Consider the following 92544-nt stretch of genomic DNA (forward strand, 5'->3'; position numbering starts at 1 on the left):
TCCTGAAGTTCGTCGAGGCTCTTCACCTTGCTCGAATAGACACCCATCGGCGTGGTGATGGTGGTGCCGACACTGACGATATCGAAGCCGCGATCGGCGATCTGGTTGTCGAGATAGGGCTGGTGCTGGAACGAGTTGGCATTGAGGTCGCCGTCGGCGAGCGCCTGGTTCGGAACGACGTAATCCGAGAATTCGAGGATCTCGATGTCGAGGCCCTTGGGAGCCGCGACTTCCTTCACCTTCTCCATGATCTGGGCGTGTTCGCCCGGCGTTACGCCGACCTTGATGGTCTCGGCCAGTGCCGTACCGGCAGCAAGGGCTGCGATTGCCGCAGCAATGATGAGCTTCTTCATGGGTATCTCCTTGTTGGTGACCTGAGTGTCCTGGGAAATCAGTTCTTGCGGCTGCGCCTGTCAAAGTGGCGCGCCAGTCCGTCGCCGGCGCTCTGGACGAGCTGCACCAGCACGATGAGCACGATGACGACGACCAGCATCACGTCGGGCATGAAGCGCTGGTAGCCGTAGCGGATGCCGAGATCGCCGAGCCCGCCACCACCGACGGCGCCGACCATGGCGGAATAACCGATGAGGCTGACGATGGTCATGGTCAGCGCCAATGTCAGCGCCGGGCGCGCTTCCGCCAGCAGCACCTTGAAGACGATCTGCATCGGCGTCGCGCCCATGGCGCGGGCGGCCTCGATCAGTCCCTTGTCGATCTCGCGGATCGCCGCCTCCACCAGACGCGCGACGAAGGGAATGGTTGCGATCGTCAGCGGCACGATCGCCGCCTTGGTGCCGATCGACGTCCCGGTGATCAGCCGGGTGAAAGGAATGATGGCGACGACCAGGATGATGAACGGCGTCGAGCGTGCGGCATTGACGATCAGCCCGACGATGCGGTTGGTCGTCGGCGCCGGGAACAGTTCGCCCTTGCCGCTGGTCGCCAGGAAAATACCGATCGGCAGGCCGATCAGCGAGCCGATCAGGCCGGCGATCGCCACCATGTAAAGCGTATCGAGCGTGGCGCTGCCGATGCGCAAGAGAAGATCAGGCGACATAACCGAGCACCTCCGTGACCAGTCCATTTTCGGTGAAGAAGCGCTCGGCACGGCCGGCAGTCTCCGCATCCGCGCCATAGGCGACGACCAGCGAGCCATAGGGCCGGCCGCCGATCTCGTCGATCGTGCCGGCAATGATATTGACCTCGGCGCCGACCGACTTGATCAGCTGCGAAATCAACGGCCGTTCTGCCGCCGCCCCGAAGAAGGTCAGGCGCACGACGGCGCGGTCGCCGTCAGCCGCCTGCGGCTTCAGCCCGCGCGACACGGCGTCGGGCAGCTTCGAGCCCGGCAGGCCGGAGAGCATCGCCCGCGTCGTCTCGTGCCTGGGATGGGTGAAGACGTCGAAGGTATGGCCGCGCTCGACGATGCGGCCGTGATCGATCACGGCAACGTCGGAGGTGACAGCCTTCACCACTTCCATCTCATGGGTGATGAGCAGCACGGTCAGGCCAAGGTCGGCATTGATACGCTTCAGCAGTTCCAGGATCGATTGCGTCGTCTCGGGATCGAGCGCCGAGGTCGCCTCGTCCGAGAGCAGCAGCTTCGGCTCGGTCGCCAGCGCCCGGGCGATACCGATCCGTTGTTTCTGCCCGCCGGAAAGCTCGGCCGGGTAACGACCATGCTTGTCGGCAAGCCCGACGAGATCGAGCAGCGGCCGCACGCGCTTTTCGATGGCCTGCTTGTCCATGCCGGCGATTTCGAGCGGCAACGCCACATTGCCAAACACGGTGCGCGACGACAGGAGATTGAAATGCTGGAAGATCATGCCGACCGAGCGCCTGAGCTCGCGAAGGCCCGCCTCGTCGAGCGCGCCGACATCGACGCCATCGACGAGCACCGTGCCGCCCGTCGGCTTTTCCAGCCCGTTGACCAGGCGGATCAGCGTCGACTTGCCGGCGCCGGAGCGGCCGATGATGCCGGTGATCGAGCCGCGCCCGACCGAAAGCGAGACCGTGTCGAGCGCGGTGAAGGCGCCGCTCTTGCCGGAGGCGGCGAAATGCTTGGAAACGCCATCGAAGATGACGGCGGCATCACCGGGCGCCGGCGCTGTATAGGCGGAAACGCTCATCGTTCGGATACCCCCGAAAGAGGCGTTATCGTTATGGACGGGTACATAGGTGCTCTCGGATGCTCGAAACTCAGAATCCCGGGCTCGGGCGCGGGATGGAAGGCGCGTCTTGTCAGGCCGACATTCGACAACGCATTCGGAACAGGGAGCACATCTCTAGCATTAGCCAACCGGTGAGTTCAACGTCGTTGCCGCGGGAAGAACATGCGACATAATCTACGGCCCTTATCGACAATAGATCCCGGCTTTTACAGGTATGTTTTTCCGGGTTGCTCCACGTTTGCGGAAAAAACCGCTCTTTCGCTGGCGGCGCGGCAAGAAGCCGGCCGCGCACCGACCCGACAAGCGGGCCGATGCCGACGATCTGCCTGCGACGGTCAGATGCCGATGGCGTGGGCAACCGGCGCCAGGTGCGGCCAGACCTCGATCGAGCCGCGATAGATCATGTTGAGCGCCACGTAGAGGATGATGGCGAGACCGACATAGGCGATCCAGTGATAGCGGTTGAGCAGCCGCGCGATGAAGCTGGCAGCAATGCCCATCAGCGCGATCGAAAGGATAAGGCCGAAGACGAGGATGGTCGGATGCTCGCGTGCAGCGCCGGCGACCGCCAGAACGTTGTCAAGCGACATCGAGACGTCGGCAATGACGATCTGGATCGCCGCCTGAAGAAAGGTCTTTCGCGGCGCCGAATTGGCACCCTCACCCTCGAAATCTTCCGCGCCGCCGGCACGGATCTCGCGCCACATCTTCCAGCAGACCCAAAGAAGCAGAAGGCCACCGGCCAAAAGCAGCCCGATGATATCGAGAAGCTGCACGGTGACACTGGCAAGCGCGATGCGAAACAGGGTTGCGGCAACGATGCCAACCAGGATCGCCTTGCGGCGCTGCTCGGTCGGCAGACCGGCGGCTGCAAGACCGATAACGACCGCATTGTCGCCGGCCAGAACCAGGTCGATGACGATGACCTGCAGAAGCGCCAGCAGCCCGGCAGAGGTGAAGATTTCCATATTCGATAGTCCCCCGGCGCCCCACACGCCTATTCGCTATCGCCAACGCATAGAACAAGGGGAGTTGGCGGATCAAGGGCCCGGAGCGGACAGCTTCGCAATACGCACCGGAATGATGATCGTCACAGGGTGAGTTGAGCCTTCGACCGCGGTCGCGGGAATACGGCCTACTTCGCGGTTTACTGACCACAGTTCTCTGATACGAAACACGCGAAGACTGAGTCGAAAGGCAGGAGAGCGGATGCGCATCGTTTTGACCGGAAGTTCAGGGCGCATCGGCCGGGCGATCTACAATGCGCTGGCGCCCCATCATGACGTGGTCGGCATCGATCGCGCGCCTTTCGCGACGACGGAGGTCTCAGGCGATTTTGTCGATGGCGTGCTGCTCGAGCGCGCCATGCAAGGCGCCGATGCAGTCATCCATACGGCCGCGCTGCATGCGCCTCACGTCGATACGATCCCGGACGCGGAGTTCGAGCGCGTCAATGTGATGGGGACCCATCTCGTCATTGCCGCCGCGCAGGCCGCCGGCGTCAGCCGCATCGTCTTCACCAGCACGACGGCACTGTACGGCCACGCGGTGAAAGAGGGTGCCTGCGCCTGGATTACCGAGGAAACGCCGCCGCAGCCGCATACCATCTACCACCACACCAAGCTTGCCGCCGAGGCGCTCTTGGAAAATGCCGCCGACCGGGCGCTGCACGTCCGTGTCCTGCGCATGTCGCGGTGCTTTCCGGAGCAGGCCGACCGCATGGCGGCCTATCGGCTGCACCGCGGCATCGACGTCCGCGACGTGGCGGACGCGCATGTGGCGGCGCTCGACAATGACGGGCCCGCCTTTCAGAGGTTCATCGTCTCAGGTGAGCCCGCCTTCCTGCCGACGGATTGCCGGCATCTGGCAAGCGATGCCGCCTCGATCCTGCGGGAGCGGGCGACCAGGTTTTCCCAGGCCTTTGCCGAACGCGGCTGGTCGCTGCCCGCCTCGATCGACCGTATCTACGATCCGAGTGCCGCCATCGGCGCACTCGGATGGAAGCCGCGCTTCGGCTTCAAGGAAGTCCTCGCCCAGCTCGATCGCGGCAGCCTCGAGGTGCTGCCGGTGCGCAAAGCGGCCGCGGGACGCTTCGATTGACTACTGCATGATTCCTTAAATCGGATTCGATTTAAGGAGAAATTATGCAGCAGGTTTAAAGCGTTACAGCGTCCTTTGCGCGTCATATTTGACGCGCAAGGCTTCAGCCGTCAGATGTGATTGCCTCCGGGAAATTCCTCGGCCAATGCCTTGTACCAGTGGCCGCTCTTCTTGATCGTGCGCACTTGCGTTTCGTAATCCACATGCACGATGCCAAAGCGCATCTTGTAGCCTTCGGCCCACTCGAAATTGTCCATCAGGCTCCAGGCGAAATAGCCGCGCATCGGATAACCCTTGGCGATCAGATCTGATGTCACCGACAAGTGCTCGGCGAGGTAGTCGAGCCTGGGCTGGTCGTCGACCGCACCGTTTTCGACGCCCATATTGTAGCAGGCGCCGTTCTCGGTGATGTAGCAATCGGGCAGGTCGTAGCGGGCGTTCAGCGTTTCCACCAGTTGACCGAGCGCCGGCGCATAGACCTCCCAGCCGATATCCGTCTTCAGATCGCTGACCGGCTTGGCATTGATCGTCGCCGGATATTCGGCACCGGCCGTTGGATCGTCGCCGACGCGCATCGGCGTGTAGTAGTTGAGGCCCCACCAATCGAGCGGGCGCGCGATCGTTTCCATGTCGCCGTCTTCGATATCAGGCATGCGATGGCCAAGTGCGCTCATGAAGCTGTCGGGATACTCACCCCTGAAGATCGGACCGAAGAAAACGCCGTTGTGGAAATCGAAGGCGCGCTCGGCGGCAGCCTTGTCGGCATCAGCGTCGCTGCCGGGATAGACCGAATGCGCATTGATGACGATGCCGGCCGGCAGGTTCGGCCGCTCCGAGCGGATGGCATCGACGCCCAGACCATGGGCCAGATTGGTGAAGTGCAGCGCATGCAGGGCGGCATCCATGTTGCGCTCGCCCGGCGCATGAATGCCGTAGAGATGGCTGAGCCAGACCGAGCACCAGGGCTCGTTGAAGGTCGCGACCGCGTCGAGCCGGTCGCCGAGGCGGGCAATCACGGTCTTGGCATAACGCTGGAAGGCGTAAGCCGTGGTGCGCGCTGTCCAGCCGCCATCGCCCATCAGGGCCAGCGGCAGGTCCCAATGATAGAGGGTGGCGAAAGCCTTGATGTTGCGCGCCTTCAGGCCGTCGACGAGGCGGTCGTAGAAGTCGAGCCCCTTCTCGTTGATCGGGCCGGTGCCTTCGGGAATGATGCGCGGCCAGGCGATCGAAAACCGGTAGGCCTCGACGCCGAGGCTCTTGATCAGGTCCAGATCCTCATCGAGCCGGTTGTAGTGGTCGCAGGCGACATCGCCATTGTGTCGCCCGAAGACGCGGCCCGGCATGTTGGAGAAGGCGTCCCAGATCGACGGCTTGCGGCCGTCGGCCTTGGTGGCGCCCTCGATCTGGAAGGAGGCGGTCGCCACCCCGAATACGAAGTCGCCCGGGAAGCGCTGGGCCAGGATCTTGGGATCGCTCATCTCTCTGTCTCGTCTCGTTCCGACCCCGCCGAAAGCGGGGCCTCGTTGTTTTCAGTGGATCGCGGCCGGCCTAAAGCCATGCCGGCAAATGTCAACTCGCCAAAAAGGGCGGGCATGCCCCGCCCTTCCGCCCGGCTCAGGCGGTTCGCTACACCTTTACCCAGGCTCCATTTCGTTTGGATGACTGGACGCAGGCGTCGACGAAGACCATGCCCTTCATGCCGTCGTCGATGGTCGGGTAGGTGACGGCAGGATCGATCTTCTCGCCTTTGCGCTTGGCGAAGATGGCGCGGGCCGCTTCGGTGTAGATATTGGCAAAGCCTTCGAGATAACCCTCCGGATGACCCGACGGGACGCGGCTGACGCGGTTGGCAGCAGGCCCTGCCCCGGCACCGGCGCGGGTGAGCAACCGCTTCGGCTCGCCGAATGGCGTGTGCCAGAGATAGTTCGGGTCCTTCTGCGTCCATTCGAGTCCGCCCGTGGTGCCATAGACCCGCACCATCAGGCCGTTCTCGTGGCCGGGCGCCACTTGGCTGCACCAGAGCAAGCCCTTGGCGCGTTCGCCGTCCTTCGTCTTGAAGCGCATCATCACATGGGCATTGTCGTCGAGTTGGCGGCCGGGCACGAAGCTGTCCAGATCGGCCGCAAGCTCCTCCAGTTCGAGACCCGAAACGAAGGCGCCGAGATTATAGGCATGGGTGCCGATGTCGCCGGTCGAGCCGCCGGCGCCGGAGCGGGCCGGATCGGTGCGCCAGGCTGCCTGCTTCTGGCCTGATTGTTCGATGTTCTCCGTCAGCCAGTCCTGCGGATATTCCATCTGCACCAGCCTGACAGCACCGATGTCGCCATTGGCGATCATCTCGCGCGCCTGGCGCACCATCGGATAGCCGGTGTAGTTGTGGGTAAGCACGAACAGCGCATCGCTGTCGTCGGCCGCCTTCTTCAGCTTCTTCGCATCCGCCAGCGTCGAGGTCAGCGGCTTGTCGCAGATCACATGGATGCCGCGCTTCAAAAACTCCTTGGCCGCGGCATAGTGCACATGGTTGGGGGTGACGATCGCCACCGCCTCGATGCCGTCCTTCAGCTTGGCCTCGCGGATCGCCATCTGCTTGAAGTCGGAATAGACCCGCGATGGATCGAGCCCAAGTTCGCGGCCGGAGCTTTCGGCTCTGTCGGGCGTCGACGACAGGGCGCCGGCCACCAGCTCATAGTGATCGTCGAGCCTCGCGGCGATGCGGTGCACCGCGCCGATGAAGGCGCCCGAGCCGCCGCCGACCATGCCCAGCCGGATGCGCCGCTCGCGCTTCTCGCTCGTTCCCTCGATTGCCATGTCGTCTCTCCTCGTATCGTTTCATCGTCGTGTCGTGAGGTTGCCCCTCATCCGCCTGCCGGCACCTTCTCCCCGCTTGGCGGGGAGAAGGACGATTGCTGCGCCCTCTGCTTGCACGGCGCAACCGTCTGCCACGTCCCCTCTCCCCGCAGGCGGGGAGAGGGTTAGGGTGAGGGGCTGCGGCTCGAGCAGGCGCTGCGGCCGGAGCTGTGGTTCGCCTCAAATCCCCAGCAGGCGCCGGTTGGCGGCCTCGTCGGTACCGCCGTCGGCAAAGTCGTCGAAGGCCTTCTCGGTAACGCGGATGATGTGGTTTTTGACGAACTCCGCCCCTTCGCGCGCGCCGTCTTCGGGATGCTTCAGGCAGCACTCCCATTCCACCACCGCCCAGCCGGCAAAATCATTGGCCGCCATCTTGGAAAACACCGCGCCGAAATCGACCTGGCCGTCGCCCAGCGAGCGGAAGCGCCCTGCGCGGTTGACCCAGCCCTGGTAGCCGCCATAGACGCCCTGGCGTCCGGTCGGGTTGAACTCGGCATCCTTGACGTGGAACATCCGGATGCGATCCCTGTAGATGTCGATGTTGTCGAGATAGTCGAGGCACTGCAGCACATAGTGCGACGGGTCATAGAGCATGTTGGCGCGGGCATGGTTGCCGGTGCGCTCCAAAAACATCTCGAAGGTGATGCCGTCATGCAGGTCCTCACCCGGATGGATCTCGTAGCAGACGTCGACGCCGCAGTCCTCGGCATGGTCGAGGATCGGCCGCCAGCGCCGCGCCAGTTCGTCGAAGGCGGTCTCGACCAGGCCGGCCGGGCGCTGTGGCCAGGGATAGACGAACGGCCAGGCAAGCGCGCCGGAGAAGCTCGCCATCGCATCGAGCCCGAGGTTCTTCGACGCCGTCAGCGCCAGCTTCACCTGCTCGACCGCCCATTGCTGCCGCGCTTGTCGGTTGCCGCGCACTTCCGGCACGGCAAAGCCGTCAAAAACCTCGTCATAAGCCGGATGAGTGGCGACCAGCTGGCCCTGCAGATGGGTCGACAGCTCAGTGATCTCGACGCCGTTGTCGCGGGCGATACCGGCAAGCTCGTCGCAATAGGCCTTCGATGTCGCCGCCCTCTTCAGATCGATCAGCCGCGCATCCCAGGTCGGCACCTGCACGCCCTTGTAGCCGCAATCGGCCGCCCATCTGGTGATCGCCGCAAACGAGTTGAACGGTGCCGCATCCCCGGCAAACTGCGCAAGAAACAGACCGGGGCCCTTGATCGTTTTCATCCCAAACATCCTCCTGATGATATGGCTGCCGGCAGAGCCGGCCTGTTAGGCCAACGACAGGAGAAGCGGAAGAAGGCTTCATTTTCGCTGAAGTTGAAGCACCTGAAACGTTGCAGGCGCCGAAACTAGCAGATTTTTTGCATGGAGCAACCGGTCGTGGACGAGATTTTCGAGAGGGATCCGCGCCGCGCGCACCAGCGTCGGAATGACGAACAGGAGGCTGTCGGAGGCAGCGCTTTACCGGTCCGATCGACAGCACCAACGAAAGAACCGGCCGCGACGGCGGCCGGCTCCTCGATCTGGGTGACCGTCTTTCGCGCGCTTAGACGTAGCGGTTGACGACATTCTCCAGCAGTTCCTGCTTGCCGGACTTCGGCTGCGGGTTCAGGTCGGACTTCAGCACCCAGGCTTCGATCTCTTCCAGCGAGAAGCCGCCCTCGAGCATCTTCTTGGCTTCCGGCACCTGCCAACCGGCATAACGCTGGTCGAGCGGTGCGGATAGTGCCTTGTCTTCGATCATCTTGGCCGCAGCTTTCAGACCGCGGGCGCAGCAATCCATGCCGCCGATATGACCGATCAGCAGGTCCTCGGGATCGAGCGACTGGCGCCGCAGCTTCGCGTCGAAGTTGGTGCCGCCGGTCTTGAAGCCGCCTCCGGCCAGAACCTGGTAGTAGGCAAGCGCCATTTCCGGCACGTTGTTGGGGAACTGGTCGGTATCCCAGCCCGACTGGTAGTCGTTGCGGTTCATGTCGATCGAACCGAAGATGCCGAGTGCATTGGCAAGCGCCAGTTCGTGCTCGAAGGAGTGCCCGGCGAGGATCGCGTGGCCCTGTTCGATATTGACCTGCACTTCCTTTTCCAGACCGTACTTCTTGAGGAAGCCGTAGACGGTGGCGACGTCGTAGTCGTACTGGTGCTTGGTCGGCTCCTGTGGCTTCGGCTCGATCAGGATCGCGCCCTTGAAACCGATCTTGTGCTTGTATTCGACCACCAGATTGACGAAGCGACCGAGCTGATCGAGTTCACGCGAAAGGTCGGTGTTGAGCAACGTCTCGTAACCTTCGCGCCCGCCCCACAGCACATAGTTCTCACCGCCGAGGCGTTTTGTGGCATCGAGGCAGGTCTTTACCGTTGCAGCCGCAAAGGCAAAGACATCCGGATCCGGATTGGTGGCGGCACCCGACATGTAGCGCCGGTTGGAGAAGAGATTGGCGGTGCCCCAGAGCAGTTTGACGCCGGTGTCCGCCTGCTTCTTCGCGAAGTAATCGACGATCTCGTTGAGGTTTTTGGTGTTCTCGACGAAGTTCCGGCCCTCGGGGCGCACGTCCGCATCGTGGAAGCAGTAGTAGGGAACGCCGAGCAGCTGGAAGAATTCAAACGCAACGTCCGCCTTCAGCTTGGCCGCATCCATCGTGCCCTTGAACCACGGACGCTCGAATGTCTGGCCGCCAAAGGGGTCTCCGCCCGGCCAGACGAAGGTGTGCCAATAGGCGACCGCAAAGCGCAGGTGATCTTCCATGCGCTTGCCGAAGACGACCTCGTCCTTGTTGTAGTGGCGGAAGGCGAGCGGATTGCTGCTCTCCGGTCCCTCGTATCTAATTTTGGCGATATCGCCGAAAAATCCCGTGCTCACGGTCTGGCTCCTCTCAAGGGTGGTGTGCCGGCGCCGCCATTGCAAAACGTCCGGTCATTACGTGGAAGGTAATTGGTTTCATTCCCTCGGGCGGCGATAGCTGGGGCATCGAAACGCCAAACCAAAGGAACAGTCAGATGAACGACCTCAACCGGATCGCCGAAGCCTATATCGCCGCCTGGAACGCCGAGGCTCACAGCCGCAACGCGCTGATCGAAAAAGCCTTCACTGCCGATGTCGCCTACCGCGATCCGATCATGCAGGGCGACGGGCATGAGGGCATCGGCGGCCTGATCGCCGGAGTCCAGGGCCAGTTCCCCGGCTTCCGCTTCGCACTCAAGGGCACGCCGGACGGCTTTGCCGACACGATCCGCTTCTCCTGGGCACTCGGTCCCGAAGGCGTCGAATCCGTCATCGAAGGCACCGATGTCGGCCTGATCGAAAACGGTCGGCTGAAGCAGGTCACCGGTTTTCTCGACAAGGTGCCGGCGCAATAGGCGCAGTCGATCGGAACTGGCCATGGAAGGGCGAGATGCGGTCACGTCGCCACCCCCTTGATGGCCGGATAAAGACGGCGGTAGCGCTGGTAGGCGTCCTCATAGGCAGACACCAGCGCCGTCTCAGGCGCGATCGTTTCCGCCGTCTGCGGCGCGTAGCAGGTCGCAACGGGATCGGCGCCGGTCGCCGCAATCAGTCCAAGACGCGCTGCACCGAAGGCGGCGCCGAAATCGCCGTCATCAGGCAGATCGACCGGCAGATCGAGCGCGGTCGCAATCGACTTCAACCAGTAGCGCGAACGCGAGCCGCCGCCGATCGCCGTCACACGCGACAGCGTCGTGCCGGCCGCGCGCAATGCCTCGAGGCTGTCGCGGATGGCGAAGGAAACCCCTTCCATCACCGACTGCGTCAGCACCACGCGGCTGCTCTCGTGGCCGAGGCCGGCAAAGGCGCCGCGGATCCCAGCATCGTTGTGGGGGGTGCGCTCGCCGGAGAGATAGGGAAGGAAGGTCACGCCGGCTGGCGCTTTCAGCGTATCGCCGAGCTCGGCGCTGAGGTCGGCGACGCTGCGGCCGGCAATGCCGGAATACCAGTTGAGCGCATCGGTCGCCGACAGGATGACGCCCATCTGATGCCAGGTGCTCGGCAAGGCGTGGCAGAACGCGTGAACGGCGCTCTCCGGATTGGGCAGATAGCTGGCATTGGCGGCAAACAGCACGCCCGATGTGCCGAGCGAGACGAAGGCATGGCCTTCGCCGACGGTACCCATGCCGCAGGCGGAAGCCGCATTGTCACCGGCGCCACCGGCAACCACGACGCCATTGCCCAGGCCCCAGCGCGACGCCAGCTCCGAGCGGAGCGTCCCGGCCCGGTCGGTTCCCTCGACCAGATCAGGCATCTGCCGTTCCTGCATGTCGGTGGCGGCAAGCAGGCTTTCCGACCAACGCCGCTTGCCGGTATCGAGCCAGGCGGTGCCGGCTGAATCCGACATCTCCGAGATATGCTCGCCGGTCAGCCACAGGCGCAGATAGTCCTTGGGCAGCAGCACCCAGCGCACCTTGGCAAAAAGATCCGGCTCGTTTTCACGCACCCAGGCAAGTTTCGGCGCGGTGAAGCCGGGGAAGACAATGTTGCCGGTGATCGCGCGGAATTGCGGATCGGCGTCGAGTGCCGCCGCCTCGCGAAAACTGCGGGTGTCGTTCCAGAGGATGCACGGCCGCAGCACCTTGTCGTCGGCATCGAGCAGCGTCGCGCCATGCATCTGGCCGGAGAGGCCGATGCCGCGCACGGCCGCAAGCGCTGCCGGGTGCGTCGCCTTCAGCCCGGCGATCGCCTGCTCGGTGGCGCGCACCCAATCGGCCGGATCCTGCTCCGACCAGCCGGGGTGCGGACGGGAAACGTCGAGCGCACCGGAGGCCGAACCGACGATGCGCTGATTGTCGTCCATCAGCATCGCCTTGACGCCCGACGTGCCGAGATCCAAACCGAGATACATGCATGCCTCCATTGAGCAACTCCAGGAAAAGTGCGGAACGATTTTCCGTCAGGAATTGCGTAAATTCAAAGTATTACGCCGGTTCGACCGGCAGGTTGTCTTTCAGAAAAATATCGATGCGGATGCGCTCCTGTGCCTCGATCATCGAGAGCCCGTCGGCCCGGGCCTTCAGCACGCGAATGGCGCTGCGCACCTCGTGCCCCGCATCCTGATTGAGCAGCGCATCGATGGTGCCAGAGACGAGTGCGGCACGGCTGTACGGCGTCAGCTCGTGGGCGATCGCGCAGATCTCGGACTGACGCCCGGCCCTTTCGAGCGCCGCGATCATGCCACGGTTGCCGGCGCCGAGGCTGTAGATGCCGGCGAGGTCCGCATGCGACGCCAGCAGGTCCTGCACCAGTTTCTCGACCTCAGACGGGTCGTCGTGACCTTCAACCACGGACAGCAGATGTCGCTTCGCGACACCCTCGTTCACGGCGGCGCTGAAGCCTTCAAGCCGATCCCTGTGGTCTCGCACCAGCATCGAACCGGCGACGATTGCGACCGGCCCGTCGCGGCCGCCAAGGAAACGCCGCATTAGGCTGCCGGCGGTGCGTCCGGCCGCGATATTGTCGACACCGGCAAAATGGTCGCGCTCGGAGCCGGTCAGGTCCGAGACGAGCGTGACGACGGCAATGCCGTCCGCGCGCAGCCGCCCGACGGCCGCCACCACCTGCGGCGCCTCGACGGCAACGACGGCAACGCCGGCCGGCCCTCGCCGGCGCGCGTCGTCGAGCGCATCGGCCAGCGCAGACGCATCGAAGGCGGGAACGGAGAGAATGGTGATATCAGTCCGCTCGACGGCGGAGCGGGCCCTGGCGGACTGAACCTCGGCCTCAAGCCCGCGCATGAAGGCGTTTTCGCCTTCGGGCAGGATGAAGATCAGCGGATAGCTGCGGCTCTTGGCAAGGTTGGCCGCCGCCACGTCCCTGATGTAACCGAGCGTCGCAATCGCGCGCTCGACCTTGTCGCGCGTGACCTTCCGCACACCCGGGCGATTGTTCAAAACCCGATCGACGGTTGCAAGACTGACCTCGGCTTCTGCAGCGATATCGTGAACTGTAGGGCGCATCATTTCCTCCCGCAAACTGCCTTAGAGGAATTTTTGATGTACGTAAATCAAAAATGCGCGAGGGAAGAGCGACCACCGTTTTCACGGGCTAGAAACGCTTGCTGAAGGCTTGCGTGAAAACGATCTCGCCGTGGCTTTTTAACGGCTTCGGCAAGCACCCGGTCGGGCGCCGGATCGACGATCAGGGTTCGGCCGGAAGTTGCTTTCCGGCCGGATTGTGCCGCAACATGAAGAGGGCGTAAACCGCGCAGATGGGCCTAGTGACCGCTGCCGCTTGGTCCGACGCCTTGCGGCTTGTTGATCATCATCACACCCAGGATCAGCGACAGGAACAGCACCGTCAGGATGACGAAGACGTCGCCGAACGACAGGATCGTCGCCTGCCTCTGCGCCATCGCCGCAAGCTGCTTGATGGCGATCGTCGCGCCATCGAGACCATGGGCGTTGAAGTTGGCCGCCATGTTGTTGAACCGCTCCATCGCCTCCGGATTGCCCCACTGGATATGCTCGGAGAGCCGGGCATAGTGCAGGTCCTGGCGCTGGGTCAGGATGGTGTTGATCACCGCAAGGCCGACCGCGCCGCCAAGGTTGCGCGTCAGGTTGAAGAGGCCGGATGCGCCGCGCATGCGCGCCGGCGGCATGGTACCGAGCGCGATGTTGTTGATCGGCACCATGCACAGCATCAGCCCGACGCCGCGCAGGATCTGCGGAATGAACAGCTCGTAGAAATCCCAGTCGGCCGTCAGGTGCCCCATGATCCAGGTGCCGCTGGCAAAGCTGGCAAAGCCGATGGTCATCAGCACACGCGGATCGAGCTTGCCCGACAGGATGCCGGCGACTGGTGCGGTGAGGAACATCGCCAGGCCAGAGACGAACATCGTCTCGCCGATCATCAGCGAATCGTAGCCGCGGATACGCCCGAGATAGAGCGGGTAAAGATAGGTCAGCCCGTAAAGCCCGATGCCCATGACGAAGGAGAACATCGAGCCGAAGGCGAAGTTGCGGTTGGCAAACGCCCTGAGGTCGACCACCGGGAATTCCACCTTGAAGGCCCGGTAGAAGAAGATCACGGCGGCGATCACCGTGGCGACGGCGCCCATGACGATGTGCTCGTCGTTGAACCAGTCGTTGGCGTTGCCTTCTTCCAGAACGTATTCGAGCGAGCCGAGGAAGATCGCCATCGAGGCGAGCCCCCACCAGTCGAACTTCTTGAAGAGGCCAAGTTCCGGCTTGTCGAAATCGATGAAGGTCCAGGTCAGCGTCGCGACGATGATGCCGGGGATGACGTTGACGAGGAACAGCCAGTGCCAGGAGAAGGCGTGGCTAAGGTAGCCGCCGACGGTCGGGCCGATGGTCGGCGCGAGCGTGGCGATCAGGCCGATGATCGGCGAAACGATGTTGCGCTTCGACGGCGGGAAGATGGTGAAGGCGGCCGCAAAGACCGACGGGATCATGCCGCCGCCGATAAAACCCTGGATCGCCCGGTAGACGATCATCTGGTCGATATTGGTGGCGGTCGCGGCGAGCGCGCTTGCAGCGGTGAAACCCGCCGCCGAAACCGAAAACAGCACGCGCGTCGAGACGATGCGCGCCAGCGTGCCCGACAGCGGGATCATGATGACTTCGGCAATGAGGTAGGAGGTCTGCACCCAGCCGATTTCGTCGGAGCCGGCTGACAAGCCCGCCTGGATTTCGGCAAGCGACGCCGAAACGATCTGGATGTCGAGGATCGCCATGAACATGCCGACGACCATGGCGAAGAAGGCGATCAGCCTTTTCGGATCCATGTGTTCCTCGACCTTCGGTGCGGCTGCCGCCACCGAGCCTGCTGTTGCCGTTGCGGCCATCTGAGCCACTCCCTGCGTGTAAAGGCGCATCGGCGCGTTCGATCGAACACGCCGGCGCGTCAGGCCCGATTACTTCGTGGCGGCGACCTTGGTCTCTTCGGGCGCCGTGCGCGTGTCGACATCGACGACAACGCTCAAGCCCGCCCGCAGATGGCCTTCCGCCAGCACATCGGCCGGCAGCGTGATGCGCACCGGCACGCGCTGGATCACCTTGGTGAAGTTGCCGGTGGCGTTTTCGGCCGGCAGCAGCGAGAACACCGAACCGGACGCCGGCGAGATCGAGGCGACCGTGCCTTCGATCGCGTTCTCGTCATAGGCGTCGATGTGGACCTTGACCTTCGAGCCCGGAACCAGATGCGCGATCTGCGTCTCCTTGAAGTTGGCGTCGATATAGAGCTGGTCGACCGGGACGAGGGCGGCCAGTCGCTGGCCGGCGGAGACGAGGTCTCCGACCTGGACGGCGACGTTGCCGATAACGCCGTCATAGGGCGCCTTCAGCACGGTGAAACCGAGGTCGCGGTTCGCCTTGTCGCGGGCAAGTTCCAGCGAACGGATCGTGCTTTCCGCCTCGGTGCGCTGTGCCGCCAGAACAGTGATGTTGGCGTTCGCCGCCGCGATGTTGGCATCGGCGCCGGCGAGGTTCGCGCGGGCCTGATCCAGCGCCACGTCGGCATTGTCGCGCGACGCAACGGTGCCGACGTCCTTGGACTGGAGGTCGCTCGCGCGCTTCTGCGCGAGTTCGGCGCCGCGCACCGTTGCTTCGAGAGCTTTCTTCTGGGCCTCGGCCTGAGCGAGGCTCGCCTTCGCACCGGCGATCTGCGCGTCGAAGCGGCTGAGCGCCAGCTGCTGCGTGGCGATCTGCGCCTCGGCCTGCTCGGCGGCAATGCGGTAGTCGCCATCGTCGAGCGTGACCAAGGGATCGCCGGCCTTCACCTGCTGGTTGGCGACGACGTCGACCTTGGCGACATAGCCCGAAACCTTCGGGGAGATAGTGGCGATGTCGCCTTCGATATAGGCGTCATCGGTCGAAACCATGAAGCGGCCATTGGTCCACCAGTCATAGCCGTACCAGCCAGCGGCAGCGAGAGCAGCGAGGCCGAGAACGGGCAGCAAGGGACTGCGCTTCTTCTTTTTCGAAGCGGCTTCGACAGCGGGCGCTTGCGTCGCTGCAGGCGCCTCGGCTGTCGCCCCCTTGGCCTCGGGCGCGGCCTCATGGGTCTGCGGAACTTCAAAATCCTCGCCGACAGGGCGAACGCGAGCGACGCTGGACGTTTTGGATGCGGACATGGGTACCGGCCTGGTTAATGAGTGGCGACTGAACTGAACCGTTCGGTTCGATCGGAAGCTTGACTTAGTCGCTTTGACGTCGCATATCAAGAGGAAATCGAACCACGTGGTTCGATGGACGAAAATTAATGCGAACGGGACGGCACAGACGGCGATCATGGAACCAGCAAAGACCGGACAGAACGAGACCATCCAGCCTGATAGCGGCGCGGACGAGCAGCTTTGTCCCGGCAGCGGACGCCATGCGGCGGGTGAAGACCCTGCCAAGCGCGAACAGATTCTCGAGGGCGCGCGGCGGATCTTCATGAGCCAGGGCTTCGACGCCGCGAGCATGAACGACATCACCCGCGAGGCCGGCGTCTCGAAGGGCACGCTCTACGTCTATTTCGAAAACAAGGAAGATCTGTTCAAGGCACTGATCGTCAGGGGCAAGACCCGGGTGGTTGAGACCGCCAAGCACGCGCTTAACGATCACGAGGACGTCGAGGAGTCGCTTTACGATTTCGGCGTCACTTTGACGAGCAGCATCACCTCCGAGGATACGATCCGCTCCATGCGCATGGTGATCGGCGTGATCGACCGCATGCCGCATCTGGCCGAACGCTTCTTCAGCGAGGCGCCCGAAAACGGCTATACCGTCCTCAAGACCTACCTCGACCGGCAGGTCCCGGCCGGCACGCTCGACATCGACAACACCGAAATGGCCGCACGACAGTTCATCGAGATGGCCCAGGCCGGGCTGTTCAAGCACCGCCTGTTCGGCGGCATGTGTTCGGCGCCGCCGCGAGAGCAGATCGAGGGCACGGTTGCCGCTGCCGTCCGGGTCTTCATGGCCGCCTACGGACCCAAGAAGAAGACCGGCTGAGCCAGGCCGAGCCGCCCGTTCGTCCGGCAATCCTTCAATCCAGCAATTGCGATCAAGCACGCCTTGCGGCAAGACCCTATGAGCATGGGCTGTCTGCCAAGGGAGTGAACATGAGTGCTATCGGAAGGGCGATCTGGTTCATCGAGAGCCATTTCGCGAACGATATATCGCTGGAGGAGATCGCCGAGGCCGCCGGCCTCTCGCGCTTTCACCTGTCGCGCGTCTTCGGACTGGTGACGGGCCGCTCCATCAGCGCCTATATCCGCGGGCGGCGCCTGAGCGGCGCCGCGCAAAACCTTGCCAGTGGCTCCTCCAGCATTCTCGCGGTGGCCCTCGACGCGGGCTACGGCTCGCATGAGGCCTTCACCCGTGCCTTTCGCGAGCAGTTCGGCGTGACGCCGGAAACCGTGCGCAAGCAAGGGCACCTCAGCAATATCGAACTGACGGAGCCTATCAGAATGGACGACACCCGCCTCCTCAAACTGGACCCGCCCCGCTTCGAAGACAGCCCGCCGCTTCTGCTGGCTGGGCTCGCGGAAACCTACGCCTATGGCCACACCGAAGGTATTCCCTCGCTGTGGCAGCGTTTCAACACCCACTTCGGCAACGTCCCCGGACAGAAGAGCAATGTCGCCTACGGCGTCTGCAGCCAAAGCGACGGCGAAGCGGGCACCTTTCGCTATATGGCGGCCGTGGAAGTCGACGACGCCGGCGCGCTGCCAGCCGGCTTTTCGACCATCAAGCTGCCGAAGCAGCGCTATGCCGTGTTCCTGCACCGCGGCCATATCTCGGCGATCGCGACGACCGCGCACCATATCTTCGGCACATGGCTGCCGGAGGCCGGCCTTCAGCATGGTGAAACGCCCGACCTGATCGAGCGCTACGACGAGCGTTTCGATCCGCGTTCGGGCATGGGTGCGGTCGAAATCTGGGTCCCGATCAAATCGTAAACGGTAAAGCGCCGCCGCAAATGGCTGGCGGCGCTTGTCACTTTCGCGAGGTTGCTTAAATACTGCCGCGATTCTTGCGCGACGACGCGCCACCGAAAAAGGAAAGATCGCCGATGCAGGAGATAATGTCGCTTGCCCAGAACCCAGCGGCCTGGGTCGCCCTCATAACACTGGTTGTCATGGAGGTGGTTCTCGGCATCGACAACCTGATCTTCATTTCGATCCTGACCAACAAGCTGCCCGTCGAACACCGCGAAAAGGCCCGCCGGGTCGGCATTACCCTGGCGCTCGTCATGCGTCTTGCCTTGCTCGGCACCGTCGCCTGGATCGTCAAGCTGACCACGCCGGTCTTCGAGGTCTTCGGACACGGCTTCTCCTGGAAGGACATGATCCTGATCGCCGGCGGTCTCTTCCTCGTCTGGAAGGCGACCAAGGAAATCCACCACAGCGTCGACCCCAGCGACCACGACGAAGACTTCATCGCCTCTTCGGCCATCAACAGCTTCGGCGCCGCGATCGGCCAGATCCTGCTGCTCGACCTGGTCTTCTCGGTCGACAGCATCATCACCGCCGTCGGCATGACGCCGCATCTGCCGATCATGGTCATCGCCGTTCTCGCCGCCGTCACCGTGATGCTCGTTGCCGCAACGCCGCTTGCCAACTTCATCGAGAAGAACCCGACGATCGTCATGCTGGCGCTCGCCTTCCTCTTGATGATCGGCACGACGCTGATCGCCGAAGGCATGGGCCTGCACGTGCCGAAGGGCTACATCTATGCCGCCATGGCCTTCTCGGCGCTGGTCGAGGTTCTCAACATGGTGGCCCGCAATGCGCGCCTGCGAAAAAAGGAAGCCGGCAAGCTGCACTGAGGCGCTGCCACGAACGAAAATGGAAAAGGCGGGGCGCAATGTCCCGCCTTTCTCGTTGCGCCAAAAAAAGGCCTGCATCACAGGGGATGCAGGCCACCTTGCTGCGGGAGTTTGTGAGGACGCAAGCCGGACGGGTCAGGGAGCTCGACTGCCGTTTCGTTGGCCATGGGAAGAAATCGGAAAAATTCCCGTGTTCTCCACCTCCGTCATGTCCGATTGGCACAGCCAGCACCTCTCGATCCGATAACGCCTCATCCGGTAAATCGTTCCGGCTGGCGCCATATGTCAGGCATCTGGACGGTGCCCGATCTCGACCAGGATGTTGCCGGGTATGACCATGTAGAAGACGTAGGCGCCGTGCCGTTCTTCCGGTTCGCTCGTGCGGATGCCGCTCGGCAGGATGCGCCGATAGGCGTTTTCGACCTGCGACCTCTCGGGCAGCAGGAAGCCGATATGGTAGGTCTGGGCGCCGAGGCTGACCTGGTCGCCGCCGCCGAGCCTGGCAATCGGCGGGCTGATCACGAGCACCATGCCGGCATCGTCGGCGAGGCGATAAAAGGCATCCTTGCCGCGCGCTTCGACAAGCGTGAAGCCAAGATGTTCGATGAAGAACGTCGCCGTTTCGGCAACGATGGGGCTATGAAGATCGAGATGGTTCAGTCGCATGTGCAGTCTCCGTGTTTGAGAAACGCGGCGGACTGCGTCTGATCCGGATACACCCCGCCGCGGACCGATGCGGATGCATCGGAACCACGCCGCGGGTTCGAACGATGAGGTTCGAGCAGAGCTTCGCAAAGACTTGGACAGCCTCACGAAGGGACCGGGCTTACCATATCCGGTCCTGCCTTTTTCGACACGGGATGTGTAGCGCAGCCGAACTGCGCCAGCAAGATCACGGAGATCAGTTCTTCCCTGCGTCCGGATCTGCCTGTTGCAGTTCCTGCAGATAGGCGTCGAGACGATCGAACTTCTCTTCCCAGAAGCGGCGGTAGCTGTCGAGCCAGCTGTTGACGTCCCGCAAGGGTGCTGCCTCGAGCCGGCAGGGCCGCCATTGCGCCTCGCGGCCGCGGCTGATCAGCCCGGCGCGCTCGAGGACTTTCAAATGCTTGGAAACTGCCGGCAGACTCATCTCGAACGGCTCCGCCAGTTCGCCGACCGAAGCCTCGCCGAGAGAGAGCCGGGCGAGGATGGCCCTGCGGGTAGGGTCGGCAAGGGCTGAGAGCGTGGTCGACAGGCGATCTTCCGGCATTTTCTAAAAAACCTTTCAGTTAAATAACCTTACGGTTCAATATAACCACCCATCGGCGGTGTCAACAAAAACCGGCGTGATCCACTTTCCGTTGACATGCTCGACGTTCTATGGTCTCACGCCAGCCGACTGGAATAGCCCGCCGATACCGCTGGTGCGGCACCCCTACGGGCCTTTCCTTCCCATAAAATGCGCGCCCGGCGGCCGGACTTGTCTTCCGGCAAGGGGCGAGAAGCACGTCAAACGGGCAAAGACCATGGCAGATTCAGCAGTCCGGGTACGCATCGCACCCTCCCCCACCGGCGAGCCGCATGTCGGCACCGCCTATATCGCTCTGTTCAACTACCTCTTCGCAAAGAAGCACGGCGGCACCTTCATCCTGCGGATCGAGGATACCGATGCCACGCGCTCGACGCCGGAATTCGAGCAGAAGGTGCTGGACGCGCTGAAATGGTGCGGGCTCGAATGGTCGGAAGGCCCCGACGTCGGCGGCCCCTATGGCCCCTACCGCCAGAGCGATCGCAAGGACATCTATCTCGACTACGTTCGCCAGATCGAGAACAACGGCCACGGCTTCCGTTGTTTCTGCACGCCCGAACGGCTGGAGCAGATGCGCGAGGCTCAGCGCGCCGCCGGCAAGCAGCCGAAATATGACGGCCACTGCCTGAGCCTGACCGCCGAAGAAGTGACGCGCCGCGTCGACGCCGGCGAGCCGCACGTCGTGCGCATGAAGATCCCGACTGAGGGTTCCTGCAAGTTCACCGACGGCGTCTATGGCGACGTCGAGATCCCGTGGGATTCGGTCGACATGCAGGTTCTGCTCAAGGCCGACGGCATGCCGACCTATCACATGGCGAACGTCGTCGACGACCATCTGATGAAGATCACCCACGTCGCGCGCGGCGAGGAGTGGCTGGCGTCCGTGCCGAAGCACATCCTGATCTATCAATATCTCGGCCTGACGCCGCCGGTGTTCATGCACCTGTCGCTGATGCGCAATGCCGACAAATCGAAGCTGTCGAAGCGCAAGAACCCGACGTCGATCTCCTACTACTCCGCGCTCGGCTACCTGCCGGAAGCGTTGATGAACTTCCTCGGCCTGTTCTTCATCCAGATCGCCGAAGGCGAGGAACTGATGACGATGGCCGAGCTTGCCGAAAAGTTCGATCCCGACAACCTGTCGAAATCGGGCGCGATCTTCGACATCCAGAAGCTCGACTGGCTGAACGGCCGCTGGATCCGTGAAAAGCTGAGCGACGACGAATTCCTCGGCCGGGTGCTTGCCTGGGCGTCCGAGAACGATCGCCTGAAGCAGGGCCTGAAGCTGTCGCAGTCGCGCATCTCCAAGCTCGGCGAACTGCCGGCACTTGCCGACTTCCTGTTGAAGTCCGACCTCGGGCTCGAGCCCGCGGCCTTCGCCAAGATCAAGTCGAGCCCGGAAGAACTGGTCGAGATCTTCAACACGGTCCAGCCGGATCTGGAAAAGATCCTCGAATGGAACAAGGAAACGATCGAGGCGGAATTGCGCGCGATCGCCGACCGCATGGGCAAGAAGCTCAAGGTCGTGCTGGCACCGCTGTTCGTGGCGGTTTCCGGCTCGTCGCGCTCGCTGCCGCTGTTCGACAGCATGGAACTGCTCGGCCGCTCGGTCGTGCGCCAGCGGTTGAAGGTCGCAGGCCAGGTCGCCGCCTCGATGGCCGGCAGCGGAAAGTAAGGACAGGACGATGAACGACAAGACCGAAGCAACAGGCCTCTCCTCCGACGTGACGGAAGTGCGCGCGCAGAAGCTGAAGCTGCTGCGCGAGCAGATCGGCGACGTCTATCCGGCCCATTTCCACCGGACGATGACCAATGCCGAACTGGCGGCAAAGTACGAGAACCTGGAGCTGGACACCGAGACGCAGGATGTCGTCACCGTTGCCGGCCGCGTCTACTCGTCGCGCAACTCCGGCATGTTCATGGATATCCATGACGCATCCGGCAAGATCCAGATCTTCAGCCACAAGGACACCACCCCGGAAGATGCACGCGCGCTCTTACCGATGATCGACATCGGCGACATCATCGGCGTGACCGGCGTTGTCCGTCGCACCAAGCGCGGCGAACTGACGATCAACGCGCAAGCGATCACCATGCTGACGAAGTCGCTGCTGCCGATGCCGGAGAAGTGGCATGGCCTGTCGGATATCGAGCTGCGCTACCGCAAGCGCCACCTCGACATCATGACCAACGAAGAATCCAAGCTGCGTTTCCAGCAGCGCAGCAAGATCGTCTCGGGCATCCGCCGCTTCATGGAAGACGACGGCTTCATGGAAGTCGAAACGCCGATGCTGCATTCGGTCTATGGCGGCGCGACGGCAGAGCCGTTCAAGACCCACCACAACACGCTGAAACTCGACATGTACCTGCGCATCGCGCCGGAGCTGTACCTGAAGCGCACGCTGGTATCGGGCCTGACCGACAAGGTGTTCGAGATCAACCGCAACTTCCGCAACGAAGGTGTGTCGACAAGGCACAATCCCGAGTTCACCATGATGGAGTGCTACTGGGCCTATGCCGACTACGAGGACATCATGGACCTCGTCGAGCGGCTGTTTACCAAGCTCGCTCTGTCGATCCACGGCTCGACCGAGTTCATGTTCGGCGACAAGGAAATCTCCTTCAAGGGTCCTTTCCGCCGCGTGCCGATGCCGGATGCCGTCAAGGAAGCGACCGGCATCGATTTCCTGGCGATGAAGACCGACGAAGAAGCCCGCGCTGCGGCCAAGGCTGCCGGTTTCGAGGTCGAGAAGGACTGGACCTGGGGCGAGTGCCTCGCCTTCGTCTTCGAAGAGAAGGTCGAGCCGACGCTGATCCAGCCGGCCCACGTCACGCATTTCCCGAAGGACATCTCGCCCTTCGCCAAGGAAGTGCCGGGCGAGCCGCGCCTCGTCGAGCGTTTCGAGACCTATTGCAACACCTGGGAACTCGGCAACGCCTTCTCTGAACTCAACGACCCGGAAGAGCAGCGCGCCCGCATGGTCGAGCAGCTCGAGCAGGCGCATGCGCGCGGCGAAAAGGCCAAGCAGCTCGACGACGAGTTCCTTGACGCCATCGACCAGGGCATGCCGCCGGCAGGCGGCCTCGGCATCGGCGTCGACCGCCTGATCATGCTTCTGACCAACGCGCCGTCGATCCGCGACATCATCCTGTTCCCGGCGCGCCGCAACAAGGCCGACTGATCAAAGCCATAACGGCACAAGACAAAGCCCGGCGCGTTTGCAGCGGGCTTTTTTCGTTTTTCAAGGATGGATTACCTGGCGCCTTTTGGCGCGAACCGCGTCAGTGGCCGGCCGGCGCCTCGGCGCTCTCAACCTTGTGCTCTTGCGCTGCGGCCTCAGGCACCGCCTCGCCCTCGACGGTGACGGCGTTCGGATCGATGCAGGGCGAACGATCGTCCATGCCAGCCATCATGCCGCGGATCTCGCCCACGGACAGATCGACCGTGCTGCCATGAAAGAAACCGGCCGAGTTTGCCTTGCCGTCGTTGTAGGACGCGCGGAAAGGCTCGTGCATGCCAGGCACGCTTTGCGGACCCGGTGCGAAGAGAACTTGCGCCCCGATCGCAGCACCTCGAACCTGGGCCCGCTCTTCCGGCCCCGCCGCATCGAGAACGACGACCTGGTAGAGATCGGCCTTCTCTGCCTTGGACAGGGCGCCGACCACGCGCAGAGCAGTGCGCATGCGCGCCTCGCCGTCGGCGCGATCCGTCTTGATGTGCATGCGGACCCAGCGCTGACCGTGATGGCCGAGCTTCAGGGTGCGGACCAAAGTGCATTCGAGGCCGGAGGTTGCTGGCTTGGAGATCCGCTCCATCAACGCGTCGCGGCCGACATAGACGGCGGCAGCACCTGAGGCCGCCGACACGCCGAACGCCGCGGCAAGGATGACGAGGAGCCTCTTTGACGGGCGCAACTTGCCGAGAATAGCCTTCACGAGAATGGCTCCGCTGTCATATCAGGAACTGAAACAAAAGCCCGAAGGCGCCTTGCAAGGATAGGCGCTTCACCTTTCAGAAAGTTTAAGCAGGCCCCGGGGAGTGGTGATCGAAAAGAACACAGGTTATGCCCAACAGTTCACCAGCTTTGCCGTCGGGCATATCCGATGGGGATCGATGACCGATTGACTTTCGCGGGCATCTTGCCTCCATTGCGACCCGTCAAACGCAAGAAAAAGAAAAGAAGAACACATGCACAAGGTTATCTTTGATACGGATCCGGGCATCGACGATGCGATGGCCCTCCTTTTCCTTCACCGCCACCCGGATATCGACCTGATCGGCATCACCACGGTCTTCGGCAACGCCTCGGTCGAAACGACGACGCGCAACGCGCTGTTCCTGAAGCGTGAATGGGGCATAAAGGCACCGATCGCAAAGGGTCTCGACAAGACATTCAATCCGGATCGGCCGCATGTCGGCTGGCCGACCTTCATCCATGGCGATGATGGCCTCGGCAACATCGACGTGCCCGAGACGATCGACCTGCCCGTCGATCCCCGCCCGGCGCACCGTTTCATCATCGACACCGTTCGCGCCCATCCCGGCGAAGTGACGCTCATTGCCGTCGGTCGCATGACCAACCTGGCGCTGGCGCTGGGCGAAGATCCGGACTTTGCGCCGCTGGTGCGCGAAGTCGTGATCATGGGCGGTGCCTTCGACGTCAACGGCAACATCACGCCTGCCGCCGAAGCCAACATCCATGGCGATCCCGAAGCAGCCGACGTGGTGATGACCGCCCCCTGGCCGGTCACCGTCGTCGGTCTCGACGTCACCACCAAGACCGTGATGACCAACGCGATGCTCGCCGACATCGCTACGCGCGGTGGACCGCCGGCAAAGCTGCTCTCGGACATCTCGCAGTTCTACATCACCTTCTACGAGCAGCATGTGCCTGATGGCATGGTGGTGCATGACAGCTGCGCCTGCGCCTATGTCGTGGCGCCGGACCTGTTCAAGGTGCGCAGCGGCGTCATCCGCGTCGTCTGCGGCGGCATTGCCGACGGCCAGACGATCCAGAAGCCCGACAGCCGGCTGTTCCCGCCAAGCCCGTGGGACAACCTGCCGAGCCAGAAGGCCTGCATCGACATCGATGCGGCGAAGACCCTGAAGCTGATCGGCGACACGCTGGCACTGCACGACTGATGCGTCCTCGAACGGATCGGCATCGCCGACCGCTCGAAAAACTTTGCACCGATGGCTGGCGGATATGTTTTCGCCAGCTATCTCTAAAGGCATGAAACCGGACGCCCTGCTCTATCCCGCCCCGAAAGGTCTCTATTGCGAGATCGGGGATTTCTACATCGATCCGGTGCAGCCGGTCGACCGCGCACTGATCACCCATGGCCATTCCGACCACGCCCGTGCCGGGCACGGCCAGGTGCTGGCCACCCGCGAAACACTCGATATCATGCGCATCCGCTACGGCGACGGCTTCTGCGGCACGAGCCAGGCCGTTGCGCTGGGTCAGACAATCGTTGTCAACGGTGTGGAGGTGCGTTTTCACCCCGCAGGCCATGTGCTCGGCTCGGCGCAGATCTCGGTGGCAGCGAAGGGTACGCACATCGTCGTGTCGGGCGACTACAAGCGGCGGCGCGACCCGACCTGCTTACCGTTCGAACCGGTCCCTTGTGACGTCTTCATCACCGAGGCTACCTTCGGCCTGCCGGTCTTCCACCACCCCGACGACCGCGCCGAGATGCATAAACTGCTGACGTCGCTGAAGCAGTTTCCCGAGCGCACGCATGTGGTCGGCGCCTATGCGCTCGGCAAGGCACAAAGGGTAATCGCCCTTCTCCGCGAGCAGGGCTACGACCGGCCGATCTACATCCACGGCGCTCTGCAGAAGCTCTGCGATTACTATCGCGGCGAAGGCATCGACCTCGGTGAGATCCGGCCGGCGACGCTTGCAGCCGACGAGAAACAGGATTTTGCCGGCACCGTTGTCATCGGCCCGTCCGCCGCCTTCGCCGATCGCTGGGCCCGGCGCTTCGTCGATCCGCTGGCGATCTTCGCCTCGGGCTGGATGATGATCCGGCAACGGGCCAAGCAGCGCGGCGTCGAACTGCCGCTGGTGATCTCCGACCATTGCGACTGGCCCGAACTGACCCAAACGATCCGTGAGGTCGGCCCGTCCGAGGTCTGGGTCACCCATGGCCGCGAGGAGGCGCTGGTGCGCTGGTGCGAGCTTGAGGGCATCGCGGCGCGACCCTTACATCTCGTCGGCTACGACGACGAGGGGGAATGAGCGATGAAGGCCTTCGCCGAACTGCTCGACCGGCTCGTGCTCACCCCGCAGCGCAACGCCAAGATCCGACTGCTGGCGGATTATTTCCGCGCTGCACCGGATCCGGACCGCGGTTATGCGCTTGCGGCGATCGCCGGCACGCTCTCGCTTGCCACCGTCAAGCCGGCGATGATCCGCGACCTGCTGCTCGAGCGCATGGACGAAGTGCTGTTCCGCTATTCCTACGATTATGTCGGTGACCTCGCGGAAACGGTCTCGCTGGTCTGGGAGCCGCCCGCGGGCGTGGCACCGAGCGACATCCGGCTTAGCGACGCAATCGAGACGCTGCAGGCGACCGGCCGTGCCAATGTGCGCAGCGTCGTTCGCGACATGCTCGACCGGCTCGACACCTCGGCGCGCTTCGCCTTCCTGAAACTGGTGACCGGCGGGCTGCGCATCGGGGTGTCCGCCAAGCTTGCCAAGCAGGCGCTGGCCGAGATGGGCGGCAAGGACGTCAGCGAAATCGAGACACTCTGGCACGGGCTCGCCCCGCCCTATTCGCCGCTCTTCCAATGGCTGGCGGGAGAGGCGGGAAAGCCGGTCCTTTCGACGCCCGCCGTCTTCCATTCGGTGATGCTCGCCACCCCGGTCGGCGAAGGCGACCTCGACGAGCTCGATCCCAGGGATTTTGCCGCCGAGTGGAAGTGGGACGGCATTCGCGTGCAGCTTGCCAATATCGGCGGGACCAGGCGGCTCTATTCGCGCAGCGGCGACGAAATCTCCGGCGCCTTCCCCGACGTGCTGGAAGCGGCCGATTTCTCGGGCATCATCGACGGCGAACTGCTGGTCGGCGGCACCGCCCGCACCAACCGCGCCACCCGGACCTTCTCCGACCTGCAGCAACGGCTGAACCGCAAGACCGTCAGTCGCAAGATGCTTGACGAATATCCGGCCTTCATCCGCGCCTACGACGTGCTCTTTTCGGGCGAAACCGACGTTCGAGCGGAGGGCTTCCTGGCGCGACGGGCACTGCTGAGCGACCTCGTCGAACGGACTTCGCCGCAGCATTTCGACCTGTCACCGCTCGTGCCGTTTTCCTCCTGGGAGGAGCTCGACCGGCTCCGGTCCGATCCGCCCGATCCCGTCATCGAAGGCATCATGCTGAAGCGGCTCGATTCGCCCTATACCGCCGGCCGCGCCAAAGGCCCCTGGTTCAAGTGGAAGCGTGCACCCTTCAACGTCGATGCCGTGCTGATGTATGCGCAGCGCGGCCATGGCAAGCGCTCCAGCTACTATTCCGATTTCACCTTCGGCGTCTGGACTGAGATCGACAGCGCGGAAACGCTGGTGCCGGTGGGCAAGGCCTATTTCGGCTTCACCGATGCCGAGCTGGAGATTCTCGACCGCTTCGTCAGGGACAATACCACCGAGCGCTTCGGTCCGGTACGGGCGGTGCGGGCCGAACCCGATTTCGGCTTCGTCGTCGAGGTCGCCTTCGAGGGCCTCAACCGCTCGACGCGACACAAGTCGGGCGTTGCCATGCGTTTTCCGCGTATCGCGCGGCTACGGCAGGACAAGCTCCCCCGTGAGGCCGACCGGCTGGATACCTTGCAGGCGATGATCGAAAGCAGATCGTGATCGGAAAAACGGAACCGGCGTGATCGATCTGCGTTGAGCTTGGCGACCGCAAGGAAGGAGATGCGACATGCCTGCAAAATCCAAAGCCCAGCAGAAAGCAGCCGGCGCAGCACTCGCCGCCAAACGCGGGGACATGAAGAAATCCGAACTCAAGGGTGCCTCACGCGACATGGAAAAATCCATGACCGAAGGCGAACTCGAAGAGCTTGCCGAAACCAAACGCAAGAATCTGCCCGAGCGAAAGACGGCAAAATGACCCCGGGCAAGAATAAAAGCCGGAACTAAAACAACAATTGTTAATACCAATTTGGGATCATCCCGGTCGTTTCGTATCATTCGCACGCCGCCGGGGTGATCTTGTGCCTGCCAGACATGCCTTCCACCTCGGGAAGAAGAAACTTTCCAGGGTTCTGACACCCAACTACCTTCCCGCGATCATTGCCTCTTTCGTCGTCCTGGTCGCCGGCATCCTCGCGGACAATCAGAACCAGGTGGTCTCCGAAGCGCGCGTGCGGTCGCAGGTCGCCGACGAACTGAACCCGATCCGCTCCAGGCTGGAAGCGAGCATCAACGGCAATATCCAGCTCGTGCGCGGCCTGATCGGCACGATCGTGACCGAGCCGGGCATGGGCCAGGATCGCTTCGACGCCCTGTCGCGCAGCATCTTCACCGAGCGGTCGCAGCTACGCAGCATTGCTGCCGCGCCGAACCTGGTCGTGCGCATGGCGTACCCCTTGCGAGGAAACGAGAAGGCGATAGGGCTCGACTACCGCAAGAACGATGCGCAGCGCGCCGCCGTCATGAAGGTCAGGGACACGGGGAGGATGGTGCTCGCCGGCCCGGTGGACCTCGTCCAGGGCGGACGCGGACTGATCGGCCGGTTTCCGGTATCGGTCGATACCGGTGGAGGCAGCAATCGCTTCTGGGGAATCGTATCCGCCGTCATTGACGTCGATCGCCTCTACAATGACAGCGGCCTCCTCTCCTCCAAGCTCGGCATCGATATCGCCATTACCGGCCGAGATGGGACGGGCAGCGACGGAACGGCCTTCTTCGGCGACCCCAGGGTTTTCGAACAGGCGCCGGTGGGCATGACGGTCCTGCTTCCCGGCGGCTCCTGGCGCATTGTGGCCGTCCCCAAGGGCGGCTGGCCGCACACGGCACGCAATGCCTGGTTCATCCGCGCGCTGATCGTTGCCGGCGGTCTGATGATCATTTTGCCGATGCTGCTGACCGGCCGGCTGATGAGCGAGCGGCAGAACAACATTCGCGCCCTCAGACAGAGCAAGGCGCAGTTGCAGGAATTGTCGCACCGCCTGAAGATCGCGCTCGATACGTCGCAGATCGGCATCTGGGAACTCGACATCGCCAGCGGCAAGCTGCTCTGGGACGAGCGGATGAAGGAGCTCTACGGCAAGACCGGATCGGTCCGCCAGGCCTATGACGACTGGAAGACGACCTTGCATCCCGACGATCTTGCCAGGGCAGAAGAGGAATTCGCCGAAGCCCTTGCCTCGGGCGGCGCCTACAATTCCGAGTTCCGAATCCGGCTACCGGACGACACCATCCGGCATATCCGCGCTATCGGCTCGACCTATGACGGCGCCGACGGGCGCAAGAAGATCGTCGGCGTCAACTGGGACGTGACCGCCGACATCAAGACCCGCGCAACCCTGTCGGAAGCCAGGCGCCAGGCTGAAGCGCACAGCGCCGAACTGGAAGCGGCACGTCACCGCATGGAATTCAATGCCCTGCACGACCCCTTGACCGGCCTGCCGAACCGGCGCTTCCTCGACCAGGTGCTTGCGGACAGAAGCCATCACTTCGATGCCGCGGCGAGGCTCAGCATCTTTCATATGGACCTCGATCGCTTCAAGCAGATCAACGACACGCTCGGCCATGCCGCCGGCGACGAGATCCTGCGCCACGCCGCCGAACTGCTGCGTACCAACGCCAGGGAGAAGGACTTCGTTGCCCGCATCGGCGGCGACGAGTTCGTCATCGTCCGCGCGGAGGATAGCGCTGAGCCAGACGCGCGGCTCGCGTCCTGCATCATTGAAGCCATGAGCGTGCCGGTTCGCTACAAGGATCAGGAATGCCGCATCGGCGTCAGCATCGGCATCGCAGCGCAGGCCGAGCCGACCGACGATCTGTCCCAGATCCTCGTCAATGCCGACATCGCCCTTTACGAGGCCAAGCGCCGCGGCCGCAACCGGCACGAAACCTTCACTGGCGACCTGAAGACTGCCGTGTTCAAGACCAAGCAGACCGCCGACGAGATCCTTCGCGGCCTCGAGCACAAGGAATTCATCGCGCATTTCCAGCCGCAGTTCTGTCCGAACACGCTTGAGGTCATCGGCGTCGAAGCGCTGGCGCGCTGGGACCACCCGACCAAGGGATTGCTGGGTCCGCACACCTTTCTTAGGACTGCCGAAGACATCAACGTCGTCGCCTCCATCGACCAGGCGATCCTGGAGCAGGCGCTGTTCCAGATTTATCGCTGGGAAGCCATCGGCATCCATATTCCGAAGGTCTCGGTCAACCTGTCCTATGCCCGTCTGCACGACGAAGGGCTGATCGACCGTCTCGAGCAATTGCAGATCCCGCGCGGCCGCCTGTCCTTCGAGCTTCTGGAATCGATCTCCTTCGACGAGAGCGACGTCACGGTGCTGTCGAACATCCGCCGGATCAAGGAACTCGGCATCGATATCGAGATCGACGATTTCGGCACCGGCTATGCCTCCATCCTCAGCCTGTTGAAGCTGACGCCGCGGCGCCTGAAGATCGATCGCCAGTTGATTCTGCCGATCCTGAATTCGCCGGCGGAAAAGCGCCTCGTCGAATCGATCATCGATATCGGCACCTCGCTCGGCATCGAAGTGATCGCCGAAGGCGTCGAAACGCTCGAGCACGCCCATATTCTGAGAGAACTCGGCTGTCATGGCCTTCAGGGCTATGTCTTTGCCCGGCCAATGAGCGCCAACGATCTCGCCGCCTTCGTTTTCGAGCGCAGGTGGCAGGCCGCCTGACGGCGCCTCCAGCCGGCTGCGACAGTTCGGCGCGCGAGCGAGCGGGCTAAAAAAGCGCTGCGCGCGCATTTTTCAAGTGCCGAGGCTTGGCAGCCCCAGGGAAAATCGTCATAAAAACATATGCCTGTTACCGCTATGCGGACCATGACGGCATCGTCTGTGACCGTTGCGTCAGCGATGGTTCTTGAGGGGCCTCGGCACCCAATCTCCATTATGCCCAAGAGAAGGGAACGGTACGATCGAATACGCGGGGAAATTGCTTTCTGTCTTCATCCTAGCCCCGTTCGCGGGAAGCCTCATTGCAATCTTCTTTCCGTCCGATCAACGCGGCGCAACGGCCTGGTTCGCAGGCGCGATCGCGCTTCTCTGTTTCCTGGTTGCTGCGGGCCTTTACCCCTTCGTCACCTCCGGCGGCGTTCTGCGCTATGAACTTGCCTGGATGCCGGAGCTCGGCCTCAACTTCACCTTGAGAATGGACGGCTTTGCCTGGCTGTTCACGGTGCTGGTGACCGCAATCGGCGTGCTCGTCGTGCTCTACGCCCGCTATTACATGGCGGCCGAAGACCCGGTGCCGCGCTTCCTTGCCCTGTTCCTCGCCTTCATGGGATCGATGCTCGGCGTCGTTCTCTCCGGCAATCTGATCCTGCTTGCGGTCTTCTGGGAGCTGACGAGCATCGTCTCATTCCTGCTGATCGGCTATTGGCACCACAACGCCCATGCCCGCGACGGTGCCCGCATGGCACTGACGATGACCGGCATGGGCGGGCTTTGCATGCTTGTCGGGCTGTTGATCATGGGCCGGATCGTCGGCAGCTACGATCTCGACGTCGTGCTCGCCTCCGGCGACACGATCCGCAATCACCCGCTCTACGTCACGATGCTGATCCTGATTCTGCTCGGTGCCTTGACCAAGAGCGCACAGTTCCCGTTTCATTTCTGGCTGCCGCACGCCATGGCGGCGCCGACCCCGGTCTCGGCCTATCTGCATTCGGCGACCATGGTGAAGGCGGGCGTGTTCCTGCTCGTGCGGTTCTGGCCGGTCATGGCCGGCACCGAGGCCTGGTTCTGGATCGTCGGGCTCGCCGGCCTGACGACGCTGCTTCTCGGCGCCTATTTCGCGATCTTCCAGCAGGACCTGAAGGGGCTTCTGGCCTATTCGACCATCAGCCACCTGGGACTGATCACGGTTCTGCTCAGCCTCGGCAGTCCGCTTGCCGCCGTCGCCGCGGTCTTCCACATCGTCAATCACGCGACCTTCAAGGCATCGCTGTTCATGGCGGCCGGCATCATCGACCATGAGACCGGGACACGCGACATGCGCAAGCTCGGCGGGCTCATACGCTACATGCCCGGCACTGCCGTGCTCGCCATGGTCGCCAGTGCTGCGATGGCCGGCGTGCCGCTGTTGAATGGCTTCATCTCCAAGGAGATGTTCTTCGCCGAAGCCATCGAGACGCACCAAGCCAACCTGCTCGATGCGATCACGCCCTATGTCGCGACGCTCGCCGGCATGTTCGCGGTGACCTATTCGCTGCGCTTCATCCACAGCGTCTTCTTCGGCCAGACGCCGAGCGACCTGCCCAAGATCCCGCATGAGCCGCCGCGCTGGATGCGTGCGCCGATCGAGTTCCTGGTGCTGGCTTGCCTCGTCGTCGGCATCATCCCGGCGATCACCATCGGCCCGTTCCTGCATACCGCCGTCGTGTCGATCCTTGGGGCGAGCACCCCACAGTACAGCCTCTCGGTCTGGCACGGCTGGAACCTGCCGCTGATCATGAGCTGCGTGGCGCTCCTCGGCGGCGTCGGCCTTTATTTCCTGATGAAGAACTATCTGGCGACCAGCACCGAGGGGCCGCCGGTCTTCCGCCTGCTGCACGGTCAGCGCATCTTCGAGCGGGTGCTGGTGACCCTGTCATGGAAATGGGCGCGTTCGCTCGAACAGAGGCTCGGCACGCGTCGGCTGCAGCCGCAGATGCGGTTCCTGGTCTTCGTGGCGATCGTCGCCGGCGCGCTTCCGCTGCTGCTCAATCGCTTCGAACTGCCGCCGCTCCTCGTGCGCGGCATCGACCCGGCCTTCGCCCTGCTCTGGACGATCGGCATCGCCTGCGCCGTAGGCGCAGCCTACCAGGCGAAGTTCCATCGGCTGGCGGCGCTCGTGCTTCTCGGCGGTGCCGGTCTCGTCACCTGCATCACCTTCGTCTGGCTGTCGGCGCCCGACCTTGCGGTCACCCAGCTCCTTGTCGAGATCGTCACAACGGTCTTGATCCTGCTCGGCCTGCGCTGGCTGCCCAAGCGCATCGAGGACACGCAGGAATTAGAACTGCTGTCGCTGCGCGTTCGTCTGCGGCGCCTGCGCGACTTTCTGCTCGCCATCGTGGCGGGCGGCGGCGTGGCGCTGATCGCCTATACGGTGATGACCCGTCCGATGCCCGAGACCATCGCCAGCTACTTCCTCGAGCGCGCCTACAAGGAAGGCGGCGGCACCAATGTCGTCAACGTCATCCTCGTCGACTTCCGCGGCTTCGATACCCTCGGCGAAATCGCGGTGCTGGCGATCGTCGCACTGACCGTGTTCGCGCTCCTGCTCCGCTTCCGTCCACAGGCCGATAGCCTCGAGGCACCGGAACAGCAGCAGGTGCAGAATGCCTTCGACGACGACCACCCCGATCGCGCCAAGGGCGACAGCGTCGCCGAATATCTGTTCGTGCCATCGGTGATCATGCGCTGGATGTTCCCGGTCAGCGGCATGCTGGCCGCCTATCTCTTCCTGCGCGGCCACGATTTGCCGGGCGGCGGTTTTGCGGCCGGCATCGCCATGTCGATCGGCTTCATCCTGCAGTACATGTCGGGCGGCACCCGCTGGGTCGAGGAGCGGCTGCGCATCCACCCGCTGCGCTGGATGGGCATCGGCATCATCGTTGCGGCGGCAACCGGCATCGGTTCATGGCTGTTCGGCTATCCGTTCCTGACCTCGCACGCGCAATATGTCACCCTGCCGATCGTCGGGAAATTCCCACTGGCAAGCGCGATCTTCTTTGATCTTGGTGTCTTCTCGCTGGTAGTCGGGGCAACCGTCCTCATCCTGATCGCGCTGGCGCATCAGTCGATCCGCGCACCGCGTGCCCATGCCCGTGTCCTTCGCGCCGGAAAGGAGGCGAAGTAATGGAGATCATCCTGTCTGCCGCCATCGGCGTTCTCACCGCCTCGGGCGTCTATCTCCTGCTCAGGCCGCGCACCTATCAGGTGATCATCGGCCTGTCGCTGCTCTCCTATGCCGTCAATCTCTTCATCTTCAGCATGGGGCGGCTGCGCGTGAACGCGCCCCCCATCCTCGATCCCGGCGGCGTCGGCGATCTCTCGCGCTACACCGATCCGGTGCCTCAGGCGCTGGTGCTGACCGCGATCGTCATCGGCTTTGCCATGACGGCGCTCTTCCTTGTCGTGCTGCTCGCCTCGCGCGGCTTCACCGGCACCGACCATGTCGACGGAAGGGAGCAGCGCAGTGACTGATTGGCTGCACCACCTGATGATCCTGCCGATCCTGCTGCCGCTGATGGTCGGCGCGGCGATGATCCCGATCGACGAGCGCAACCGCATGGCCAAGGGCGTGATGGGCTTCGTCTCGACGCTCGCCCTCTTCGTGCTCTCCATGGTGCTGATGCGCGCTAGCGCCTCGACGGAAGGCTTCCTTGCCGGCACCAGCGTCTACCAGCTCGGCAACTGGCCGGCGCCCTTCGGCATTGTGCTGGTGCTCGACCGGCTCTCGGCGCTGATGCTCTGCCTGACGAGCGGCCTGGCGCTGGCCGCCCAGGTCTATTCGATCGCCCGCTGGCACACCGCCGGCCATCATTTCCATTCGCTGTTCCAGCTGCTGATCGCCGGTCTAAACGGCGCGTTCCTGACGGGAGATCTTTTCAATCTCTTCGTCTTCTTCGAGATCATGCTGGCGGCATCCTACGGCCTGCTGCTGCACGGCTCCGGTCCGCTGCGCGTCAAGGCCGGCCTGCATTATGTCGCAATCAATCTTGCCGCCTCGTCGCTGTTCCTGATCGGCGTCAGCCTGATCTATGGCGCCACCGGCACGCTCAACATGGCCGACCTTGCCGTCGAGCTCGCCAGCATTTCGCCGGAGAACCGCCAGATGGTCGAAGTCGGCGCCGGCGTCCTCGGCGTCGCCTTCCTGGTCAAGGCCGGCATGTGGCCTTTGAGCTTCTGGCTGCCGACCGCCTATTCGGCGGCGACGCCGCCGGTTGCGGCCGTCTTTGCTGTGCTGACCAAGGTCGGCATCTACGTCATCCTGCGCCTGTCGCTGCTTGTCTTCGGCGCCAATGCCGGGGTCTCCGCCGGCTTCGGCCAGACGCTGCTGGTCGTCGGCGGCATGTTGACGATCGCCTTCGGCGCGATCGGCGTGCTCGCCTCGCAGGCGATGGCCCGGCTTGCCGCCTATTCGGTGCTGGTATCCTCAGGCACGCTGATGGCAGCAATCGGCCTCGGGCATTCCAGCATGATTGCCGGCGCGCTGTTTTATCTCGTCAGCTCGACGCTGACGATCTCGGCGTTCTTCCTGCTGATCGAATTGGTGGAGCGCGGCCGCGACGCCGGCGCCGACGTTCTGGCGGTAACGATGGAAGCCTATGGCGATGCCGACGAGGACGAGGAAGTGGACGAAGCCGGCGCCGCTATTCCCGGCACAATGGCTGTGCTCGGCCTCTGCTTCTGCCTCTGCGCATTGTTGCTTGCCGGCCTGCCGCCACTTTCGGGCTTCGTCGCCAAGTTCGCGATCCTGAGCGGTCTGTTCGGCCTCGCCGACCCCGAGGCCGTGTCGGCAATTTCGGCTGCCGACTGGACCTATGTCACATTGCTGATCCTGTCCGGCCTCTCCGCCATGATCGCCATGAACCGCGTCGGCATCCGCACCTTCTGGGCCTCGATCGAAAATACCGAGCCGCGCGTCTTCGTCATCGAGATTGCCCCTGTCGTGGTGCTGCTCGGCGCCTGCATCTTCCTGAGCCTGCAGGCCGGCCCGACGATGCGCTACATGCAGGCGACGGCGGATTCCCTGCTCGATCCGTCGATCTATACCCAGCGCGTCCTCAGGGCGCCGCGTGTGGGAGGGCAGTAGCCGATGCGCACCTGGTTCCCCTACCCGCTCCTGTCCGTCGGCCTGCTGCTCATCTGGCTGCTCCTCAACCAATCGGTTGCCACCGGCACCATCGTCATGGGCACGATATTGAGCGTGGCGCTCGGCTGGGTGACGCTCAAGCTCAATCCGACCCGCTCGCATCCACGCCGAATCCTGCGCACGCTGCGCTTTAGCGCCAGCGTTATTCTGGATGTCGTCCGCTCCAACATCGCCGTCATGCTTGTCATCCTGCGCGTCGGCAGGCGGGCGCCGAACTCGGGCTTCCTGACGGTTGACCTCGATCTCGAGGACGAGAACGCGCTCGCCCTGCTGGCCTGCATCATGACGGCGACGCCGGGCACCGCATGGCTCGAATACGATCGCCGCAGAAAGTCGCTGCTGTTCCACGTTCTCGACATGGAAAACGAGGACGTCTGGCTGCAGACGGTGAAGCGCTACGAAGCAGGTTTGAAGGAGATGTTCGGATGACGGAGCTGGCAATCATCTGGTCGATCCTCGCAGCCCAGATCATGCTGGGGCTTGCCATGGCCTTTGCCCTCTACCGCATGGTCAAGGGGCCACGGGCGCAGGATCGTATTCTCGGCCTCGATACCCTCTACATCAACGCGATGCTGATGCTGTTGTCCTTCGGCATCCGCACCGCCAACAGCATCTATTTCGAATCGGCGCTGATCGTGGCGCTGATCGGCTTCGTCTCGTCGATCGCGTTCGGCAAGTTCCTGATGCGCGGGGAGGTGATCGAATGAGCCACCTGACCGACCTTCCGACCTGGGCCGCCATTGTCGTCTGCGGCCTCGTCCTTCTCGGCTCGGCGATCGCGCTGATCGGCTCGCTCGGGCTGCTCAGGCTGCCGGATTTCTATACGCGCCTGCATGCGCCGACGCTTGCCACCAGCGGCGGCGTCATCCTCATCTGCACCGCCTCGATCGTCTGCTTTGCCGTGCTGCAGAGCCGCTGGGTGTTCCACGAGGTGTTGATCATCGTCTTCGTCATCATGACGACGCCGGTGACACTGATGCTGCTCGGCCAGGCCGCGCTCTATCGCGACCGCGTCGAGGAACGCCGCGGCGTCCCGCTGAAGCAGAAGCCACTTCCCGAACCGGCTGACGAATAGATTTATTCGCGCCCCCTGAACCGCCGCTGATAGGCGGGATCGTAGAGCGAGCTTTCGCGGAAGTCGGAGGCCTCCAGGCCCGGACCGACGAAGATCAGCGCGGTACGCTCGATCGGTTCCTCGGCCGCCTTGGTCGCGATCGTGCCTAGTGTGCCACGCACCACCCGTTCATCCGGCCACGACGCCTTGACGACGATCGCCACCGGGCATTCGGCGCCATAGAGCGGCGTCAGCTCCTCGACGACCTGGTCGAGCGCATGGATGGCGAGATGGATGGCAAGCGTCGCACCGGTGGCGCCGAAGCCCGCCAGCGTCTCGGTGTTGGGCATCGGCGAGGCCCTACCGGAAACCCGCGTCAACACCAGGCTCTGGGCGACGGCCGGAATGGTCAGCTCGCGGCCGAGCGTTGCAGCCGCCGCAGCAAAGGCCGGCACCCCGGGCGTCATCGTGTAGCCGATGCCGTGTTTCTCCAGCCGGCGGATCTGCTCGGCAACGGCACTCCAGACCGAGAGATCGCCGGAATGCAGCCGGGCGACGTCCTCGCCCGCTTCCGCGGCGCGCACATACTCTGCCTCGATCTCGTCGAGCGACATCGGTGCCGTATCGACAATGCGTGCGCCGGGCGGGCAATATTGCAGCAATTCCGGCGAGACGATCGAGCCGGCATAGAGGCAGACCGGGCAGCGTCCGATCAGGTCGCGACCGCGAACCGTGATCAGGTCCACAGCCCCCGGACCGGCGCCGATAAAGTGTACCGTCATATGTCTCTCCGAACTTTTTGTAGCGTTTCCCGAACGCTCTATCTCATTATTTTCAAGCAATTCCGAACGCAAAACACTCCGCCCTTTCGCTGGAATTGCCCTAAAGCACATCGCGTATGAACGGGTTCATGCGATGTGCTTTAGGCCATTGTTCTCACGAATGTCGTTGTCCCGAAACCGCTGCGCACTTTCGGGCGACATGCATCAGGTCTTGGCCCAGGACCATTGCGTGACCGGCATCGCCGGCCGCCAGCCCGTCATGCCGCCGACCGGCGACGCCCGGGCGATGTCGATGCGGATCAGCGAGCCACCGAGCCGCGCATGCCGATTGAGCAGCACCGCTTCCATCTCGGTCGTCACGGCGTTGGCAACGAGCCGGCCGCCGCTGTCGAGCGCAGCGATGGCCGCGTCCATGACGCCAGGCTCGCTGCCGCCGCCACCGATGAAGATCGCATCGGGACGCGCCAAGCCCGAAAGCGCCGCCGGCGCCCTGCCCTCGACGACGGTAAGACCGGGTACGCCGAACGCCTCGGCATTGCGGCCGACACGGGCCGCCCGCTCCGGCGAGGCCTCGATGGCGATCGCCCGCATGGCCGGATCGGCCAGCATCCATTCGATGCCGATCGAGCCCGAGCCGGCACCGATATCCCAGAGCAGCTCACCCTTGCGTGGCGCCAGCGCCGACAGGGTCAGTGCCCGCACCTCCCGCTTGGTGATCTGGCCGTCATGTTCGAACAGCGTATCATCGCGCCCGGCGGAAAGCGGTAGCACCCGCCCGCCCTGATCGGCGGCCACTTCGATGGCGCAGACGTTCAGCGGATGGACCAGACCGAGCATGAAACGCGAGGCAATCTGCGTGGTCACGCGTTCGCCGGCACCGCCCAGCGCCTCCAGAACCGTAAGTCGCGACTGACCGAAACCACTTGCCGCGAGCAGCTCGGCGAGCGCCTTCGGCCCCGCTCCATCCGAGGTCAGCGCAAGCACCCGGTTGCCCGGCTGCAGGTGTGGCCGCACCAGGTCTATCGGCCGGCCGTGCAGCGACACGAGCGTTGCCTCCTGCAGCGCCCAGCCGAGACGCGAGGCGGCAAGGCTGAAGGAGGAGGGAGCCGGAAGCGTGCGGATTTCAGTCGCCACAACACGGCGCGCAAGCGTGGCGCCGACGCCGAAGAAGAAGGGATCGCCCGAGGCGAGCACGACGACCGGGCTGCCGCGACGTGCGACGATCTCCTCGACAGAGCGGCCGAACGGGCTCTGCCAGACGCGGCCCTCGCCCTTTATCAGCGAGTGCGTCAGCTCCATGTGGCGGGCACCGCCGTAGACGATGGGCGCGGCGGCAATCAGCCGCTTGGCCTCGTCGCCGAGACCGGCTACACCATCCTCGCCTATGCCGATGATGGTCAACCAGGGGGAGACGATGGCCGGATCGCTGTTCGATACCTCAGCCATGGAAAAACCTCGCATATTGATTCTCGGCGGGACGACCGAGGCGCGGGAGCTGGCGTCTCGCCTCGCCGACGACACCCGTTACGAAACCGCGATCTCGCTTGCCGGCCGCACGGCCGATCCGCGCCCGCAACCGGTCAAGACCCGCATCGGCGGTTTCGGCGGCGCCGAAGGGCTTGCGGCCTTCCTCAGCGACGAACAGGTCACGCTGGTCGTCGACGCGACGCATCCCTTCGCCGCCCGGATTTCCCATAACGCCGCCACGGCGGCAAAGGCTGCGCAAGTGCGCCTGCTTGCCCTGCGCCGCCCGCAGTGGCAGACGGAAGCCGGCGACAACTGGACTGGCGTCGGCAGCGTCGCGGAAGCCGTCATCGCACTTGGCGACGTCCCGCGCCGCGTCTTTCTCGCCATCGGCCGGCAGGAAGCCTTTCATTTCGAGGCAGCACAGCAGCACAGCTACGTCATCCGCAGCGTTGACCCGGTGACGCCGCCCCTCAAGCTGCCGGATGCGACGGCGATTCTTGCCACCGGCCCGTTTGCCGAAACGGACGAGATCGAGCTGCTGAGGTCCCATCGCATCGACGTCATCGTCGCCAAGAACAGCGGCGGCAGCGCCACCTATGGAAAGATCGCAGCTGCCCGCAAGCTGGGGATCGCGGTGATCATGGTCGAGCGCCGCAAGCCCGCCGACGTGCCATCGGTCGGAGACTGCGATGCCGCGCTCGAACACATCGATCAATGGCTGTCTCCCGCGTAGAAGCGCGGCGTATAGACCAGATCCGGCTGGCCTTCGCGCGCAACGATACGCGTCTCCGGCGAGCCGATGATGACGCAGGTCGCCATGTCGGCGCGGTTGGCATCGGCCTCGCCGAGCGGCATGACGGCGATGCGCTCGTCCGGCCGGCCAGCGGCGCGGCCGAAGATCACGGGCACCGATGCCGGCAGCACCCCCCGCAGGATCTCGAATGCCTCGCCAAGCTGCCAGGGTCGTGCCTTGCTGATCGGATTGTAGAGCGCGATCACCAACCCGGCTTCCGCCACCAGCTTCAGCCGCTTGGTGATGACGTCCCAGGGCTTCAGGTTGTCGGACAGCGAGATCGCGCAGAAATCGTGGCCAAGCGGCGCGCCGATACGCGCGGCAACAGCCAACATCGCGGTCACGCCAGGCGTCACGACGAGATCGACCGCTTTCCATTCCGCCGGTCCCTTGTCGATCGCCTCGCAGACGGCAGCCGCCATGGCGAAGACACCGGGGTCGCCGCCGGAGACCATGCAGACCTTGGCACCGGCTGCAGCGCGCGTCAGCGCCGCCTGCGCGCGGTCAAGTTCCTCGCGATTGTCCGAAGCGATGCGGATCTGGTCAGGCCTGAGGTTCAGGCGATCGAGATAAGGAATGTAGCCGAAGAATTCCTGCGCCTGCGAGACCGCCTCAGCGGTCTCCGGCGTCATCTGCGCGGCATTGCCGGGGCCGGTACCGACGACATAGAGCGTGCCGCTCATGGCCTGTCCTTCCATCCGGGAACGAGCACGAGCGAGAAGTAAGGCGCCTCGTCATCGGGCTTTTCCGCAAGTGCTGTCATCGCCGCGTTCCTCATCGTGCCGCGCTCCACATAGACGGCCTGGTCGAGCCGGCCGGAGGCGGCAAGCGCCCGGCGGATCTTCGGCAGGTTGCGCCCGACCTTCATGATCACAGCGGCCTCGGTATCGGCAAGGCGTCGACCAAGCTCACCTTCCGCCATGGTGCCCGGCAGCACCGACAGGACATCATCGCCCTGGACCAGCGGCAGGCCTGCGAGCGACCAGCAGCCAGACATGGCGGTGATGCCGGGGATGACTTCAACCGGGAACCGCCCGGCAAGCCGCACATGCAGGTGCATATAGGAGCCGTAGAACAGCGGATCGCCCTCGCTCAGCACCGCGACGGTTCGCCCGGCTTCGAGATGGCTGGCGACCGCATCGGCGGACGCGTTATAGAAGTCGGTGATCTGGCTCTTGTAGGCGCCGTCGTCCTTGTCGATCTCGGTGGTGACGGGATAGTAGAGCGGCAGCTCGACGAGACCCGGCTTCAACAGCCCCTCGACGACGGCGCGGCCATTGCCGCTGCGGCCCGCCTTGGCAAAATAGGCAAGCACATCCGCCTCGCCCAAGGCCCTGACGGCCTTGACCGTCAGCAGCTCCGGATCGCCGGGGCCTGTGCCGACGCCGATCAACCGGCCCTTGGCCGCCCCGCTCACAGGCCCGGCCTCGCGAGCGAATTGAGCGCGGCGGCCGTCATGGCGCTGCCGCCGAGGCGGCCGCGCACGATGGCGAAGGGCACGCCATAGGAGTTCTCGGCCAGAGCATCCTTCGATTCCGCCGCGCCGACGAAGCCGACCGGCATGCCGATGATCGCTGCCGGCTTCGGTGCGCCATCGCGCAGCATTTCGAGCAGATAGAAAAGCGCTGTCGGCGCATTGCCGATCGCAACGACGGAGCCGGCCATATGCTCGCCCCAGAGCTTCAGCGCCGCTGCCGACCGCGTATTGCCGATTTCGGCCGCCAGTTCCGCCGTGCGCGGATCGCGAAGCGTGCAGATCACCTCATTGCCGGCCGGCAGGCGCGCGCGCGTGACGCCCCGCGCCACCATCTCGGCGTCGCACAGGATCGGTGCGCCGTTCTTCAGGGCGCCACGCGCAGCGGTGACGAAATCGGGAGAGAACACGAACTGCTTCGACGCCTCGACGAGGCCGCAGGCATGCACCATGCGCACCGCGAGATCGGCTTCTTCCTCGGAGAAGGCGGAAAGGTCGGCTTCTGCCCGAATGATGGCGAAGGAACGCTCATAGATGGCGTTGCCATCCCGGATGTAATCATACTCAGGCATTTCTATCCCTGTTCGAACGCAGCCGAGACGCGCGCGGCACCCAGCCGTGTAAGACAGGACCGCGCCGATTCGCCAGCGTCTTTGTTTTCCCGCACCAGGCCGGCCAGCCGTTCCAGCGCGGATTTCATTCCATTTTCATCGGTGTAGGCATTCGCGCCATCCTTGGCCGCCCCATTTACGACAAGCGCATATCCTGATGGCGCACCCACCAGCGTCAATGCCGACGCCCTGGGGCGGGCGCAGCCCTTGACGCAACCGGAGAGATGCACCGTCAGCGAGCCGTCGAGCAGATCCGGCACCGTCTCCACCCATAGCCGCGCCATCGCCTTCGTGTCCATCCATGCGGAAGCGCAGCCGGTGCTGCCGGCGCAGGTGGCGATGTGGTTTCGCGGGTCGTCCGCTGCGATGCGAAAGCCCTGCGCTACGGCCAGACGCTGGACCATTGCGGCCGCTTCCCGTTCAGGGCCCAGCACGAAGAAACCGTGACCGGGCGTCAGGCGAATTTCTCGCGCCCCAAGCGCGCTTGCCTGCTGGAGAAAGGCGATGAGGCTGACGGCATCGATCTGGGCAAAGGCGAGCCCGAGGCCAAGGACGGTGCTAGCCGAACCGAGATCATGGATGCCGACAACCGGAGACGGCGGGGCAAAAGCTGCAGGGATATCGATACCCACGGCAGCCGGCGGACAGAGCGCTTGCACTGCATCGATGTCGAGATCCCGGCCGCGCGCGGCCGGCCCGGTGTTGGTCAACGCTTCCAGAATCCGGATAACGACCGGCACGACCGCCGCGGTTCGAAGCGCACAAATGGGCTTCGCCGTCGCCGCCGTCCCGGCAAGCGACAGGCACCACCAGACCTCGTCGCCGCGCCGGACAGCCTGCAGGCGAAGATCGGCAATCATTTCGCCAGGGTGGAACCGACCGCCGCCATCGATGACGATGGTTAGCTTCGGCGCCAGCCGTAAAGCAGCACCCTGTGCGGCGATCTCCTCGCGTAGCGCAACCGCGAGGACCCGAGGGTCGGTGATTTCTTCTGGGTCGATGCCGGCAAGCGGCGGCGTCTCGATCGCGACACCATCTGGCACCACGATTGCCGCTTCGCCGATCGCCTCGGCAAGCCCCGGAACTGTCGATGCCGTCAGCCCGCGGACCTGCAGGTTGCCGCGCGCGGTAATTTCCAGGACGCCGTTGCCGAAACGCCGGGCGGCCTCCGCAACGGCCGAGAACTGTAACAGCGTCAGGCTGCCGTCGAGTGGCCGCAGACGCACCAGAAGGCCATCGCCGGTCGGCATCGGCGCGGAAAGCGACGGGCAGGCACCCCGACGCATCGACGCGGCGGCATCAGTTGTTTCCGGTGTCGGCATGGCGCAACTGGTCATAGGCTTGTCTCGGTCGCTTCTGGCGCTCGCCCTCAAAGCGGGGCCTTTTTCACCAGACGCTATAGCACAGCCACCGACGTTGAGAGAGATCAAAGACGACGGGAAAAAGCCTGGCGAAAGCAAGCGCAACGGCGCCTATTCCTCGAAATCGGCACCCTTGCGTAGGAGGTAGATATCCATGATCCACCCCATGCGCTCCCGTTCCCGAGCACGCGTTGCCAGGATCTCGTCCTTGACGTCGGCAAGGCGGCCGGAGATGACGATTTCGTCAGCCGTTCCGAGATAGGCGCCCCAGTAGATCTCGGCATCGGTATCGTCGATCCGCTGGAATGCCTGCTCGCCGTCGAGCATGACGACAGAGGTCTGGCTGCGCTCGGGAAAACTTTCCGCAAGCCGGCGACCGGTGGTGATCTCGACCGGCTTGCCGACGAGGTTCAGCGGAATACGATGGCTGGCGCAGAGCGCCTGCAGGCTGGTGATCCCCGGAAGAACGTCATAGTCGAACGCGACCTTGCCGCGCGCCATCACCCGCTCGACGATGCGGATGGTGCTGTCGTAGAGCATCGGATCGCCCCAGACGAGAAAGGCGCCGATTCCGTCTTCGGTCAGTTCGCCATCGATCAGGCGCTCGTAGATTTCGGCGATGCGGCCGTGCCAGTCGTCAACGCTGCCGTCATAGCTGACGCCCTCCGTGCGGCGGACAGGCACGGCGAACTCAACGGTACGGCTGTCGGCGCGCGTGACGTAGCGTGCGCAGATTTCGCGGCGCACCTCCGCAAGCTCGGCCTTCTTCTCGCCCTTGGTCGGGATGAACAGCACGTCGGCGCGATTGAGCGCGTTGATCGCCTGTACGGTCATATGCTCGGGATTGCCGGAGCCGATGCCGATGATCAAAAGTTTCCGCATGCGCGCGCCCTTGCCGGTAGATCAAAGTGTTACAGCGACCTTTGCGCGCCTGAACAGCTGCGCGACGCTGTCGTGTCTTTGGCGGATCGCCGATTAAGACGCAAGACCCGCCGGCGACAGCGACGCAGCCGCCAGCGCCATTGCTTGCCGAGACGCTCAAGACGCCTCCGGATTTTCCGGCAGCTGCCAGTCGATCGGCGCGAAGCCTTTCGAGGCGAGGAAGGCGTTCGCCTGGGAAAAATGCCGGCAGCCGAGAAAGCCGGAATGCGCCGAGAGCGGCGAGGGATGCGGCGCCCGCAGCACGAGATGGCGCGAGCGGTCGACGAAGGCCGCCTTCTTCTGCGCGTAGGAGCCCCACAGCAGAAACACCACCGGATGATCGGCCTCGTTGACGGCGCGGATGATCGCATCGGTGAAGCGCTCCCAGCCCCGCCCCTGATGTGACGCCGCCAGCCCGCGCTCGACCGTCAGCACGCTGTTGAGCAGCAGCACGCCCTGCTTCGCCCAGCTTTCGAGAAAGCCGTGACGGGCCGGCGCAATGCCGAGGTCGGTGTTCAGCTCCTTGTAGATATTGACGAGCGAGGGCGGCGTCCGCACACCCGGACGCACGCTGAAGCAGAGCCCGTGCGCCTGGCCGTCGCCGTGATAGGGATCCTGTCCGAGGATGACGACGCGCACCTTGTCGAGCGGCGTCAGGTCGAGCGCCCGAAAATACTCGGGCCCTCGCGGAAAGATCTGCCGTCCTTCGTTGCGGGCACTGAGCAGGAACTGCTTGAGTTCGCCCATATACGGGCTGGAAAATTCCGGCTCCAATGCCGCCTTCCACGTCTCTTCGAGCTTTACTGCCGTTTCCATCACGCCTCCGGTCCGTTTCATCCGCTTGCCGCCCCGGAATTTAGAGCGATAGCCCGCAGCCGCAAGCGCTAACCGCGCGGCCAGCCGCTTGCTTCACGGCTTTTACTAGCGCTTTCCAACAGCATTGTATTTCAATGGATACAACGCTAATCAGGAGGAGATATCGTTATATCCTAAGAAATATCACGAACTTGGTGGAGGCAAGAATGATGAAACAACGCAGACAATGGCTGAAGGGGCTGGTGCTCGCCCTTGGCGTCGCCTGGGCCGGCGCGACCTTCGCGCCGAGCGCCGCCATGGCCGAGGACAAGGTAACGGTGTTTGCCGCCGCGAGCCTGAAGAACGCGCTCGATGCGATCAACGCCGAGTGGCAGAAGGAAAGCGGCAAGGAAACCACCGTTTCCTATGCGGCCAGCTCCGCGCTCGCCAAGCAGGTGGAACAGGGCGCTCCGGCCGACGTCTTCATCTCCGCCGACCTCGCCTGGATGGACTACCTGGCGGAGAAGAAACTGATCAAGGACGACACCCGCTCGGACCTGCTCGGCAACCGCATCGTTCTCGTCTCGGGCAAGGCAGACGCGCAGCCGGTCGAGATCAAGCAGGGCTTCGATCTCGCGGCACTTGTCGGCGACGGCCGCCTGGCGATGGGCGCCGTCGATTCCGTGCCGGCCGGCAAATACGGCAAGGCAGCCCTTGAAAAGCTCGGCGTCTGGTCGAGCGTCGAACAGAAGATTGCAGGCGTCGAAAGCGTGCGTGCCGCGCTGCTGCTCGTTTCGCGCGGCGAAGCGCCCTACGGCATCGTCTACCAGACCGACGCTGCAGCCGATCCGGGCGTCAAGGTCGTCGGAACCTTCCCCGAGGACAGCCATCCGCCGATCATCTATCCGATCGCAATCACCGCGGACAGCAAGAGCGCCGATGCTGCCGCCTATGTCGACTTCATCAAGTCCGACAAGGCAGCACCGCTCTTCGAAAAGCAGGGTTTCATCATCCTGAAATAACAGCGGCCGCCTGTCCAGAGACGGGCGAAGCATCTATCGTTCTCCCGCGCCATCCGGACGACACGCGGCGCGGGACAATTCGACCGGGAGTGGGACGACTTTGGATTGGCTGGAGTTGAGCGACGCGGAATGGACGGCGATCCAGCTGAGCCTGCGCGTGGCCACGGTGGCGATGGTCTGCAGCCTGCCCTTTGCGCTTGGGGTCGCCATGCTGCTCGCGCGCGGACGCTTCTGGGGCAAGACCGTGCTGAACGGCATCATTCACATGCCCCTGATCCTGCCGCCCGTCGTTACGGGCTTTCTGCTGCTGTTGTTGTTCGGGCGTCGAGGGCCGATCGGCGCCTTCCTCGCCGACAATTTCGGCCTGGTCTTTTCCTTCCGCTGGACAGGTGCTGCCCTCGCCTCCGCCGTCATGGCCTTCCCCCTGATGGTGCGCAGCATCCGGCTGTCGATCGAGGTTGTCGATCGCAAGCTCGAGGATGCCGCAACCACGCTCGGCGCCGGGCCGATCTGGGTGTTCTTCACCATCACCCTTCCCCTGATCCTGCCTGGCATCATCGCCGGCATGATCCTCGCTTTCGCCAAGGCGATGGGCGAGTTCGGTGCGACCATCACCTTCGTCTCCAACATTCCCGGCGAGACACAGACGCTGTCGTCTGCGATCTACACCTTTACCCAGGTGCCAGGCGGCGATGCCGGCGCCATGCGCCTGACGATCATTTCGATCGTCATTTCCATGGCAGCACTGATGCTGTCGGAATTCCTTGCCTCGCTTGCCGCCAAGCGGACGGTTGCAGCATGAGCCTCGTCGTCGAAGCCCACCATCGGCTCGGAGGCTTTTCCATCGACGCCGCCTTCACTTCGAACGGCGGCATCACCGCGCTGTTCGGCCGCTCGGGCTCGGGCAAAACCTCGCTGATCAACATCATCGCCGGTCTGATGAGACCGGACGGCGGCCGCGTGGTGCTCGATGGCGACATCATCGCCGACAGCCAACGCCGGATCTTCACGCCTGTCCATCGCCGCCGCTTCGGTTATGTCTTCCAGGAAGCTCGTCTTTTCCCGCATTTGAGCGTCAGCAGCAATCTTGCCTATGGCCGCTGGTTTGCCGGCAGGTCAGGAAAGGCCGCCGACATGGAACGCGTCGTCGAGATGCTCGGCATCGGCCATCTGCTCGAGCGCAATCCATCGGCGCTATCGGGCGGCGAGCGGCAACGTGTCGCCATCGGCCGTGCCCTGCTTGCCGCCCCGCGCCTGCTCTTGATGGACGAGCCGCTCGCCGCACTCGACGACGCGCGCAAGGCCGAGATCCTGCCCTATCTCGAACGGTTGCGTGACGATGCGGGTATCCCGATCGTCTATGTCAGCCATTCCGTGAGCGAGGTCGCACGTCTGGCGCAAAGGGTTGTCGTGCTTGAGGACGGCCGGGTAAAGGCATCTGGCGCCGCGGCCGAGGTCTTGAGCACGCCGGCGGCGGCACTGGCAACCGGTCGGCGCGAAGCCGGTGTGTTGCTCGAAGGCGTGGTAGAGACACACGACGCCACCCATGACCTGACGACGGTCCGCGTCGGCGAACGGCTGATCCGGGTACCGAAGATCGAGGCGCCGCAGGGGCACGCCTTGCGCCTGCATATTGCTGCACGCGACGTCATGCTGGCGACGGTTCGCCCGGAAGGTATCAGCGCTCTCAACGTGCTGGAGGGAACGATCGTCAACCTGACAGCGGGCGAAGATGGCAGCGTCGAGGTGCGGGTGGATTGCGGCGGCGCGACGATCGCCGCCCGCATCACCACCTTTTCGCGCGACGCCCTTCAGTTATCTCAGGGAAAGCCGGTTCACGCGATCATCAAGTCCGTGGCGATCGATCACTGACTGGCGCATTCGCCTGGTACGGATCGCGGACCGCTTCCAGCCAGGCAAGATCGTCGGCGATGGCCGCCTTCGCCTTCGCCTCCATCTCGCGATAGCGGCGGATCAGCGTTTCGCCGAAAGGCGTCAGCATCGCACCGCCGCCCTGCTTGCCGCCACGCTGGCTTTCGACCGACGGTTCCCGAAACATCCGGTTCAGCGCGTCGACCAACAGCCAGGCCCGGCGATAGGACATGTCCATGGCCCGGCCGGCAGCCGAAATCGACCCGGTCTCGCGGATGTGTTCCAGAAGCATGATCTTGCCGCGCCCAAGCCGATCCTCGGGTGGGAAATCGATGCGCAGAACAGGGCGAAGGTCGTCGGGGCGGTCGTTCATGCGCGAAACATAGAAGCTTGTGCGCCAAATCGAAAGTACGTCCACAGCCTTGCCGGGCCGATTTCACATCGAGCGAGGCGGGCAAAGCAGCAAGGGTGCAGAAAAGCTAGAATCCGTGCCTTGATCTGGCAGCGCCGGCATGTACCGATGGCACGTCCGCAAAAATCAGCCTGAAAGCTTATCCCCAATGCCCGGTCCCCTTCTCGATGCCGTCGAAACCGATCAGATCCAGCCTGTTAAAGCCGATGTCGTCATCGTCGGCGGCGGGATCATCGGTGTCAGCACTGCGCTGTTTCTCGCAGAGCGCGGCATTGACGTCGTGCTCTGCGAGAAGGGCATTCCGGGCGCGGAGCAGTCGAGCCGGAACTGGGGCTGGGTACGCGTCATGGGGCGTGACGAGCGCGAGATCCCACTGGCAATCGAGGCGCTGAAGATCTGGGACACGCTCGATGCCCGTGTCGCGGGCGAGACCGGCTTTCGCCGCAGCGGCATCCTCTACATTTCGGAAAACGACAACGATATCGCCAACCGGGATGCTTGGCTGGCCATGGCAAGACCCTATGGTGTCGACAGCCGACAGATCGGACCCGACGAAACCGGGGCGCTGATGGCAGGCGCCAGCATCCGCTACAGGGGCGCGTTGCACACGCCGAGCGACGGCAGGGCCGAACCGCAAAAGGCGGTACCGGCCATCGTCGCCGGTGCCAGGCGCGCAGGTGCCCGCATTCTATCCGGCTGTGCCGTGCGCGGCATCGAGAAGAAAGCCGGGCGCATCAGCGCCGTGGTAACCGAGAGGGGCCGGATCGAGACGTCGACCGTGGTCGTCGCCGGTGGCGCCTGGTCGCGGTTGTTCCTCAAGGGGCTCGGCATCCGGCTGCCGCAACTGAAAGTGCGCAACACGGTGCTCAGGACCAGTGCGGTTTCGGGTGGCCCCGAAGGCGCGGGCGCAACCGGCACCTGCGCCTATCGCAAACGGCTCGACGGCGGCTACACGATTGCCGATGGCGGCGCCAACCTGCACCCGGTCGTGCCGGACAGTTTCGCCTTCTTCCGCGATTTCCAGCCGGCGAGAAAAGCCGAAGGCGAATCGGTCCAGGTCGGCCTCAGTGCCCAGAGCTGGCGCGAACTCTTCGAGATCGGCACTGTCCCGCTCGATCGCCCGGGAGCCTTCGAGCGGCACCGGGTGCTGGATCCGCAACCCGATCAGCACTCGGCATTGCGCGCATTCGATGACGCCAGGAAGGCGCTGCCATCCCTTCGCGACGCTCGGGTGCAACAGGTCTGGGCGGGTCTGATCGACGTCACGCCCGACGCAGTTCCGGTGATCTCGACGGTCGAAGGCCTGCCCGGGCTGGTGGTGGCAACAGGATTTTCCGGCCATGGCTTCGGTATCGGTCCGGGTGCAGGGCACCTGGTCGCCGACCTCGTCACCGGCCAAAGGCCGATCGTCGATCCCACGCCCTTTCGCCTGTCTCGCTTCTCCGATGGCACGCCGATCACCATCGCCCCGCCGGTTTGAGCACCCGGACCGGAAGGGCGCGCGCAAGAAAATTACGCGGCGGATGATCCGAAATCGCAGCGACGCCAGCCGCTGCCATGCCCGTTGCAGGAATCTGTCTTTCTTCGAGTGCGAGCACGCCGAGCCACCGAAAGGCCTTCATAAGCCCCTGAACTCGTGGCAGTCTGTGAACATTCCCGTCGGGAGAACGGGGCTGAGGAGGAAGGCGTGACGATCCGCGGCGGAGGAGCCTGCGGGTTAGAGCGCCCACTTTTGCCGTGAGGCGACATTCCGTTTTCCCCGATGCTGACTGGTGCGCGCTGCGCACTCCGGAGGGAGGCCGGAAACCGCATGAGCGATCCCGATCGACTTAGCCTGCATGTCCCCGAACCGGCCGTTCGGCCGGGTGGCGAACCGGATTTTTCCAACGTCAAGATCCCGAAGGCTGGATCTGTTCCGCGCCCCGAGATCGATGTCGCCCCGGAGGCGATCCGCGATCTCGCCTATTCGATCATCCGCGTGCTCAACCGCGACGGCGAGGCGGTCGGCCCCTGGGCCGGCCTGTTGTCGGACGACGAGCTGCTCGCCGGCCTCAGGCACATGATGATGCTGCGCGCCTTCGACGCGCGCATGGTCATGGCGCAGCGCCAGGGCAAGACCTCGTTCTATATGCAGCATCTGGGCGAAGAGGCGGTCAGTTGCGCCTTCCGCAAGGCGCTGAACAAGGGCGACATGAACTTCCCGACCTACCGTCAGGCAGGCCTGCTGATTGCCGACGAATACCCGATGGTCGAGATGATGAACCAGATCTTCTCGAACGAGAGCGACCCCTTGCGCGGCCGGCAACTGCCGATCATGTACTCTTCCAAGGAGCATGGCTTCTTCACCATCTCCGGCAACCTCGCCACCCAATACGTCCAGGCCGTCGGCTGGGCCATGGCTTCGGCGATCAAGAACGACACCAAGATCGCGGCCGCCTGGATCGGCGACGGTTCGACGGCGGAATCGGATTTCCACTCCGCGCTCGTCTTCGCCTCCACCTACAAGGCGCCGGTCATTCTCAACATCGTCAACAATCAGTGGGCGATCTCGACCTTCCAGGGCATCGCCCGAGGCGGCTCCGGTACCTTTGCCGCCCGCGGCCTCGGCTTCGGCATTCCGGCGCTGCGCGTCGACGGCAACGACTATCTCGCCGTTTACGCCGTTGCCAAATGGGCGGCCGAGCGCGCCCGTCGCAACCTCGGTCCGACGCTGATCGAATACGTCACCTACCGGGTCGGCGCCCATTCCACCTCCGACGATCCGAGCGCCTACCGACCGAAGACGGAATCGGAAGCCTGGCCGCTCGGCGACCCGGTCCTCAGGCTGAAGAAACACCTGATCCTGCGTGGCGCCTGGTCGGAAGAGCGCCACACCCAGGCAGAAGCCGAGATCGTCGACGCTGTGATCCAGGCGCAGAAACAGGCCGAGGGCCACGGCACCTTGCATGCCGGCGGCAAGCCGTCGGTGCGCGACATCTTCGAAGGCGTCTATGCCGAGATGCCGCCGCATATTCGCCGCCAGCGCCAGAAGGCAGGATACTGATATGGCCAGAATGACAATGATCGAGGCCGTGCGCAGCGCCATGGATGTTTCCATGGGGCGCGACGACAATGTCGTCGTCTTCGGCGAGGACGTGGGCTATTTCGGCGGCGTCTTCCGCTGCACGCAAGGGCTTCAGGCGAAATACGGCAAGACCCGCTGCTTCGACGCGCCGATCAGCGAAAGCGGCATCGTCGGCACGGCGATCGGCATGGCGGCCTACGGCCTGAAACCCTGCGTCGAGATCCAGTTCGCCGACTACATGTATCCCGCCTACGACCAGATCACCCAGGAAGCCGCCCGCATCCGCTATCGCTCCAACGGCGACTTCACCTGCCCGATCGTGTTGCGCATGCCGACCGGCGGCGGCATCTTCGGTGGCCAGACGCACAGCCAGAGCCCGGAAGCGCTGTTCACTCATGTCTGCGGCCTCAAGGTCGTCGTGCCTTCCAACCCCTATGACGCCAAGGGCTTGCTGATCGCCTCGATCGAAGACCCCGATCCGGTGATGTTTCTGGAGCCGAAGCGGCTTTACAACGGCCCGTTCGACGGCCATCACGACCGGCCCGTCATTCCCTGGTCGAAGCACGATCTCGGCGAAGTGCCGGAGGGCCACTACACGATCCCGATCGGCAAGGCTGAAGTGCGCCGCAAGGGTTCAGCTGTCACCGTCGTCGCCTATGGCACCATGGTGCATGTGGCACTGGCCGCGGCCGAAGAAACCGGCATCGACGCCGAGGTGATCGACCTGCGCAGCCTGCTGCCGCTCGATCTCGACGCCATCGTTCAGTCGATTGAAAAGACCGGCCGCTGCGTCGTCGTGCATGAGGCGACGCTGACGTCGGGCTTCGGTGGCGAAATCGCCTCCCTCGTCCAGGAGCATTGCTTCTATCACCTCGAAGCCCCCGTCGTGCGCGTTGCCGGTTGGGACACGCCCTACCCGCATGCCCAGGAGTGGGACTATTTCCCCGGCCCGGCGCGCGTCGGACGCGCGCTCGTCGAAGTGATGGAGGCCTGAGCATGGGCGAATTCGTAATCAAGATGCCGGATGTCGGCGAAGGCGTGGCCGAGGCCGAGCTTGTCGAATGGCATGTCAAACCCGGCGACCCCGTGCGCGAGGACATGATCCTGGCAGCCGTCATGACCGATAAGGCGACGGTCGAAATCCCCTCGCCGGTCAACGGAACGGTGCTCTGGCTCGGCGCCGAGATCGGCGACACGGTCGCGGTCAAGGCACCACTCGTGCGCATCGAAATCGCCGGCGAAGGCGCCGAGACGCCGGCAGCCGAAGAGAAACCAGCGGCCAAGGCGGAGGAGAAACCGGCGCCGAAAGCCGGGGCTCCGGCCGTAGCGCCGAGCCAACCGGCAAAGGTCGATGCAAAGGCAGCGGCACCGGCCAAGAGTGGAGTGCATGTGGCTCCCGAGCGCCTGGAGAAGGCACTGGCCTCGCCCGCGGTGCGCTTGCGCGCCCGGGAAAGCGGCGTCGACCTGCGCCAGGTGACCGGCACAGGGCCTGCCGGGCGCATCACCCATGACGACCTCGATCAGTTTCTTGCCCGCGGCGCGCAACCGGCCGCAGTCCCTGCCGGGCTTGTGCGCAAGACCGCGATTGACGAGATCAAGGTGACCGGCCTTCGCCGCCGTATTGCCGAGAAGATGACGCTGTCGACCTCGCGCATCCCCCACATCACCTATGTGGAGGAGGTCGACATGACAGCACTTGAAGACCTGCGCACGACCATGAACCGCGATCGCAAGCCGGATCAGCCGAAGCTGACGATCCTGCCCTATCTCATGCGCGCGCTGGTGCGGGCGATCGCAGACCTGCCTGGCGTCAACGCCACCTTCGACGACGGCGCCGGCATCATCAGCCGTCACCACGCCGTCCATATCGGCATCGCCACACAGACGCCGGCGGGCCTGACCGTCCCTGTCGTGCGCCATGCCGAAGCGCGCGGCATCTGGGATTGCGCCGTCGAGCTCAACCGTTTGGCGGAAGCAGCCCGCACCGGCACCGCAACGCGCGACGAACTCACCGGCTCGACCATCACCATTTCCTCGCTCGGCGCCCTCGGCGGCATCGTCTCGACCCCTGTTATCAACCACCCCGAGGTCGCCATCGTCGGCGTCAACAAGCTGGCGGTTCGCCCGGTCTGGGACGGTGCGCAATTCGTGCCGCGCAAGATCATGAATCTGTCGTCAAGCTTCGACCACCGCGTCATCGACGGCTGGGATGCGGCCACCTTCGTGCAGCGGCTGAAGACCCTGCTCGAAACGCCGGCGCTGATTTTCGTGGAGGCATGAGGCGATCATGAAGGAAATCTCCTGCAAACTGCTCGTCATCGGCGCCGGCCCCGGCGGCTACATCTGCGCCATCCGCGCCGGCCAGCTCGGCGTCGACACCGTCATCGTCGAGAAGGCGAAGGCCGGCGGCACCTGCCTCAATGTCGGCTGCATCCCCTCCAAGGCGCTGATCCACGCCGCCGACGAATTCCATAAGCTGCGCGCGGCCGCATCGGGCCGCAGCCCGCTCGGCCTGTCGCTTGCCAATCCGACGATCGATCTCGCCCGCACCGTCGCCTGGAAGGACGGCATCGTCGGCCGGCTGAACGGCGGCGTCACCGGCCTCCTGAAGAAGGCAGGCGTCAAGGCCGTCATCGGGACGGCTCGTTTCGTCGACGGCAAGACGGTCGATGTCGAGACCGAGACCGGCCTGCAGCGCATTCGCGCCGAAGCGATCGTCATCGCCACCGGCTCGGCGCCGGTCGAGCTTTCCGACATGCCCTTCGGCGGTTCGATCATTTCATCGACCGAGGCGCTGTCGCTGAAAAGCGTTCCCGCCAGCGTCGCCGTCATCGGCGGCGGTTATATCGGGCTGGAGCTCGGCACCGCCTTTGCCAAGCTCGGCGCCCATGTCACCGTGCTCGAGGCGCTGACGCGCATCCTGCCGCAATATGACGCCGATCTGTCGAAGCCAATCGCCAAGCGCCTTGGCGAACTCGGCATCGAGGTGTTCACCCAGACGGTCGCCAAGGGGCACTCCGCCGACGGCAAGAGCCTGTTGGCCGAGCACAATGGCCGGCCGATCGAGGTACCGGCCGAGAAGGTTCTGGTCACGGTCGGCCGCCGGCCGGTCACCGACGGTTTCGGGCTTGAGGAGATCGATCTCGACCGCGCCGGCAAGTTCATCCGCATCGACGACCAGTGCCGCACCTCGATGCGCGGCATCTACGCCATCGGCGACGTGACCGGCGAACCGATGCTGGCGCACCGTGCCATGGCGCAAGGGGAAATGGTCGCGGAGATCGTCGCCAGCAACAAACGCGCCTGGGACAAACGCTGCATTCCCGCCGTCTGCTTCACCGACCCGGAGATCGTCACTGCCGGTCTGTCGCCGGAGGAAGCCCGCGCGAGTGGCATCGAGATCAAGATCGGCCAGTTTCCGTTCCAGGCGAATGGCCGCGCCATGACGACGCTGTCGGAGGACGGCTTCGTGCGCGTCGTCGCCCGCGCCGACAACCATCTGGTACTCGGCATCCAGGCCGTCGGCCATGGGGTGTCGGAGCTTTCGGCAAGTTTTGGTCTTGCGATCGAGATGGGCGCGCGGCTGGAAGACATCGCCGGCACGATCCACGCGCATCCGACCCAGTCGGAAGCGCTCCAGGAAGCAGCCCTCAAGGGCTTGGGTCACGCGCTGCATATCTAGTTGGGACGGTCTTTACGGGGCGACGCCTTCGGCCGCCTCGGTCATAAAAGCCCCTCATCCGGCCTGCCGGCCACCTTCTCCCCGCATGCGGGGAGAAGGGCCCGTGCTGCGCCCGCTCGTCCTCCCCTGTAGCACCGGATATTCCCGCTGTTCTCGCCGCCGAAACCCTCTGAAGGTCAAGTGGGCCGCGTCCCCTCTCCCCGCCTGCGGGGAGAGGGTTGGGGTGAGGGGCAGCCTCACTCACCAAACCCGGCGAGTGCCGAACCGCATCAGATCGGCTGAAGGCCTATTGCAACAGCTCCAGCCCGACGGCCGTCGCCTCGCCGCCGCCGATGCAGAGCGAGGCGATGCCGCGTTTGACGCCCTTGGCGCGCATCGCGTGCAGAAGCGTCACGATGATACGGGCGCCGGAAGCACCGATCGGGTGGCCGAGCGCGCAGGCGCCGCCGTGGATGTTGACGATGTCGTCGGAAAGGCCGAGGTCGCGGACAGCGGCCATGGCGACGACGGCGAAGGCTTCGTTGATCTCATAGAGGCCGACGCTGTTCTTCTCCCAATCGAGCTTTGCCAGCAGCTTCTCGATAGCGCCGATCGGTGCCGTGGTGAACCAGGCGGGCTCCTGGGCATGACCGGCATGGCCGGCAACGATCGCGAGCGGCGTCAGCCCGCGCTTCTCCGCCTCGCTTGCGCGCATCAGGATCAGCGCCGCCGCACCGTCGGAGATCGAGGAGGAATTGGCGGCCGTGACGCTGCCGTTCTCGCGGAAGGCCGGCTTCAGTTTCGGGATTTTTGCCGGATCCGCCTTTCCAGGCTGCTCATCGCGATCGAGCGTAACCGTCTGCCGCTTGCCAGCGCCGCTGATGGCAACCGTCTCCTCGGCAAACGAGCCATCCTGCAATGCCTTCACCGCCCGTTCCAGCGAGCGCAGGGCAAAGGCATCCTGATCCGCGCGGGAGAACTGATAGTGCTCGGCGGTGTCTTCAGCATAGGTGCCCATCAGCCGACCGGAATAGGCATCCTCGAGGCCATCGAGGAACATGTGGTCCTTGACTTCGCCGTGACCGAGACGAAAACCGCCGCGCGCCTTGGGCAGCAGGTAGGGCGCGTTGGTCATGGATTCCATGCCGCCGACCGCAAGCGCCGTGGCGCCGCCGGAAAGCAAGGTATCGTGGCCGAGCATCAGCGCCTTCATGCCCGAGCCGCAGACCTTCGAAATCGTGGTCGAGGGCGTTTCCATGCCGAGGCCGGCGCCGAGTGCCGCCTGGCGTGCCGGGTTCTGGCCGACGCCCGCCGGCAGCACATTGCCCATCAGCACTTCGTCGACGGCATCGAGGCCGGCGCGCTCCAGCGCCGACTTCAGGGCAATGGCGCCGATCTCGGGCGCCGTCAAATCCTTGAGGCCGCCCTGAAAAGCGCCCATCGGTGTGCGTGCCGCCGAAACGATGACGATCGGGTCAAGCTTGTTCATTCAGTCCTCCCATATGGAAGCATGCGGTATAGCCCCTCATCCCGCTGTCGCGACCTTCTCCCCGCTCACGGGGAGAAGGGACAAGCCGCGCCGTCCAAGTCCCCTCTCCCCGCCTGCGGGGAGAGGGCTAGGGTGAGGGGCAGATTGCCCGCTTCTTCATAATTCGGGAATGACTATAAGCCGCGACTACGGCGAAGCAACACCGATAGTCCCGCAATCAGCCCATGCGCTCGGAGGCGTAGCTGCCGGGGCTCGCCGGGAAGACGACCACGCGGTTGCCGTTGATGAAGCAGCGATGGTGGATATGGGCGTGAACGGCACGCGCCAGCACCTGGCTTTCCACGTCGCGGCCGATCGAAACATAATCCTCGGCGCTCTGGGCATGGGTGATGCGGGCGATGTCCTGCTCGATGATCGGACCTTCGTCGAGATCCTCGGTGACGTAGTGCGCCGTCGCGCCGATCAGCTTCACGCCGCGCTCATAGGCCTGTTTGTAGGGGTTGGCACCCTTGAACGACGGCAGGAAGGAGTGGTGGATGTTGATGATCCGGCCGGACATCTTCTTGCAGAGCTGGTCGGAAAGAACCTGCATGTAGCGGGCGAGCACCACCAGGTCGGCATCCGTCTGCTCGACGATCTCCAGCATGCGCGCTTCGGCCTGCGGCTTGTTCTCCTTGGTCACCTTGATGTGGTGGAAGGGGATGTCGTGGTTGACGACCACCTTCTGGTAATCGAAGTGGTTGGAGATGACGCCGACGATATCGATCGGCAGGGCGCCGATCTTCCAGCGGTAGAGCAGGTCGTTGAGGCAATGGCCGAAACGCGACACCATCAGCAACACCTTCATGCGCTCTTCGCTGTCGCGGATCTCGCAGGTCATGTCGAAGCGCTTGACGACGGGCGCAAAACCTTCCCTCAGTTCCTCCAGCTTTGCGCCTTCCTGGCTGATGAAGGTCAGGCGCATGAAGAACAGGCCGGTCTGCAGGTCGTCGAACTGCGAACTGTCGGTGATGTAACAGCCTTTTTCGGCGAGATAGCCGGTAATGGCGGCAACAATGCCACGGGTGGACTTGCAGGTGACGGTCAGCACATAGCTTTTCATCGGTATCTGTCTCTCGCTCCAGAGGTTTTTCCGGCCCCCCTTATACGGCCAGTCACACGAAAACTAGCGCGGCCTTCGGCCGGCTGTCGATCCATTCGCGACATCGGCTGGACGGAACCGGCCAGACCATGCCGACGCCGGTTCGGAAAAATGGGCAGTGCGCCTAGCGCGGCGTGCGATCGGGATGGGCGCGGGCGAAGGCATCGATCTCGGCGCAGCGCTGGTCGATGGCGATGAGCTTCGGGCAGGCGGAAAGATCGACGTCCCAGCGGCGGGCATTGTAGACCTGCGGCACCAGGCAGAAGTCGGCCATCCCAGGCCTGTCGCCGTGGCAGAAGCGGCGGGTTGACGGGTGGTCGAGCAGGCGCTCGAAGGCTGCCAGCCCCTCGCCGATGAACTTGCGCATCCAGTCGCGGCGCGCGGCCTCGCCATCCTCGGCATTGGCCATCACGAAGGACACGACGCCGAGATTGCAGACGGGATGAATATCCATGGCGATGGCATAGGACAGCGCGCGCACGCGCTGCCGTCCAATCGCATCATCAGGCAGGAAACCCGCCTTTTCCCGCGTTTCCGCCAGATATTCGATGATGGCGAGCGATTGCGTCAACCGCTCGCCATCGATGTCGAGCACGGGCAGCAGCCCCTGCGGATTGCGGTCGAGATGCTCGGCCTGGCGATGGGCCTTGGCGAGCAGGTCCACCGGCACCGAGCGATAGGTCTCGCCAAGGCTGTTCAGTGCTATGCGGACCCGGTAGCTCGCCGAGGACCGCCAATAGTCAAAAAGTACGGTCTCGTTCACGCCCTGCTCCTTCATCCCGCTTGCGCGTTGAGCTTAAGCCTTTTCGTAAGGCCCGACCGACTGCTCGATCGCGCCGAAGATCGAATGGCCCGCCTTGTCCTTCATCTCGATGCGCACGATGTCGCCAAAGCGCAGGAAATGCGTCTTGGGCGCGCCGCCGACGATCGTCTCGATCATGCGCAGCTCGGCGATGCAGGAGTAGCCGGTGCCACCTTCGGAGACCGGCTTTCCGGGGCCGCCGTCGAGCTTGTTGGAAACGGTGCCCGAACCGATGATCGTGCCTGAGGCAAGCGGCCTCGTCTTGGCCGCGTGCGCAATCAGCTGGCCGAAATCGAAAGTCATGTCGACCCCGGCATCGGCGCGGCCGAAAGGCTTGCCGTTGAGATCGACATGAAGTGGCAGATGCAGCTTGCCCCCGTCCCATGCGTCGCCCAATTCGTCCGGCGTGACGGCGACCGGCGAGAAGGCCGACGACGGCTTCGACTGGTAGAAACCGAAACCCTTGGCGAGCTCGGCCGGGATGAGACCCCGCAGCGACACGTCGTTGACAAGCATCACCAGGCGGATGGCGGCGCGCGCCTCCTCGGTCGAGGCGCCCATCGCCACGTCGTCGACAACGACCGCGATTTCGCCCTCCATGTCGACGCCCCAGCTTTCATCAGCCATCAGGATCGGGTCGCGTGGCGCAATGAAGCTGTCGGAGCCGCCCTGGTAGATCAGCGGATCGGTCCAGAAGCTCGCCGGCATCTCGGCGTTGCGGGCCTTTCGCACCAGCTCGACGTGATTGACGTAGGCAGAACCGTCCGCCCATTGATAGGCGCGCGGCAGCGGCGAAAGCGCATCGTGTTCGTGAAAGCGGATCGTCGGCTGCGCACCGGTCTCGATGCCTTCGGCAACACGCTCAAGCCGCGGGCCGGCATGGGCCCAGTCGTCGAGAGCGGCCTGCAGCGTCCGGGCAATGTGCCCTACCTCCGAGCAGCGGGTGAGATCGCGGGAGACGACCGCGAGTTTTCCGTCACGCGAGCCATCCTTGAGTGTCGCCAGTTTCATGCAATCCTCCCTCTACGCAGACGATTCGTCCGCAAGTTCCACAACAAGGCCGTCCGACGCGATCGTCAAGGCACCAGCCCAGCTTTTGCGCGTGGCCGCGGTCCAATGAGCCTCGCCGATCTCCGGGTCGTCGGCCGGAATGAGATGATGCAGCACCAGCCGGCCGACGCCGGCGGCCGTGGCAATCGTGCCAGCTTCTTCGGCAAAGCTGTGGCTTGCAAGCAGATGTTCCTTCAGCCGGGAACCATTGCCGGTGCGCGCCACCAGGCGGTCGACACCCTCTGCCAGCATCGCCTCGTGTACGAGAATGTCCGCACCGCTGGCAAAATCGGCGAGCGGTGGGAAATAGGCAGTGTCGGCCGAAAACACCACGCTCCCCTCCGCATGGTCGAACCTGAGCGCGAAACAATCGGTCACCGGCGGATGATCGACGCGCAGCGCGGATACCGTCAGGCCGTTTTCGGACAAAACCTCGCCCTCGGTAAATTCGACGATGTCGACAAGTTCGCGCAGATCAGGCCTGCCCTCGTCGACGATGCGGATATCGATGTCGTATTTCATCGCCTGCAGAAAGCCGTGCCAGTAATCGCGTGTCCCAGGTGGGCCGAAGGCGCGCACCACGGTCGCAAGACCGGCGGTCCATGCAGTGTGGATCAGCGGTCCGAGCTCGAGCACGTGATCGGAATGCAGATGGGTAATGAAGATCAGATCCAGCGCCTTGAGGCTGACGCCGGCGTTGGTTAGCCCCCGGGTGACACCGAGGCCGCAGTCGACGACAACAGGGCGGCCGCCGATCTCAAGCAGGGACGAGGTCGGCGAAGGGCCGCCCGGACGGATTGCCGGACCACCCTTGCTGCCGAGCAGAACCAGGCGTGCGCTCAAGACCAGTCGCCTTCCGGCGTGCCGTTGAAGCGCTTTTTCAGATCGGTCCAGCAATCGATATAATTATCCTGCAACGTCTCCAGTTCGGCGGCGAAGCGGGTCAGTTGCTGCGGGAAGCGGGTCTCGAACATGAAGGCCATCGTATGATCGAGCTTCACCGGTTTCAACTCGCCGTTTGTCGCCTTGTCGTAGCCCGACGCATCCGGCCCGTGGGCCAGCATCATGTTGTGCAGGCTCATGCCGCCCGGCACGAAGCCTTCCTCCTTGGCGTCATAGCGGCCATAGATCAGGCCCATGAACTCGCTCATGATGTTGCGGTGATACCAGGGCGGCCGGAAGGTGTGCTCGGCCACGAGCCAGCGTGGCGGGAAGATGACGAAGTCGACATTCGCCGTTCCCTCTTCGCCCGACGGCGCGGTGAGTACGGTAAAGATCGACGGATCGGGATGGTCGAACAGGATCGCGCCGACCGGCGAGAAGGTCCTGAGGTCGTATTTATAGGGCGCGTAATTGCCATGCCAGGCGATGACGTCGAGCGGCGAATGGCCGATCTCGGTCACGTGGAATGCGCCGCACCACTTCACATGCACGCGGCAGGGCGTTTCCTTCTCTTCGTAAGCCGCAACCGGCGTCTTGAAGTCGCGCGGATTGGCAAGGCAGTTGGCGCCGATCGGACCGCGGTCGGGCAGAGTGAACTTGGCGCCGTAGTTTTCGCAGATATAGCCGCGCCAGACCTTTTCCTCGCCGAGCCTCGTGACCTTGAACATCGTGCCGCGCGGCACCAGGCAGATTTCCGAAGGCTCGACATCCATCTTGCCGAGCTCGGTGAAGACCTGGATGGCGCCGCATTCCGGCACGATCAGCAGCTCGCCATCGGCATTGAAGAAATAGTCGTCGACCATATCGGCATTGAAGGCATAGGCGTGGGCCGCCATGCCGCCCTGTGTCAGCGCGTCGCCCGCCGTCGTCATGGTGCGGATGCCTTCGAGGAAGTTGAGCTTTTCTGACGGCGCCGGCAGCGGCCCCCAGCGCAGCTGCCCGAGCGCCAGCGAATGATCGGCCACATGCGGCGCGGTCTTCCAGTGCGGATAGTCGATCTTCTGGAAGCGCCCGGTGTGGCGCACGCTCGGGCGAATGCGGTAGAGCCAGGAGCGCTCGTTGGTGCCGCGCGGCGCGGTGAACGGCGAACCGGAGAGCTGTTCGGCATAAAGGCCGTAGGCGCATTTCTGCGGGCTGTTCTGGCCCTGCGGCAAGGCGCCGGCCAAGCTTTCGGTCTCGAAATCGTTGCCGAATCCCGGCATGTAATCAAGCGCATGATCCGCGGCCGACCCGGCGCCCGCCTGCTTCTGTGCCTTGTCCAACATGGCTTAAACCTCCTCCTCTGATGCCTGCCCCACCGACGATCCCGGAAGGCCACGGCACGTTCGATGCATTTGGGCGCTGCCTGTGTCCGGGTGGACGGTGGCGCGCTGCCGGCCTATTAGTTGCAATCGTAACTATCGATTTTGTAACTATCAAGGATGCCACTGATGGCGGCCGAAGGCTTCGAGCTCAATGCGTTCCTGCCCTACAGACTGAACCGCGCCGCCGAGTTCGTCGCCGTGCGCTTCGCTGCCGAATACAAGGCGCGCTACCAGCTGACGCGCCCGGAGTGGCGCACGCTGGCGGCCCTTGGAAGCTCGGCTTGCGCCATGACGGCAACGGAAGTCGGTACCCATTCGGCGATGCACAAGACCAAGGTCAGCCGCGCCGTCTCGGCGCTGGAGGAGCGGCGCTGGCTGAAGCGCAGCGAGGACGAAGGCGACCGCCGGCTGGAGCATCTGGAGCTGACGAAGGCCGGCCGGCGGGCCTATGGCGAACTCACGGACCTGGCGAGCGCCTACCAGGCGCAACTGGACGAACTGATCGGCGCCAGTGGCCTGCAGGCGCTCTGCGCCGGCCTTGAAGCGATCGAGCGGGCGATCGACAGGGCCGAGGAGCGCCCTTCCCGCACATAAACTTCAGCCCTTCATGCGTTCCGGGATCGGCACCCCTTCGAAACTCTTCAAGGTCTCGAGCACGATCGACGTCTTCACATGCTGCACGCTGTCATGCGGCAGCAGCACATCGTTGACGAAGCGCGAAAGGCCGGCAAGGTCGGGTGTCACCACACGCAGGTGATAGTCCATTTCCCCGGTCAGCGCGTAGGCCTCCAGAACTTCGGGCAAGCCCGAGATCAACTTGCCAAAGCGCTTGGCGTTGTCGCGGTTGTGGGTGGCGAGTGTCACCGAAATCACCACCATCAGGTCGAGCCCGAGCTTCTGCCGGTCGATCTGCGCCTGATAGCCCGTAATGAAGCCCTCCGCCTCCAGGCGAGTGCGGCGGCGCGAGCATTGCGAAGGCGAAAGCGCGATGCGCTCCGATAGCTCGTTGTTGGTAAGATGTCCGTCACGCTGCAGTTCGCTGAGGATCTTGAGGTCGAACCCGTCAAGCTGCTCCATTCATGCATCCTTATACAATATTTCGCACGTTTCGTGCAGCGCCATACGCGAAACGCGCGAGAATACAAGCATCATGCATCGGATTTGCGTCATACTCCAGCAAAGTTTGGAGGCCAGAGAAATCTGGAGAACTTGAAGAGGAGACTTCCGATGGGCCCGTTCCCACATGACGCCCCGCCCGCAACGATCACGGCGAAAAATCCGGCCGGTACGGATGGCTTCGAATTCGTCGAATTCGCCCATCCGGAGCCGGAGAAGCTCGCCGAGCTCTTTACCCGCATGGGTTACAGCCCTGTCGCGAGGCACAGAACCAAGAACATCACCGTTTGGCGACAGGGCGACATCAATTACATCCTCAACGCCGAGCCGGGCTCGCATGCCATGCGCTTCGTCGACGAGCACGGCCCCTGCGCCCCGTCGATGGCCTGGCGCGTCGTCGATGCCAAGCATGCTTTCGATCACGCGGTCTCCAAGGGCGCCATCCCCTATGAAGGCACAGACAAATGTCTCGATGTTCCGGCGATCGTCGGCATCGGTGGATCGATGCTCTATTTCGTCGAAACCTACGGCGCCAAGGGCTCGGCCTATGAGGCCGAATTCGAATGGACCGGCGAGCGCAATCCGAAGCCGGAAGGCGTCGGCTTCTATTATCTCGACCACCTCACACACAACGTCTATCGCGGCAACATGGACAAGTGGTGGGCCTTCTACCGCGAACTGTTCAACTTCACGCAGATCCATTTCTTCGACATTGACGGCCGCATCACCGGCCTCGTCAGCCGCGCAATCACCTCGCCCTGCGGCAAGATCCGCATTCCGCTGAACGAGTCCAAGGACGACACCAGCCAGATCGAGGAATATCTGCGCAAGTACAAGGGCGAAGGCATCCAGCACATCGCCGTCGGCACCGAAGGCATCTACGATGCCACCGACAAGCTGTCGGACAATGGCCTGAAGTTCATGCCGGGCCCGCCGGACACCTACTACGACATGTCGCACGACCGTGTGCACGACCATGACGAACCGATCGACCGGATGAAGAAGCACGGCATCCTCATCGACGGCGAAGGCGTGGTGAACGGCGGCATGACGAAGATCCTGCTGCAGATCTTCTCCAAGACGGTCATCGGGCCGATCTTCTTCGAGTTCATCCAGCGCAAGGGTGACGAAGGCTTCGGCGAGGGCAATTTCCGCGCCCTGTTCGAATCGATCGAAGCCGACCAGATCCGCCGCGGCGAACTCGGGCCGCAGGCCGCCGAGTAGCCCGGACAGCGCCGCAGCTCTTTTGCAGTGGCGCCAATTTCAAACCTCAGCGAAAGCCTCTCGCCCTCCAGCGAGGGGCTTTTCTATGTCTGGCGGCCATACGCACTCAGTTCGAGGCGTCGTTGACGACGCGCCAGTTCGGCCGACCGAGATCATGCGGCCATTCATGTACGTCCCGATCGTTGAAATAGACGACCTCGACCAGGTTTGGGAAATCCGGGTCGGGCCGCGTGGCGGTATCGATCCACGGCTGCATATAGGGCTTGCCGCCCTCCCAACCGAGCTCGGCGACCCAGATCGGCTTGTTGTATTTGGCCACCAGATCGTAGCCGGGTTTCAGGGCTTGCTTGAAAGTGTGCGGCCCGCCGTATTCGATCGCGTCGAACGGTTCGAGACCGAACACCGAAAGACCGACGAGATCGACATAGTCGTCGCCCGGATAGTATTCACCGAGGTTCGGCAGGCCTTTCGGCGACCACATCAGTTGCACGTTCGGCACGCGTTTGCGCACGATATCCATCGCGTGCTTGTAGGCCTTGACGTAGTCCTGCGGCGCCCATCCGGCCCACGAGAACCGCCCGGACGTGTCTTCCATTTCCTGTCCCCAGCGCACGATGACCGGGCTCTTCAGCTCGGCAAGCATGCTGGCGATCGCTTCCATATTGGCGTCGTAGTCGCCCCTGAGCGTCCGGTCACGCAGTTGCGCCGGGGTCAGCTTCCAGTCGAGCGACCACGACCAGGGCTCGATGGTGACCAGCAGCTTGCGCTTGCGCTGAAGCGCGTAGGCGTCCGCCAGGCGCAGCGATTCCAGATCCACGTCTTCCCACGGCAGAAACAGGGCCTCTGTCGAGACATCGGTCTGGCCGCCGAAATCGCCGTGCGGATCATAGGCACCGAACCGTGTTCCGCCGGGATGGATGACGGGGCGCTTGTCGGCCATTGCCTGCGTCTGACCTGCATTTCCATTGGCGGCAAGATCGGCCTTCTCCTGTGCCAACGCGGATACGAGGCCTGCGCCGGAACCCAGATGAAGGGCAAGCACAGTGCATAGGGCGAGTGCCAATTTGCGTTTCATGTCATCCTCCAGTGGCGTTGCGACCGCCCTTCTTGACCCGGAATTGGTCCTTGAGGCGTAACGCCTTTTCCGTGATCTCGTCGGAAGCGACGAGTTTCCTGTATTCGTCGCCAGGCTTCGGTTTGGCATGCTTGAAGACGTACCACTCGCCATTCGGCACGCGCCGCTGGTAGATCGTGTCTCCGATCTTGCTGTGTCCGAAGCAGGTGCGGGCCGCGCCGGAGCCGTCGGCCGCCGTCCACCTTGCCTGCATGCACATCATGCCAAGGTCGCTGACATACCAGTTGCCTTCCGCAAACGAGCGTTTGCCTTGGTTGTCGACGAAAGCGACCAGTTTCCTGTCGTGCGCGGTAAAGCGAGCGCCGCCCGTCGGCCATTGCCAGGTCTTGTTCCGGTAGAGGGAATAGACCTCGTAGGCGCTCAAGGGGATCGGCTTGATCTCCATTTTCGCCCTGGCCGGTTGTGCGCCCGTATAGGCCGCAAAGGCTGCGAGCGGCAGCAGAAGCGGCAGAAGCAATACATTCATGGACCGTTTCATCACTTTTTCTCCTCGCTTGAGGGCCGTTTGCGGTGCGAGGGGCCTGCGGCATGCTGCGCTTACAGCGATGCCTGAAGCCGACCGACCTTGCTGGTAACCCTCGTCTCACGTGCCTCCGGCAAGCCGGAGCCTTTCCGCAGCCCGTCTGTCGCGGACGGCGAAAATCCTTTCCATTTCAAACGAAACCGCACGATCCTGAGGTCCGACCCGCCCTGCCCGGCACCGGCGACCGAAAACTTCGCTTCGGTCAGCCCGACGAACCAGAGCCCCTGCGACAGCGCTTCGGCGGCCTCAGCGCCATGGCGGATGGCCGACTGCCCCGACAGCACCGAGATAACCACGAGGCAGCCACCGGTCAGCGCCGTCATTGCCGTGCGCGGAACGAGCGCAAGGCGGTTTTCGCGCGCGTGCTGGACATGGATGGTGGCAGCGAGCCCCGCATAGATCAGGGCGTTGATACCGGCAAAGATGTAGAAGCCGCGCGCCGTCCCGGCGTCGGAGACGAGCCAAAGCGCAAGGGCAGAGCCGAGCGAAAGCACGAGATAGGGCATCGTGACGCGCAGCGGCAAGGGCGCCGCCGGCCCGGTGCCCTTGGGCGTGATGCGGAAGTCGACGAAGGAACCGCTGATGTGATCGCGCACCGCCGCCGCGCAACCGAGCAGCGACCACGGCCAGCGGGCAAAGAGAAACAGCATGCCCTCCCAGCTGAGCACCCGCGCATCATGCGGGCGGAACGTGCCGGTCGAGCGCCAGAAATAGGCAAGCGCGACCAGAACCAGCGACAATGGCGCAAAATGCAGCACGAAGTCGGGATAGGTGGCGGCAACGAAGCTGCGTCCCATGACGAGCGCCATGATCGGCATGACGAACATCAGCGCCATGAACAGAGAAAACAGCGGATACCAGAGCTGCGAGAAGAAGAACTGGAACTTCAGCCGCATCGGCAGCCGCGGCACATAGATCGGCGAATACTTGAGGAGGATCGTCACAAGACTGCGCGACCACTGGAATTCCTGGATGACCAGATCCGCAAAGGTGGCGGGCCCGTCGCCATGGGCGATCGCATGCAGGGCATGTACGCCCTTCCAGCCGCCGGCGTTCATCAGGAGCGTCGTCGAATGGTCTTCGGCGAGCTCCGGCCCCAGACCGCCGACCTGCTTCAGCGCTTTGGTCCGGACCGCATAATGCGAGCCGATGCAAAGCGGCGCCCAGCCGTTGTTGTAGCCCGCCTGCAAGGAGCCGTGGAGGCTAGCTTCGGCGTGAAGGCGACCACGTGCCGACCAGCTACGCCGCGCGTTGGCATCACAGATGCTCGGCGCGGAGACATAACCGACTTTCGGGTCGTTGAACGGCCGCAGTACCTCGACGAGATAGGTCGGCTCGGGCACGTGATCGGCGTCGAACTGCGCGACGAAATCGTAACGGTCGTAACCGTAGTGGTCGTAGAAATAGGCGAGGTTTCCCTCCTTGCAACGGGCGCGCCGCGGCCAGGTGGCGCGATGATAGTCTGCCACCCCCTTGCGCGTCGAAATGAACACGCCCTGCCGCGCGCACCAGTCGATCGTCTCGGGCGACGGATCCTCGTCCGCCAGCCATACGTCGTAGTCGCAGCCGATCTGGTCGAGCATCGCCAGCAGCGTCTTGCGGACGACAGCGAAAGGCTCCGACGGCGTCTTGGTCACCACCATGGCGATCCGGCCGGGCGGGATGGCCCGGCCGCTCTTTCCGACGACCTTGGCGCCTGCGAAGATGAAGATGAAATAGGCGGGCAGCAGCGTGATCCAGCCAACCACGATCGTAATCATGACGTAGGATGGCCAATCGTTGACATGGGCTGGGTCGAGCCACCAGGCCCAGAAAAACAGGAATGCCGCCACCCAGGCTGCGATGCCGAAGCCGTTCACAATCCGCATGCGTGTCGAAAAGAGCGCGACGAGCCTAACCGGGGCATCGCTTGCCGGCGCCGCCGTCAACGCGGCGCTACCGGCGGGATGGGCAGATGAGATCTTGCTCGTCATGACCGCACCTCCAGCCCGAAACCGGGGGCAGCCGTTCTGATGATGGTTGCGATATCGGACAGCGACGGCCGGAACCTGAGCGTCTGGCGTGCCCAGGCGGTGTCGGCATAAAGCACGGGCGGATCGCCGGCGCGGCGCGCCAGGAGCTGCACCGGGACCCGCCTGCGGGTGACATGGTGGATGGCATCAATCACCTGCTTGACGGACGTGCCGTGGCCCGAACCGAGATTGGCCTTGAGCGGGTCGCCGCCGTTACGCAGGTGGTCGACGGCGGCAACATGCGCCTCAGCCAAGTCCATGACGTGAATGTAGTCGCGGATGCAGGTGCCGTCGGGCGTGTCGTAGTCGTCACCGAAGACGTCGAGCCTGTCGAGCCGGCCGGCTGCGGCCATCAATGCCCGCGGGATCAGGTGGGTCTCCGGGTCGTGCCGCTCGGTCAACTGCCCATCGGGATCGGCACCGGCAGCATTGAAGTAGCGCAAGGCGACGGAGCGGAACCCGTAGGCCCGGGCATAGTCGCCAAGCATCAGCTCGACCATCAGTTTCGTGCGGCCGTAAGGATTGACCGGAAGCTGGATCGTATCCTCGGTGATCGGCAACCGCGGCGGCACGCCATAGGTCGCGCAGGTGCTGGAAAAGACGATGCGCGCCAGCCCCGCCTGCCGGCAGGCCTCCAGCAAGGAAACGCTACCGACGACATTGTTGCGATAGTACTTTCCGGGATCCTCTACCGATTCTCCGACATAGGCGGAGGCGGCGAAGTGAATCAGGCACTCGGGCTTGAAGGTCTGGATCGCCTCCATGATCCGTCCCGTGTCTTCGAGCCCGCCCTCGACCAGCGGCCCCCAGCGGACATTGGTCCGGTGTCCCGTCGACAGATTGTCGTAGACGACCGGCAGGATGCCGGCCTCAGCGAGGCGTTTGCAGGTATGGCTGCCTATGAAGCCGGCTCCGCCGGTGACAAGAACGACGCGCGACATATCATACCGCCTCTCCCGCCGCGGCGAGATCTGACCTACCCACGCAGCGATCGAAATAGGCAATGGCGCGTTGAAGCCCTTCGCGCAGCGCGACCTTGGGTTCCCAGCCGAGCTCGGCCATGGCCTGGGAAATGTCCGGTCGACGTTGGCGCGGATCGTCGACGGCTGCCGCGCGGTGTACGATGCGCGAGCCCGAGCCGGTCATCGAGCGGACCATCTCGGCAAGTTCGAGAACCGTGAACTCGCCCGGGTTTCCGAGGTTGATCGGACCGATGCAACCGTCGTCCGAGACCGACAACCGAATGAAGCCCTCGATGAGATCGTCGACATAACAGAAGGAGCGCGTCTGCTGACCATCACCGTAGATCGTCAGATCCTTGCCGAGCAGCGCCTGCACCACGAAATTCGAGATGACGCGTCCGTCGTCGGGGCGCATGCGCGGCCCATAGGTGTTGAAGATCCGCGCGACCTTCGTCTTCACCCCGTAGGTGCGATGATAGTCGAAGAAGAGTGTCTCGGCCGATCGCTTGCCCTCATCGTAGCAGGCGCGCGGCCCGATGGGGTTGACGTTGCCGAAGTAGCTCTCGCGCTGCGGGCTGTGCAGCGGATCGCCGTAGACCTCCGAGGTGGAGGATTGCACGACCGTGGCCCCGGTGGCACGGGCGTTCTCCAGCACGTTCATCGCGCCGAGCACGTTGGTCATCAACGTTCCCACCGGGTCGGCCTGGTAGTCCGGCGGAGACGCCGGCGAAGCGAAATTGAAGATGACGTCGACGTCGAAAAGGAAAGGCTTGCGGACGTCGTGCTCGACGATGTGGAAGCGGCTTATCTCGTTGAGATGGGAAAGGTTTTCTCGCCGACCGGTCGAGAAATTGTCGAGGCAGACAACGCTGTGCCCCAGAGAAAGAAGTCTTTCGCAAAGATGTGACCCGAGAAATCCGCCGCCTCCGGTCACCAGTATTCGCTTGGGTATGCCTGCTACTTTCTTCAGAAAATCCTGTCTGCCGACAACCGGCAGCTCACCACGACCGACCTTACGCATTACACACCTCCAATTATTATACACACCATTAAATCTGGTGATTGGAGACGAGTCGTGGCTGAAAACTACAATAAGGAAACCTTCTTTATTAAGGATTCAAAACACAACCCGACATTATAAAAACAAGAGACAGAAGAACCACGAATTCCTCTGAATGATTTACAATATTAGATATTTATCAAATAATTAATCCGCAGTCAACGTTGTAATTAAGCGATAAATATAACATACACCAATCAACAAAGTTATAATTCGTAATATTTCATCTAGTAGACACAAATAAATTAGCAGACAGCCGAAAGTATATTAAGGGCGCGCAACAGATATAGCTATTTAAATTAAGATATACGTATCAAACTACCGGCATTACATTAAAGTGTATATACTCCTTAAAGCCGCCATTTGGCCTCAATACCATACCGGACCTACGCCATACGGTCGTGCTTTCGTGCACGCCTGTCGGCAACACACGATGCGTGCAGCCTCGCTACGCTATGCGCGGCCAACACAAATTCACGGCGGTCACCAAAGCCACCACCACAAAAGGTCACGGTAGACGCCGGAGCGTTTTGGGAAGGAGACACTCTACCCCCGCACCTATCGACACCCAAATTCGTCGATAGGCGACAAGCGGCGGAAGCGGCACTCCCGGCGCATCACGACATCAATTTTTCCAGCGCGAAGAAAACGGTCCTGCCGCGTGTTCGTCCGCATCGGTGGTAAAATAGCGCGATGCCGCCTCGGTGCGGTTTCGCACATTCATCTTCTTATAGATGTTGCGAACGTGAACTTTCACGGTGTTTTCCGACAATCCAAGACGATCGGCGATGATCTTGTTCTGGGTGCCCATGCAGATCAGGTCGAGGATCTGCACTTCGCGGGTCGTCAACCCACCCAGGCTGGCGTCTCGCCGGCGCTTTCCCGCATTGGCATAGGCGACCGCATCGGGCATCTCCGCCTGCCGGCCATAAAGCTTGGCCGGAGCAAAGGGGTCCGTCGACAGCCGTCGCAGCAATGCGGCTGGGAAATGCTCGCCACCCTTCATCAGCAGGTCGATCGCCGCAAGGCAGACATCGAGATGCAGATTGAGGGGAAGAACGCCATGGATCAACCGCTCCTCAACAAAACCGGCGATCGACGGATCAAGCTCTTCTGCATTGTCCACCACCAGCCCGATCGAGGCCTTGGGGTGGAATTCGTGAATGGTCCGCAGGATCGTGGGAAATGTCTTAGCGGACATGCGGTAGAGCATGATCAGCGTCACATCGACGAGATTGCCGTCGAGCAGATTGTCGGGATCGGAAAGGCTTACGACGTCATGCCCGGGAAACCGCGAACCGACCGCCTGCATAAGGCACTCGGCAAACAGGTCGATCTTGGCAAGCATGACAATCTTTTTCTTTTGCGACAAAGCTTTGTTGTTGTCTTCAAAATCGCCCACGTTGGAGCCTTCAGGATGCATTACGCCCTCCTTGGGTTTCCCATTTATTCTTATGGGTGCGCCAGCCTGACTTGGAGTTACGCCCATCTCAGCAAATTTATTCATAGCCAGTGAAATAGCGCGAACTCACCCCACAGACGGAAAATTCGCGCTAGCTAATGTATCGTAAAGGCAAAAGGGGTGAAACAACCCAAAAGGATTAGAAGCCCCCTGGAATCCTCCTTAAATCGTTCTAAATCGAACCATCTTTGGGGTATTCGTTAATCAAATATTCAGCAACACCGCCCCAGAATGATCGAATCTACCCTCAGCCTAGACAATACGGCCGCTCCGCCTCATCCGTTTCCATCACTGGGGACGGCGCGGACACCCTCCGCTGGGTCGATATAAGCCGTCAGCAATAGCTTCCGATCTAACCGGGCTACGGTAAAATACCTAACAATACTTCCTAGTAGCTATCATCGGGGTGACATCATCCCACTCGATGGGGCACCTGACAAGCAGGCCGCGGCCTGAAAGCGCTGCTGATGTACTAGGTCCAAAACTCCACCAGATGCCGATTCATAAAACTTAACAAAGTCTTGCCGATCTCGGAAACCTGTCAAACAGCGCGGAATTCGCCCAAAAAAGGGCCTTCTAGCTCCAATTGGTGTCTATCGTCGCGCTGCGTTCGGAGCCACACTTCAGCTATCGCACTCGAGTTTCGTGTGATCCGAGCCTGGTGAATGTGTGTGCGTTCAGGCTCGCGGCCCGTGTGAATGCGTAAGCGTAACAATGCGTATGCCAGTATTTTAAGACAAGAGCATTATCACACGTAATGATTGAGTGCAGGGATATGCCTGCCGCCAAGATATACTCAAAATAACACTGAAATATATCGAAACCCAACAGATGAATATCCCGCGGGAGCATCATCTGAATTTCAAGAAAAGAGCCAGCCCCGGATGAAAACCCCATAAAAGATGTAGGGGTTTCGGTGCTGGCTCCTTCTCAGGAGGAGAACCACATGTCCGCACTTCTCGACGATAGCATCAAAGCCGATGATGATCTGAAAGTCGGTGCTCTCGCCGATGGGCTGGCAACCAGTGCCGCCAATGATCTGAAGGTTGACGATGGCTCAACGAGCAATGTTGGCATTGCCAACGGCAACGACCGCAACAATTACAGCGACAGTTCGCAGGACAACGATAACCACATCAAGACGGATATCGACACCGATATCAAGACCGAAGCCAATGAAAACGGCGACAACCGCAACAATTATACCGACAGCTCGACCGACTACGACTACGATTACAAAGACAACAGCAAGGTCGAAACCGACATCGACCAGAAGAACAATGGCGATAACCGCGACAATTCTTATGACTGGGATTACGACAGCAAGGTCACCACCAAGACCGACATCGACACCGACATAAAGACCGAAGCCAACGAAAACGGCGACAACCGCAACAACTATTCGTCATCCGACAACGACATCATCACCAAATCGGACGACGACTTTGCGACGCTCAAGGACGTCAAGGACTTCGGCAATCTCGGCATCGCCGGTGGGGATCTCGCCTTCAATATCGGCGACGACTTCTCGTTCAACCTGAATGTCGACCACATCCTCAACAACTCGCTCGAAGGCGCCGGCAACGACACCGGCTTCAGCGTGGTCCAGGCCAACAATCTTGCCGATCAGGATCAGGCCTACGACATCAAGATGAACAACAGCGGTGCCACCAACGACCTGCGCGCAGACGGCGGGCATTCGGACGGCGGCGACGGCCTGAACTTCGACACCAAGTCGGATTGGGACCTCAAGGCCGGCGACGGTATCAATGGCAGCACAACGTCTGACTCTTCGGCTGTCCTGGCAAATTCCGGCTTCCATCAGGAAATCGTCCAGGGCGCGAACCTCGTCAGCAACACCGTCGATTCGAGCGTCATCGGCGGCAATTCGCACACCACAGATGCCGGTCACGACGCCGACAGCTGATCGATCCATTTCACAAGAGAAGACCGCACCGGCCCCGCCTGGCCGGTGCGGTCGCGGAAACTTGATTTCGGATCGGTTCGTTTCTTTTTACCGGGGCATTCCTGTCTAAGCCCGCCGAAGTCTCCCTTTGATGCGGAAAAAAAGGGAAGGATCGGGACGATGCAAACGGAAAGACTGAATGAAATCATTGCACATTTCATCGGCATGTTCGAAGCGGATGCCGATGAAGCACGGCTGAGAGCAAAGCAGCTCGAAGGCGGCGATCTGAGGGAAGCGGTGCAGCAGGTCGACGACGGCGATACGAAGTCGGCTGACTTTGCATCGTCGCTCCAGTTGATCGACTACGATCCCGAAGTGCTCTATCGAGCACCCTCCCATGACATTGCCGATGTGGATCTGTTCGGACGGATCCGCGGCTTCGGCGACCATTTTGCCGATGCCGTCGCCCAGTACGGCAACGCCGTTCCGGTGAAGCAGTTCGGCAGCTTCGGCCAACCCGACGGTGCGCCCGTCGAAGACAAGCTGATCGTCCACGACGGCCCCGGCTCAGTCATTGCCCATGTGGCCCAGGCCAACATGGTGCGCGACGACGACGCGCTGAACATGACGGACTCGACGGTTGCGCCGCGCGACACGACCTACGTCACCTACGAGCTCGCCGAACTGGGCGGCGAGGCGACGGCGGCCACACCATTCGCGCACTACACCCGCGTCGATACCTATGACGGCCTTTCCAAGATCGCCGACGAGCTGTCGGGCTACGCCGCTGCAAACCGACCGCCGGAGCCGCCGGCCTCAGGCAGCGACCCGGACGGCAACACCGGCCCCGATCCCGGCGCCACCGCTGCGCTCGTCGAACAGCCCACCGATACGGATCCGCTCGACGACGAGATCAATCTTCCCGAGACGCTGTCCCCCGACGAATTGCCGACGGACGACAACGGCAATTTCGCCCTGGCCGCCGACAGCATCGAGGGCGTCTACGTCAACGGCTGCCGCGTCGACGAAGCCCCGATTCTTGCCGATTTCATGCCCGATCGTGGACTGGCGCAACCGGTCGCCGATCCCGAGGGCACCGAAGTCCCGCTGCAGGAGGAAGACGATAGCAGCGACAATTCCGTTTACGTCGAAGCCGGCGCCAACATCGTCGCCAACATCGTCAGCATCGTCGAGACCGGTGTCATCGCTCCGGTGACGGCGGTGATGGGTGGCTACCACCAGATCGACGTCATCTCCCAATCCTACGCCTATGCCGACGGCGACAAGCTGGACAAGGCGCTGGGCGAAAACTCGGCCGAATCCGCCTCAAGAACGGTTGCGATGAACATCGCCGATTTCGGCCGCGAGGCCTTTCATTCAGGGTCGTCCGATGAGGAAGACGATGCCGCGCAGTCCTCGATCTTCCCGAATTCCTGGCGCGTCAGCGTGGTCGATGGGGACGTTTCCTTCGTCCACTGGATCGAGCAGTACAACTTCCTCAACGACAACGATACGGTGACGGTTACCACCAGCGGCGTTCAGACAACGGCCCTGACCGGCGGCAATGTGGTGGTGAATCTCGCATCTTTCCTGGGGGTCGGCGATCAATACGATCTGGTGATCGTCGGCGGCAGGATCCTGGATCTGAACATGATCACCCAGGTCGCCGTGTTTTACGACAACGACGATGTCGATGGCATCACCTCCCGCAACGGCATGACTGTCGACCAGAGCGGAAACCTGATCTGGAACCAGGCATCGATCCAGAACGTCGGCGCCAACGACCGCTTCGAGGCGATGCCCGACTACATCCAGAGGGCCGTCGACAACATCGACGATCGCGTCAACGAACTGCCTTCGGGCTTTTCGCACGATTTCAACTTCCAGGGCTATGAAGGCCTGAACATTCTCTACATCACCGGCAACCTCTATGACGTCAACGTCATCAAGCAGGTCAGCGTTCTCGGCGATGCCGACTCTGTCAGCTATGTCGCCAACAGGATACTCAGCGACAATCCGGACGCCGAAGTCACCATTCACACCGGTGGAAACGTCGTCGTCAACACCGCTCAAATCATCGACTACGACAGCTTCGGTGAGACCACCTATGTCGGCGGCCAGGTTTATTCCGATGCCATCCTGATCCAGGCCGGCATCGTCGACAACGACAGCTGCTCCTCGGATGTCTCGCCTAAGGGCGACCGGCTCGCCAACGAAGTGATCGCCTTTATCGGCGACGACGACACGCCATCGCACCCGACCGAAACGGTGATCGACGCCGGCAACGACATGTCCTGGTCCAACGGCCAATGGAACGACGTCATGCACACGGTGCTGGCCTAACAAGAACCCGATGGGGGGGAAGGCATGAACGATCTTTCGAAGTGGCGTAGCGGTGCCGGCAGACCGCCTGCACAGGGTGAGCCGGTTCTGGAAGCGGTCGACGAGCTCGAAGCGGCGTTGACCGACAAGTGCATCGCCGCGATCAACGAGGCCGTGGAAGGCCTGCGCAAAGTCGGCCTCGATATCCGCACGACACGGGAAGCCATCTCGCAACCCGAAAAAACCGCTGAGGTTCCCGCGTCCGGCGGCCACGGCGATTGCGATGCCGAATTGCTTGCCCTTACCCATTCCCTGACAAATCCGGTCCGCCATACAGAGAAGAGGCAGACCGGCTATCAGTTCGGGCCGAAGCGCGAAGGCTCGCTGTGGCAAGGTGACGAAAGCGTGCCGATACGGGAAGTCGAGCGCAAGGCAGTGCCGGCGGTAGAAGCACCGATCATCGAGGTGCCGCTTGCGAAAGCTGCGCCGACGAACGCCTTGCCGGCAGAACCGCAGGAGCCCAAGCCGCTCGATGCGCAGACGAGCCCGGTTCAACAGGAAACCACAGCCCGTCGTGGCAACGACAGCGACCCGGCCGATGAATTGAAGAACCGACCGGGTCGCCCTCTGCCGCAGACGATCGACAACGATCCGGGGCCGCTGAAGGAGAACGACCGCCGCCCGACGGCCCGCGATGGCGGCGGCAACAACGGCGTTCCCACCGATGGCAGCGGTGGCGGCGGTGGCGGCGACAGGCACACGTTCCACAGGCGCATGGGACCGGTCAATTTCGCCGCAAGCCTGCGCAACGGCATGGCGATCGTTCGCCGCAACATGATGATCGTCATCGCGTTTACCGTCGCGATCAACGTTCTGGTCCTCGCCATTCCGATCTATCTGTTCCAGATCTCCGACCGGGTGCTGACCAGCCGCTCGCAGGATACGCTTGTCATGCTGACGATCGCCGTGCTCGGCGCCATCGTCTTGCAGGTCATCCTCGATTCCATCCGCCGTTTCATCCTGATGCGGACAGCGGTCGAAATGGAGGTCCAGCTCGGTGCGCCTATCCTAAGTGCGGCCGCAAGAGCGTCATTGCATGGCAACGGTCGCGACTACCAGGTGTTGAGCGACCTTCAGCAACTGCGCTCCTTCATCGTCTCCGGCACCTTGATCTCGTTCCTCGATGCCCCGCTGATGCCGTTCTTCGTCGTGGTGGTCTACGTTATCCAGCCGCAACTCGGGCTGATCGTCATCATGTGCTGCGTCGTCCTGTTCGTGATCGCCTATCTCAATCAGAAAGCGACGTCGCAGCCCTTCAGCGAGGCCAACGCCTTCCTCAGCCGCGCCAATTTCCATCTGGATTCGATGTCGCGCAATTCGCAGATCATCAACGCGCTGGCGATGATCCCCGAAGCGGTGAAGATGTGGGGCCGCGAAACGGCGGGCTCGCTGAAATCGCAGGTCTATGCCCAGGACCGCAGCATCGTCTTTACCGGAGCCTCGAAGGCGGTGCGGATGTTCACCCAGGTTGCTCTGCTCGGCTGGGGCGCACACCTGTCGATGGACGGGCACCTGACCGGCGGCATGGTCATCGCCGCCTCGATCATCGCTGGGCGCGCGCTGGCACCGGTCGAAGGCGCGATCGAGGGCTGGAACCAGCTCAACCACTCGCGCGCCGCCTATGGCCGCATCAAGCAGTTGCTGGTCAATTCACCGTTAAACTTCCCGCGGCTGCGCCTGCCGAAACCGGAAGGCCGGCTTGATGTCGAACGCATCCTCTTCGTGCCGCCGCCGCAGAAGCGGGTGATCCTCAACGGCATTTCCTTCTCGCTCAACAAGGGGGAGTCGCTCGCGGTCATCGGCAATTCCGGCTCCGGCAAGACGACGCTCGGCAAGATGCTCGTCGGCTCGATCATGCCGACCTCAGGCAATGTCCGCCTCGATCTGATGGACTTGAGAAACTGGGATCAGCGGCAGTTCGGCGAAAGCATCGGCTATCTGCCGCAGGACGTGCAGCTCTTTCCCGGCACCATCAAGGCCAACATCTCGCGCATGCGCGACGATGTCGAGGACAACACCATCTTCGAAGCGGCGGTGCTCGCCGACGTGCACGAACTGATTGCCTCGTTCCCGCAGGGCTACGAGACGATCGTCGCTGCAGACGGAGCGCCGCTCTCCGGCGGTCAGAAGCAGCGCATCGCTCTGGCACGCGCCTTCTTCGGCAACCCCAAATTCGTGGTGCTGGACGAGCCCAATTCCAATCTCGACAGCAACGGCGAAGCAGCCCTTGCCCGCGCCTTGGTGCATGCCAAGAAGCAGGGCATCACCACCGTCACCATCACCCAGCGCCCCGCTTTGCTGCAATGCGTCGACAAGATCATGGTTCTGAGCGAAGGAACCGTCGCCATGTTCGGCGCGCGCAACGACGTGCTTGCGGCCATCGGCGCCAAGCCGAAGGACGAAAAGTCCGCACCCCGTATCGCCGGAGAATGACCATGAGCCGCGAGAAAAAGAATGCTGCCGAAGAACATGCGGTGGAGTGGTATTCGGAGGTACCGCGATCGATAAAGCTGCACAGCATGGCCGGCCTCGCCCTGATCCTCGCGTCGTTCGGCGGCTTCGGTTACTGGGCCTTTTCCGCACCACTGGCGGCCGCGATCATCGCCCAGGGAAGCTTCGTCGCCAACGGCAACAACAAGATCATCCAGCACCTCGAAGGCGGCATCATCGAGCAGATGCTGGTGGCGGAAGGCGACAAGGTCAGGACCGGCGATATCCTGGTCAAGCTCGACCAGACACCGTCGCGCGCCAACGAGCGCGCGCTCAACCTGAAGCGGCTGCGTCTCGAAGCGGTGGTCGCACGGCTACGGGCGGAAGCCCTCGGTAGCGGCACGTTCAAGATTCCCGACATTGTCAAGGAAGGGGCAAACGATCCGGATATCCATGCGATCATCGAGAGCCAGAACGTCAACTTCCACAGCAAGAAGATCAAGCTCGACGACCAGCTGAACCTCATCGAGCAGAACATCAAGTCGCTGGAGTTCCGCGCCAAGGGTTACGAACGCCAGCAGGAATCGTTCAACAAGCAGCTGGACATCCTCAACGAGGAACGCGCCGCCAAGAGCAAGCTTGCCGAAGGCGGCCTGATCAAGAGATCGGAACTGATGGCGCTCGACCGCGCTGCTGCCGACGCCATGGGCGAGATCGGCAGGCTCGACGCCGAGGTCAAGGAGAGCCTGTCGCAGATCGACCGCTATCGCCAGGAGGCGGTGATCGCCATCAATGCCAACAAGCAGGCAGCGCTCGATGGACTTGAAGCCGCCGAAGCCGACCTCGACGGCGTGCGCGAGCAGCTGCGCGAGGCAAGCGAGGTCCTTGGCCGCGCCACCATCCGCTCGCCCGTCGACGGAACCGTGGTGCGCAGCTATTTCCATACCGCCGGCGGCGTGATCGCGACCGGCAAGCCGATCATGGAAATTCTGCCGGCCAACGTGCCGCTGATCATCGAAGCGCAAGTGTTGCGGACCTCGATCGATCAGTTGCGGGTCGGCGAGGACGCGACGATACGCCTGTCGGCGCTCAACCGCCGCACGACGCCGGTGCTGAACGGCAAGGTCTTCTATGTCTCGGCCGATTCCGTCGAAGAAGTCAGCGGAGGCCAGCAGCGAGATGTCTATATCGTTCGCGTCGAGGTTCCCGTCAGCGAGATCCATCGCGTGCATGGCTTCCATCCGGTGCCGGGCATGCCCGCCGAAGTGCTGATCACGACCTCGGAGCGCACATTCTTCGAATATCTGACGAAGCCGATCACCGACAGCATGTCGCGAGCCTTCAAGGAAACCTGAGACGAAGCGGGGAGGCTGACGATGACGTCGGCGCACGATAGGAATCAACTGCAGGTTCCGGCTTCTTGCCCGCTGTCTCCCGCCGTCTTGAAGACTGGATTATTTCTTTCAGGATGGTCTTCGCCGGTGATGGCAGCGTGCGATAGGTCGCAGACAGGGGAGACGTTTGATGGCAGCGATACACGAGGTGCTTTTGCTTGTCGGCCGCCTCAACTACGTCTGGACCAATACCGAAAGCCTGCTGATCTACATCATCGCCCACCTGCTGAATGTCGACAAGGAGCAGGCGATCGTGGTCTTTCTGACCTTGAACACCACGCGCGCGCGCATCGATCTGACCGAACGCCTGGCCAAGCTGCCCGCCACGCCCGTCGACACGCGCGACAGCGTTCTTTCGATCATGGATCGGCTGAAACAGCAGTCGAAGATGCGCAACAAGTACAACCATTGTATCTACTCCTTCGACGAGCAGGGCGAAATCTCCAGCACGCAGCTGATGCGTCTGGTCGAGGGCGACAAGGACATTCGCTACGGCAAGGTCGAGCAGCTGGACGCCCGCGAGCTGGAGCGGCTCGAAGCCGCCATCCAGGAGATCACCGAGATCAGCAAGAGCCTCTGGGCCTTCATTCGCTCGCGGCCAAATTTCGACGAGCGTTCGATCTAGCGCCGCATGCACGATCGCCAACGCCGGCAAACGATGCATTCGGATAATATGAATTAGTACAGCCGGGCTATGGATTGACTAATACCTAAGGTCATTTTGAAAACGAACGATCCGGACATATGCTTTTAGAAAAGTATTTATCTGTTGCGTACCGGGGGCGTTATGAAAATAGATATCTTTGACACTTTGGAAGAATTTGAGAAAATTCACGAAGATTGGGATCGGATATACTTGGAAGATCCCGAAGCTCACCTTTTTCTTTCGTGGGGGTGGTTGCAAAAGTATCTGTCGCACCGCCACCGCTGGTTCGTTCTCGCGCTGAAGCAGGAAGACGATGCGCATTACTGCGCCTTCATGCCATTGAAGGTGTCTACCTACCAGGACGAAAAGACCAAGCTCTTCTGTGACGAAATCCGAATGGCAGGCAATTACGGCGCCGACTATACCGGTTTCCTGTGCCGGCCCGGCCTGGAGGACGAGGCGGCCGATGCCTTTTCCGCTCATATCGGCAAGGAGAACTGGACGACCCTCACGCTCGACTATTTCTATACCGCCTCGTCCCGGCTCGACCGCTTGCTCGGCGCTTTTCCCGAAAGCCAGTTCGTGCAGACCAGCAACGAGCGCAGCAATGCTGACAACATCGACAATACGATCTGCCCCTATGTGAACCTGCCGGAAAGCTGGGAGGAATATCTCAGCACGCATATGAGTGCGCAGACCCGACAGAAGCTGCGACGCTTCGTGCGGATGGTCGAGGCCTCATCCGATTACCGCATTACCCACGCGACGAAAGAGACGATCGAAAGGGACCTCGACACCCTGTTCCGGCTGTGGCGCATCAAGTGGGCGGAGCGCAAGGGCAGCAAGGTCGACCGTCTGATCACCCTGACGCGGGAGATGTTGCTCGACGCCTTTAACCAGGGCACGCTCGACGTGCCCGTTCTGTGGTATCAGGACCGGCCGCTCGGCGTGCTTGCCAATCTGCTCGACCGGCAGAAGCAGACCATTCTGTTCTACATCACCGGCCGCGACGAGACATGGACGACCCCTTCCCCGGGCCTTCTGCTGCACGGCTTTGCCATTCGCGATGCGATTGCCGAGGGATATCGGGTCTACGATTTCCTGCGCGGCGACGAAGACTACAAATATTCCTTTGGCGTCGAGGAACGCCGCATTCGCAGCATGCTTGTCCGAACCCTGTCCGGTCGCAATCTGCGCAATTGTCTCAACCCGCGCAGCATCGAATATGTCTACGATCGCGCTGTGGAACTGCACAAGCAGGGGCGATTGGACAAGGCGGAACCCGGCTATCGGCAGGTGATCCACACCGTACCGAGCCACGCGCGCGCCCGCTACAGCCTCGCCCAGCTTTTCGACGACAAGGGCGAACACGACGAGGCGGAATATCTCTACAGAGGCTTGCTTGCGACGATGCCGGGTGCCGGCAAGATCCAGCATCGCCTCGGTGATAGCCAGATGGCGCAACGGCACTATGCCGAAGCGGCCGAGACCTTCGAGGCCCTGCTCGCTCGCCATCCGCTCCTGAGCCTCGTGCGCTACAAGCTCGGCGTCGCGCTCTGCGCGACCGGCCGAGGCGAAGAAGCCCTCAGCATCTTCACAAGCTTCGAGGATATCCTTTCCGACGATCCGGACCACATGCGCTGCAAGCTGAAGGCGCAGGTAGCCGTCATACGACTGAAGGCAGCCATGCAAACCCTGCAACAGGACGAGGTTCCCGAACCGGCGCAAACCCCGGTATCGATCGCCCCACCGCCCAGGGTCCTGGTGCCGCCGAAGCGAACGCTTGACGCCTCCGTGCGCCTGCCGACCACGCCGCCCCTGCTTCAGCCCTCTTTGCCATCAGGCATATCGGCGCACCTGCAGGCACGGCCAAACAAACCGGGCGACGCCGGCTCACGAAGCAAGCACTGAAGCAGGTCGCTACAGCGCGCGTCTTATCAGACGCGCAAAGGTCGCTGTAGCACCTTGAATTGCTGCATGTTTTTGTCCTTAAAGCGGATACGATTTAAGGAAACATGCCGTAGGGCCTGCATGGCGGCCGACCACTCATTCGGCGGTTTCGGTCCAGTCGAGCGCCTTCAGTTCCTCGCGAAATGCGAAACGGATGATGTGGCGCTCGATCACGTCCTTGCATTCCGCCAGCGCCTCGGCATCCGGCGATTCCGCGACGAACGACAGCTGATCTCCGCGGGCCGTCATGCGCGCGGTGCTCGCTCCTATCGTCGCAACCGAATCCGTCTCAGTGTACTCGACCGTCGTCTTGTGCGCGAAATGCTTGGACATCTGCTGCAGGTATTGCGACGCGCGCTCGGTGGTAAAACCGCTCGTGGCTTTCAACATGTTCTTCTCCACACTGCATGGGGACCGATCGGTAGGCAAAGACAGGACAAAGGGCGGCATGATCGCTCCTGCCGCCCTCTGCCAAATTTCAGCTTACTTCTTGCTCAGCGCTTCCGTGAGCTGATTGACGATATCCTGTTCGGACTTCAGGCCTGAACTCGTCAGGTAGAGTTTGGCGGAATCGAGATAGACCACCCGCTCATTCTTCCAGGCCTTGGTCTGGCGCACCAGCTCGTTGTCGAGCAGGGCTGCCGCCGGCTGGCCCTCCTGGCCGATCGCCGCGTCGCGATCGACGACGAAGATCCAGTCCGGATTGGTCTCGAGGATGTATTCGTAGGAAACGGCCTGGCCGTGCGTCGCGACCTGCAGCTTCGGGTCCGCCGGTTCGACACCGAAGATGTCGTGGATTTCGCCGAAGCGCGAACCCTTGCCATAGGCGCTGATCTTGCCGCCGGTCGTCAAGAGCACGAGGCCGGTGCCGGCGCCCTTTGCAACGCCGCGCAGCTTTTCGATCGAGGCGTCGAGCTTCTCGGAAGCTGCCTTGATCTCCGCTTCCTTGCCGAAGATGAGACCGAGAATGGCGGCATTCTTCTTGACGCTGCCGATCAGGTCCTTGTCATCAGAGGTCAGGTCGATGGTCGGAGCGAGCTTGGCAAGTTCGGCATATTTCGACTGCGAACGGCCGCCGACGATGATCAGATCAGGTTCAGCAGCATTGACCGCCTCATAGTCGGGCTCAAACAGCGTGCCGATCTTCGGAAAGTCGTCGGACTTGTATTTTTCGAGGGAGGGCGGGATCGCAGAACCGGGAACACCGGCCACGGGAACGTCGAGCATATCCAGGGTCTCGAGCATGCCGAAGTCATAAACCAGCACCGTCTTCGGATTCTTTTCGACATCCGTCGTGCCGCTGCTGTGCTCGATCTTCAAAGCTTCAGCGCTTGCGGCAGGCGCCAGAGCCAGGACGGCAGCGACAGCAACACTACGAAGACCATTAGAAACCAGAGATATATTCATGACTTTTTTCCTCATCTTTTCGATCGTCCTAGCGCGATTTTCCAAAGAGGGCAACAAGACCGTTCAACGTCCTGCAAAAGTGATCAGGCAATGCGAACCTACTGCATAATTGCTTAAGTCGGAATCGATTTAAGGATAAATTATGCAGCAAGTTTAAAGTGTTACAGCGTCCTTAGCGCGTCATGTTTGACGCGCGGCGCTGTAAGAACCTGCACGGGGGAAAGCAGAAGATTCCTTTCCTGCCTCCAGTCATTTCGAGCCATTGCCGCGCTCCGCGCGATGAAACTTGACTAACGATGTCATATATATGATTGAGGCTCAGCCCCAGTCCGGTGCCTGACCGGAGAGGCTCTCGCGATGCCGAGGCACGCGCGAACGAAACATGTCTCAAGTTGCTCGGAGGCGACGGAAGAATGAACGGCAGCCAGCCGGCCACGAAAAGCCATTTTCGGCCCGACATTGATCTTCGGGCAAGCGCCGGCGGGATGTCGAACAGCACGCGGCTGGCGGCTTGCAGCCGGCTTTCGCGTCACGAAAGGCTGGAGGTGACGCGCAACGCGCTGGAGGAGCGCGGCACGATCATCGCCCGGGCTGCCTCTATCGCCACCGACACCACGACGGCCTTCAAAAGGGCGTATGGGGTTTCGCCGAAACACCGGCGCGCGTAAGACCGATCGATGAAACCACTTCTGATTGCCATTCCCGTCATCCTGCTGCTTGCCGTCATCAGCGTCATGACCGGCGTCGGCAGCCTCGCCTCCGGCCTTGGCGACGATGGGCGCGGCTGGCTGTTGATCGTCGAGAGCCGGGTGCCGCGCACCCTGGCGCTGATGCTGGCCGGAACCGGCCTCGCCGTCGCCGGTACCATCATGCAGATGCTCGCCCGCAACCGTTTCGTCGAACCCTCGACCGCCGGTACAGCGGAATCGGCTGCCCTCGGCATGCTGCTGACGATGATCTTCGCGCCGGCCCTGCCGGTTGCTGCGAAGATGGCCGTCGCGGCGCTCACGGCGCTGGCCGGCACGGCGTTGTTTCTCAAGATCCTGCGCCAGATCCCGCTACGCTCGGTACTGATGGTGCCGCTGGTCGGGATCATGCTCGGCGGCGTCGTCAGCGCGATCACCACCTTCGTCGCCTATCGCTACGATATGATGCAGTCGATGGGTGCGTGGATATCAGGAGATTTCTCCGGCGTGCTGCGCGGTCGCTACGAGCTGCTATGGATCGCCCTTGTCCTGACGCTGATCGCCTATGTCACCGCCGCCCGTTTCACCGTCATCGGCATGGGCGAGGAGATCGCCCGCAATGTCGGCCTCGACTACAACAAGGTGGTGACGCTCGGCCTTGGCATCGTTTCGATGGTGACGGCCACCGTCGTCGCCACGGTCGGCATGGTGCCGTTCCTCGGGCTGATCGTGCCGAATGTCATCAGCCTCGTCGTCGGCGACAATCTCCGGCGCACCCTGCCGCTGATCGCCGCCACCGGCGCGGGGCTGGTGCTGGCCTGCGACATCGTCGGCCGCGTGATCATCGCGCCCTATGAGATCCCGGTCGGAACCGTCATGGGCGTCATCGGCAGCGTCGTCTTCCTCTATCTGCTGCTTTCGAGGCGCGCCCATGCAGGCTGACATCAAAAGGGCCTCGCCCGCCGGCATGCTGCTCGTAACGGCAGCGCTCGCCCTGCTGTCGATGCTGGCTTTCATGACGTTCGGCGCCAGGGGAAGCTGGGCATTCATCCTCTCCTTTCGCGGCACCAAGCTCGCGGGCATGGTTCTCGTCGCCTATGCGATCGCGGTCTCGACCATCCTGTTCCAGACGATCTCCGGCAATCGCATCCTGACACCATCGATCATCGGCTTCGATGCGATGTATGCGCTGCTGCAGACGGTCATGATATTTTTCCTCGGAGCAACCGGCGCCACCGCCGTCGACCCGCGGTTTCAGTTCGTCATCGAGACGGCGGCAATGGTCGGCTTTTCCGTGCTTTTGTTCCGGGCGCTGTTTTCCGGAGGCACCCGCAGCCTGCATCTCCTGATGCTGGTCGGCATCATCCTCGGTGGGCTGTTCCGCAGCCTCTCTTCCTTCCTGCAGCGCATCCTCGATCCCAATGAGTTCGTGGTGTTGCAGGACCGCCTGTTTGCCAGCTTCAACACCGTCAACGCCGGCCTTCTCGGCATTTCCGCCATCGCCGTCTCCGCCGTGACCTTCGTTCTCTGGCGGCTGTTCCCGACCTTCGACGTGCTGTCACTCGGCCGCGAAAGCGCCATCGGCCTGGGTATCGACCATCACCGCACCGTCACCATCCTGCTTGTGCTCATCGCCGTTCTCGTCTCGGTCTCCACGGCGCTCGTCGGCCCGGTGACCTTCTTCGGCCTCCTGGTCGCCAGCCTTGCCTGGCAGATCACGCCGACGGCCAGCCATCGCTTCGTGCTGCCGATCGCCGTGTGTCTTGCCATCGTCACGCTCGTCGGCGGCCAGGTGATCCTGGAGCGCTTGTTCGCCTTCAACACCGCGCTCAGCATCGTCATCGAATTCGTCGGTGGTCTTGTGTTCATCTTCCTGCTTGTTCGAGGCTCCGCCCGATGATCGAAATTCGTGACGTGACCAAATCCTACGGCAGCAACGCGGTCGTCGACCGGGTCTCGATCACGCTGCCGGCCGGCGGCCTCACCTCGATCATCGGTCCGAACGGCGCCGGCAAATCGACGCTGCTGTCGATCGTCAGCCGCCTGATGCCGATGGACGAGGGACAGGTTGTGATCGACGGTCTCGATGTCAGCCGTACCGCCGGCGACGTGCTCGCCCGGCGCCTGTCGATCATGCGCCAGGACAACCACATCACCGCGCGCCTCAGCGTGCGCGACCTCGTCGCCTTCGGCCGCTACCCCTATTCGAAGGGGCGCCTGACGGCGGTCGACGTCGAACATATCGAGCGCTCGATCGCCTATGTCGGTCTGCAAGCCTTTGAGCACCGGTTCCTGGACGAGTTGTCCGGCGGCCAGCGCCAGCGCGCCTTCATTGCCATGGTGCTCTGCCAGGATACCGACTACATGCTGTTCGACGAGCCGCTCAATAACCTCGACATGAAACATGCCGTCGAGACGATGAAGCTGCTCCGGCGGCTGGCCGACGATTTCGCCAAGACGGTCGTCGTCGTACTGCACGACATCAACTTCGCCTCCGCCTATTCTGACCGCATTGTCGCCATGCGCGGCGGCAAGCTCGCCTTCGAAGGTGCACCGAAGGACATGATCGAGCCGTCGCGCCTGCAGGCGATCTTCGACGTCGACTGCCGCGTTCACGCCGTCGGCGAAAAGCGGCTCGTCAACTATTTCGAATAGGCTGACCGGTTCAATGGGAAGAGCCTGATACGAGCGGGCTGCCGCTGCGCGCCGCATCGGCGATCTTGTCCTCGTCGGTCACCGACGACAGACGCTTCAACCGGCGGCCGAGGCGAACGCTGACATCATCCATCACCGTGAACATCACCGGCACGAAGACCAGGCTCAGCATCGTCGAGGTGATCAATCCTCCGATGACCGCGATCGCCATCGGTGCACGGAAGGATGCATCCGCACCGACGCCGATCGCCGCCGGAACCATGCCGGCAACCATGGCGATCGTCGTCATGATGATCGGGCGTGCGCGGGTCGTGCCGGCCGTCAACAGGGCCGTACGTCGGTCAGCCCCGTCGTTCCGGCAGACGATCGCATGATCGACCAGCAGGATCGAATTCTTGCAGACGATGCCCATCAGCATCAGGATGCCGATGATCGAGGAGAGATCGAGCGCCGCACCAAAGAGGATGAGCGCCAGCGCAGCACCACCGATCGACAACGGCAGGGCAATCAGGATGGTGATCGGCTGCAGGAAGTCCTTGAAGAGGAGGACGAGCACCGCGGCAACCATCAGGATGCCGGCAAGCAAGGCGAGCGCAAAATTGCGGAACATTTCCGACATGTATTCGGCTTCGCCGTAATTCGCCTGGGAAACCCCCGCCGGCAGCTTGGTCATGGCCGGCAAGGCAGAAACTGCCTCAAATGCCGTGCCGAGCGTGATGCCGTTCAGATTGGCTTCGACCGCCATCAGACGCTTGCGGTTGAGGCGCTCGACACTGCCTTCCTCCGCGCCGAAGGAAATGTCAGCGACGGACGTCAGCGGTACCAGCTTGCCGGAGTTGGTACCGACACGCAGGCTGCGCAGCGTGTCGAAATCCGCCCGTGCGGTTTCGTCGAGCATCACACGGATCGGCACCTGCCGGTTGCCGAGATTGAACCGCGCCGAATTGCTTTCGCTGTCCCCCATCGTGGCAATGCGCGCCACTGTGCCGATCGACGTCACCGAGACACCGAGACGGGCAGCCTCGTCGAGGCGAGGCTTCACCAGCAGCTCCGGTGACAACAAGGGCTCGGTCGACTGCACGTTGACGAGGCCCGGCATCGCGCGCATCTCCTTTTCGAGTTGGCGCACCGTCTGGGTCAGCGCCTGCGGGTCGTCGCTGGTCAGATAGATCGACAGATCCTTCGCGCCCTGTTCGGAAGCAAAGGTCGCCTGGATGTCCGGCGTCTCCGCAAGCAGCGGCCGCAACGAAAGCTCGAATGCCTTGCGGCCGAGCTCACGCTCCTTGCGCGGCCGAAGCTTGATCAGCAGGTCGACCCGGTTGAGGTTGTCGGCGGTCGCAAGGACGCTGTCGACCTCCGGCCGTTCTTTGATCTTTCGCGTCAGTTCATCCGAGACGCGCGCCGTTTCCTCAAGCCGCGTGCCCGGCGGCAAGGTGACCTTCAAGGTCGAGAGATTGCTGTCGCTCGTGGGTATGAAACCGGTCGGCAGCATCGTCAGAAGCGCGATCGAGCCGACAAAGATCAGGGCAACGATGGAAAGCGCCGTCTTGCGGTGATCCAGTGTCCAGCCCAGCAGGCGAACATAAACATCGCCTATGCGTGAACGCTTCGCCTCATGGCCGTGCCCTGCCCTCGGGCGAAGCAGATATGCCGCCATCAACGGTGTCAGCAGGCGGGCAACCGCCAGCGAGAACAGCACAGCGATGGCGACCGTCAGACCGAACTGCTTGAAATATTGCCCGACCGCGCCACCGATGAAGCTGACGGGCGCAAACACGGCCACGATCGTCAGCGTCGTTGCGACGATCGCAAGCCCGATCGCGTCGGCGGCATCGATCGCGGCAAGGAACGGCCGTTTGCCCATGTCCACGTGCCGCTCGATGTTTTCGATCTCGACGATCGCATCATCGACCAGGATGCCGATGACGAGCGTCAGCGCCAGCAGGCTGATGCTGTTCAAGGTGAAACCGAGCAGATCCATGACCATGAAGGTCGGCAGGATCGATAGCGGCATGGCCAGCGCCGAGATCACCGTCGCGCGCCAATTTCGCAGAAACGCAAAGACGACCACGACCGTCAGCGCCGCCCCTTCCAAAAGGGCCGTCACCGCCGCGTCGTAGCTCTCCTTGGTGTATTCGACCAGCGAGATCAGTTCCTTGATCTCGACGCCGGGTGTGCGCGCCTGGATTTCCGCAAGCCGCGCGGCAACGCGATCGGCAACGACGGTATCGCTCGCGCCCTTGCTGCGCGACACCGAGAAGCTGACGACGGGTTCGCCGTCGAGCCGGGCAAAATTGCGCGGTTCGGATGAGGTGTCCTCGATCGTCGCCACGTCCGAAAGCTGAACCCAGCGGCTTCCGGAAATCGGTATCGACAGCCGCGAAAGCTCCTCGACAGAGGTGGCACTGCCGATCGTGCGGATCGATTGCTCGCGCCCGCCGATTTCGCCTCGCCCGCTCGGGACATTGGTATTGAGTTCGCGCATCGCAGTATTGACCTGGTCGGCGGTGACGCCGAGCGCCAGCAGGCGCTCCGGATCGAGCGACACGCGAACTTCGCGGTTGACGCCGCCCAGGCGCTGAACCTTCTGGACGCCTGGCAGCGTCAGAAGCTCGCTGTTCAAGGTGTCGTCCACGAACCAGGACAGCTCCACAGCCGACATGTTCGACGCACGCACGGTGTAGTAGACGATGGCGCTGCCATCGACATCGACGCGCGACACCACCGGCTCCTGGATCGACTGCGGCAGATCGGAGCGGATCTGGGCGACCGCTTCACGCACGTCATTGGCGGCGCGGTCCGGGTCGGTGCCGATCTTGAACTCGACCGTGGTCGTCGACACACCGTTGGTGACCGTCGAGCGAATGTGATTGACGGCGACCAGACCGGCAGCCACCCCCTCGACACGCCGTGTGACCTGCGTTTCCAATTCCGCCGGCTGGGCGCTCGGCTGGGTGATGGTCACGGTCACGACAGGAAACGACACGCTCGGGTTGGCGTTGACGGGCAGGCGCAGGAACGAGGCGATGCCGACGAGGGTCAAAACCACGAAGAGGACGATCGTCGGAACCGGCTTGCGGATCGCCCAGGCGGATATGTTGCTGGTCATTTCTGCACGCCTGTCTGAGTGGTTTCAACGTCCTTGGTGGCGACGGCCTCGCCCTCGCGAAGAGACACACCGGCCTTGGCAACCACGCGCTCGCCGGCATCGAGGCCCGACACGATCTCCACCTTGCCGTTCTGGCGCATTCCGGCCTGGACCGTCTTGCGCTTGACCCGCCCGTCTTCGACGGTGAACACCGAGGGTATTCCATCCGCTGTGCCGTAAAGCAGCGTCGAATCGTCGACCATGATGGCCGAACGTTCGGCAACGACGATTTCGGCCCGTCCGAACGTTCCGGCATAGGGCGGCTTGTCGGTCATGAGCGCAATCTTGGCCGTGCCAAGCCGCGTCTCGCTGTCGATTTTCGGATTGATCACACGCACATGGCCCTCGATCGCGTCCGTGCGCCCGGAAAGCTTGACCTTCACCTTCTGACCTACGGCAAGCAGCGGCAACTCGCTCTCCGGGATTTCGGCAGCAAGCTCGATCTCGCCGTCGCGGATCAGGCGCATCAGCGGTTCCGATCCGGCCAATGCACCGGCACGGGCAAGGCGTTCGGAAACGATGCCGGCGGAGGGCGCGACGATCACGGCGCGCTCGAGCTTGCGGCGCGCCTCCGCCTGGAGCGCCTGTGCCTGCGCATCGTCGGCGCGGGCGACCTTGACCGCCTCGATCGCGATCGCCACTGCCGAGATCCGCTCCTCGAGGAAAGTCTCGGCCTTCAGGTGGCGCAGTTGGCGCGCACGATCGAGTTTCTTTTCCTCCTGCCGGACGGTCTCTTCCTGTTGGGCAACCGCCGCACCGGCGCGGGCGACGCGCCCTTCGGCTTCCCGCAGGAGGTTTTCCAGCATCTCGGTTTCCAGCCGGGCAAGAACCTGGCCTGCAACCACCCGATCGCCGATCTCGACCTCGACCTTGGCGATCCGCTGCTCGGTCAATGTCGTGCCGACGGCAATCTCTTCGCGCGCGACGAAGATGCCGGCAAAGGACCGCATCCATTTCTGCGGCTGCCGGTTGGCAACAAGCGTCGAAACCGTGCGGGTTTCGGCTGCGGCATCGGCGTTCACCGACGCTGCAGCCTCGTTGGCAAGCGCCTGGCCGGCCGTGGCGACAAGCGTGAACGTGGCGACAATTGCTGCGCTCAGAACTGGGGAACGTCTCATTCTGGTTGGCTTTCGCTGGCGGGAACGGACACCGGGAACCCGTTGGGTTCGCGTGGCGTCGACAATTCCCTGATTAAGGCGCTCAGAAGAAAATTATTTATTCGATTAGTCAATCTACTAATTTCATCAGCTGAACACGTCAACAATAAGGCGGTCGCATACAAGCATTGCGGGAACATGGCGTCTCGGGCGACTAGGCCGCTTCCATTGACTCTGCAAGGCCTGGGCCGCATATCAGATCGATCAGTCTATTAAATAAAAATGGACCGTTGGGGAGAATGACGATGCGCAAGATCGACCCGGAGAAACATGCCGCAAGGCGGCAAGTCATTCTCGATGCCGCCATCTCCTGCTTTTCGCGTAAGGGGTTTCACGGCACGTCGACCGCGGAAATCTGCGCCGAGGCGGGTATGAGCCCGGGCAATCTGTTCCATTATTTTCCAACCAAGCATGCCATCATCGCCGCGATCGTGGAGGAGGAACGTCAAGAAACAGCGGAGTTTTTCCGGGAACTCCATGAAGCGCCGGATCTTTTTGCCGCGCTGTTGGGTTTCATGGACGTTGTTCTGGGGCTGGCGGCCGATCCTGTCTATTCCAGCCTCGCGCTGGAGATCGCCGCCGAGGCCATGCGCGACGAACGCATCGGCGAACTGGTTGCGGCGAATGACGCTGAACTGCGCGCCGCCCTCTCCGCTCTGATCAAAGCCGCACACGACCGCGGACAGATGGACGCCGCCATCGACCCCGAGGGCGGCGCACGCTGGCTTGCAGCGATCATCGACGGCGTCTTCGGGCGCATCGCCGTCGATCCAGGGTTCAAGCCGCTCGACGAGGCGCCGATGCTGCACCTGCTGCTGACGCGTTTCCTCTGTCCGACACGTTGAGCGGTCAACATTGTAGGAACAGGGAATCGCGGCATCAAGCGGCCGTCAAACCGGAGGGGTCCGTTTGTGCTAGCCGTGTGCTAGGGTATTTTGAATGCAAAAAGGGCTCCGATTTTCCTCGAAGCCCTTTGATATTGCTCGTAAACTTTGGGTGCGAGGG

At 62.9% G+C, this 92544-nt stretch carries 81 protein-coding genes (1 of these 81 only partly in view); 40 read left to right on the plus strand and 41 right to left on the minus strand.

All coding sequences use genetic code 11. The annotated features are described in order from the left end of the window. From BC363_RS18990 to BC363_RS19005, 4 genes are all read right to left on the minus strand, one after another. A protein-coding gene (locus tag BC363_RS18990) for a MetQ/NlpA family ABC transporter substrate-binding protein (protein WP_065781036.1) crosses the window boundary here: on the minus strand, positions 1-353 show its 5' end (the start). It extends 424 nt beyond the left edge of the window; the window shows 353 of its 777 coding nt (coding positions 1-353); its start codon is at positions 351-353; its stop codon lies beyond the left edge, outside the window. A gap of 38 nt (positions 354-391) precedes the next feature. Further along, positions 392-1057 carry a methionine ABC transporter permease gene (locus tag BC363_RS18995; protein WP_065781037.1) on the minus strand — a complete coding sequence of 222 codons (666 nt, stop codon included), beginning with the start codon at positions 1055-1057 and terminating at the stop codon, positions 392-394. Beyond that, entirely contained in the window at positions 1047-2129 is a 1083-nt protein-coding gene (locus BC363_RS19000; RefSeq protein ID WP_065781038.1) for a methionine ABC transporter ATP-binding protein, read from the minus strand. The genes BC363_RS18995 and BC363_RS19000 overlap by 11 nt, the downstream gene beginning before the upstream one ends. A 377-nt stretch (positions 2130-2506) precedes the next feature. After that, on the minus strand, positions 2507-3139 hold the full coding sequence (locus BC363_RS19005; RefSeq protein ID WP_065781039.1) for a TerC family protein: 633 nt from the start codon (positions 3137-3139) through the stop codon (positions 2507-2509). A gap of 241 nt (positions 3140-3380) precedes the next feature. Here BC363_RS19005 and BC363_RS19010 point away from each other — a divergent pair, with 241 nt between their 5' ends. Continuing rightward, positions 3381-4271, plus strand: a complete 891-nt coding sequence (locus BC363_RS19010) for an NAD(P)-dependent oxidoreductase (protein WP_065781040.1) — start codon at positions 3381-3383, stop codon at positions 4269-4271. A gap of 110 nt (positions 4272-4381) precedes the next feature. On the opposite strand, the gene BC363_RS19015 is transcribed toward BC363_RS19010, so the two are convergent. The 4 genes from BC363_RS19015 to xylA form a co-directional block, all read right to left on the minus strand. Further along, positions 4382-5749, minus strand: coding sequence for a GH1 family beta-glucosidase (locus tag BC363_RS19015; protein ID WP_065781041.1), 1368 nt, complete (start codon positions 5747-5749; stop codon positions 4382-4384). Between the two features lie 148 nt (positions 5750-5897). Continuing rightward, a complete protein-coding gene (locus BC363_RS19020) occupies positions 5898-7079 on the minus strand; it encodes a Gfo/Idh/MocA family oxidoreductase (RefSeq protein ID WP_065781042.1) in 1182 nt (393 codons plus the stop codon). A gap of 219 nt (positions 7080-7298) precedes the next feature. Next, entirely contained in the window at positions 7299-8351 is a 1053-nt protein-coding gene (locus BC363_RS19025; RefSeq protein WP_065781043.1) for a sugar phosphate isomerase/epimerase, read from the minus strand. Positions 8352-8673: 322 nt separating this feature from the next. Beyond that, positions 8674-9984, minus strand: coding sequence for a xylose isomerase (xylA, locus tag BC363_RS19030; RefSeq protein ID WP_065781044.1), 1311 nt, complete (start codon positions 9982-9984; stop codon positions 8674-8676). A 137-nt stretch (positions 9985-10121) separates the two neighbouring features. Here xylA and BC363_RS19035 point away from each other — a divergent pair, with 137 nt between their 5' ends. Beyond that, a complete protein-coding gene (locus BC363_RS19035) occupies positions 10122-10481 on the plus strand; it encodes a nuclear transport factor 2 family protein (protein ID WP_065781045.1) in 360 nt (119 codons plus the stop codon). Positions 10482-10522: 41 nt separating this feature from the next. On the opposite strand, the gene xylB is transcribed toward BC363_RS19035, so the two are convergent. From xylB to BC363_RS19055, 4 genes are all read right to left on the minus strand, one after another. After that, the gene (xylB, locus tag BC363_RS19040) at positions 10523-11977 is read right to left on the minus strand and encodes a xylulokinase (protein WP_065781157.1); all 1455 of its coding nucleotides are present in this window, start codon (positions 11975-11977) and stop codon (positions 10523-10525) included. Positions 11978-12050: 73 nt separating this feature from the next. After that, positions 12051-13088, minus strand: a complete 1038-nt coding sequence (locus BC363_RS19045; RefSeq protein ID WP_065781046.1) for a LacI family DNA-binding transcriptional regulator — start codon at positions 13086-13088, stop codon at positions 12051-12053. A gap of 257 nt (positions 13089-13345) precedes the next feature. Continuing rightward, complete coding sequence (locus BC363_RS19050; RefSeq protein WP_065781047.1) at positions 13346-14935, minus strand: DHA2 family efflux MFS transporter permease subunit; 1590 nt, start codon at positions 14933-14935, stop codon at positions 13346-13348. Positions 14936-15004: 69 nt separating this feature from the next. Then, positions 15005-16222 (minus strand): HlyD family secretion protein, encoded by a 1218-nt coding sequence (locus tag BC363_RS19055; protein WP_065781048.1) that lies wholly within the window; start codon positions 16220-16222, stop codon positions 15005-15007. A 157-nt stretch (positions 16223-16379) separates the two neighbouring features. Between BC363_RS19055 and BC363_RS19060 the strand changes: the two genes are divergently transcribed. From BC363_RS19060 to BC363_RS19070, 3 genes are all read left to right on the plus strand, one after another. Then, positions 16380-17087, plus strand: coding sequence for a TetR/AcrR family transcriptional regulator (locus tag BC363_RS19060; protein WP_065781049.1), 708 nt, complete (start codon positions 16380-16382; stop codon positions 17085-17087). Positions 17088-17197: 110 nt separating this feature from the next. Beyond that, positions 17198-18037, plus strand: coding sequence for an AraC family transcriptional regulator (locus BC363_RS19065; protein ID WP_065781050.1), 840 nt, complete (start codon positions 17198-17200; stop codon positions 18035-18037). A gap of 113 nt (positions 18038-18150) precedes the next feature. Further along, positions 18151-18906 (plus strand): TerC family protein, encoded by a 756-nt coding sequence (locus BC363_RS19070; protein WP_065781051.1) that lies wholly within the window; start codon positions 18151-18153, stop codon positions 18904-18906. A gap of 285 nt (positions 18907-19191) precedes the next feature. On the opposite strand, the gene BC363_RS19075 is transcribed toward BC363_RS19070, so the two are convergent. Further along, positions 19192-19572, minus strand: a complete 381-nt coding sequence (locus BC363_RS19075; RefSeq protein ID WP_065781052.1) for a VOC family protein — start codon at positions 19570-19572, stop codon at positions 19192-19194. A gap of 235 nt (positions 19573-19807) precedes the next feature. After that, the gene (locus tag BC363_RS19080; RefSeq protein WP_065781053.1) at positions 19808-20155 is read right to left on the minus strand and encodes a metalloregulator ArsR/SmtB family transcription factor; all 348 of its coding nucleotides are present in this window, start codon (positions 20153-20155) and stop codon (positions 19808-19810) included. Between the two features lie 256 nt (positions 20156-20411). On the opposite strand from BC363_RS19080, the gene gltX reads away from it, so the two are divergent. Next, positions 20412-21869 carry a glutamate--tRNA ligase gene (gene gltX, locus BC363_RS19085; RefSeq protein WP_065793320.1) on the plus strand — a complete coding sequence of 486 codons (1458 nt, stop codon included), beginning with the start codon at positions 20412-20414 and terminating at the stop codon, positions 21867-21869. A gap of 10 nt (positions 21870-21879) precedes the next feature. Continuing rightward, positions 21880-23376 (plus strand): lysine--tRNA ligase, encoded by a 1497-nt coding sequence (lysS, locus tag BC363_RS19090; RefSeq protein WP_065781055.1) that lies wholly within the window; start codon positions 21880-21882, stop codon positions 23374-23376. A 100-nt stretch (positions 23377-23476) separates the two neighbouring features. Here the strand turns inward: lysS and BC363_RS19095 are convergent, their stop codons facing one another. Continuing rightward, complete coding sequence (locus BC363_RS19095; protein ID WP_065781056.1) at positions 23477-24130, minus strand: hypothetical protein; 654 nt, start codon at positions 24128-24130, stop codon at positions 23477-23479. Between the two features lie 253 nt (positions 24131-24383). Here BC363_RS19095 and BC363_RS19100 point away from each other — a divergent pair, with 253 nt between their 5' ends. The 11 genes from BC363_RS19100 (at position 24384) to mnhG (ending at position 37342) form a co-directional block, all read left to right on the plus strand. Beyond that, positions 24384-25337 carry a nucleoside hydrolase gene (locus tag BC363_RS19100; protein ID WP_065781057.1) on the plus strand — a complete coding sequence of 318 codons (954 nt, stop codon included), beginning with the start codon at positions 24384-24386 and terminating at the stop codon, positions 25335-25337. Positions 25338-25428: 91 nt separating this feature from the next. Then, the gene (locus BC363_RS19105; protein WP_065781058.1) at positions 25429-26439 is read left to right on the plus strand and encodes a ligase-associated DNA damage response exonuclease; all 1011 of its coding nucleotides are present in this window, start codon (positions 25429-25431) and stop codon (positions 26437-26439) included. A gap of 3 nt (positions 26440-26442) precedes the next feature. Continuing rightward, positions 26443-28056 carry a cisplatin damage response ATP-dependent DNA ligase gene (locus tag BC363_RS19110; protein ID WP_065781059.1) on the plus strand — a complete coding sequence of 538 codons (1614 nt, stop codon included), beginning with the start codon at positions 26443-26445 and terminating at the stop codon, positions 28054-28056. A gap of 67 nt (positions 28057-28123) precedes the next feature. Continuing rightward, complete coding sequence (locus BC363_RS19115; RefSeq protein ID WP_065781060.1) at positions 28124-28312, plus strand: DUF3008 family protein; 189 nt, start codon at positions 28124-28126, stop codon at positions 28310-28312. Positions 28313-28415: 103 nt separating this feature from the next. Beyond that, positions 28416-31085 carry an EAL domain-containing protein gene (locus BC363_RS19120; RefSeq protein ID WP_065781061.1) on the plus strand — a complete coding sequence of 890 codons (2670 nt, stop codon included), beginning with the start codon at positions 28416-28418 and terminating at the stop codon, positions 31083-31085. 238 nt (positions 31086-31323) lie between these two features. Next, positions 31324-34248: a monovalent cation/H+ antiporter subunit A gene (locus BC363_RS19125; RefSeq protein ID WP_348272159.1), complete on the plus strand. Its 2925-nt coding sequence runs from the start codon at positions 31324-31326 to the stop codon at positions 34246-34248. Beyond that, positions 34248-34595, plus strand: a complete 348-nt coding sequence (locus tag BC363_RS19130; protein ID WP_065781158.1) for a Na+/H+ antiporter subunit C — start codon at positions 34248-34250, stop codon at positions 34593-34595. The genes BC363_RS19125 and BC363_RS19130 overlap by 1 nt, the downstream gene beginning before the upstream one ends. Beyond that, positions 34564-36207: a monovalent cation/H+ antiporter subunit D gene (locus BC363_RS19135; protein WP_065781063.1), complete on the plus strand. Its 1644-nt coding sequence runs from the start codon at positions 34564-34566 to the stop codon at positions 36205-36207. Before BC363_RS19130 ends, BC363_RS19135 begins: the two co-directional genes overlap by 32 nt. A 3-nt stretch (positions 36208-36210) precedes the next feature. Then, positions 36211-36696: a Na+/H+ antiporter subunit E gene (locus BC363_RS19140; protein WP_065781064.1), complete on the plus strand. Its 486-nt coding sequence runs from the start codon at positions 36211-36213 to the stop codon at positions 36694-36696. Next, positions 36693-36974: a K+/H+ antiporter subunit F gene (locus BC363_RS19145; RefSeq protein WP_053252119.1), complete on the plus strand. Its 282-nt coding sequence runs from the start codon at positions 36693-36695 to the stop codon at positions 36972-36974. Before BC363_RS19140 ends, BC363_RS19145 begins: the two co-directional genes overlap by 4 nt. Next, the gene (mnhG, locus tag BC363_RS19150) at positions 36971-37342 is read left to right on the plus strand and encodes a monovalent cation/H(+) antiporter subunit G (protein WP_065781065.1); all 372 of its coding nucleotides are present in this window, start codon (positions 36971-36973) and stop codon (positions 37340-37342) included. Before BC363_RS19145 ends, mnhG begins: the two co-directional genes overlap by 4 nt. Before the next feature lie 2 nt (positions 37343-37344). On the opposite strand, the gene cobM is transcribed toward mnhG, so the two are convergent. Then, the gene (gene cobM, locus BC363_RS19155) at positions 37345-38103 is read right to left on the minus strand and encodes a precorrin-4 C(11)-methyltransferase (RefSeq protein ID WP_065781066.1); all 759 of its coding nucleotides are present in this window, start codon (positions 38101-38103) and stop codon (positions 37345-37347) included. 204 nt (positions 38104-38307) lie between these two features. Beyond that, entirely contained in the window at positions 38308-39549 is a 1242-nt protein-coding gene (gene cbiE, locus BC363_RS19160; protein ID WP_141690371.1) for a precorrin-6y C5,15-methyltransferase (decarboxylating) subunit CbiE, read from the minus strand. On the opposite strand from cbiE, the gene BC363_RS19165 reads away from it, so the two are divergent. Then, on the plus strand, positions 39518-40303 hold the full coding sequence (locus BC363_RS19165) for a cobalt-precorrin-6A reductase (protein WP_065781159.1): 786 nt from the start codon (positions 39518-39520) through the stop codon (positions 40301-40303). The two genes, cbiE and BC363_RS19165, sit on opposite strands and share 32 nt — an antisense overlap. Here BC363_RS19165 and BC363_RS19170 read toward each other — a convergent pair. The 6 genes from BC363_RS19170 to ung form a co-directional block, all read right to left on the minus strand. Then, the gene (locus BC363_RS19170; protein WP_065781068.1) at positions 40282-41046 is read right to left on the minus strand and encodes a precorrin-3B C(17)-methyltransferase; all 765 of its coding nucleotides are present in this window, start codon (positions 41044-41046) and stop codon (positions 40282-40284) included. The genes BC363_RS19165 and BC363_RS19170 overlap by 22 nt on opposite strands. Continuing rightward, positions 41043-41780, minus strand: coding sequence for a precorrin-2 C(20)-methyltransferase (locus BC363_RS19175; protein WP_065781069.1), 738 nt, complete (start codon positions 41778-41780; stop codon positions 41043-41045). The genes BC363_RS19170 and BC363_RS19175 overlap by 4 nt, the downstream gene beginning before the upstream one ends. Then, positions 41777-42409: a precorrin-8X methylmutase gene (locus BC363_RS19180; protein WP_065781070.1), complete on the minus strand. Its 633-nt coding sequence runs from the start codon at positions 42407-42409 to the stop codon at positions 41777-41779. The genes BC363_RS19175 and BC363_RS19180 overlap by 4 nt, the downstream gene beginning before the upstream one ends. A gap of 2 nt (positions 42410-42411) precedes the next feature. Then, positions 42412-43785 carry a precorrin-3B synthase gene (gene cobG, locus BC363_RS19185; RefSeq protein ID WP_065781071.1) on the minus strand — a complete coding sequence of 458 codons (1374 nt, stop codon included), beginning with the start codon at positions 43783-43785 and terminating at the stop codon, positions 42412-42414. A 135-nt stretch (positions 43786-43920) separates the two neighbouring features. Next, entirely contained in the window at positions 43921-44691 is a 771-nt protein-coding gene (gene cobF / locus BC363_RS19190; RefSeq protein WP_065781072.1) for a precorrin-6A synthase (deacetylating), read from the minus strand. Between the two features lie 156 nt (positions 44692-44847). Further along, complete coding sequence (ung, locus tag BC363_RS19195; RefSeq protein WP_065781073.1) at positions 44848-45546, minus strand: uracil-DNA glycosylase; 699 nt, start codon at positions 45544-45546, stop codon at positions 44848-44850. A 209-nt stretch (positions 45547-45755) separates the two neighbouring features. Between ung and modA the strand changes: the two genes are divergently transcribed. From modA to modC, 3 genes are all read left to right on the plus strand, one after another. After that, positions 45756-46547, plus strand: a complete 792-nt coding sequence (gene modA, locus BC363_RS19200) for a molybdate ABC transporter substrate-binding protein (protein ID WP_161952477.1) — start codon at positions 45756-45758, stop codon at positions 46545-46547. A gap of 100 nt (positions 46548-46647) precedes the next feature. Beyond that, on the plus strand, positions 46648-47349 hold the full coding sequence (gene modB, locus BC363_RS19205; RefSeq protein ID WP_065781075.1) for a molybdate ABC transporter permease subunit: 702 nt from the start codon (positions 46648-46650) through the stop codon (positions 47347-47349). Then, positions 47346-48419, plus strand: coding sequence for a molybdenum ABC transporter ATP-binding protein (gene modC, locus BC363_RS19210; RefSeq protein ID WP_065781076.1), 1074 nt, complete (start codon positions 47346-47348; stop codon positions 48417-48419). Before modB ends, modC begins: the two co-directional genes overlap by 4 nt. Here the strand turns inward: modC and BC363_RS19215 are convergent. Further along, on the minus strand, positions 48394-48792 hold the full coding sequence (locus BC363_RS19215) for a winged helix-turn-helix domain-containing protein (protein ID WP_065781160.1): 399 nt from the start codon (positions 48790-48792) through the stop codon (positions 48394-48396). The two genes, modC and BC363_RS19215, sit on opposite strands and share 26 nt — an antisense overlap. A gap of 187 nt (positions 48793-48979) precedes the next feature. Here BC363_RS19215 and BC363_RS19220 point away from each other — a divergent pair, with 187 nt between their 5' ends. The 5 genes from BC363_RS19220 to lpdA all read left to right on the plus strand — a co-directional run bounded on the left by BC363_RS19220 (position 48980) and on the right by lpdA (position 55577). Beyond that, positions 48980-50311, plus strand: coding sequence for an FAD-binding oxidoreductase (locus BC363_RS19220; protein ID WP_065781077.1), 1332 nt, complete (start codon positions 48980-48982; stop codon positions 50309-50311). A gap of 330 nt (positions 50312-50641) precedes the next feature. Then, the gene (locus BC363_RS19225) at positions 50642-51874 is read left to right on the plus strand and encodes a 3-methyl-2-oxobutanoate dehydrogenase (2-methylpropanoyl-transferring) subunit alpha (protein WP_065781078.1); all 1233 of its coding nucleotides are present in this window, start codon (positions 50642-50644) and stop codon (positions 51872-51874) included. Between the two features lies 1 nt (position 51875). After that, positions 51876-52889 carry an alpha-ketoacid dehydrogenase subunit beta gene (locus tag BC363_RS19230; protein WP_053252133.1) on the plus strand — a complete coding sequence of 338 codons (1014 nt, stop codon included), beginning with the start codon at positions 51876-51878 and terminating at the stop codon, positions 52887-52889. Between the two features lie 2 nt (positions 52890-52891). After that, a complete protein-coding gene (locus BC363_RS19235) occupies positions 52892-54175 on the plus strand; it encodes a dihydrolipoamide acetyltransferase family protein (protein WP_065781079.1) in 1284 nt (427 codons plus the stop codon). A 7-nt stretch (positions 54176-54182) separates the two neighbouring features. Beyond that, the gene (gene lpdA, locus BC363_RS19240) at positions 54183-55577 is read left to right on the plus strand and encodes a dihydrolipoyl dehydrogenase (RefSeq protein ID WP_065781080.1); all 1395 of its coding nucleotides are present in this window, start codon (positions 54183-54185) and stop codon (positions 55575-55577) included. A 286-nt stretch (positions 55578-55863) separates the two neighbouring features. On the opposite strand, the gene BC363_RS19245 is transcribed toward lpdA, so the two are convergent. The 6 genes from BC363_RS19245 to hmgA form a co-directional block, all read right to left on the minus strand. Beyond that, positions 55864-57045: an acetyl-CoA C-acyltransferase gene (locus BC363_RS19245; protein WP_065781081.1), complete on the minus strand. Its 1182-nt coding sequence runs from the start codon at positions 57043-57045 to the stop codon at positions 55864-55866. Between the two features lie 217 nt (positions 57046-57262). Further along, positions 57263-58147, minus strand: coding sequence for a formyltetrahydrofolate deformylase (gene purU / locus BC363_RS19250; protein WP_065781082.1), 885 nt, complete (start codon positions 58145-58147; stop codon positions 57263-57265). 163 nt (positions 58148-58310) lie between these two features. Continuing rightward, on the minus strand, positions 58311-58964 hold the full coding sequence (gene maiA, locus BC363_RS19255) for a maleylacetoacetate isomerase (RefSeq protein WP_065781083.1): 654 nt from the start codon (positions 58962-58964) through the stop codon (positions 58311-58313). An 18-nt stretch (positions 58965-58982) separates the two neighbouring features. Continuing rightward, positions 58983-59999: a fumarylacetoacetate hydrolase family protein gene (locus BC363_RS19260; protein WP_065781084.1), complete on the minus strand. Its 1017-nt coding sequence runs from the start codon at positions 59997-59999 to the stop codon at positions 58983-58985. A 12-nt stretch (positions 60000-60011) separates the two neighbouring features. Continuing rightward, positions 60012-60881, minus strand: a complete 870-nt coding sequence (locus BC363_RS19265) for an MBL fold metallo-hydrolase (protein ID WP_065781085.1) — start codon at positions 60879-60881, stop codon at positions 60012-60014. Then, positions 60878-62245, minus strand: a complete 1368-nt coding sequence (gene hmgA, locus BC363_RS19270) for a homogentisate 1,2-dioxygenase (RefSeq protein ID WP_065781086.1) — start codon at positions 62243-62245, stop codon at positions 60878-60880. The genes BC363_RS19265 and hmgA overlap by 4 nt, the downstream gene beginning before the upstream one ends. A 165-nt stretch (positions 62246-62410) precedes the next feature. On the opposite strand from hmgA, the gene BC363_RS19275 reads away from it, so the two are divergent. Further along, positions 62411-62878 carry a MarR family transcriptional regulator gene (locus tag BC363_RS19275; RefSeq protein ID WP_065781087.1) on the plus strand — a complete coding sequence of 156 codons (468 nt, stop codon included), beginning with the start codon at positions 62411-62413 and terminating at the stop codon, positions 62876-62878. Between the two features lie 3 nt (positions 62879-62881). Here BC363_RS19275 and BC363_RS19280 read toward each other — a convergent pair whose 3' ends face one another. After that, the gene (locus BC363_RS19280; RefSeq protein WP_053252143.1) at positions 62882-63361 is read right to left on the minus strand and encodes an Lrp/AsnC family transcriptional regulator; all 480 of its coding nucleotides are present in this window, start codon (positions 63359-63361) and stop codon (positions 62882-62884) included. A 150-nt stretch (positions 63362-63511) separates the two neighbouring features. Here BC363_RS19280 and hppD point away from each other — a divergent pair, with 150 nt between their 5' ends. Beyond that, positions 63512-64624 carry a 4-hydroxyphenylpyruvate dioxygenase gene (gene hppD / locus BC363_RS19285; RefSeq protein ID WP_065781088.1) on the plus strand — a complete coding sequence of 371 codons (1113 nt, stop codon included), beginning with the start codon at positions 63512-63514 and terminating at the stop codon, positions 64622-64624. A gap of 106 nt (positions 64625-64730) precedes the next feature. On the opposite strand, the gene BC363_RS19290 is transcribed toward hppD, so the two are convergent. From BC363_RS19290 to BC363_RS19315, 6 genes are all read right to left on the minus strand, one after another. Beyond that, positions 64731-65699 carry a glycosyl hydrolase gene (locus BC363_RS19290; protein WP_065781089.1) on the minus strand — a complete coding sequence of 323 codons (969 nt, stop codon included), beginning with the start codon at positions 65697-65699 and terminating at the stop codon, positions 64731-64733. 1 nt (position 65700) lies between these two features. After that, a complete protein-coding gene (locus BC363_RS19295; protein WP_065781090.1) occupies positions 65701-66237 on the minus strand; it encodes a DUF995 domain-containing protein in 537 nt (178 codons plus the stop codon). Between the two features lie 59 nt (positions 66238-66296). Next, a complete protein-coding gene (locus tag BC363_RS19300) occupies positions 66297-68255 on the minus strand; it encodes a glycosyltransferase family 2 protein (protein WP_065781091.1) in 1959 nt (652 codons plus the stop codon). Continuing rightward, positions 68252-69235: a UDP-glucose 4-epimerase GalE gene (galE, locus tag BC363_RS19305; RefSeq protein WP_065781092.1), complete on the minus strand. Its 984-nt coding sequence runs from the start codon at positions 69233-69235 to the stop codon at positions 68252-68254. The genes BC363_RS19300 and galE overlap by 4 nt, the downstream gene beginning before the upstream one ends. Before the next feature lies 1 nt (position 69236). After that, positions 69237-70277: a UDP-glucuronic acid decarboxylase family protein gene (locus tag BC363_RS19310; protein ID WP_083222781.1), complete on the minus strand. Its 1041-nt coding sequence runs from the start codon at positions 70275-70277 to the stop codon at positions 69237-69239. Between the two features lie 664 nt (positions 70278-70941). Then, on the minus strand, positions 70942-71739 hold the full coding sequence (locus BC363_RS19315) for a response regulator transcription factor (RefSeq protein ID WP_065781093.1): 798 nt from the start codon (positions 71737-71739) through the stop codon (positions 70942-70944). Between the two features lie 985 nt (positions 71740-72724). Here BC363_RS19315 and BC363_RS19320 point away from each other — a divergent pair. The 6 genes from BC363_RS19320 to BC363_RS19345 all read left to right on the plus strand — a co-directional run bounded on the left by BC363_RS19320 (position 72725) and on the right by BC363_RS19345 (position 82447). After that, positions 72725-73705, plus strand: coding sequence for a hypothetical protein (locus BC363_RS19320; RefSeq protein ID WP_065781094.1), 981 nt, complete (start codon positions 72725-72727; stop codon positions 73703-73705). A gap of 159 nt (positions 73706-73864) precedes the next feature. Continuing rightward, complete coding sequence (locus BC363_RS19325) at positions 73865-76027, plus strand: hypothetical protein (RefSeq protein WP_065781095.1); 2163 nt, start codon at positions 73865-73867, stop codon at positions 76025-76027. Positions 76028-76051: 24 nt separating this feature from the next. After that, positions 76052-78499: a type I secretion system permease/ATPase gene (locus BC363_RS19330; RefSeq protein WP_141690372.1), complete on the plus strand. Its 2448-nt coding sequence runs from the start codon at positions 76052-76054 to the stop codon at positions 78497-78499. Positions 78500-78501: 2 nt separating this feature from the next. Beyond that, positions 78502-79851 (plus strand): HlyD family type I secretion periplasmic adaptor subunit, encoded by a 1350-nt coding sequence (locus tag BC363_RS19335; RefSeq protein ID WP_065781096.1) that lies wholly within the window; start codon positions 78502-78504, stop codon positions 79849-79851. 169 nt (positions 79852-80020) lie between these two features. Next, complete coding sequence (locus BC363_RS19340) at positions 80021-80515, plus strand: hypothetical protein (protein WP_065781097.1); 495 nt, start codon at positions 80021-80023, stop codon at positions 80513-80515. 273 nt (positions 80516-80788) lie between these two features. Further along, the gene (locus BC363_RS19345) at positions 80789-82447 is read left to right on the plus strand and encodes a GNAT family N-acetyltransferase (RefSeq protein WP_065781098.1); all 1659 of its coding nucleotides are present in this window, start codon (positions 80789-80791) and stop codon (positions 82445-82447) included. Between the two features lie 135 nt (positions 82448-82582). Here BC363_RS19345 and BC363_RS19350 read toward each other — a convergent pair whose 3' ends face one another. Then, positions 82583-82876: a DUF2218 domain-containing protein gene (locus BC363_RS19350; protein ID WP_065781099.1), complete on the minus strand. Its 294-nt coding sequence runs from the start codon at positions 82874-82876 to the stop codon at positions 82583-82585. Between the two features lie 93 nt (positions 82877-82969). After that, positions 82970-83893 (minus strand): siderophore ABC transporter substrate-binding protein, encoded by a 924-nt coding sequence (locus tag BC363_RS19355; protein WP_065793321.1) that lies wholly within the window; start codon positions 83891-83893, stop codon positions 82970-82972. Positions 83894-84306: 413 nt separating this feature from the next. Between BC363_RS19355 and BC363_RS19360 the strand changes: the two genes are divergently transcribed. Genes BC363_RS19360 through BC363_RS19375 form a run of 4 tightly spaced genes read left to right on the plus strand, consistent with a single transcriptional unit; the run spans position 84307 to position 87234 of the window. Continuing rightward, positions 84307-84561, plus strand: coding sequence for a hypothetical protein (locus BC363_RS19360; protein ID WP_065781101.1), 255 nt, complete (start codon positions 84307-84309; stop codon positions 84559-84561). A 9-nt stretch (positions 84562-84570) separates the two neighbouring features. Then, a complete protein-coding gene (locus tag BC363_RS19365; RefSeq protein WP_065781102.1) occupies positions 84571-85521 on the plus strand; it encodes an ABC transporter permease in 951 nt (316 codons plus the stop codon). Next, on the plus strand, positions 85511-86479 hold the full coding sequence (locus tag BC363_RS19370) for an iron chelate uptake ABC transporter family permease subunit (protein ID WP_065781103.1): 969 nt from the start codon (positions 85511-85513) through the stop codon (positions 86477-86479). The genes BC363_RS19365 and BC363_RS19370 overlap by 11 nt, the downstream gene beginning before the upstream one ends. Continuing rightward, entirely contained in the window at positions 86476-87234 is a 759-nt protein-coding gene (locus tag BC363_RS19375; protein ID WP_065781105.1) for an ATP-binding cassette domain-containing protein, read from the plus strand. Before BC363_RS19370 ends, BC363_RS19375 begins: the two co-directional genes overlap by 4 nt. Positions 87235-87244: 10 nt before the next feature. On the opposite strand, the gene BC363_RS19380 is transcribed toward BC363_RS19375, so the two are convergent. Continuing rightward, a complete protein-coding gene (locus tag BC363_RS19380; RefSeq protein WP_065781106.1) occupies positions 87245-90343 on the minus strand; it encodes an efflux RND transporter permease subunit in 3099 nt (1032 codons plus the stop codon). Further along, positions 90340-91500 carry an efflux RND transporter periplasmic adaptor subunit gene (locus BC363_RS19385; protein WP_065781108.1) on the minus strand — a complete coding sequence of 387 codons (1161 nt, stop codon included), beginning with the start codon at positions 91498-91500 and terminating at the stop codon, positions 90340-90342. The genes BC363_RS19380 and BC363_RS19385 overlap by 4 nt, the downstream gene beginning before the upstream one ends. A gap of 284 nt (positions 91501-91784) precedes the next feature. On the opposite strand from BC363_RS19385, the gene BC363_RS19390 reads away from it, so the two are divergent. Then, a complete protein-coding gene (locus BC363_RS19390; RefSeq protein WP_065781109.1) occupies positions 91785-92384 on the plus strand; it encodes a TetR/AcrR family transcriptional regulator in 600 nt (199 codons plus the stop codon). The last annotated feature ends 160 nt before the right edge of the window (positions 92385-92544 follow it).

The organism is Ensifer sp. LC384 (genome assembly GCF_001695865.1).
Classification (GTDB): domain Bacteria; phylum Pseudomonadota; class Alphaproteobacteria; order Rhizobiales; family Rhizobiaceae; genus Ensifer.

Excerpts from the sequence above, each read along its gene's own strand:
- BC363_RS18995 (WP_065781037.1), bottom strand. The coding sequence starts at position 1,057 with ATGTCGCCTGATCTTCTCTTGCGCATCGGCAGCGCCACGCTCGATACG.
- BC363_RS19000 (WP_065781038.1), bottom strand. The coding sequence starts at position 2,129 with ATGAGCGTTTCCGCCTATACAGCGCCGGCGCCCGGTGATGCCGCCGTC.
- BC363_RS19005 (WP_065781039.1), bottom strand. The coding sequence starts at position 3,139 with ATGGAAATCTTCACCTCTGCCGGGCTGCTGGCGCTTCTGCAGGTCATC.
- BC363_RS19010 (WP_065781040.1), top strand. The coding sequence starts at position 3,381 with ATGCGCATCGTTTTGACCGGAAGTTCAGGGCGCATCGGCCGGGCGATC.
- BC363_RS19015 (WP_065781041.1), bottom strand. The coding sequence starts at position 5,749 with ATGAGCGATCCCAAGATCCTGGCCCAGCGCTTCCCGGGCGACTTCGTA.
- BC363_RS19020 (WP_065781042.1), bottom strand. The coding sequence starts at position 7,079 with ATGGCAATCGAGGGAACGAGCGAGAAGCGCGAGCGGCGCATCCGGCTG.
- BC363_RS19025 (WP_065781043.1), bottom strand. The coding sequence starts at position 8,351 with ATGAAAACGATCAAGGGCCCCGGTCTGTTTCTTGCGCAGTTTGCCGGG.
- BC363_RS19035 (WP_065781045.1), top strand. The coding sequence starts at position 10,122 with ATGAACGACCTCAACCGGATCGCCGAAGCCTATATCGCCGCCTGGAAC.
- xylB (WP_065781157.1), bottom strand. The coding sequence starts at position 11,977 with ATGTATCTCGGTTTGGATCTCGGCACGTCGGGCGTCAAGGCGATGCTG.
- BC363_RS19045 (WP_065781046.1), bottom strand. The coding sequence starts at position 13,088 with ATGCGCCCTACAGTTCACGATATCGCTGCAGAAGCCGAGGTCAGTCTT.
- BC363_RS19050 (WP_065781047.1), bottom strand. The coding sequence starts at position 14,935 with ATGGCCGCAACGGCAACAGCAGGCTCGGTGGCGGCAGCCGCACCGAAG.
- BC363_RS19055 (WP_065781048.1), bottom strand. The coding sequence starts at position 16,222 with ATGTCCGCATCCAAAACGTCCAGCGTCGCTCGCGTTCGCCCTGTCGGC.
- BC363_RS19060 (WP_065781049.1), top strand. The coding sequence starts at position 16,380 with ATGGAACCAGCAAAGACCGGACAGAACGAGACCATCCAGCCTGATAGC.
- BC363_RS19065 (WP_065781050.1), top strand. The coding sequence starts at position 17,198 with ATGAGTGCTATCGGAAGGGCGATCTGGTTCATCGAGAGCCATTTCGCG.
- BC363_RS19070 (WP_065781051.1), top strand. The coding sequence starts at position 18,151 with ATGCAGGAGATAATGTCGCTTGCCCAGAACCCAGCGGCCTGGGTCGCC.
- BC363_RS19075 (WP_065781052.1), bottom strand. The coding sequence starts at position 19,572 with ATGCGACTGAACCATCTCGATCTTCATAGCCCCATCGTTGCCGAAACG.
- BC363_RS19080 (WP_065781053.1), bottom strand. The coding sequence starts at position 20,155 with ATGCCGGAAGATCGCCTGTCGACCACGCTCTCAGCCCTTGCCGACCCT.
- gltX (WP_065793320.1), top strand. The coding sequence starts at position 20,412 with ATGGCAGATTCAGCAGTCCGGGTACGCATCGCACCCTCCCCCACCGGC.
- lysS (WP_065781055.1), top strand. The coding sequence starts at position 21,880 with ATGAACGACAAGACCGAAGCAACAGGCCTCTCCTCCGACGTGACGGAA.
- BC363_RS19100 (WP_065781057.1), top strand. The coding sequence starts at position 24,384 with ATGCACAAGGTTATCTTTGATACGGATCCGGGCATCGACGATGCGATG.
- BC363_RS19105 (WP_065781058.1), top strand. The coding sequence starts at position 25,429 with ATGAAACCGGACGCCCTGCTCTATCCCGCCCCGAAAGGTCTCTATTGC.
- BC363_RS19110 (WP_065781059.1), top strand. The coding sequence starts at position 26,443 with ATGAAGGCCTTCGCCGAACTGCTCGACCGGCTCGTGCTCACCCCGCAG.
- BC363_RS19115 (WP_065781060.1), top strand. The coding sequence starts at position 28,124 with ATGCCTGCAAAATCCAAAGCCCAGCAGAAAGCAGCCGGCGCAGCACTC.
- BC363_RS19130 (WP_065781158.1), top strand. The coding sequence starts at position 34,248 with ATGGAGATCATCCTGTCTGCCGCCATCGGCGTTCTCACCGCCTCGGGC.
- BC363_RS19135 (WP_065781063.1), top strand. The coding sequence starts at position 34,564 with ATGTCGACGGAAGGGAGCAGCGCAGTGACTGATTGGCTGCACCACCTG.
- BC363_RS19140 (WP_065781064.1), top strand. The coding sequence starts at position 36,211 with ATGCGCACCTGGTTCCCCTACCCGCTCCTGTCCGTCGGCCTGCTGCTC.
- BC363_RS19145 (WP_053252119.1), top strand. The coding sequence starts at position 36,693 with ATGACGGAGCTGGCAATCATCTGGTCGATCCTCGCAGCCCAGATCATG.
- mnhG (WP_065781065.1), top strand. The coding sequence starts at position 36,971 with ATGAGCCACCTGACCGACCTTCCGACCTGGGCCGCCATTGTCGTCTGC.
- cobM (WP_065781066.1), bottom strand. The coding sequence starts at position 38,103 with ATGACGGTACACTTTATCGGCGCCGGTCCGGGGGCTGTGGACCTGATC.
- BC363_RS19165 (WP_065781159.1), top strand. The coding sequence starts at position 39,518 with ATGGCCGGATCGCTGTTCGATACCTCAGCCATGGAAAAACCTCGCATA.
- cbiE (WP_141690371.1), bottom strand. The coding sequence starts at position 39,549 with ATGGCTGAGGTATCGAACAGCGATCCGGCCATCGTCTCCCCCTGGTTG.
- BC363_RS19170 (WP_065781068.1), bottom strand. The coding sequence starts at position 41,046 with ATGAGCGGCACGCTCTATGTCGTCGGTACCGGCCCCGGCAATGCCGCG.
- BC363_RS19180 (WP_065781070.1), bottom strand. The coding sequence starts at position 42,409 with ATGCCTGAGTATGATTACATCCGGGATGGCAACGCCATCTATGAGCGT.
- cobG (WP_065781071.1), bottom strand. The coding sequence starts at position 43,785 with ATGACCAGTTGCGCCATGCCGACACCGGAAACAACTGATGCCGCCGCG.
- cobF (WP_065781072.1), bottom strand. The coding sequence starts at position 44,691 with ATGCGGAAACTTTTGATCATCGGCATCGGCTCCGGCAATCCCGAGCAT.
- ung (WP_065781073.1), bottom strand. The coding sequence starts at position 45,546 with ATGGAAACGGCAGTAAAGCTCGAAGAGACGTGGAAGGCGGCATTGGAG.
- modA (WP_161952477.1), top strand. The coding sequence starts at position 45,756 with ATGAAACAACGCAGACAATGGCTGAAGGGGCTGGTGCTCGCCCTTGGC.
- modC (WP_065781076.1), top strand. The coding sequence starts at position 47,346 with ATGAGCCTCGTCGTCGAAGCCCACCATCGGCTCGGAGGCTTTTCCATC.
- BC363_RS19215 (WP_065781160.1), bottom strand. The coding sequence starts at position 48,792 with ATGAACGACCGCCCCGACGACCTTCGCCCTGTTCTGCGCATCGATTTC.
- BC363_RS19220 (WP_065781077.1), top strand. The coding sequence starts at position 48,980 with ATGCCCGGTCCCCTTCTCGATGCCGTCGAAACCGATCAGATCCAGCCT.
- BC363_RS19225 (WP_065781078.1), top strand. The coding sequence starts at position 50,642 with ATGAGCGATCCCGATCGACTTAGCCTGCATGTCCCCGAACCGGCCGTT.
- BC363_RS19230 (WP_053252133.1), top strand. The coding sequence starts at position 51,876 with ATGGCCAGAATGACAATGATCGAGGCCGTGCGCAGCGCCATGGATGTT.
- BC363_RS19235 (WP_065781079.1), top strand. The coding sequence starts at position 52,892 with ATGGGCGAATTCGTAATCAAGATGCCGGATGTCGGCGAAGGCGTGGCC.
- lpdA (WP_065781080.1), top strand. The coding sequence starts at position 54,183 with ATGAAGGAAATCTCCTGCAAACTGCTCGTCATCGGCGCCGGCCCCGGC.
- BC363_RS19245 (WP_065781081.1), bottom strand. The coding sequence starts at position 57,045 with ATGAACAAGCTTGACCCGATCGTCATCGTTTCGGCGGCACGCACACCG.
- purU (WP_065781082.1), bottom strand. The coding sequence starts at position 58,147 with ATGAAAAGCTATGTGCTGACCGTCACCTGCAAGTCCACCCGTGGCATT.
- maiA (WP_065781083.1), bottom strand. The coding sequence starts at position 58,964 with ATGAAGGAGCAGGGCGTGAACGAGACCGTACTTTTTGACTATTGGCGG.
- BC363_RS19260 (WP_065781084.1), bottom strand. The coding sequence starts at position 59,999 with ATGAAACTGGCGACACTCAAGGATGGCTCGCGTGACGGAAAACTCGCG.
- hmgA (WP_065781086.1), bottom strand. The coding sequence starts at position 62,245 with ATGTTGGACAAGGCACAGAAGCAGGCGGGCGCCGGGTCGGCCGCGGAT.
- BC363_RS19275 (WP_065781087.1), top strand. The coding sequence starts at position 62,411 with ATGGCGGCCGAAGGCTTCGAGCTCAATGCGTTCCTGCCCTACAGACTG.
- BC363_RS19280 (WP_053252143.1), bottom strand. The coding sequence starts at position 63,361 with ATGGAGCAGCTTGACGGGTTCGACCTCAAGATCCTCAGCGAACTGCAG.
- hppD (WP_065781088.1), top strand. The coding sequence starts at position 63,512 with ATGGGCCCGTTCCCACATGACGCCCCGCCCGCAACGATCACGGCGAAA.
- BC363_RS19290 (WP_065781089.1), bottom strand. The coding sequence starts at position 65,699 with ATGAAACGCAAATTGGCACTCGCCCTATGCACTGTGCTTGCCCTTCAT.
- BC363_RS19295 (WP_065781090.1), bottom strand. The coding sequence starts at position 66,237 with ATGAAACGGTCCATGAATGTATTGCTTCTGCCGCTTCTGCTGCCGCTC.
- BC363_RS19300 (WP_065781091.1), bottom strand. The coding sequence starts at position 68,255 with ATGACGAGCAAGATCTCATCTGCCCATCCCGCCGGTAGCGCCGCGTTG.
- galE (WP_065781092.1), bottom strand. The coding sequence starts at position 69,235 with ATGTCGCGCGTCGTTCTTGTCACCGGCGGAGCCGGCTTCATAGGCAGC.
- BC363_RS19310 (WP_083222781.1), bottom strand. The coding sequence starts at position 70,277 with ATGCGTAAGGTCGGTCGTGGTGAGCTGCCGGTTGTCGGCAGACAGGAT.
- BC363_RS19315 (WP_065781093.1), bottom strand. The coding sequence starts at position 71,739 with ATGCATCCTGAAGGCTCCAACGTGGGCGATTTTGAAGACAACAACAAA.
- BC363_RS19320 (WP_065781094.1), top strand. The coding sequence starts at position 72,725 with ATGTCCGCACTTCTCGACGATAGCATCAAAGCCGATGATGATCTGAAA.
- BC363_RS19325 (WP_065781095.1), top strand. The coding sequence starts at position 73,865 with ATGCAAACGGAAAGACTGAATGAAATCATTGCACATTTCATCGGCATG.
- BC363_RS19330 (WP_141690372.1), top strand. The coding sequence starts at position 76,052 with ATGAACGATCTTTCGAAGTGGCGTAGCGGTGCCGGCAGACCGCCTGCA.
- BC363_RS19335 (WP_065781096.1), top strand. The coding sequence starts at position 78,502 with ATGAGCCGCGAGAAAAAGAATGCTGCCGAAGAACATGCGGTGGAGTGG.
- BC363_RS19340 (WP_065781097.1), top strand. The coding sequence starts at position 80,021 with ATGGCAGCGATACACGAGGTGCTTTTGCTTGTCGGCCGCCTCAACTAC.
- BC363_RS19350 (WP_065781099.1), bottom strand. The coding sequence starts at position 82,876 with ATGTTGAAAGCCACGAGCGGTTTTACCACCGAGCGCGCGTCGCAATAC.
- BC363_RS19355 (WP_065793321.1), bottom strand. The coding sequence starts at position 83,893 with ATGAATATATCTCTGGTTTCTAATGGTCTTCGTAGTGTTGCTGTCGCT.
- BC363_RS19360 (WP_065781101.1), top strand. The coding sequence starts at position 84,307 with ATGAACGGCAGCCAGCCGGCCACGAAAAGCCATTTTCGGCCCGACATT.
- BC363_RS19365 (WP_065781102.1), top strand. The coding sequence starts at position 84,571 with ATGAAACCACTTCTGATTGCCATTCCCGTCATCCTGCTGCTTGCCGTC.
- BC363_RS19370 (WP_065781103.1), top strand. The coding sequence starts at position 85,511 with ATGCAGGCTGACATCAAAAGGGCCTCGCCCGCCGGCATGCTGCTCGTA.
- BC363_RS19375 (WP_065781105.1), top strand. The coding sequence starts at position 86,476 with ATGATCGAAATTCGTGACGTGACCAAATCCTACGGCAGCAACGCGGTC.
- BC363_RS19380 (WP_065781106.1), bottom strand. The coding sequence starts at position 90,343 with ATGACCAGCAACATATCCGCCTGGGCGATCCGCAAGCCGGTTCCGACG.
- BC363_RS19385 (WP_065781108.1), bottom strand. The coding sequence starts at position 91,500 with ATGAGACGTTCCCCAGTTCTGAGCGCAGCAATTGTCGCCACGTTCACG.
- BC363_RS19390 (WP_065781109.1), top strand. The coding sequence starts at position 91,785 with ATGCGCAAGATCGACCCGGAGAAACATGCCGCAAGGCGGCAAGTCATT.